108 protein-coding genes and 5 pseudogenes (2 of these 113 cut by a window edge) are annotated in these 111,580 nt (G+C 63.3%); 59 read left to right on the top strand and 54 right to left on the bottom strand.

Annotated elements, in window-relative coordinates:
* The 3 genes in view from LRP30_RS28265 to LRP30_RS28255 are tightly spaced (each overlapping or abutting the next) and all read right to left on the bottom strand, a layout consistent with a single transcriptional unit that may run on beyond the window.
* Positions 1 to 823 carry the 5' portion of an ABC transporter permease gene (locus tag LRP30_RS28265; protein ID WP_249756854.1) on the bottom strand. Its footprint begins 104 nt before the window's first position, so the window shows 823 of its 927 coding nt (coding positions 1–823); its start codon is at positions 821 to 823; its stop codon lies beyond the left edge, outside the window.
* Positions 823 to 1,935 carry an ABC transporter permease gene (locus LRP30_RS28260; RefSeq protein WP_249756853.1) on the bottom strand — a complete coding sequence of 371 codons (1,113 nt, stop codon included), beginning with the start codon at positions 1,933 to 1,935 and terminating at the stop codon, positions 823 to 825. Before LRP30_RS28260 ends, LRP30_RS28265 begins: the two co-directional genes overlap by 1 nt.
* Positions 1,932 to 3,044, bottom strand: a complete 1,113-nt coding sequence (locus LRP30_RS28255; RefSeq protein WP_249756852.1) for a BMP family ABC transporter substrate-binding protein — start codon at positions 3,042 to 3,044, stop codon at positions 1,932 to 1,934. Before LRP30_RS28255 ends, LRP30_RS28260 begins: the two co-directional genes overlap by 4 nt.
* Positions 3,045 to 3,452: 408 nt before the next feature.
* Here LRP30_RS28255 and LRP30_RS28250 point away from each other — a divergent pair, with 408 nt between their 5' ends.
* Positions 3,453 to 4,736 (top strand): allantoate amidohydrolase, encoded by a 1,284-nt coding sequence (locus LRP30_RS28250; RefSeq protein WP_249756851.1) that lies wholly within the window; start codon positions 3,453 to 3,455, stop codon positions 4,734 to 4,736.
* Positions 4,737 to 4,809: 73 nt separating this feature from the next.
* Entirely contained in the window at positions 4,810 to 6,183 is a 1,374-nt protein-coding gene (locus LRP30_RS28245) for a hypothetical protein (RefSeq protein WP_249756850.1), read from the top strand.
* A 117-nt stretch (positions 6,184 to 6,300) separates the two neighbouring features.
* Here the strand turns inward: LRP30_RS28245 and LRP30_RS28240 are convergent, their stop codons facing one another.
* Positions 6,301 to 6,519 (bottom strand): hypothetical protein, encoded by a 219-nt coding sequence (locus tag LRP30_RS28240; RefSeq protein ID WP_128938950.1) that lies wholly within the window; start codon positions 6,517 to 6,519, stop codon positions 6,301 to 6,303.
* A gap of 349 nt (positions 6,520 to 6,868) precedes the next feature.
* Between LRP30_RS28240 and LRP30_RS45275 the strand changes: the two genes are divergently transcribed.
* On the top strand, positions 6,869 to 7,051 hold the full coding sequence (locus tag LRP30_RS45275; RefSeq protein WP_128932528.1) for a hypothetical protein: 183 nt from the start codon (positions 6,869 to 6,871) through the stop codon (positions 7,049 to 7,051).
* A 25-nt stretch (positions 7,052 to 7,076) separates the two neighbouring features.
* Here the strand turns inward: LRP30_RS45275 and LRP30_RS28230 are convergent, their stop codons facing one another.
* From LRP30_RS28230 to LRP30_RS28220, 3 genes are all read right to left on the bottom strand, one after another.
* Positions 7,077 to 8,453, bottom strand: a complete 1,377-nt coding sequence (locus tag LRP30_RS28230; protein ID WP_249756848.1) for a VWA domain-containing protein — start codon at positions 8,451 to 8,453, stop codon at positions 7,077 to 7,079.
* Between the two features lie 5 nt (positions 8,454 to 8,458).
* Positions 8,459 to 9,406 carry a MoxR family ATPase gene (locus LRP30_RS28225; protein ID WP_164939653.1) on the bottom strand — a complete coding sequence of 316 codons (948 nt, stop codon included), beginning with the start codon at positions 9,404 to 9,406 and terminating at the stop codon, positions 8,459 to 8,461.
* 147 nt (positions 9,407 to 9,553) lie between these two features.
* A complete protein-coding gene (locus LRP30_RS28220) occupies positions 9,554 to 9,754 on the bottom strand; it encodes a hypothetical protein (RefSeq protein ID WP_091897156.1) in 201 nt (66 codons plus the stop codon).
* A 224-nt stretch (positions 9,755 to 9,978) separates the two neighbouring features.
* Here LRP30_RS28220 and LRP30_RS28215 point away from each other — a divergent pair, with 224 nt between their 5' ends.
* Positions 9,979 to 10,953, top strand: a complete 975-nt coding sequence (locus LRP30_RS28215; RefSeq protein WP_249756847.1) for a quinone oxidoreductase — start codon at positions 9,979 to 9,981, stop codon at positions 10,951 to 10,953.
* Between the two features lie 40 nt (positions 10,954 to 10,993).
* Here LRP30_RS28215 and LRP30_RS28210 read toward each other — a convergent pair whose 3' ends face one another.
* Together LRP30_RS28210 and LRP30_RS28205 are read right to left on the bottom strand one after the other, a co-directional pair.
* The gene (locus LRP30_RS28210; protein WP_128932532.1) at positions 10,994 to 11,269 is read right to left on the bottom strand and encodes a hypothetical protein; all 276 of its coding nucleotides are present in this window, start codon (positions 11,267 to 11,269) and stop codon (positions 10,994 to 10,996) included.
* 102 nt (positions 11,270 to 11,371) lie between these two features.
* Positions 11,372 to 11,980: a S24 family peptidase gene (locus tag LRP30_RS28205; protein ID WP_128932533.1), complete on the bottom strand. Its 609-nt coding sequence runs from the start codon at positions 11,978 to 11,980 to the stop codon at positions 11,372 to 11,374.
* Between the two features lie 167 nt (positions 11,981 to 12,147).
* Between LRP30_RS28205 and LRP30_RS28200 the strand changes: the two genes are divergently transcribed.
* Positions 12,148 to 12,681, top strand: a complete 534-nt coding sequence (locus LRP30_RS28200; protein ID WP_249756846.1) for a GcrA family cell cycle regulator — start codon at positions 12,148 to 12,150, stop codon at positions 12,679 to 12,681.
* A gap of 62 nt (positions 12,682 to 12,743) precedes the next feature.
* Positions 12,744 to 13,292, top strand: a complete 549-nt coding sequence (locus LRP30_RS28195; RefSeq protein ID WP_249756845.1) for a hypothetical protein — start codon at positions 12,744 to 12,746, stop codon at positions 13,290 to 13,292.
* 69 nt (positions 13,293 to 13,361) lie between these two features.
* On the opposite strand, the gene LRP30_RS28190 is transcribed toward LRP30_RS28195, so the two are convergent.
* Positions 13,362 to 13,718: a hypothetical protein gene (locus LRP30_RS28190; RefSeq protein WP_249756844.1), complete on the bottom strand. Its 357-nt coding sequence runs from the start codon at positions 13,716 to 13,718 to the stop codon at positions 13,362 to 13,364.
* 718 nt (positions 13,719 to 14,436) lie between these two features.
* Between LRP30_RS28190 and LRP30_RS28185 the strand changes: the two genes are divergently transcribed.
* The gene (locus LRP30_RS28185; RefSeq protein ID WP_130216251.1) at positions 14,437 to 14,622 is read left to right on the top strand and encodes a hypothetical protein; all 186 of its coding nucleotides are present in this window, start codon (positions 14,437 to 14,439) and stop codon (positions 14,620 to 14,622) included.
* Between the two features lie 138 nt (positions 14,623 to 14,760).
* Positions 14,761 to 15,102 carry a phasin gene (locus LRP30_RS28180; RefSeq protein ID WP_091897174.1) on the top strand — a complete coding sequence of 114 codons (342 nt, stop codon included), beginning with the start codon at positions 14,761 to 14,763 and terminating at the stop codon, positions 15,100 to 15,102.
* Positions 15,103 to 15,295: 193 nt separating this feature from the next.
* Here LRP30_RS28180 and LRP30_RS28175 read toward each other — a convergent pair whose 3' ends face one another.
* The 3 genes from LRP30_RS28175 to LRP30_RS28165 form a co-directional block, all read right to left on the bottom strand.
* Positions 15,296 to 15,619 (bottom strand): cytochrome c, encoded by a 324-nt coding sequence (locus LRP30_RS28175; RefSeq protein ID WP_249756843.1) that lies wholly within the window; start codon positions 15,617 to 15,619, stop codon positions 15,296 to 15,298.
* Between the two features lie 291 nt (positions 15,620 to 15,910).
* Entirely contained in the window at positions 15,911 to 16,741 is an 831-nt protein-coding gene (locus tag LRP30_RS28170; RefSeq protein WP_249756842.1) for an alpha/beta hydrolase, read from the bottom strand.
* Between the two features lie 149 nt (positions 16,742 to 16,890).
* The gene (locus LRP30_RS28165) at positions 16,891 to 18,687 is read right to left on the bottom strand and encodes a POTRA domain-containing protein (RefSeq protein ID WP_249756841.1); all 1,797 of its coding nucleotides are present in this window, start codon (positions 18,685 to 18,687) and stop codon (positions 16,891 to 16,893) included.
* A gap of 130 nt (positions 18,688 to 18,817) precedes the next feature.
* Between LRP30_RS28165 and LRP30_RS28160 the strand changes: the two are divergent.
* Positions 18,818 to 20,001, top strand: a pseudogene (locus tag LRP30_RS28160) (FecR family protein).
* 63 nt (positions 20,002 to 20,064) lie between these two features.
* Positions 20,065 to 22,806, top strand: a complete 2,742-nt coding sequence (locus tag LRP30_RS28155; protein WP_249756840.1) for an EAL domain-containing protein — start codon at positions 20,065 to 20,067, stop codon at positions 22,804 to 22,806.
* Between the two features lie 24 nt (positions 22,807 to 22,830).
* On the opposite strand, the gene LRP30_RS28150 is transcribed toward LRP30_RS28155, so the two are convergent.
* Positions 22,831 to 23,091, bottom strand: coding sequence for a hypothetical protein (locus LRP30_RS28150; RefSeq protein ID WP_249756839.1), 261 nt, complete (start codon positions 23,089 to 23,091; stop codon positions 22,831 to 22,833).
* Between the two features lie 265 nt (positions 23,092 to 23,356).
* On the opposite strand from LRP30_RS28150, the gene rocF reads away from it, so the two are divergent.
* Positions 23,357 to 24,334, top strand: a complete 978-nt coding sequence (gene rocF, locus LRP30_RS28145) for an arginase (RefSeq protein ID WP_249756838.1) — start codon at positions 23,357 to 23,359, stop codon at positions 24,332 to 24,334.
* A gap of 132 nt (positions 24,335 to 24,466) precedes the next feature.
* On the top strand, positions 24,467 to 24,751 hold the full coding sequence (locus LRP30_RS28140) for a hypothetical protein (protein WP_128937288.1): 285 nt from the start codon (positions 24,467 to 24,469) through the stop codon (positions 24,749 to 24,751).
* 50 nt (positions 24,752 to 24,801) lie between these two features.
* Here LRP30_RS28140 and LRP30_RS28135 read toward each other — a convergent pair whose 3' ends face one another.
* The 3 genes from LRP30_RS28135 to LRP30_RS28125 all read right to left on the bottom strand — a co-directional run bounded on the left by LRP30_RS28135 (position 24,802) and on the right by LRP30_RS28125 (position 27,530).
* On the bottom strand, positions 24,802 to 26,055 hold the full coding sequence (locus LRP30_RS28135) for a divalent metal cation transporter (RefSeq protein WP_164934522.1): 1,254 nt from the start codon (positions 26,053 to 26,055) through the stop codon (positions 24,802 to 24,804).
* Positions 26,056 to 26,374: 319 nt separating this feature from the next.
* A complete protein-coding gene (locus LRP30_RS28130) occupies positions 26,375 to 26,560 on the bottom strand; it encodes a hypothetical protein (protein WP_091897192.1) in 186 nt (61 codons plus the stop codon).
* 319 nt (positions 26,561 to 26,879) lie between these two features.
* On the bottom strand, positions 26,880 to 27,530 hold the full coding sequence (locus LRP30_RS28125) for a hypothetical protein (protein WP_249756837.1): 651 nt from the start codon (positions 27,528 to 27,530) through the stop codon (positions 26,880 to 26,882).
* On the opposite strand from LRP30_RS28125, the gene LRP30_RS28120 reads away from it, so the two are divergent.
* Positions 27,529 to 28,467, top strand: a complete 939-nt coding sequence (locus LRP30_RS28120) for a metallophosphoesterase (protein ID WP_249756836.1) — start codon at positions 27,529 to 27,531, stop codon at positions 28,465 to 28,467. The two genes, LRP30_RS28125 and LRP30_RS28120, sit on opposite strands and share 2 nt — an antisense overlap.
* A 7-nt stretch (positions 28,468 to 28,474) precedes the next feature.
* Here the strand turns inward: LRP30_RS28120 and LRP30_RS28115 are convergent, their stop codons facing one another.
* Positions 28,475 to 28,963 carry a CDP-archaeol synthase gene (locus tag LRP30_RS28115; RefSeq protein ID WP_249756835.1) on the bottom strand — a complete coding sequence of 163 codons (489 nt, stop codon included), beginning with the start codon at positions 28,961 to 28,963 and terminating at the stop codon, positions 28,475 to 28,477.
* A 102-nt stretch (positions 28,964 to 29,065) separates the two neighbouring features.
* Between LRP30_RS28115 and LRP30_RS28110 the strand changes: the two genes are divergently transcribed.
* Entirely contained in the window at positions 29,066 to 30,004 is a 939-nt protein-coding gene (locus LRP30_RS28110) for a metallophosphoesterase (protein ID WP_128932546.1), read from the top strand.
* Positions 30,005 to 30,083: 79 nt separating this feature from the next.
* Here the strand turns inward: LRP30_RS28110 and LRP30_RS28105 are convergent.
* Together LRP30_RS28105 and LRP30_RS28100 are read right to left on the bottom strand one after the other, a co-directional pair.
* Positions 30,084 to 30,504: pseudogene (locus LRP30_RS28105) on the bottom strand (general stress protein); the annotation flags it as partial.
* 12 nt (positions 30,505 to 30,516) lie between these two features.
* Positions 30,517 to 30,837 (bottom strand): hypothetical protein, encoded by a 321-nt coding sequence (locus tag LRP30_RS28100; protein ID WP_128932547.1) that lies wholly within the window; start codon positions 30,835 to 30,837, stop codon positions 30,517 to 30,519.
* Positions 30,838 to 31,198: 361 nt separating this feature from the next.
* On the opposite strand from LRP30_RS28100, the gene LRP30_RS28095 reads away from it, so the two are divergent.
* Complete coding sequence (locus LRP30_RS28095; protein WP_249756834.1) at positions 31,199 to 31,465, top strand: hypothetical protein; 267 nt, start codon at positions 31,199 to 31,201, stop codon at positions 31,463 to 31,465.
* A gap of 102 nt (positions 31,466 to 31,567) precedes the next feature.
* Positions 31,568 to 31,837, top strand: a complete 270-nt coding sequence (locus LRP30_RS28090; protein WP_128938931.1) for a hypothetical protein — start codon at positions 31,568 to 31,570, stop codon at positions 31,835 to 31,837.
* Here the strand turns inward: LRP30_RS28090 and LRP30_RS28085 are convergent.
* Both LRP30_RS28085 and LRP30_RS28080 read right to left on the bottom strand, forming a co-directional pair.
* Entirely contained in the window at positions 31,831 to 32,046 is a 216-nt protein-coding gene (locus tag LRP30_RS28085; RefSeq protein WP_128932550.1) for a hypothetical protein, read from the bottom strand. The genes LRP30_RS28090 and LRP30_RS28085 overlap by 7 nt on opposite strands.
* Positions 32,043 to 32,243 carry a hypothetical protein gene (locus LRP30_RS28080; protein ID WP_128932551.1) on the bottom strand — a complete coding sequence of 67 codons (201 nt, stop codon included), beginning with the start codon at positions 32,241 to 32,243 and terminating at the stop codon, positions 32,043 to 32,045. Before LRP30_RS28080 ends, LRP30_RS28085 begins: the two co-directional genes overlap by 4 nt.
* Before the next feature lie 568 nt (positions 32,244 to 32,811).
* Between LRP30_RS28080 and LRP30_RS45030 the strand changes: the two genes are divergently transcribed.
* A complete protein-coding gene (locus tag LRP30_RS45030; protein ID WP_256477625.1) occupies positions 32,812 to 32,946 on the top strand; it encodes a hypothetical protein in 135 nt (44 codons plus the stop codon).
* A gap of 114 nt (positions 32,947 to 33,060) precedes the next feature.
* Here the strand turns inward: LRP30_RS45030 and LRP30_RS28075 are convergent, their stop codons facing one another.
* From LRP30_RS28075 to LRP30_RS28060, 4 genes and pseudogenes are all read right to left on the bottom strand, one after another.
* Complete coding sequence (locus LRP30_RS28075; RefSeq protein ID WP_249756833.1) at positions 33,061 to 33,909, bottom strand: MFS transporter; 849 nt, start codon at positions 33,907 to 33,909, stop codon at positions 33,061 to 33,063.
* A pseudogene (locus LRP30_RS28070) lies at positions 33,794 to 34,053 on the bottom strand (FAD-dependent monooxygenase); the annotation flags it as partial. The pseudogene LRP30_RS28070 and the gene LRP30_RS28075, both read right to left, overlap by 116 nt.
* A gap of 230 nt (positions 34,054 to 34,283) precedes the next feature.
* A complete protein-coding gene (locus tag LRP30_RS28065; RefSeq protein ID WP_091889916.1) occupies positions 34,284 to 34,628 on the bottom strand; it encodes a response regulator in 345 nt (114 codons plus the stop codon).
* A 146-nt stretch (positions 34,629 to 34,774) separates the two neighbouring features.
* Complete coding sequence (locus tag LRP30_RS28060; protein WP_091889918.1) at positions 34,775 to 34,975, bottom strand: hypothetical protein; 201 nt, start codon at positions 34,973 to 34,975, stop codon at positions 34,775 to 34,777.
* Between the two features lie 508 nt (positions 34,976 to 35,483).
* Between LRP30_RS28060 and LRP30_RS28050 the strand changes: the two genes are divergently transcribed.
* From LRP30_RS28050 to LRP30_RS28035, 4 genes are all read left to right on the top strand, one after another.
* The gene (locus LRP30_RS28050; protein ID WP_128945049.1) at positions 35,484 to 35,783 is read left to right on the top strand and encodes a hypothetical protein; all 300 of its coding nucleotides are present in this window, start codon (positions 35,484 to 35,486) and stop codon (positions 35,781 to 35,783) included.
* Positions 35,784 to 36,128: 345 nt separating this feature from the next.
* Positions 36,129 to 37,400 carry a CoA transferase gene (locus LRP30_RS28045; protein ID WP_164934531.1) on the top strand — a complete coding sequence of 424 codons (1,272 nt, stop codon included), beginning with the start codon at positions 36,129 to 36,131 and terminating at the stop codon, positions 37,398 to 37,400.
* A gap of 179 nt (positions 37,401 to 37,579) precedes the next feature.
* Positions 37,580 to 38,809: an acyl-CoA dehydrogenase family protein gene (locus LRP30_RS28040; protein WP_128932555.1), complete on the top strand. Its 1,230-nt coding sequence runs from the start codon at positions 37,580 to 37,582 to the stop codon at positions 38,807 to 38,809.
* Between the two features lie 9 nt (positions 38,810 to 38,818).
* Positions 38,819 to 39,382, top strand: a complete 564-nt coding sequence (locus LRP30_RS28035) for a flavin reductase family protein (protein ID WP_128932556.1) — start codon at positions 38,819 to 38,821, stop codon at positions 39,380 to 39,382.
* A gap of 12 nt (positions 39,383 to 39,394) precedes the next feature.
* Here the strand turns inward: LRP30_RS28035 and LRP30_RS28030 are convergent, their stop codons facing one another.
* Positions 39,395 to 40,312 (bottom strand): NAD(P)-dependent oxidoreductase, encoded by a 918-nt coding sequence (locus LRP30_RS28030; protein ID WP_128932557.1) that lies wholly within the window; start codon positions 40,310 to 40,312, stop codon positions 39,395 to 39,397.
* Positions 40,313 to 40,490: 178 nt separating this feature from the next.
* Here LRP30_RS28030 and LRP30_RS28025 point away from each other — a divergent pair, with 178 nt between their 5' ends.
* From LRP30_RS28025 to LRP30_RS28000, 6 genes are all read left to right on the top strand, one after another.
* Positions 40,491 to 41,474 carry an ABC transporter substrate-binding protein gene (locus tag LRP30_RS28025; RefSeq protein ID WP_128938925.1) on the top strand — a complete coding sequence of 328 codons (984 nt, stop codon included), beginning with the start codon at positions 40,491 to 40,493 and terminating at the stop codon, positions 41,472 to 41,474.
* A 78-nt stretch (positions 41,475 to 41,552) separates the two neighbouring features.
* Positions 41,553 to 43,247, top strand: coding sequence for a dihydroxy-acid dehydratase (gene ilvD, locus LRP30_RS28020; RefSeq protein ID WP_128932558.1), 1,695 nt, complete (start codon positions 41,553 to 41,555; stop codon positions 43,245 to 43,247).
* A gap of 168 nt (positions 43,248 to 43,415) precedes the next feature.
* Positions 43,416 to 44,216, top strand: a complete 801-nt coding sequence (locus LRP30_RS28015) for an ABC transporter ATP-binding protein (protein WP_245473563.1) — start codon at positions 43,416 to 43,418, stop codon at positions 44,214 to 44,216.
* Positions 44,213 to 44,998: an ABC transporter permease gene (locus LRP30_RS28010; RefSeq protein ID WP_128932560.1), complete on the top strand. Its 786-nt coding sequence runs from the start codon at positions 44,213 to 44,215 to the stop codon at positions 44,996 to 44,998. The genes LRP30_RS28015 and LRP30_RS28010 overlap by 4 nt, the downstream gene beginning before the upstream one ends.
* On the top strand, positions 44,995 to 45,762 hold the full coding sequence (locus tag LRP30_RS28005; RefSeq protein WP_128932561.1) for an ABC transporter permease subunit: 768 nt from the start codon (positions 44,995 to 44,997) through the stop codon (positions 45,760 to 45,762). The genes LRP30_RS28010 and LRP30_RS28005 overlap by 4 nt, the downstream gene beginning before the upstream one ends.
* Positions 45,763 to 45,798: 36 nt before the next feature.
* Positions 45,799 to 46,845 carry a peptidase M29 gene (locus tag LRP30_RS28000; RefSeq protein ID WP_128932562.1) on the top strand — a complete coding sequence of 349 codons (1,047 nt, stop codon included), beginning with the start codon at positions 45,799 to 45,801 and terminating at the stop codon, positions 46,843 to 46,845.
* On the opposite strand, the gene LRP30_RS27995 is transcribed toward LRP30_RS28000, so the two are convergent.
* The 5 genes from LRP30_RS27995 to LRP30_RS27975 are packed head-to-tail and all read right to left on the bottom strand — an operon-like array spanning position 46,842 to position 52,578.
* Entirely contained in the window at positions 46,842 to 47,834 is a 993-nt protein-coding gene (locus tag LRP30_RS27995) for a 3-hydroxybutyryl-CoA dehydrogenase (RefSeq protein WP_128932563.1), read from the bottom strand. The two genes, LRP30_RS28000 and LRP30_RS27995, sit on opposite strands and share 4 nt — an antisense overlap.
* Before the next feature lie 3 nt (positions 47,835 to 47,837).
* Positions 47,838 to 48,926 (bottom strand): NAD/NADP-dependent octopine/nopaline dehydrogenase family protein, encoded by a 1,089-nt coding sequence (locus tag LRP30_RS27990; protein WP_128932564.1) that lies wholly within the window; start codon positions 48,924 to 48,926, stop codon positions 47,838 to 47,840.
* The gene (locus LRP30_RS27985; protein WP_128932565.1) at positions 48,923 to 50,458 is read right to left on the bottom strand and encodes a long-chain-fatty-acid--CoA ligase; all 1,536 of its coding nucleotides are present in this window, start codon (positions 50,456 to 50,458) and stop codon (positions 48,923 to 48,925) included. The genes LRP30_RS27990 and LRP30_RS27985 overlap by 4 nt, the downstream gene beginning before the upstream one ends.
* Before the next feature lie 2 nt (positions 50,459 to 50,460).
* Positions 50,461 to 51,750 carry an acyl-CoA dehydrogenase family protein gene (locus tag LRP30_RS27980; RefSeq protein WP_128932566.1) on the bottom strand — a complete coding sequence of 430 codons (1,290 nt, stop codon included), beginning with the start codon at positions 51,748 to 51,750 and terminating at the stop codon, positions 50,461 to 50,463.
* A 12-nt stretch (positions 51,751 to 51,762) separates the two neighbouring features.
* Positions 51,763 to 52,578: an alpha/beta fold hydrolase gene (locus tag LRP30_RS27975; protein WP_128932567.1), complete on the bottom strand. Its 816-nt coding sequence runs from the start codon at positions 52,576 to 52,578 to the stop codon at positions 51,763 to 51,765.
* Positions 52,579 to 52,769: 191 nt separating this feature from the next.
* Between LRP30_RS27975 and LRP30_RS27970 the strand changes: the two genes are divergently transcribed.
* The 4 genes from LRP30_RS27970 to LRP30_RS27955 all read left to right on the top strand — a co-directional run bounded on the left by LRP30_RS27970 (position 52,770) and on the right by LRP30_RS27955 (position 58,187).
* Positions 52,770 to 53,531 carry an SDR family oxidoreductase gene (locus LRP30_RS27970; protein WP_128932568.1) on the top strand — a complete coding sequence of 254 codons (762 nt, stop codon included), beginning with the start codon at positions 52,770 to 52,772 and terminating at the stop codon, positions 53,529 to 53,531.
* Positions 53,532 to 53,576: 45 nt separating this feature from the next.
* On the top strand, positions 53,577 to 54,413 hold the full coding sequence (locus LRP30_RS27965; protein ID WP_128932569.1) for an enoyl-CoA hydratase family protein: 837 nt from the start codon (positions 53,577 to 53,579) through the stop codon (positions 54,411 to 54,413).
* A 99-nt stretch (positions 54,414 to 54,512) separates the two neighbouring features.
* Positions 54,513 to 56,864, top strand: coding sequence for a bifunctional salicylyl-CoA 5-hydroxylase/oxidoreductase (locus LRP30_RS27960; RefSeq protein ID WP_249756832.1), 2,352 nt, complete (start codon positions 54,513 to 54,515; stop codon positions 56,862 to 56,864).
* Positions 56,865 to 56,915: 51 nt separating this feature from the next.
* A complete protein-coding gene (locus LRP30_RS27955) occupies positions 56,916 to 58,187 on the top strand; it encodes a flavin-dependent oxidoreductase (protein ID WP_128932571.1) in 1,272 nt (423 codons plus the stop codon).
* A 101-nt stretch (positions 58,188 to 58,288) separates the two neighbouring features.
* Here the strand turns inward: LRP30_RS27955 and LRP30_RS27950 are convergent, their stop codons facing one another.
* Both LRP30_RS27950 and LRP30_RS27945 read right to left on the bottom strand, forming a co-directional pair.
* The gene (locus LRP30_RS27950; RefSeq protein ID WP_128932572.1) at positions 58,289 to 58,744 is read right to left on the bottom strand and encodes a cupin domain-containing protein; all 456 of its coding nucleotides are present in this window, start codon (positions 58,742 to 58,744) and stop codon (positions 58,289 to 58,291) included.
* 30 nt (positions 58,745 to 58,774) lie between these two features.
* On the bottom strand, positions 58,775 to 59,950 hold the full coding sequence (locus LRP30_RS27945) for an ABC transporter substrate-binding protein (RefSeq protein ID WP_128932573.1): 1,176 nt from the start codon (positions 59,948 to 59,950) through the stop codon (positions 58,775 to 58,777).
* A gap of 250 nt (positions 59,951 to 60,200) precedes the next feature.
* On the opposite strand from LRP30_RS27945, the gene LRP30_RS27940 reads away from it, so the two are divergent.
* The 3 genes from LRP30_RS27940 (at position 60,201) to LRP30_RS27930 (ending at position 63,033) form a co-directional block, all read left to right on the top strand.
* Positions 60,201 to 60,719: a MarR family transcriptional regulator gene (locus tag LRP30_RS27940; protein WP_164934521.1), complete on the top strand. Its 519-nt coding sequence runs from the start codon at positions 60,201 to 60,203 to the stop codon at positions 60,717 to 60,719.
* A 148-nt stretch (positions 60,720 to 60,867) separates the two neighbouring features.
* A complete protein-coding gene (locus LRP30_RS27935; protein WP_249756831.1) occupies positions 60,868 to 62,553 on the top strand; it encodes a benzoate-CoA ligase family protein in 1,686 nt (561 codons plus the stop codon).
* A 15-nt stretch (positions 62,554 to 62,568) separates the two neighbouring features.
* Positions 62,569 to 63,033 carry a RidA family protein gene (locus tag LRP30_RS27930; RefSeq protein ID WP_249756830.1) on the top strand — a complete coding sequence of 155 codons (465 nt, stop codon included), beginning with the start codon at positions 62,569 to 62,571 and terminating at the stop codon, positions 63,031 to 63,033.
* A 26-nt stretch (positions 63,034 to 63,059) separates the two neighbouring features.
* On the opposite strand, the gene LRP30_RS27925 is transcribed toward LRP30_RS27930, so the two are convergent.
* Complete coding sequence (locus LRP30_RS27925) at positions 63,060 to 63,788, bottom strand: CBS domain-containing protein (protein ID WP_249756829.1); 729 nt, start codon at positions 63,786 to 63,788, stop codon at positions 63,060 to 63,062.
* Between the two features lie 205 nt (positions 63,789 to 63,993).
* Here LRP30_RS27925 and LRP30_RS27920 point away from each other — a divergent pair.
* Positions 63,994 to 65,840: pseudogene (locus LRP30_RS27920) on the top strand (alpha/beta fold hydrolase).
* Here LRP30_RS27920 and LRP30_RS27915 read toward each other — a convergent pair.
* Genes LRP30_RS27915 through LRP30_RS27905 form a run of 3 tightly spaced genes read right to left on the bottom strand, consistent with a single transcriptional unit; the run spans position 65,837 to position 69,364 of the window.
* A complete protein-coding gene (locus LRP30_RS27915) occupies positions 65,837 to 66,808 on the bottom strand; it encodes a CHAD domain-containing protein (RefSeq protein WP_249756828.1) in 972 nt (323 codons plus the stop codon). The pseudogene LRP30_RS27920 and the gene LRP30_RS27915 sit on opposite strands and share 4 nt — an antisense overlap.
* A 25-nt stretch (positions 66,809 to 66,833) precedes the next feature.
* Positions 66,834 to 68,357 (bottom strand): bifunctional aminoglycoside phosphotransferase/ATP-binding protein, encoded by a 1,524-nt coding sequence (locus tag LRP30_RS27910; protein WP_249761844.1) that lies wholly within the window; start codon positions 68,355 to 68,357, stop codon positions 66,834 to 66,836.
* Between the two features lie 23 nt (positions 68,358 to 68,380).
* Entirely contained in the window at positions 68,381 to 69,364 is a 984-nt protein-coding gene (locus LRP30_RS27905; protein ID WP_249756827.1) for a zinc-dependent alcohol dehydrogenase family protein, read from the bottom strand.
* Positions 69,365 to 69,538: 174 nt separating this feature from the next.
* On the opposite strand from LRP30_RS27905, the gene LRP30_RS27900 reads away from it, so the two are divergent.
* Together LRP30_RS27900 and LRP30_RS27895 are read left to right on the top strand one after the other, a co-directional pair.
* The gene (locus LRP30_RS27900; protein ID WP_249756826.1) at positions 69,539 to 70,378 is read left to right on the top strand and encodes a universal stress protein; all 840 of its coding nucleotides are present in this window, start codon (positions 69,539 to 69,541) and stop codon (positions 70,376 to 70,378) included.
* A 64-nt stretch (positions 70,379 to 70,442) separates the two neighbouring features.
* Positions 70,443 to 73,136 (top strand): bifunctional acetate--CoA ligase family protein/GNAT family N-acetyltransferase, encoded by a 2,694-nt coding sequence (locus LRP30_RS27895; protein ID WP_249756825.1) that lies wholly within the window; start codon positions 70,443 to 70,445, stop codon positions 73,134 to 73,136.
* A gap of 9 nt (positions 73,137 to 73,145) precedes the next feature.
* Here the strand turns inward: LRP30_RS27895 and LRP30_RS27890 are convergent, their stop codons facing one another.
* Positions 73,146 to 73,631 (bottom strand): phage holin family protein, encoded by a 486-nt coding sequence (locus LRP30_RS27890; RefSeq protein ID WP_249756824.1) that lies wholly within the window; start codon positions 73,629 to 73,631, stop codon positions 73,146 to 73,148.
* Complete coding sequence (locus LRP30_RS27885; protein WP_128932582.1) at positions 73,632 to 73,907, bottom strand: hypothetical protein; 276 nt, start codon at positions 73,905 to 73,907, stop codon at positions 73,632 to 73,634.
* A gap of 176 nt (positions 73,908 to 74,083) precedes the next feature.
* Here LRP30_RS27885 and LRP30_RS27880 point away from each other — a divergent pair, with 176 nt between their 5' ends.
* The 3 genes from LRP30_RS27880 to LRP30_RS27870 are packed head-to-tail and all read left to right on the top strand — an operon-like array spanning position 74,084 to position 77,145.
* The gene (locus LRP30_RS27880; protein WP_249756823.1) at positions 74,084 to 75,220 is read left to right on the top strand and encodes an ABC transporter permease; all 1,137 of its coding nucleotides are present in this window, start codon (positions 74,084 to 74,086) and stop codon (positions 75,218 to 75,220) included.
* 2 nt (positions 75,221 to 75,222) lie between these two features.
* On the top strand, positions 75,223 to 75,990 hold the full coding sequence (locus LRP30_RS27875) for an ABC transporter ATP-binding protein (RefSeq protein ID WP_249756822.1): 768 nt from the start codon (positions 75,223 to 75,225) through the stop codon (positions 75,988 to 75,990).
* A 3-nt stretch (positions 75,991 to 75,993) separates the two neighbouring features.
* Entirely contained in the window at positions 75,994 to 77,145 is a 1,152-nt protein-coding gene (locus LRP30_RS27870) for an ABC-type transport auxiliary lipoprotein family protein (protein WP_249756821.1), read from the top strand.
* Positions 77,146 to 77,151: 6 nt separating this feature from the next.
* Here the strand turns inward: LRP30_RS27870 and LRP30_RS27865 are convergent, their stop codons facing one another.
* Positions 77,152 to 77,469 carry a cytochrome c gene (locus LRP30_RS27865; RefSeq protein WP_128932586.1) on the bottom strand — a complete coding sequence of 106 codons (318 nt, stop codon included), beginning with the start codon at positions 77,467 to 77,469 and terminating at the stop codon, positions 77,152 to 77,154.
* Between the two features lie 156 nt (positions 77,470 to 77,625).
* On the opposite strand from LRP30_RS27865, the pseudogene LRP30_RS27860 reads away from it, so the two are divergent.
* The 3 genes and pseudogenes from LRP30_RS27860 (at position 77,626) to LRP30_RS27855 (ending at position 79,566) form a co-directional block, all read left to right on the top strand.
* Positions 77,626 to 78,338 (top strand): annotated as a pseudogene (locus LRP30_RS27860) (helix-turn-helix domain-containing protein).
* 92 nt (positions 78,339 to 78,430) lie between these two features.
* A complete protein-coding gene (locus LRP30_RS45025; RefSeq protein ID WP_256477624.1) occupies positions 78,431 to 78,559 on the top strand; it encodes a hypothetical protein in 129 nt (42 codons plus the stop codon).
* A 278-nt stretch (positions 78,560 to 78,837) separates the two neighbouring features.
* Complete coding sequence (locus tag LRP30_RS27855; RefSeq protein WP_128932588.1) at positions 78,838 to 79,566, top strand: Crp/Fnr family transcriptional regulator; 729 nt, start codon at positions 78,838 to 78,840, stop codon at positions 79,564 to 79,566.
* Between the two features lie 25 nt (positions 79,567 to 79,591).
* Here the strand turns inward: LRP30_RS27855 and LRP30_RS27850 are convergent, their stop codons facing one another.
* Positions 79,592 to 80,368, bottom strand: a complete 777-nt coding sequence (locus tag LRP30_RS27850; RefSeq protein ID WP_249761843.1) for a cyclase family protein — start codon at positions 80,366 to 80,368, stop codon at positions 79,592 to 79,594.
* 305 nt (positions 80,369 to 80,673) lie between these two features.
* Between LRP30_RS27850 and LRP30_RS27845 the strand changes: the two genes are divergently transcribed.
* The 4 genes from LRP30_RS27845 (at position 80,674) to LRP30_RS27830 (ending at position 84,375) form a co-directional block, all read left to right on the top strand.
* Entirely contained in the window at positions 80,674 to 81,645 is a 972-nt protein-coding gene (locus LRP30_RS27845; RefSeq protein ID WP_091890026.1) for a TRAP transporter substrate-binding protein, read from the top strand.
* Positions 81,646 to 81,711: 66 nt separating this feature from the next.
* Positions 81,712 to 82,263, top strand: a complete 552-nt coding sequence (locus LRP30_RS27840; protein WP_128932589.1) for a TRAP transporter small permease — start codon at positions 81,712 to 81,714, stop codon at positions 82,261 to 82,263.
* Positions 82,254 to 83,546 (top strand): TRAP transporter large permease, encoded by a 1,293-nt coding sequence (locus LRP30_RS27835; protein WP_128932590.1) that lies wholly within the window; start codon positions 82,254 to 82,256, stop codon positions 83,544 to 83,546. Before LRP30_RS27840 ends, LRP30_RS27835 begins: the two co-directional genes overlap by 10 nt.
* Before the next feature lie 22 nt (positions 83,547 to 83,568).
* Positions 83,569 to 84,375 carry an SDR family oxidoreductase gene (locus LRP30_RS27830; RefSeq protein WP_249756820.1) on the top strand — a complete coding sequence of 269 codons (807 nt, stop codon included), beginning with the start codon at positions 83,569 to 83,571 and terminating at the stop codon, positions 84,373 to 84,375.
* Between the two features lie 274 nt (positions 84,376 to 84,649).
* Here LRP30_RS27830 and LRP30_RS27825 read toward each other — a convergent pair whose 3' ends face one another.
* Genes LRP30_RS27825 through LRP30_RS27810 form a run of 4 tightly spaced genes read right to left on the bottom strand, consistent with a single transcriptional unit; the run spans position 84,650 to position 88,928 of the window.
* Positions 84,650 to 85,348 (bottom strand): substrate-binding domain-containing protein, encoded by a 699-nt coding sequence (locus tag LRP30_RS27825; protein WP_249756819.1) that lies wholly within the window; start codon positions 85,346 to 85,348, stop codon positions 84,650 to 84,652.
* Positions 85,345 to 87,471, bottom strand: a complete 2,127-nt coding sequence (locus tag LRP30_RS27820; RefSeq protein ID WP_249756818.1) for a molybdopterin cofactor-binding domain-containing protein — start codon at positions 87,469 to 87,471, stop codon at positions 85,345 to 85,347. Before LRP30_RS27820 ends, LRP30_RS27825 begins: the two co-directional genes overlap by 4 nt.
* Positions 87,468 to 87,938 carry a (2Fe-2S)-binding protein gene (locus LRP30_RS27815; protein WP_249756817.1) on the bottom strand — a complete coding sequence of 157 codons (471 nt, stop codon included), beginning with the start codon at positions 87,936 to 87,938 and terminating at the stop codon, positions 87,468 to 87,470. Before LRP30_RS27815 ends, LRP30_RS27820 begins: the two co-directional genes overlap by 4 nt.
* A gap of 15 nt (positions 87,939 to 87,953) precedes the next feature.
* Positions 87,954 to 88,928 (bottom strand): tripartite tricarboxylate transporter substrate binding protein, encoded by a 975-nt coding sequence (locus LRP30_RS27810; protein WP_249756816.1) that lies wholly within the window; start codon positions 88,926 to 88,928, stop codon positions 87,954 to 87,956.
* 234 nt (positions 88,929 to 89,162) lie between these two features.
* Here LRP30_RS27810 and LRP30_RS27805 point away from each other — a divergent pair, with 234 nt between their 5' ends.
* The 8 genes from LRP30_RS27805 to LRP30_RS27770 all read left to right on the top strand — a co-directional run bounded on the left by LRP30_RS27805 (position 89,163) and on the right by LRP30_RS27770 (position 98,377).
* Positions 89,163 to 91,253 carry a molybdopterin oxidoreductase family protein gene (locus LRP30_RS27805; protein ID WP_249756815.1) on the top strand — a complete coding sequence of 697 codons (2,091 nt, stop codon included), beginning with the start codon at positions 89,163 to 89,165 and terminating at the stop codon, positions 91,251 to 91,253.
* A gap of 135 nt (positions 91,254 to 91,388) precedes the next feature.
* The gene (locus LRP30_RS27800; protein WP_249756814.1) at positions 91,389 to 92,171 is read left to right on the top strand and encodes an enoyl-CoA hydratase/isomerase family protein; all 783 of its coding nucleotides are present in this window, start codon (positions 91,389 to 91,391) and stop codon (positions 92,169 to 92,171) included.
* A gap of 941 nt (positions 92,172 to 93,112) precedes the next feature.
* Positions 93,113 to 93,763, top strand: coding sequence for a hypothetical protein (locus LRP30_RS27795; protein ID WP_249756813.1), 651 nt, complete (start codon positions 93,113 to 93,115; stop codon positions 93,761 to 93,763).
* 85 nt (positions 93,764 to 93,848) lie between these two features.
* Complete coding sequence (locus LRP30_RS27790) at positions 93,849 to 94,283, top strand: recombinase family protein (protein ID WP_249756812.1); 435 nt, start codon at positions 93,849 to 93,851, stop codon at positions 94,281 to 94,283.
* Between the two features lie 395 nt (positions 94,284 to 94,678).
* Positions 94,679 to 95,539 carry a hypothetical protein gene (locus LRP30_RS27785; RefSeq protein WP_249756811.1) on the top strand — a complete coding sequence of 287 codons (861 nt, stop codon included), beginning with the start codon at positions 94,679 to 94,681 and terminating at the stop codon, positions 95,537 to 95,539.
* 118 nt (positions 95,540 to 95,657) lie between these two features.
* Positions 95,658 to 96,470, top strand: a complete 813-nt coding sequence (locus LRP30_RS27780; RefSeq protein WP_249756810.1) for a hypothetical protein — start codon at positions 95,658 to 95,660, stop codon at positions 96,468 to 96,470.
* A 402-nt stretch (positions 96,471 to 96,872) separates the two neighbouring features.
* Positions 96,873 to 97,136 (top strand): hypothetical protein, encoded by a 264-nt coding sequence (locus LRP30_RS27775; RefSeq protein WP_249756809.1) that lies wholly within the window; start codon positions 96,873 to 96,875, stop codon positions 97,134 to 97,136.
* Positions 97,136 to 98,377 carry a hypothetical protein gene (locus LRP30_RS27770; RefSeq protein ID WP_249756808.1) on the top strand — a complete coding sequence of 414 codons (1,242 nt, stop codon included), beginning with the start codon at positions 97,136 to 97,138 and terminating at the stop codon, positions 98,375 to 98,377. Before LRP30_RS27775 ends, LRP30_RS27770 begins: the two co-directional genes overlap by 1 nt.
* Before the next feature lie 141 nt (positions 98,378 to 98,518).
* On the opposite strand, the gene LRP30_RS27765 is transcribed toward LRP30_RS27770, so the two are convergent.
* The 6 genes from LRP30_RS27765 to LRP30_RS27740 form a co-directional block, all read right to left on the bottom strand.
* Positions 98,519 to 100,075: an AAA family ATPase gene (locus LRP30_RS27765; RefSeq protein ID WP_249756807.1), complete on the bottom strand. Its 1,557-nt coding sequence runs from the start codon at positions 100,073 to 100,075 to the stop codon at positions 98,519 to 98,521.
* A gap of 169 nt (positions 100,076 to 100,244) precedes the next feature.
* Positions 100,245 to 101,207 (bottom strand): hypothetical protein, encoded by a 963-nt coding sequence (locus LRP30_RS27760; protein ID WP_249756806.1) that lies wholly within the window; start codon positions 101,205 to 101,207, stop codon positions 100,245 to 100,247.
* Between the two features lie 111 nt (positions 101,208 to 101,318).
* On the bottom strand, positions 101,319 to 101,492 hold the full coding sequence (locus LRP30_RS27755; protein WP_249756805.1) for a hypothetical protein: 174 nt from the start codon (positions 101,490 to 101,492) through the stop codon (positions 101,319 to 101,321).
* Between the two features lie 520 nt (positions 101,493 to 102,012).
* Positions 102,013 to 102,441, bottom strand: coding sequence for a heme-binding protein (locus tag LRP30_RS27750; protein WP_249756804.1), 429 nt, complete (start codon positions 102,439 to 102,441; stop codon positions 102,013 to 102,015).
* On the bottom strand, positions 102,434 to 105,409 hold the full coding sequence (locus tag LRP30_RS27745; RefSeq protein WP_249756803.1) for an FAD-binding and (Fe-S)-binding domain-containing protein: 2,976 nt from the start codon (positions 105,407 to 105,409) through the stop codon (positions 102,434 to 102,436). The genes LRP30_RS27750 and LRP30_RS27745 overlap by 8 nt, the downstream gene beginning before the upstream one ends.
* 106 nt (positions 105,410 to 105,515) lie before the next feature.
* Positions 105,516 to 106,253, bottom strand: coding sequence for a GntR family transcriptional regulator (locus LRP30_RS27740; protein WP_249756802.1), 738 nt, complete (start codon positions 106,251 to 106,253; stop codon positions 105,516 to 105,518).
* Between the two features lie 129 nt (positions 106,254 to 106,382).
* On the opposite strand from LRP30_RS27740, the gene LRP30_RS27735 reads away from it, so the two are divergent.
* The 3 genes from LRP30_RS27735 (at position 106,383) to LRP30_RS27725 (ending at position 109,751) form a co-directional block, all read left to right on the top strand.
* Positions 106,383 to 107,585: an alanine--glyoxylate aminotransferase family protein gene (locus tag LRP30_RS27735; protein WP_249756801.1), complete on the top strand. Its 1,203-nt coding sequence runs from the start codon at positions 106,383 to 106,385 to the stop codon at positions 107,583 to 107,585.
* Between the two features lie 143 nt (positions 107,586 to 107,728).
* Positions 107,729 to 108,928, top strand: coding sequence for an aminotransferase class V-fold PLP-dependent enzyme (locus LRP30_RS27730; protein ID WP_249756800.1), 1,200 nt, complete (start codon positions 107,729 to 107,731; stop codon positions 108,926 to 108,928).
* 28 nt (positions 108,929 to 108,956) lie between these two features.
* Positions 108,957 to 109,751: an enoyl-CoA hydratase/isomerase family protein gene (locus tag LRP30_RS27725; RefSeq protein WP_128945008.1), complete on the top strand. Its 795-nt coding sequence runs from the start codon at positions 108,957 to 108,959 to the stop codon at positions 109,749 to 109,751.
* Between the two features lie 85 nt (positions 109,752 to 109,836).
* Here the strand turns inward: LRP30_RS27725 and LRP30_RS27720 are convergent, their stop codons facing one another.
* Together LRP30_RS27720 and LRP30_RS27715 are read right to left on the bottom strand one after the other, a co-directional pair.
* Positions 109,837 to 110,271 carry a hypothetical protein gene (locus LRP30_RS27720; RefSeq protein ID WP_249756799.1) on the bottom strand — a complete coding sequence of 145 codons (435 nt, stop codon included), beginning with the start codon at positions 110,269 to 110,271 and terminating at the stop codon, positions 109,837 to 109,839.
* Positions 110,272 to 110,603: 332 nt separating this feature from the next.
* The gene (locus tag LRP30_RS27715) at positions 110,604 to 110,948 is read right to left on the bottom strand and encodes a hypothetical protein (RefSeq protein WP_249756798.1); all 345 of its coding nucleotides are present in this window, start codon (positions 110,946 to 110,948) and stop codon (positions 110,604 to 110,606) included.
* A 261-nt stretch (positions 110,949 to 111,209) separates the two neighbouring features.
* Here LRP30_RS27715 and LRP30_RS27710 point away from each other — a divergent pair, with 261 nt between their 5' ends.
* Positions 111,210 to 111,580, top strand: partial view of a tripartite tricarboxylate transporter substrate-binding protein gene (locus LRP30_RS27710; RefSeq protein WP_249756797.1) — the start only. 616 nt of this gene lie beyond the right edge of the window; the window shows 371 of its 987 coding nt (coding positions 1–371); its start codon is at positions 111,210 to 111,212; its stop codon lies off the right edge, out of view.

Below are 111,580 nucleotides of genomic sequence, written 5' to 3'. Positions count from 1 at the left end.
AAAGGTGATAGCCGGAGGTGACGCCGACCGATTGCAGCGCCGGCCCCAGCGCCGCGGCGCCGCCGAAGGCGAGCGAGGCCCATAGGCAGAGCAGGGGATCCCAGCGCGCGAAGATCACGAGCGCCACCGCCGTGATGCCCTGGCCCGAGGACAATCCTTCATTCCAGCTGCCGGGATAGAACAGCGACAGGAACGAGCCGCCGATGCCGGCGAGGAAGCCGCCGACCATGGTGGCGCGCAGGCGGATCAGCAGCACCGAGTGGCCCATCGCGCGCGCGGCATCCGAGCTCTCGCCGGCGGTTCGGATGAGCAAGCCCCAGCGCGTGGTGCGGAAGGCCCAGTACAGGATCGGTGCGAGTGCGACGCCGATCAGGAAGAGCACGTTGACGCGCAGCGCGGCGCGGACCTGCGGGACGTCGCTCCACCAGCCGAAATCGAGCGCCGGCAGCCGCGGCGCAGTGGGCTCGATCAGCGGCTTGCCGAGATAGAAGGCAAGGCCGGTACCGAACAGCATCAACGCAATGCCGACGGCGACGTCGTTGACGCGCGGCAGCGAACAGATGCCAGCGTGCAGCGCGCCCAGCAGTGCGCCGGTGATGCCGGCTGCGAGCACGCCCAGCCACGGAGAGCCTGAAAGGTAGGAGATGCCATAGGCGCTCATCGCGCCCATCACCAGCGTGCCTTCGAGGCCGAGATTGATACGGCCGGAGCGCTCGGTGATGCATTCCCCCAGGCTCACGAACAGGAACGGCGTGGAGACACGAATGGCGCCGCCGAGCACGGCGAGCGGGACGGTCCAGAGTCCGATCGATCCGTCTGCCATCAGGACTTGCCTTTCAGGAATCCGATGCGGCCGTAGAGCGCATCGCTGGCCAGCACGAAGACGAAGATGATGCCCTGGAGCACCAGCACGGATGCATCGGGTAATCCGAGGCGCCGTTGCAGCAGACCGCCGCTGGCGCTGATGCCGCCGAGCAGGATCGCTACGGGGATGACGGCGAGCGGATTTTGCCGCGCGAGGAAGGCGACGAGAATGCCGGTGAAGCCGTAGCCGGCAGCAAGATTGGCATTGGTGCGTCCCTGCACGGCGGCGACCTCGACCATGCCGGCAAGGCCCGCGGCGCCGCCGGCGAGAAAGCAGATGGTCAGGATCAGCTTGTCGACGCCGAGGCCGACGATTTTCGCGGCGCGGATGTTGCCGCCGGCAACCCGCGCCGCGAAGCCGAACACGGTGTGATAGATCAGGACGTAGGCGGCGATGGCGGCGATCAGACCGAACAAGAGGCCCCAATGCACGTCGGTGCCCGGAATGGTGCCGATCATGTTGGCGGCGCCGATATCGCGCGTCGAGGGCTTGTTGAGGCTGGCGGGATCGCGCATCGCGCCTTCGACGAGATGGTTGAGGATTGCGAGCGCGATGTAGACGAGCAGCAGGCTCGATATGGTCTCGTTGACACCGCGATACTGTCGCAAGCCGCCCGACAGCATGATCCACAAGCCTCCGCCGATCACGCCGGCGATGACCATGGCAATTTGTACGGCGAGCGGCGGCATGCCTTGAAGCGCCAATGCGGCGCTGGTTGCCGAGAGTGCGCCGATCAGGAGCGCGCCTTCGCCACCGATGATGACCATGCCGAGTTGCGCGGGCAACGCGGTGCAGAGTGCGGTGAGGATCAGCGGCGCCGCGCGCGTCAGGGTGTTCTGCCACGAGAACCAGGTGCCGAACGCGCCGTAGTACATGTAGAAATAAAGGTCGAGCGGATTCTTGCCGAACATCGCGACGAAGATGCCGAACACCACGAGCGCGCCGACGAGCGCCGAGCCCGGGATCAGGACATATTCGATCGTGCCGCCGTGCCGTTGCAGAAAGCCGGAATCGGCGGCCGGGGCTATTGTCCCGACCGCCTCGACAGAATCAGCCGCTTCCGTCGTCACGAAGTCGCTCCGATCACGCCTTCGACGAGGTAGTCCATCTTCTCCAACTCGGGATCCTTCTGGCCGCGATCGGTGCCGGCCGCGATCACCGTCTTGCCCTTGTTGTCGACCAGCCCGCCCTTGAAGATGGCGTAGCCGTCAGCCGAGAGGAATTTGGCCTTGATGTCGTCGGCGTGCTTGCGGGCCTCTGCCGAAACCGCTTCGCCATAGGGCGAGGTCTTGACGATCTCCTCCTTGAGGCCGCCGCGATAGAAGTTCGGGATGCTCTCGCCGGCGGCGATCATCTTCACGAACTTCGGATAGAGCGCTTCCCAATTCCACTCCGCGCCGGTGAGATACGCCTTCGGGGCGAGTGGCGACTGGTTGGTATGATAGCCGCAGACGAAGGCGCCGCGGCGCGCCGCGTTCTCGACCATGGTCTTGGGGCCGTCGACATGGCAGGTGAGCACGTCAACGCCCTGGTCGATCAGGCTGTTGGTGGCTTCGGCTTCCTTAACCGGCATCGACCAGTCACCGGTGAAGATGACTTGCGTGGTCGCCTTCGGATTGGCGAGCCTGGCCCCGAGCGTGAAAGCGTTGATGTTGCGCAGCACCTGCGGGATGGGCTTGGCCGCAACGAAGCCGAGCTTGCCGCTCTTGGAGGTGTAGCCGGCGACGATGCCGGAGATGTATTGAGCTTCGTCGATATAGCCGAAATAGCTGCCGGCGTTCTTCGGATCCTTGTCGCTCCAGAGGCCGCCGCAATGCTCGAAGCGCAGCTTCGGGTACTTGTTGGCGATCTTGACCATGTGCGGATTGTAGTAGCCGAACGAGGTCGGGAAGAGCAGGCTGGCACCGTCGAGATTGATCATGGACTCGATCGTCTTCTCGACCGCGTCGGTCTCCGGCACCTTCTCTTCCTCGACGACCTTGAGGCCGGGAATCTTCTTCAGCGCCGCTGCGCCCTGCGCATGCGCTTGGTTGTAGCCGTAGTCATCACGCGAGCCGACATAGATGAAGCCGATGGTCGTCTCGGCTGCGAAGGCCGGGCGGACGCCAACCGCGGCACCGAGGGTCAGGGCCGCGCTGCCTTGCAACAAATGCCGTCGTGAAATCCTGCCAAAATCCATTGCTTGCTCCCCTTGGCGGATGCCCCGCCTCAATCTCGCGGCTACCGCCGGTCTGGCGGAGCCTGGAACAAGTGTCGCAAGCTTCGTGCCACAGGCTGCGGAGCTTTCATTTGAGTGTAAGCTATTGAAAATAATGGAGCTTGCGCGCTGCCCGAATCCTGGTCAGGGGATCGACAGATTAATTTATGGGCAGTAACTCCCAATTGTATGCAATGGAGTTAAGCAGCCTTAACCGGTTCGCGCGTGTGCATGACGGAGCAGGACGGTCGGCCGGCCACTCGCATTCATGCTAACCACGTGCGGATTGGGACGGCGCCGGATGCGTGATTTTCGCTGGCACCGAACTTGTATCGATCGTCATCAGGACCGCCGCAGCAGCGGTCCGCGAGAGATGGAAAGCCCGCCGAGATGGTTGCTGGGAACGCCTTTCAGACGACATCGCTCGGCAAAGAGATCGTGCGCCGCATCAACGAACTCGCCGCGATATCGGAAGAGGTTGGCAAGCTCACCCGCATCTATCTCAGCAAGGAGCTGCGCGAGGCTGCGGACCTCATCTTGGGTTGGATGCGCGAGGCCGGCATGAGCGCGCATCTCGATGCGATCGGCAATGTCTGTGGCCGCTACGAAGGCGAGCGGCCGGGTGCGCCCTGCCTGATGCTCGGCTCGCACTACGACACGGTGCGAGATGCCGGCAAATGGGACGGGCCGCTCGGCGTGATCACCGCGATCGCCTGCGTCGCAGATCTCAATCGCCGCGGCAAGCGCCTGCCGTTCGCGATCGAGGTCGTCGGCTTTGCCGATGAAGAGGGAGTACGTTTCGCCTCGACGCTCCTCGGCAGCCGTGCGGTGGCCGGCACATTCGACGAGAGCGTGCTGAACACGCGCGACCGTGACGGCGTGTCGATGCGCGATGCGCTCATTAGCTTCGGCCTCGATCCCTATCATATCGGCGCGGCTGCGCGGGCGCGACGCGAGCTGCTTGCCTATCTCGAGCTGCACATCGAGCAGGGGCCGGTGCTGGAAGCACAGAACCTGCCTGTCGGCATTGTCACCGCGATTGCGGGCGCGACACGGCTTGCCGCGCGGCTGACCGGCATGGCGGGGCATGCCGGCACGGTGCCGATGGCGCTTCGGCGCGACGCACTTGCCGGCGCCGCCGAATGCATCGGCGCGATCGAGCAGTTTTGCCGGACCGACGAGGGCGGGCTGGTCGGCACCGTCGGATACATCCAGGCATGGCCCGGCGCGACCAACGTCATCCCGGGCGAGGTGTCCTTCACCATCGACGTGCGCGCGCCAACCGACATGCATCGCAAGCGTGCAGTCGCCGACATCGTCCGCCAGGTCGAGGCGATCGCCAAGCGCCGGCAATTGGTGCTTCAGCTCGACCTCACGCACGAGAACCGCACTGCCCCCTGTGCGCCCTGGCTCAAGGAGCAGATCGCTCAGGCGATCGGAGCGGAAGGTTTTTCCGTGTTCGAGCTGCCGAGCGGGGCAGGGCACGACGGCATGGCGATGATCGACATTGCCGATGTCGGCATGATCTTCGTCCGCTGCCGCGGCGGGATCAGCCATCATCCTGATGAGCATGTCGAGCTCGCCGATGCCGACACCGGCGCGCGGGTGCTGCTGCGGGTGATCGAGAATTTCAGGCCGCGGGAAGGTGAGTTGAGCCCGCAAGTCACGGGATAGAGACACGAATCAGACACGCCTAAAATAGTGACGGCCTTCCGCCGGGACCACGAGGCACAATTCGACGAGACAGATGAACAGCGACATTTCTTTTCCGCGCCATCGCGAAAGCCGGTTCTATCAGGGGCTGACGGCGACCTTCGTTGCCAACGCGCTTCAGGCGGTGAATTTTCTCGGCGATCGATTCCTGCGGCAATCGCATCATCCGTTCACTGCCATTGCGGACCTTTACCGGCACGCGATGGACAGCGCCTTTTCGGTGACCGAGGCATTCCTCGTCACGGGGGCGCCGCATGCTTCCGCATATTATCCGCGCGACTTCGCCTGGTTCTATCCCGACGTTCTCGATCCTGAAACCATCATGGATTCGCAGGACGCGGTGCGACGGGCCCGTCTGCTCGAAAAGAGCGTGCGTCTGTTGCTGGAGGCGGTTCGCGCTGGCGTCGTCACCACGACCATCGTGCCGGCGGGACGCGATCGGTATCTCGGCGTGAACTATTTCTCGCGGCCCTCGGATACGCTGCTCGGCATCCTTGCCGGTCTCCAGCAGATGCTGTCCGCCGAGGACAGGGCGTCGTCCTTTCTGGCAATGTCGCAATGCGCGCATGCTGGCCGCCTGCTGCTGGCCGAATACGGCGCCGACCTGAAGCGGGCGATCCTCCAACTCGCAAGCGAGCTGGAGCCGTTCGACGATGCCGGCACCAGATGTTTGCTGTGCGATGCCCGTGCCCCGCGCTCTGCGGCAACGGACACCCGCGCCGAGCGCCGACGCTTCGTAACCAATGCCTGTGTCTACACGACGTTCGTGTGGAGCGTGCAGCTCGGAATCGTCGACGAGAACGAGCTGAAACGGCTGCTCGGGCGCGACCTCGCGCAGCACAAGAGAGACCTGCTCCGGCTGTTCGGCAAGGACGGCTACATCAGACATTCCCTGGACGGCCCGGCGGCTACGCCAGCGTCCTCGGTTGCGCTGGATTTCGTCAGCGTGCATCGCGGCTTCTGGGACCTGAACGAGGAAAGCGAGCGCGCCCTGTTCGCGGCCACGGCGGATTTGATCATTGCGGAGCCGCGCTTCCGCATCCCCAGCACGTTCCACTTCCTGGTGTCGGCGGATAATCCGCGGACCAAGATGATCCACAAGATCGCGGCTCCCGCCTACCAGGGACGCTCATCCTGGCCGACATTCAACGTCGAGTTTGCGGATCGCATGCTGGACTTCGACGAATTCTCGGGGAGTGGCACCTACCGGGCCTGCGCCCAGGGAATATTGGATGACATTCGGGCTGCAACCGAGGTCCATGGCGGCTATCAGGAACTGATCTCGGAGCGAGGTCTGAAATATCGCACCTGGGCCTATAAGGGCGCCGTGGCTCATTCCTGGTTTCCCCGCTTCCTCTCTGTCTGGAGGAGGGCATATGGAACATCGCTCCTCCGGTGGGATGACTGATCCGCAAGTCGGTTAACCAGTCGGCGGGGGCCACCCTCGAGCAGTTTTGCTGCCAGGGTCATCTAATCCGATTTAGGCAAGACTTGATGATCGGGCGAGTGCGGCCCATCGTTCGCATTAAGCCACGAGATCCAGCAGCCGGCATGATCCGCGCACCAGCACCTTGCGTCCGGTGGGCGTCATCTCAGGCAAGCCATCATTGACGACAACGAGGCCGAGCTTGACGAGACTTTCGAGAAGGTAGGCCTTCGAGAGGCCGTTCGATGCCGGATTGCGAAGTGTGCGTAGCGCTTCCCATTGGTCCGGTGAAAGATCGAAGTCGACGTCGTTGCTCATGTTGCCTCAAGCGATAGTACCGTTCGCGCGCCTCTGTTAGCGACGCTGCATGAAAACCATGCGACGACAATGAGTCGGGAATTCGGTGCGTTGTTTGGAACGTCTCTTCACAAATTGCCGCACTTCGTTGCGCCACAAGAGTTAAGATCGCTCCGCCGCTAATATCGTTCCGGACCTCGATCACTTATTGATGATGTCGGCTTGATGTTGCGCTGCGAACTGCCGCGCTGCACGGGAAGTGCTGCTGTCCCATTTCGCGCCGCAATATGCAGAAAAAATGAGACGGAGCGTTCGGGACACTGTTAGGTTCGTTCGCGGTGAATGGCTTCACAGGCAGGGAGTGGAGTACATGAATAGGCTGGTCGAAATTCGCCGTCAGGAATCGCTGTGCCGAGAGCGCGCTGCGCTCGATTTCGAGCGCCGCGTTTTCTGGCTCGCGCAGGCGGAAGAGTGGAAGCAGCGCGCTGTCGACGAAATCGCGCATCACTTTCGCGAGTGCAATCTTGCTCACGCCGAGCTCACCGCCGCCTGACGATAGAGGCGGGTGCGATCGCCCCTTATTGATAACTGGCCACGATATCGGATACCGCGCGCTCGAGTTGCTGCGCGGTGGCGCATTGCCGTACGACGCTGCAAAAGGTCGCATAGCGCGGCATCTCGGAATCGCCAAAGCCCCAGGCGAGCCGTCCTTCCGGATTGAGCCAGACCAGTCGCTTCGACCGTTCAGAGATGCGGCGCAGAATGTCGGCGCGCGGGTCGAGATTGTTGCTGCGGGCATCGCCGAGCACGATCACCGTGGTCTGCGGCGTCAGCGTGCTCATGAACTCTTTCTCGAAATCGACCAGCGAGGAGCCATAGTCGGACGAGCCGAAGCCGACCTTGGACATGATCTCGGCCATCGCCTCTTCCGGCGAGTTGTTCTCCAGGATCTCGCTGACCTCGATCAGATGCGAGGAGAAGGCAAACGAGCGGACGTCATCGACCACCTCGTGCAGCGAGTGGATCAGCAGCAGGAAGAAGTCGGAGACCTGAGCGACCGAGCCGGAGACGTCGCAGAGCGCCACGATCTTGGGTCGGTCACGATGCTTGCGCTTCCATGCGGTGAGGAACGGTACGCCGCCCCAGGCTGCGTTGCGGCGGAGCGTGCGGCGAACGTCGAGATGGCCGCGGCGCTGGCGCTTGCGCGGCTTCGAGTAGCGCTCGCGCAGCCGGCGGGCGATCTGGCGGATGAGAGCGCGCATCTCGGCGACCTGCCGCCGCTCGATGCGCGCGAGCGGCGCGTTGCGCAGAATCTCGTTGCGAAGGTTTTCGGCCTCCTCGCGGGCGTAGAGCGCGAGCCCCTGCGAGACCGCGTCGCGCACCGCTTCGCGCAGGGCATCGAGCGCGGCGCGCAGACGCTCGGCCAGGGACGGGTTGGTCGCGGTCAGTTGGTCCAGATCGTCTCGCAGGCGCTGGAGGCCCATGGCGTCGAGGATGCGGCTGGAGAAGATGCCGCGCTGGGTGGAATAGCGGATGTCGGACAGCGAGGCAGCACCGGAGGCACTGGCGATCGCCGCTGCGATCGCATTGCGATCCTGCGATAGCAGCATCTGCGCAAGAGGGCCGAGTTCCTTGGGAGGCTGACCTTCACCGGCTTCGCCGGCCGCGTCCGATGCGGACGACTGATCTGAGTCCTGCGAAGCGTCGTCGCTGCCGGCCTCGGGCTGATCCTGCCGCGGTTCCGGCTGGCTGAAGAAGAGGTCGAAACAGTCGCCGAGTGCGAGTTTTTCGTCCTGCGACTTGGCGAGCGTTAGCAGCAGGGCGTCGCGCAAGATGGCGCGGTCGGAGAAACCGACCTGCTTGACCGCGCGCATCGCATCGATGCTTTCGGCGGGCGAGACATGAACGCCGGCGCCGCGCGCCGCCCGAAAGAAACGATGGAGATTCTCGCGCATCGGCGTCAACCGAAGACGTTGGACCGTGCCGCCTTGGCAATGAAGGTCGTAACTTGCGGCACTGCTGCCTCGATGTCGGCTTCGTATTTCAGGAGCACGTTGAGCGTGTCCTTGACGATCTCGGTGTCGAGCTCCGAAGCCTGGAGCAGCACCAGCACGCGTGCCCAGTCGATGCTCTCGCTGACCGAAGGCAGCTTTTTCAGATCCAATGAGCGGATCTCGTGGATGAAGCCGACCATCTGCCGGCGCAGCGTCTGCGAGATGCCGGGCACGCGGCTCTCGACGATGCGTTCCTCCAGCCGCTGCTCGGGGAAGCCGATGTGCAGATGCAGGCAGCGCCGCTTCAGGGCATCGCCAAGATCGCGCTCGCTGTTGGAGGTGAGGATCACGGTCGGCGGCGTGATCGCGGAGACGGTGCCGAGCTCGGGGATGGTGACCTGGAAGTCGGACAGGATCTCCAGCAGCAGCGATTCGAACTCTGCGTCCGACTTGTCGATCTCGTCGATCAGGAGCACGCAGCCGCCCGGCTGCTCCAGCGCCTGGAGCAGAGGGCGCGGCTCGACGAATTCCTTGGAGAAGAACACGTCGCCGAAATCGTGCAGCTCGTCGAGCGCTGCATGCAGCGTCTGCGCACCGCCCAGGACTTCGCCGAGCTTGTCCTTCAGGATCTGGGTATAGAGAAGCTGCTTGGCATATTTCCACTCGTAGAGCGCCTTGGCCTCGTCGAGGCCTTCATAGCATTGCAGGCGGATCATCTTCATGCCGCGCCAGGCGGCAATCGCCTTGGCAAGCTCGGTCTTGCCGACGCCCGCGGGGCCTTCGACCAGGATCGGCTTCTCGATCTGTTGCGACAGATAAACGGCGGTCGCGATCTGCCGGCTCGCGATATAGCCTTGCGCGGCGAGGCCGCTCTCCACTGCCTCGATCGAGGTCGAGGCCTTCTGATCAGCCACGAAAGGGCGCTCCCAAAGGTCTTGCTTGAGGCTTGTTCTGCCTGCGTTCCGGGCAAAGAACAAGCCTCGTTTGGGAGACATCAGACCCGCGCGAACGGCGTTTTTTCCGCTTAACGCAAATAGTTGAGCGGTGCGCGGGCCCCGCGATCAGTGCCGCAGCTGCTCCGGCTTGCGGATGGTTTGTCTGACCTCGGCGCCGCAATCGGCGCATTCATAGACAAAGTCGATCTTGGCAAGGCTCCAATGCGGTTCGACCTCGCGCACATACATCGGCAGGAACCCCATGCAGGTGGGGCAATTCACTGGCGCGATTTCGACATCCTGATGATGCTGAACATAAGCTGGCATCTCGGCTCTCCTTCGCAGGCGACTACCAAACCCCGCGTGAAGGCTACTGCCACTCGCCCCAGGCCCGTCATCAACTCTTCCGAACAGAGACGGAACGGCGGGCGTTTGTTGCCCGTTGTGACATTCTTGTTACGTGTCTGTACTGTAACGGCCGGACTAAATGCCTATTTCACGGGACGATCAGGTGCTCTGAACTTCACTGCAACGATAAGGGAGTAACGCCCATGACGCATGCCATTCGCTTTCACAAGACCGGCGGCCCGGAAGTCCTGGTCTGGGAGGAGGTCAGCGTCGGCAAGCCCGGACCGGGCGAGGCGCGCATCCGCCACACCGCCGTCGGTCTCAATTTCGTCGATATCTACAACCGCTCCGGCCTGTATCCGGCGCAACTGCCGAGCGGGCTCGGCAGCGAGGCGGCCGGCGTTGTCGAGGAGGTCGGCCCAGGGGTCACCGATCTGAAGCCGGGCGATCGTGTCGCCTATGGCGCCTCACCGCTCGGCGCCTATTCCGAGGCCCGGCTGATTCCCGCCGACCGCTTGTTGAAGCTGCCTGACGGCGTCGATGACAAGACCGCGGCGGCGATGATGCTGAAGGGACTGACGACGCAGTATCTGATCCGGCAGACCTATCGGGTGAAGGCCGGCGACACCATCCTGCTCCACGCCGCAGCCGGCGGCGTCGGTCTGATCCTGAGCCAGTGGGCCAAGCATCTCGGCGCGACCGTGATCGGCACCGTCAGCAACGACGAGAAGGCAAAGCTTGCCAAGGCGCATGGCTGCGACCATGTCATCATCTACACGCGCGAGGATTTCGTGAAGCGTGTCGACGAAATCACCGGCGGCAAGAAGGTGCCGGTCGTCTATGATTCCGTCGGCAAGGACACGTTCCTGAAATCGCTGGACTGCCTCGCGCCGCTCGGCGTCGTCGCGCTGTTCGGCCAGTCCTCCGGCGCGGTGGAGCCGCTCAATCTCGGCCTGTTGGCCCAGAAGGGCTCGCTCTACGTCACGCGGCCGACGCTGTTCACTTATGCCGCCAAGCGTGAAAGTCTGGTCGCGATGGCAGGCGAGCTGTTCGACGTCGTCAAGTCCGGCGCAGTCAAGATCGAGGTGCACCAAGCCTATCCACTGAAGGACGCCGCCAAGGCGCATGCCGATCTCGCGGCGCGCAAGACCACGGGATCGACCGTGCTCATGGTGTGATATTCACCCGAGACGGTAGGGCAGAGGCTGCCGGCTTCCGTCACGTCCGCTCGTGCTTGCGCAGGTCGCGGGCGTGATCGAGGCGCTTTGCCTGGAGGTCGATGTCTTCGGGCGGGATCTGGGGTAGCGCAGCCTCGGCCAGGATGGCCTCGGTCACGTCCTCGACCGAATTCTCGGCGATTTCGTGGATGAACGAGACGTTCTGGTATTCGCCCGAAACGATGCGCGAGATGACCTCGCGCCTTGTGATTTCGGGATCGACGACCGCCTCGCGGCCGCGCCGCCCATAGTCGATCATCACGACGAAGTATTGCATGGAATGAACCTGCCGCCCTCCTGAGTCGGGAGGTGCGGCAGAGTATTTCCGAAAATCAGAAGTTAGTCCAAGGGCGATTTCCAAAAATCGTAAATTAGGGTCCTATTTGCCCTTCTTGCGGGGGCGGGCCGACTTGGCCCGCAGCCGCTCGAGCTGTCCCTTGGGCATGGAAAGGCAGATCTCTCCGACCCAGTCGAGCTTCACGCCGACGATCGGCTTGGCGTTGAAGCTGGTGAGATTGACGACGGACGGGCTTTTCCCGCGCTCGATGGTCTTCAAATAGCGCTCGCCGGTCTTGAGCCGTACCACGGCCTCTTCGCCGTAGAAGCTCGACAGCGGATGGCGCTGGTCCTTGTAGACCACGATCACGTCGCCGTTCTCGTACTTGGGCAGCATGGAGTCGCCTACGATCTCGAAGGCGACCGTCTCTTCCATGATCGGGAAAGGCAGCGTGATGTCGCCGAGCCCCTCCGGCGGAACCTGTTCATAATCGGGCTCGATCACGGCGCCGGCGCCGACGCGGCCCATGATCGGCGCGAGGTTTAGCTCGAGATATTCCATGATCGGAATGATTTCCGAGGCCTTCACCAGGCGCTCGCCGCCGAGAATCTCCGAGACCGCGCCAGGCCGCACGCCCATGGCCGCCGCCAGGCCGCCCTTGCTCTTGCCCGTCTTTTCCAGGCCCCGCTCGATCATTGCAACGTCCAACATGGTGATTCCCTCGATTGCGCACCGTCTTGCCTCTTATAATCCGAAATTCGGAATTGATGCAATTATGAATATCAGAATTATCGCTTGACTTTCGATTCGGAATACCGGAATGTGCTTTCCCACCGCCCGATCGTGCGATCGAAGCAGGCGCATCACAGGACAACAGCATGGAACCGGGCCATTGGCCGTCGGAGCACTCCGACGCGCTTTGCGACTATTTTCTCAAAGGAATGTCTTACGCGGCAATCGCAACGGGGATTAACGCAAGGTTTGGAACGGCTTACACGCGCAACGCGGTGGCTGGTCGCGCCAAGCGGCTGGGACTCGTCGCATTGGCGCGGATGACGAGCCCACCGATCGTGCCGTCTTTGCCGGGCGAGGCCTGTCTGCCTTCGCCGCGCCGTCCGGCGTTACCGAGCCTGAACCCGCCGCCAAAATCCGCGATGAAACCTGCGGCGCGCGTGAAGTTGCGCTGTGTCGGCGTCCAGCCACGCCTGATCCCGCTGCTCGAACTCGCGCGAGGCGACTGTCGCTATCCCTATGGCGGCGACAAGGACGGGAAGGAGATCACGTTTTGCGGCCATCCGCGTCAGCCCGGCTCCAGCTATTGCGCGCCGCATGCAGGTCTGACGCGGCCATCCGGGGTTGCGTCCGCCCGCGTCGTCGGTCCCGTCGTGTTGAGGCTGGTCTCGGCCGGCTGAGGAGGCGGCCACCCCGTTCGACTATCGATTTTGCAATCGCCAACTTTGCAAGGAGTATCCGAGTGGCACGTGCTCGACGCAATAAATCTTACAAATTGGCTGGAATCTACGACCGGCGGTCCCGCGACGTGCCGTTCAATGCCGATGTGGCGGAAGTCGAGGTCGACAATCCGCTGGCGCTCGATCCCGGCGAGAAGATCGTGGCCGTCCGGTCCGTCCGCAGTGACCCGCTCGGCCGGCTTCACGCGCACCATCAGATCGACGAGGCACAATATCGCGGCGGGCGCGCCTTCCAGAGCGATTGGGAGAGAGCGGAGCGGGGACCTCAGGCGATGGATCCGACCCGCGAATATGTCGATGGCGCGCGCACGCGCGAGCCGGTCACCGAAAGCCAGCGCCAGGCGGTGTTGCGGCTGAACCGAGTCGAACGCGAACTCGGCACCGACGGCGCAGCACTGGTGCACGATGTGCTCGTGCTGGGCTTGACCATGGATCAGATCGGGCAGCGGCGCGCCGTTCGTACACAGCGCTGGAACGACTATTTTGCGCGGCGTTTTCGTGAATGCCTGGACCGGCTGGCGCTAATCTACGGTTTTGCGACTGAAGGTTAGTTCTGCGCACGTAGCGGCGCTGATGATAGCTGTGCGCCGGCGGTTTCTGCCGCCGGCGCCGGTCGCCCCTTACGGATGCGGTACGATCTGGTAGGTCGTGGAATACGGCTCGACACGGAGAGAGGCGTTGGCCAAGAGCCCGATCTTGGCGGTCGGCGCCTGCTGCAATTCGCCGTTCGGGCCGCGGTGCACGTTGTACTGCCAGACGGTGAGATCGCCTTTTTGCGCCAGCGCATGCGCAAGCGCGCTCGCATCATTTCCGCCGAGCGCCTGAAGCTCCTCCGCCGACAATCCGACGATGATTTCGTCCTTGATGGTGACGATCTTGAGCAGGTTCATCCTGGTCTCCTGCGCCCATGCGCCTTGTATCGAGAGGGTAAGAAGCGCGACCGCGGCGCCCTTGATCAGATCGCAGCGAGAAAGCATGCCGTCGTCCTTTGGTGGTGACACGCGCCCAAATCATGAGTCTATCAGCCATGGCGCCGTCGTCCGCGTGGCCGTTCCGCAACCGCTTTGTCGTTCGCTCCTAAACAACGGTTCACACGCGGAAAACATATCGGGACCGATGAGGCTCGCAGGGAAAAGTGCCAGCGGGACGCATTCCGATGAGGAGGGCGGCCGATCCCAAGGCGCTTGCCGCGTTGGTCGACTTCACCGGCGCCCCAATCGGAGGATTGAAGACGAGCGTTCATGTCACTGCTGTACAACCGCTGAGACGCTACTCAACAATTACGTGTATATGCTGCCGACCCGCCAGTTCGTGTCCGCAAATGTCTGTTCACATCGGAAACAAGGGGAAGCGCATGCCGATTGACAGCGATCTCGGCTGTATGCGTGATTGATGCCGCTTCTTGACGCAGGTGGGTGACGGCGGTCGATATTCCTGTTATCCGGAATTGCCGTGGCGCGATGCCGGCGAAGCATCGCTACGCCGGCCGTCGGGCTTGCCGGATCGGTTGTTCCTTGGCATAATTGCAACCTGCTCGGTTGGGCCCATCCGTTCGGCTAAGGAAGTTCGGCCTGCTAGTCCGCCGGGACCCGCCGGCCGAGAGCTGATTGTCGCCATTGTATTGGGTTGCGGCGTCGCTCCTCGAGTGCGACTTCGACGCAAGAACTGAAGGCTGATGCTTGTCATAGGTGAGGGATGAAAAACCTCAATTTCGCGGCTGAACTGCACCTCAAGCTTGGCGCGCCTGCGAGCGGCACCGTCGAAAGCCTGCGCTTGCTCCGTGCGTTCCTGAAGCTCGAGGCTCGGCAGCGTTTCGAGGTCATCAAGCTCGTCGAAGACCTCGCCACCGAAGAAACTCTTCCCGAACACCCCCTGTCCTGAGTCTGGCCGCGCCGGCCAACACCTCGTCCCTCGTTTCCTCCCAGATCGGCCCACCGGGGCAACCTTTGCGCGGGGGCTGGCCGCTGGAAGGCGATCCGGCAAGTGTGGTATTCAGTCAGAAAAGGGAGGAATGCGACCATGATCGAACCGAAACTCGAAGTTCCGGCCGAACTGCGCGACTTGGCCGAAAAGACGATTGACCAGGCGGAAAAAGCATTCGGCATGTTTTTCGAAGCCGCCACCAAATCGATGTCGTCCGTCCCGGGCGCGGGGACGGACGTGTCGAAGCAGGCGCTCGCTTTCACCGAACAGAACATGAAGTCGGCGTTCGAGCACGCGCGCAAGCTCGTTCACGCCACAGACCTTCAGGAAGCAATGCGAATTCAGTCCGACTTCCTGCGCAGTCAATTCACCAGCGCCGGGGACCACATGCGCCAGATGACCGGCAGTTTCATGCAACCGGGCAAGGACAAGTCCTGATTCTGTCGGTGCCGTGCGGCATGCCCACAAATTGATCTTGCGCGGCAGCGAGATGCGCATTCTGATCCTGGTGCAGGTCCATGATGGGCCACCGAATGGATCCCCATTCGCCGTCCATCATCCTTTCTGCTGATCCCTGTCGGTCTTCCGGCAGGGATTTGCAGTTTTTAGGCTCGCGATTGACCGGGGGGCTCTATTGGTGCAGCGATCCGATATAGGCCGCGATGTCGCCAGCTTCGGTCCGGCTCAAGGGAAAGTTCGGCATCTTCGGGTGCGGGTCGAGCAGGAAGAAAGCGAGCCGCTCCGGACTGAAGTCCGGCCGGCGCGCAACGGATGCGAAGGAGGGGACGTCGGCGCTAGCCTGCGTCTGGCCGCTCGCCACCACGTGGCAACTTGCGCACCAGCGCTTGGCGAGATCGGCGCCGTGCTCGGCATCGGCGGCGCGAGCAGGCGACATGCCGAAGCCCGCGGTGGCGCTGGCAAGCAACAGGCAAATTCGGCTCAAATATCGGTGCATCGGGCAACCTTCATGCATTTGCTTGCGGCCGACGCGCTCACCCGCAACACGATCCCGGAAATTGCGAGAGATCGATGCGGGCGATGATCGACCGCAGCAGCCTGCGGGTCGAACGATAAAAGTGCCGTACGAACGCCGGCGTTCTTGCCGCGGGCAACCCAAGGCTCTTCGTATCAAGGCGCTTCGTATCAAGACTTTCGGTATAGTGCGACACGTGCCTCTCCGAGATGGCGAGGCCCTTCCTATCGTGGCCGGCTCGGAGCTGCCTTGATCTGCCGCAAAGGGGTTCGGCTAATAGTCGCCAGGGTTCATGATCATCGGGCTCTTCGTATCGGCCGGCGCGAGCGCACTGCTGGCGCTGTCACGCAGGAAGCGGTCGAGCGTCGCCTGGATCTTCTCCTTGACCGCGTCGGGACCGCGATCGCTCATCTCGGTGTGCTGTGCGCCAGTATGGACGATGTCGATGCCGCGCGCCCTGGCCTCTTCCGGCGTCGGCAGCACACCCGGATCAGTCACGAAATGCGGATCCTTCGAGCGGAATGACAGGATCTTCATATTATCGCTGATAACGAAGGGCACCCGCAGATTGTCGAGTGTGATCACCTTCGATACCAGCTCCGGGTGCTGATGGGCGACATACATCGAGACATCGCCGCCGTTGGAATGGCCGACGAGGGTGATGTGGTCATAGTCGGCGTTCTCCTGCCGCCTCTTCAACTCGCCCAGCACGAACAGAATATTGGCCTCGCAGCGAATGTAGACTTCACGCCGGCCGACATATTTCTGGCCGGCATGGGTCATCAGCGGCGGATCGCTCGGAAGATCTTGCTGGATGCTGGCAACCAGATAGCCGCGTGCGGCGAGCACGTTGGCCAGGAAGGAATATTCGGTCGCCCTGACGGTGTTGCCGTTGCTGATGATGGCGAGCGGGAGCTTCCAGAGGCCGAGATTGGCTTTGGTCTCATAGTCACGCCGCACCGCGATGTCGACCGAGATCGGCCGCTGGCGCGAGGCGTCGAACAGGGGCAGGGTCTCATGGTGGATCGCGAACCGGCTGACGATGAAATACTGGCCGACGGCGAGGACGCAGAGAAACGCCAGAATTGCAAACACCCTCTTCATGGCTTCGTCTCAAATCACCTTTGGCTGAATATGGTCATGGGAACTCGCGGATCGAGCGATCGTGAGCAAGTTACGGGGTTAAATTTAGGCAAGTCTGTGAGCAAGCCGCAAAAGCGCCGCATGCAGGTTTGTGGGGCAAAGCGCAAGGGCTAGAGACAGCCAGCCTTGCCTCGTTCAGGGCAGAGCCGCAGCGCGCTCGACAGTGTGAGCAGGAAGCGCGGGCTGCGGCGCTCGTTGTCCGGCGCCCTGTAGCTCAAGGGAATGGCTACGCCGAGATCGACCTGGAGATCGTCCGGCAGGAAGAACCGCACGCCTGCCCCGGCCGAGGTCAGCGCGAGGCCGTCGCTCAGGCGGTACCCGTCGTTCCAGACCGCGCCGGCGTCGCCGAAGGCGTAGAGTTGATAGCCGGTCCAGTCGCGAAAATTGAGCTTCTGATCGAAGCGCAGTTCGAGCGAGCCGGCAAGACCGTTGTCGCCACTGATCTCGGCCGCGCCATAGCCCCGGCCGAAGGCGGCGCCGCCGAGATAGAATTGCTGCGAGGTGAACAATGGCCGCGATGCCGTCTGGCTCGCTGCCGAGAGCTTGAGTGACCAGGCGTCGTTGAGCGTCTGATAGCGCGTGAACCAGAGGTTCAGCACCGAGAAGTTCGATGACGCGCCGACGCGCGACAACAGATCGTCGTCAAAATGCGAAGCGCCGAAGATGTCGAGGCCCTGCCGGTAGCTCAGCGTAGCGAAATTGGTGCCGCCGAAGCGATCCTGGAGCCTGTAGTCGGCAGTCAGGCTCGCCGTCCTGATGTGGTCGTTGTACCAGGGGCCATAGAGGTCGTGCTCGGATACATTGCTGAAGGTCGTCGCTGCAGTCAGGGTCAGCGAGGAGGACAGCGACTGCAATGGGACGACACCGGCACGCAGCTCGAACGCCTCGGTGGTGGTGATGTCGCTGTCGAGACGACGAGCATCGCCAGGCCGGACTGCGCTGTACAGGATCGAAGCGCCAAGGCGCACGCCATCGACACCGACCGGTGCGTCATAGGACATCCGCGCGAAACCGAGCTCGCGCGGATCATTGGCAATGGTCGACAGATTGACCGCGAGCGTGTCGCCGGGCGTGAGATAGGAGTTGAACGCGCCGGTCGCGTAGGTCTGCCACGGACCGACCGAGGAAGATCCGAGATTGTCCATGCCGAACGACGAGAAGACGTGCCAGGTCTTCAAATAGACGATCAGGCGGAAGCGGCCGGTCGCTCCACCAATCTCTTCCAGCGCGGTGTCGGTGATCCGGACGCCCGGCCTGCCGTTGATGAGGAACAGCTGGCGTTCGAGCGTTGCCAGGCGCGATGGCTGCTCGGCCAGAACCGGCCCGAGCATCGACCTTACGCCGAACTGTTCGGCGCCGTCGCCTTTCAGCTCGGCCTGCACAATGGCGCCTTCGATCACCTGGATCCGGACGCGGCCGTCGGCGATATCCTGCGGTGGCACGATCGCGCGGCTCAAGTGGAATCCGGCTTCGCGATAGAGATCGCTGATCGCGCCGGCAATCGCGGCGAGATCCGCCTGCGAGACCTTCTTTCCGAGATAGGATTGATAGGCTGTAGCGATGCGGTCGCGGGAGACGGCGTGGGCGCCGACGACGTCGATTCCGCGCAGCACGAATTGCGGCTTGGTATCACCGCCGGTGTTGGGTTGGCCGACCGTCGGTAGCCTGACCGGGGGGCGGTTCAGCGTTTCCCGCTCGGTTTGGTTTTCAAAGTACTTCTCGGGCTGGCGCGGATTAAAGCCTGGCTGGTTCGCCTGCTGCGCGAAGGACTGCGGAATTCCCGTAAAAATCGTTGCCAGCAGTACCGATGTCGTAAGGAAGTGTCGCTTCTCAATACGCGCAGCGAACGTGTCTCCGTAGTTTGACGGGGATTTGCCCATAAGGCGGTAAGGGTTCGTTAGCTGCATGATTTTCCATAGTTTTTCATGGTCAATGATTGGTTAATGCGGCTTCTTGGCTCGCCACTTCGCGCTAATTTTCTCTTGAGTGATTTCGGATAGGCCTCAGGTCTGGCTGTAACGCGGACTGAGGATTGTCATGTTCGGTAGAGTTGGAGTGTGGCGCGCCTTGCTGGCAGCGCTGATCCTTGGAACGCCATCCGGTGCATCCGGCGGGGAGAATGGCGTCTGGTCGGTCAGCAAGGCCACCGGCGAGGTCTGGGTCGCCACCAACGGCGCGCAGCAGGTGTCGTTGAATCAGGAGGAGGCGCTCAAGCCTGGCGACACCATTCGCACCGGCCGCAACGGCCGCGTGCTACTCGTCCGCGGCGAGGAAACGATCCTGATCTCTCCCAACTCGGTCGTCGGCTTGCCTGCCGAAAAGAAGGAGGGACTCTCGACCACCATCATCCAGCGGGCGGGTTCGATCCTGCTCGAGTCGAGAAGCGCAACGTCAAGCATTTCGAGGTCGAGACGCCCTACCTCGCCGCCGTCGTCAAGGGAACGCAGTTCAGCGTCACGGTGGGTGCGGGCAGCACCAAGGTCAGCGTGCTCCGCGGCCAAGTTGAAGTTTCCGACTTCAAGACGGGACAGATCGCGCAGGTCATGCCGGGGCAAGTGGCCACCGTCTTCGAACATGGCAAGCCTGGTCTCGGCCTGAGCGGTGCGGGGGCGTTCAATCCGATCGAGCAGGGTAAGCCCCGCGCCTCCACCATCGAGCGCATTCCCGTGCCGAAATCGGGACTGTCTGCACCGCAAAATGCCGCGAATGGTCATGCGATCCATGCGCTCGGTCCGATTGACAAGGGGATCAAGATGGTCGGTTCGCCGATGCGATCGCATCAGGCGACTGGCGGGCACGCCCCCAAGGCCGGCGTCGTGCGCATCTCGAACTCGCTCGGTGAGGTCAAGCTGAATTTCCAAAAGGTCACGCGCGGGCTTGCCCATAGCGCCGTTGCCCCCGGACAGGTGCGCAGCGCGAATGCCAGCACAACTACCGAGACGGTCTGGAGCGATGGCAAGGCCAGCACGCAAGCATCCCAAACCGCGGCAACGACTAGCGGTGCCGTAACGGCTGGCAGCAGTGCCTCGTCGGCCGCAAGCGCAGCGATAGCCGCAGCGGCAGTTAATGACGGAAACTCCGGTGGCAACGGCAATTCTGGTAATGGCAGCAACAATAATGGCAACGGCAACAACGGCGCCACCGGTAACGGCAGGGGCAACAACGGCGATGGGCGTGGCGGCGGTAACGGCAGCAACGGCCACGGCTACAACAGGCACTAAGGCGATTTCCTAGGGGATGACGGGAGCTCGCCGGTTGAAGCGGCGGGCGCGGGGGAGGATCAGGTGAAACGCTATCGGCCGCATATTCTGGTCGTGATCGCGCTTGCGGTCGTGCTGTCCACGGGGGGGCATGGCGCGCTCCGCAATGCGCTCACCGACCTGCGGTTCGCTTGGCAATCGCGTGCTGCCAGCGGCAATGTCGTCGTAGTGGCGATCGACGCGCCCTCGATCGACCAGATCGGGGTGTGGCCCTGGCCTCGCCAGCTGCACGCGGAGCTTCTGCATAGGCTTGAAGCTGCCGGCGCACAGGATGTGGCCTTCGACGTCGATTTCAGCACGCCGTCAGATCCGGCCTCTGACGAGGCTTTCGTCAAAGCGCTTCGGGACGTCGGCGGCTCGACCGTCCTGCCATCCTTCAAGCAGCCGGCGCCGAATGGCGGTGCGGCTCACATCAATCATCCCCTGAAGCCGTTCGGCAACCAGTCTTGGCCGGCGGTCGTCAATGTCGCGGTCGAATCCGACGGACTCGTGCGCCGTTATCCGTTCGGCGAGAAGCTCGGTGACGCCTTGATGCCGTCGATGGCCGTCGTGCTGGCTGGGCAGGACGCCAATCGGCGGCCGCCCTTCCTGATCGATTTTAGTATTCGGGCGGCTTCCATCCCAAGTGTCTCCTATGTCGACGTGCTGCGCGGCGATGCCGCGACCCTGGATAAGGTGAGAGGCAAGAAGATCATTGTTGGTGCGACGGCGCTCGAACTGGGCGACCGGTTCAGCGTTCCGAATGGCCGCATCGTCTCTGGACCCGTCCTTCAGGCGCTCGCGGCGGAATCGATCCTCCAGAACCGGATGCTGCGCTGGACCTCCGATGCCGGCATGATGCTCGGCCTCGGCCTGATCTGCCTCTTGATGATCACTTCGTGGCGCCGCTTCGCACCGGGACTTCGCGTCGCAATCCTGATCGCAGCCGGCGCTGCCATCGAACTGGTTGCGACCCTTGTGCAGGCGAGATGGCCCTTCGTCATCGATACATCGCTGTTCCACATCGCGATCATCGCTTATCTGACGGCGATCGCGCTGGACGAGATCGATTTCCGCAGTCTCCTGGGTCGCATCGCCGAGAGCCGCTTCCATCGCATCGCGATGTCGCTGGGCGATGGTCTCGTCTGCACCGATGAGGATCATCGGATTACGGTTTGGAATCCCGGCGCGAGCGCGATCTTCGGCTACATGCCGGCCGAGATGATCGGTCGCCCGTTCGAAACGCTGTGCGCCGTGCCTGCGGACGGCGACGCGAGGCCGTCCTTGCACGATGCCGCGCGCCAGTCGCTCCTGGTTCCCGGTGGCGCCGTCGTCGTCGAGTTCGAAGGGCGACGCAAGAACGGCGAGACATTCCCGGTCGAGGCAAGCTTCTCAGGCTGGCAGGGAACGGACGGCTTCCAGTATGGAGCGATCCTGCGCGACATCTCGGCGCGCAAGCGCGAGGCCGAGCGCGTCAGGTATCTCGCCGAACATGATGCGCTGACAGGTCTTGCCAACCGCAACATGCTGCATGCGTCGCTCGCCAGTCTGATCACCGCGGCAGAGCAGCGGTCTTCCAATGTCGCACTGCTCGTGCTCGGGCTCGACGGTTTCCAGCAAATCAACGACATGCTCGGGCATGCCGCGGGCGACCGCGTGCTGCGGGCGGTCGCCGAGCGCCTGACGGCCGAGGCCGGCGCCGGGGCGATCGTCGCGCGCCTCAGTGGCGACGAGTATGCCGTCGCGCTAGATTGCGCGGACGCAAGCGAGCCGATTGCTGAGTTCGCCGAGCGAATCGCGCGCGCGTTCGAAACGCCGCTCGCAACGGGCACAAGGCTGCACCGGGTCAGAATCAGCGTCGGCGTTGCCGTCCATCCCGACGGCGGACGCAATGCTGACGATCTCCTGAGCAACGGCCACCTTGCGCTGACCAAGGCGAAGCTGACGCGGCGCGGCAGCCACCTGATCTTCGAGAGTGCGATCAGGCAGGAGCTGGAGAACCGGCTAAGGCTCGAGAGTGAATTGGCGCTTGCCGCGGATCGCGGCGAGTTCGAGCTGTTCTACCAGCCCCAGGTTCGTCTGGTCGACGGCAGCCTGGTCGGAGCCGAAGCGCTCATCCGTTGGCGGCACCCTGTGCGCGGCTACGTCTCGCCTGCGGAGTTCATGCCGGTGGTCAACACGTCGGCCCTGTCCGAGCGGATTGCGAACTGGGTGATGGAGACCGCCTGCCGCCAGGCGCGCGCCTGGGAAATATCCGGCAACGAGGTCCGCGTGGCGATCAACCTGTCGCCGTCCCAGCTTGATTCCGGTGACCTCGCGCGTTCGGTTGCCGAATTGCTCGATGCGACGGGGCTGGCCCCCTCGCTGCTCGAGCTCGAAGTCACCGAGGACATCCTGTTACACGACGAGGCCCGGGTGCTCGACATGTTCAAGCGGATCCAGGAGCTCGGCGTCCGCGTCCTGTTCGACGATTTCGGCACCGGCTATGCGAGCCTGAGCTATTTGAAGAAATTTCCGCTCGATGGGCTCAAGATCGATAGATCGTTCGTGCTCGACCTGCTCACCGATTCCGACGATGCCGCGATCGTCGGCTCCACCATCGGTCTCAGCAGGCAGCTTGGGCTCACGGTCGTAGCTGAGGGCATCGAGAACCGCGCCACGGCCGACTTCCTGATCAGCATGGGATGCGCGGAAGGGCAGGGTTACTTCTTCGGCCGTCCTATGCCTTCCGAGGCGTTCGAACGGCAGTTCCTCACGATCGAGGGCGCCATCGTCAGCGCCGCCTAGACAGGCGCCTATCCGGTAAAGTCGCTAGCGCCGGCGCGCCACCGCGACGCCGAACAGGAAGGCAACGAACAGGCTGGTGAGCGGCGCTTCGCGCGTAATCGCCGCAACCGTCGAGAGCGGCCGGCCCGGCTTTCGCGCATCCTCGATCGCAGAGGTGAGACGGTCGACCGCTGCATGCAGGCCTCCGGCGACTTCACCGATCGTGCGGGACACATCCGTCGCTGCATCGATGGCGCGTTCGGCCATGCCGGGTTGGGGATTGGACTGCGGTATCTCCGTGCTCAAGCGTGCGATCTCCAGGCCCGATGATGGAGGCCGGCACCTTTGGCTATCCGCGCGAGCGCTCGTTTTGAACAGCGGGTCTGACGACCTTTGGCTATCCGCGACAGGCGCCGTGGTTTACGTTTACGGCGGGTGCCGGCCTTGGATGGCAATTCGGCGCGCGGGATTTTGTTCCGGGATGATATGCCCACAGCGGACCTCCCCGGGAAACGACGGGTGCGAATCTCTGTTAGGCTGACGGTAGCCTTGCTGACGTCAGGAGATTGCGGTGACCGATCGGACCGTGACGGATCGAACCCGGCGGATCGCCTTGCTCGGCGCTCCCATCGACATGGGAGCTTCGCAGCGCGGTACCTTGATGGGCCCTGCTGCGCTCCGCACCGCGGGCCTTGCGACACTGCTCGAGAGCCTCGATTTTGACGTCGTCGACTACGGCGATCTTTCCGTGGCCGAGGTCCGGGACCTCGCCGACAAGCCGCCCGAGAAAGCCAATCACTACCGCGAGATCCAGCGCTGGACGCGCGTGCTGAGTCACAGAGGCTATGAGATCGCGAAAACCGGCGCACTGCCGATCTTCCTCGGCGGCGATCACACGCTGTCCATGGGGTCGGTCAATGCGATGGCGCGTCATTGGAAGGAGCGCGGCCGCGAACTGTTCGTGCTCTGGCTCGATGCCCATACCGATTACAACACGCCGGAAACGACGATCACGGCCAATATGCACGGCATGTCGGCCGCGTTCCTGTGCGGGGAGCCTGGCCTCGACGGATTATTGGGCGATGATCCGCGCGCCTCGATCGACCCCGATAGGCTCGATCTGTTCGGCGCGCGTTCGGTTGACAAGCTCGAAAAGGAGTTGATGCGCGCGCGCCGGATCAGGGTCATCGACATGCGCCAGATCGACGAATTCGGCGTCGCCGTGCTGATCCGGCGCGTCATCGAGCGCGTGAAGGCGAGCGATGGCGTGCTTCATGTCAGCTTCGACGTCGATTTTCTCGACCCGTGCGTGGCTCCGGGAGTCGGCACCACGGTGCCCGGTGGCGCGACCTATCGTGAAGCGCATCTGATCATGGAGCTGCTGCACGATTCAGGGCTGGTGGGGTCGGTGGACATTGTCGAGCTCAATCCGTTCCTCGACGAGCGCGGCCGGACCGCGCGTACCGCGGTCGAACTGATTGGTAGCCTGTTCGGTCAGCAGATCACCGACCGGCCGACGCCGAGCAATGCCATCGCGCCGGGCGAGTGAAACCGGTTTGAACCATGAAAGGAGGTGTGTCTCCCCGGCCTTGGCCGGGAACTTACCGGAGCCAGGACGGGAACCAGGGGGGCGCAACTGAATTAACCTACCATAGGATAATTGCGGACGCTTCTGATGATGATGACGGCTGATCGTTTCGCGGATTCCATCTCTACGGCGCTTCGTCATCCCGGCGTGATCGCACTGATCGTGGCGGGCATGACGATTGCAGCGATGCTGATCGTCGACCACGGCCCTTGGAGCCGCGCCAAGACCCAGCCGGCCCATATCGCGATGTACGCGACCACCGGGGAGGCTGCGCGCGCCGCGGGCGCTGCCGTGCTTCCGACCGAACCGAAGTCGCCGGTCGAGCCAGCACGGCCGGGGCCGAAGACGTCGCCGACGGTCAATCCCGTGACACCGTAGCCTTATCGACGTTGATCTCGTGCTCTTCCGGCTCTCTTTCGTCCCTCGCATCAGCCGATCAGGGACGAGCCGAGCAGGGCGAGGACGGCCAGAGCCATCAGTGCGGTGCCGAGCCAGCCCAGCGCGATTAGCCATGAGCGGGCCCTGAAGCGGCCCATGATCGCGCGACTCGAGACGATCAGCATCATCATCGCCATGATCGGGACGGCGACGATGCCGTTGAGCACCGCGCTCCACACCAGCATGTGTATCGAGTCGATCCCGGTGAAGCCGAGGCCGAAACCGATGATGGTTGCGGCCGCAATGATCGTATAGAAGCCGACCGCCTTCTCGGGCTTCGCCTCCAGCGTGGCGCGCCAGCCGAAGATCTCGGCGACGCCGTAAGCCGCCGAGCCCGCCAGCACCGGGATCGCCAAGAGGCCCGTGCCGATGATGCCGAGCGCGAACAGCGCGAAGGTGAAGTCGCCGGCGAGCGGCCGCAGCGCTTCGGCGGCCTCCGTCGCCGAATTGATCTTGGTCACGCCGTTGGCATTCAGCACCGCTGCGGTGGTCAGGATGATGAAGAAGGCGATGCCGTTGGACAGCAGCATGCCGGAGATGGTGTCGGCCCGGATGCGCGCGAGCACGGGATCGCCGCCGCTCGGCAGATCGCGCAGCGGCCTGTCGTGCTTGCCCTGGTTCATCTCCTCGACCTCCTGCGAGGCCTGCCAGAAGAACAAATAAGGGCTGATGGTGGTGCCGAGCACGGCAACGACCATCAGAAAATAGTCGGCGCTGACATTCGCCTTGGGCCACACCGCGGCGAGCAGCGCCGTGCTCCACGGGATCTGCACGGTGAAGGCGGTGGCGACATAGGCAAACAGCGCCAGCGTGAGGAATTTCAGCACCGGCGAATAGCGGCGATAGGGCAGGAAGATCTCGAGCAGGGTCGAGCCGGCCGCGAAGATCAGCGCGTGTTCGTGCTGGAGCCCGCCGATCACGAGCGCGAGCGCCTCCGCCATCGCGGCGATGTCGGCCGCGATGTTGAACGTGTTGGCGACGACGAGCATGGACACGAGCGCGAGCACCGCCCAGCGCGGCGCCAGCTGCATGACGTTGGCGGCAAGCCCCTTGCCGGTGACCCGGCCGATCCGGGCGCTGACGAGTTGAATCGCGATCATGAACGGCGTGGTCAGAAACACCGTCCACAGCAGCCCGTAGCCGAATTGCGCGCCGGCCTGCGAATAGGTGGCGATGCCCGACGGATCATCGTCGGCAGCCCCGGTGATCAGGCCCGGCCCCAGCCTTTTCAGCAGGACCGGCACGGACTTAGTCGAGGCGTCGGCGCTGCCATGCTTGGCGGGGCGGTGTTTTGATCGGGTCGACAGGGGAGCCTTCCGTAATTTCGAAGTCAACGATTAAGCCAGATTGTAGCCGGAAAGTTCCCGCAGCGGGGCCCATGAGGATTTGATTCTGATAATGCGAATTTCCCTTTGACCCGTCGGGCAAGACAGATATAGAGTGCCATCATCGCAGAAATAGCCGATGCCCGCGCCGCCCCGGCCGCGGGCTTTCTGTTGCGGTGCGATTTCTTGTGTTCGCTTGGCCTGCTCGCAGATCCGGAAGCCAAGTCGTGGCCGGGTGCTATTTGATGCTGACGAACATGCCCCAGGCCGCGGCCAGCGCTGCGCCCGCGAAGACGAGCACCGGATTGTCGCAGAACGCGCTGCCATAGCGGCACACGTCTGCGCCGAATTGGCCGAGCTCGTGACGGCCCGCGGAGTAGAACAGTCCCGACAGCCCCAGCAATGCAGCGGCGACGTAATACATCGGTGGTCTCTCCGAATCTGTCCCGATTGCGTCCTTCGCAACGGGAGCAAAGCGACATGTCCCAGCATGGCGCGAAGAGCTTTCATTCCGCCAAATCCGATGTGCCGGATTTAGATAAAGTTTGACGGGAGTGCCAATTTGTCCCGACGCGGCTCAGGGCATTGACCCATTCGCGCCGGCGTTGGGACGCTATCCGCCCGAAACCAGACCTACGATGCTCACCTTGAGTTTTGCCGAATTTGACCGATTCTGTTGAAAAAGGCCGGCAGTATTTCGTTGTAGTAGCTCCGTCGCAACGTCGCCGAACTGCTCTACCGACCTATGCGAGGCTCGGGGTGGGCATCGGGGTGGGGATCGGGATCAGCTTGGCTATCTTTCGAAGGTTTTGGGCGGTGGCGGTGGCGGTGCGCTTTGATAGATGCCTACCATGGGATGCAGCCAAGGCAAACCCGTCCTTAAGCGTGAGGGCCGCCGCCGCCGAGATGGAGATCGCCGCAAGTAGACGCGACCTGCATAGCGCCATCGCATGTGCAGGGTCCGAACGCGACGGCCTGGCTCCGCCGAGCAAGCTCGCTGAGGGCACGGGAAGGATCTCGATGCGCAAGCGTCGGGATTTCTCGCCCATGTCCTCTGCTCTAACCTTCATCCACCAAGCAAGGCCGGGAGAGATCGAGAGGAAGTAAGTAGAGAGCTTGGAATGAACAGAAGGTGGGGTACCAAAAAGTCTATAACCTTCTCTCCGGGACCGGTCTTCCTGGTTCGTGCGCAAAATTCCGGAATTAAATACAAAAAGCCACCGGCCTGGGACGCAGGTGCGGCGAGCCACGTTCAGCAGGTTTATAAGAAAAAGCCGGAAGATCTTCCAGGATTTTGTGCTGCCAAGCAGCCAGCCGAAAGGAATATCCTGAAGAGTTGGCAAGCCCTGGTGCTCCCATGGAAGGTTGAGCCGATGCGGAGGAATTCGTTCCATGGACGAAGATATCCTACACAAATTGGAGGGCCGCCTCGGACCGCTCCATGCGAGACAGCGATTGGCTATCGAGACGGTTCATGAGGCGCAGATCTTCGGCCACGGCCTTCTCTCCTTTCACATAGAGAACTGGTATCCGGTCCACTCTGTCGTCCGAAATGCACTCAAGCTGACTGGTCTCTACTGGCGCGGACGCCGAAATACAGAAAGTATTCTCGTCAAACGGAATGATGTTGTGTTCAAGGAGCTGCCACAGCTTTTCGACGGCTTCACCATACTCCACCTCAGCGACATGCACGTGGATATGAATGAAGCTGCCATGCAGCGCCTTATCGAACTCGTCGGTGACATGCGCTACGATCTATGTGTCCTAACCGGGGACTATCGGGGGAAGAATCGTGGACCGTTTGAGGCTACCTTGAACGGCGTTGCACGAGTGCGAGCTCATCTAAAGGAGCCCGTTTATGGGGTTCTAGGCGACCACGATACCATCCAAATGGTTCCGGGGCTGGAAGCCATGGGAATACATATACTGCTTAACGAGAGCGAGGTGATCGTGCGCGGCGATCAGCAAATCTACCTAGCCGGAATCGATGACGCTCATTGCTTCAAGGCCGACGATATCGAAAAGGCTGCGTTGCAGATACCGTTTGGCGAGTTCTCCATCTTACTGTCACACACACCGGAGATCTATCATCCGGCGGCTCATGCCGGTTTTAATTTGTTGCTGAGCGGGCATACGCACGGCGGGCAGATCTGTCTGCCAGGATCTATTCCGATCATACTTGATGCAGTATTGCCTCGACGGATGGGGGCAGGAGCTTGGCGGTATCATGACATGGCCGGCTACACCTCTGTCGGTGCTGGATCGAGCGTCGTTCCTGTTCGCCTCAACTGTCCACCAGAAATCACCCTGCACTGCCTTCGTTCGGGCTAACGGCGGGCTAATATGGTTCGTCGCGCAGGTGGACCCGGAATAGAAAACGAGACAGAATTACCGCGCCAATAAAAAAGATCCCGACGCCAAGCGTGACGTCTGCGATCGTCAATGAAAGTGCGCCGCGGCATGCCAGCATCGGAAATACGGATTCGGGAATCTGGTCGAGCCCGAGTGCCTGGCTGCTGGGCGGAGAGTTTAGGCGGCGCTTCACGAAGCTGGAGAACAAATCGCCCGCCATAGCCGCAACCGCTACGATTGCACCAATCGTCAGATCCAGACCGATAAGAGGAGCGCTTGCTGTCGTGACGAGGAATGAAATCAAGATACCGCGGATGGTCTTCGATGGCCCAAACAACGGCCGGCCATCAAAAAATGTGGTGCCGGCATCCAGCGGAAAGGAAAAACGCGAGCCAAAAATCTTCTTCGCAACGATCGGTGTGCCGTTCGCCAACGTCATTAAAACCAACAATTGCAGAATATGCACAAGTTGCATTTCTTCAGCTTAGCTTATAGTTGCATCCGCCAGGGTCGGGCTGATTCTGGCCTCATCGGAATACGCTATATCTACCTGAAGGCCGATCAAGGGGGCTAGCTGGTGGACGACGAGATTCTGCGCAAACTCGAGATCCGCCTCGGGCCGCTCCACGCCCGCCAGCGATTGGGAATTGAGCGAGATCATGAAGCTCAGGTGTTTGGCCAGGGCCTCACATTCTTTCACCTCGAAAACTCATCCTGGGCCGAGTGGATCATTCGAAATGTTCTGCGGGCAACGGGACTTTATTGGCGTGCACGCCAGAATGCAGAACGCATTCTTGTCAGGCGGAATGACTTGAGGTTCGAGAAATTACCGCCCCTCTTTGAGGGCTTCACCATTCTCCACATTAGCGACCTTCACGTGGATATGAATGAAGTTGCCATGAACAGACTCATCGAGCTCGTTAGCAGCATGCAGTACGATGTGTGTGTCCTGACTGGCGATTATCGGGGTCGGACTTTTGGGCCCTTCCAGCCCGCGCTGGATGGTGTCGCGCGATTGGGAAATCATCTGAAACAGCCAATCTACGCGGTGCTCGGCAACCACGATACGATTCAGATGGTTCCGGGGCTCGAAGCCATGGGCATTCGCGTGCTGCTCAATGAATGCGAAACAATCGTTCGTAGGGACCAACGGATCTATCTGGCGGGAATCGACGATGCACATTTCTACAGAGTGGATAACATCGAAAAAGCCGCTCTCTCGATACCCCGCGGTCAATTCTCGATCTTGTTGTCTCACACACCGGAGGTTTATCGCCAGGCTGCCCATGCCAATTTTGATCTCATGCTGAGCGGACACACCCACGGCGGTCAGATTTGTCTCCCCGGATCCATTCCAATCAAGCTCGAGGCGGTGCTGCCAAGACGGATGGGGGCCGGGCCTTGGCAATACGGCGATATGACCGGCTATACTTCCGTTGGTGCGGGCTCGAGCGTCGTTCCCGTGCGCCTCAATTGCCCGCCGGAAATAACCTTGCACCATTTACGTCGCACCTGACGCTCACCTAAGACGGTTCATCACGTACATGAGCCTAAAAACAAGAGTCGGGGAGAGAAGTAGCTCGCCGAAGCGAAATCACGAGCGTGCCGCCGCGGCGAACGCCCTCCGCGTAGCGCGAGGCGTCTTCCCTGGAGACGCCGTTGGGGGAGCGCGCCGACGATGCCGCCCGCGGCCGCGCCGGCAGCCGTGGAGGCGAGCCATCCCGCAGCCACGACCGGTCCGAGACTGGGAATGGCGAGCAGGCCGAGGCCGGCGAGAAGGCCTGCCGCACCGCCGAGGCCGGCGCCGACACCGGCACCTGTGCCGGCGCCTTCAGCGCGATCGTCGAGGCCGTCGCGGTCACGGTCGACCTTGCCGCGCGACGAGCCGCACCAATTGTCGGAATTGTTCGCGACGATGCTGATATCGGAGTGCGGCACGCCGGCGCTCTCGAGCCGGGTGACGGCCCGCTCGGCATCGGAATAATTGTCGTAGAGACGAGAGACGGTGATCGTCATGCTGTTTGCTCCTTATTTCGCTGGGTTCGCGTTGCCTTGGAAGTCAACGCTGACATCGGTCTTGGTGCCGGCCTTGTCGGCCTTCCCACGCCAGACGCCTTCATTGTCCCTCTGCAGGCCGGAAACATTGGAATATCCCGCGCCCTCGATCCGCGACTTCGCCTGTCCGTCAGCGAGGCTGTTGCGGCCCGCGAACGGCGCGTTCGAGTTGTTCTGATCGGAGCTGTTGACGGCTTGTTTCCCGGCCCGCTTTGCCAGGGGCTGCGACTGGGCGCGCGCAGGCGCAGATGCGAGCAGCAACAAGGTTGCCGCCAGCAGAGTTAGACGTGACATGTTTTTGTCTCCTGCGAGTGAATGCGCCGGCGACAAACAAGTCAGATTCGGATTGGTTGGTCGGTTCGACGATGCGAAGTGCCGCAGCACCGTTTCGCGGGGATCAGCGCCCCATTGTGCACACAAGCAGGCGGGAGACGATGTGAAGCCCGCTCACGAAACACCGCTGAAACAGTCCTGAAACCCGATTGTCCTGAACTCCTCAGCCGCGGGCCTCGACCAACGGATCGAAAAGGAGAAAATCATGATCCAAATCGGTTCGAAGGAAGAAGTCGCGTTGCTTTTGGCGCTGTTCGGCACCCACACTCAGCCGGTCAGGAAGCCGAAGCCGAAATCCTCGCGCGGGTGAGGCGCGAAACCCATGTCGGGTTTGGCCGACTGCCAGAGCCTCCTGCGTCTTTTGATCGCGAGGGGAGACCCCCAGGCGATCCCGCTCGCCGAGAATGCCATCGATCAGTATCTTGCCATCACGCCGGCTGGCGCGCGCGGACGCGGCCTGTGCGAGCTTCAGCGCGACGCAAGCGACCAGCACAGGGCCGCGGTCGGCGTGCAGCGCTCGTTCGCGGAGACGGTGGACGCCTACATTGCACGAAAGCTGGCGGAGGAGCGCGTGGGCGCCGAGGGTTGACGGGCCCTCGCGCCCGGAACCACCCGTCGATTCAATCGATTTTCTTCGTTCCGCCGAGCAACCTTTGCCCGCCCGGGTCTATCAAGGCAAAGGATTGCGAAGATGCCCCGATACTATTTCGACCTTCGCGACGAGAAGGGTCTAGCGCTCGACGAGGAAGGGCTGGAACTGGCCAACACTCGCGCCGTTCAGGCCGAAGCCGCCAGGTCGCTGGCCGACATGGCGCGCGATGCCGTGCTCTCCGCGCCCCTGACAGGCAACAGGCAGACGATGGCGATCGACGTTCGCGACTCCGACGGTCCTGTGATGCAGGTGACGTTCTCGTTCGCCATCGAGAGTTACACGACGCGATCGCACGCGCGCGATCATTGACGCGTGTGCGCGGTCGGCAGCGGCTGATCGGGCTCCAGCACGGCGATCTTGCGGCCGAGTTGCCAGACTTCGACCTTGCCGTGGCGGGTGAACTGCCGTGCGAAGGTGAGGGCGGAGGCGTCGGACGCCGCCTCGAACGCCTCGGCGGAGCGGAAGACGCCGTCATCGCCGACGAGGTAAGCGCGATATTGATGGCAGTGATCGGTCATGTCGGGGTCCTCAGGCCGGGCGAATGCAGCCAGGCATCGATCTGCATGGCGGTCTCGTCCTGCCGCGCCTTGCGCAGCAGCAGTTCGCGGCGGCGCCCCGGCGCCAGCGCGCGGGCTTCCTCGCGACAGCGCGCGGCCTCGTCTGCGAGCCGTTCGGAAAGTGTCTTGCTTTGTTTGAAGCGTCGCCGCGTTCGCATGGCGCATCTCCCTTGTTTCGAAGTAGGGCGGGAGCGCAATCAGGCGTTCTCATCACCGATAAATGCCACGAACCTTGCGGTGATAGGTTAACCCTACGCCTGCAGCTGCGGAGAGTCTGTATCTTTTGATATGCTGCGCGAGCTAATTTTCGAGTGCAAGTTCAGTGCTTTGTGCCACTTACTCATCTTGAGTGCAGGCAATTTGTAATGTCCAGTTTTGAACAAAGGCAGCCTCAGGTCGTTGACCGCCATCACCGGCCAAGGCTCTGTCCGTAGGCGTCGGTGGCTGAGAGACCGAGCGCGCTCCCGCCTGCAAAGCAAGGGAGCACGGCCGTGCCAGATAATGACAATCATACGCGCCGCATTCACGACGAGGCTGCCGCTATCGCGAGGCAGAGTGCATACATTCGCGACCTCGTCGCGCGATCGTGCGAGATCCTGAAGCAGCCGGTGCCGGACACGTTTCTGGGCCGTAGGACACATGAGCCCTTCCCCCGCGAGCCCAGCTCTTCGCCGGAGGACGAGCGCTGACCGTCGGCGCGATCGCGACTGTCGGCAGCAGGCCGGTTTGCAGCGCGCGGATTTGCCTGGCATACGCGCAAAAGGCCTGGGCGAGCGCGCGCTCCCTTATGAAGGCGAGCCGAAGCCGTTCGGCTTCGAGGAGGGCGGCATCGGCGCGCGCCAACAAGGGATCGGGCATTGATCCGCGCACGGCGATGCAACGCGGCATCTTGCCGCTCGTTCCCGGCAGCGGCGGTGCCGGACGTCGACGAGGTCGTGAAGACGCAGCTGTAACGGACCGGACGCCGCATGCATTTCACCGGCGATCCGCGAGAAGCGGGGAGCAGCCAGGGGAAGTAGGCGGCATTCGTAAGTCCTGTCTGCGCTCGCACGACCGACGGATCAATCTCTCCCCGTTGGCGAAGCCAAACCAGGCGAATGGGAGCGCTGCGGCGCAGAGGGCTGCCATGGGAAAGAACGCGGCCCCGGCCCACGAGACGTAGAGTGCACCAGACGCGAAGGTGAGTGCAGCCGTGACCACGCCCGAGCCAAATGCATAAAGACCTTGTGCAGTTGCGGCAACACTTGGTGCGACCAAGGTTCTCATCATCCGCATGCAAGCGAGGTGAAGCAAAGCGAATGTCAAGCCGTGTAACGGCTGTATTATTGAGAGCAGCAACACCGAGGTGGTTACGCCGGCTACAGACCAGCGAATGGCTCCCGCCATAGCCGCCAAAACGGCCGCACTACGCACCCCAAGCCGATCGAGGAGTTCTGGACCGGCGAGCATGAACACCAACACTTCAGCAAGTACCGCCTCGGACCAAAGGAAGTTAATCGCGGAAGTGCTAATGTCGGCTTGTCTCCACCTGATCACAGCAAACGCATTGTGCACAGCATGGCTGCCATAGACCAAAGCTGAGACGACAAGAGCGATTCGAAACCGCGAGATCCTGAGTAGACCTTGCAGCTCTGACACAGGAAAGAATGGCGCGCTTTGCAATGCGGCTTGACCAGCCTGGGCCAGCAATGCTGTGGCGCCAGCGGCGGCGATCGGCGACGCCGCGCTGATCGAGGATCTCGAGGGTGCGGGCGTGCAATCCGCCGGCGCGCGTCTCGACCAGCTCCTGGTTCGCGCGCCGCTCGACCACAACGACGTCGACATTGGCGAGCGCGAGCTCCGCAGCCAGCATCAGACCAGTTGGGCCAGCGCCGGCGATCACCACGGCATGATCGGTCATGGCGGCGGCCTCGCGCCGGCGCGATGCACATGCTGGTGTGAACGGGACCTGGGAAGCAATACAGGCATGGCGTGACCCCTCGATGTGTCGGCTGGGCCACGAGTTCTACGGCAGGGACGGGGACTTGAAGCAAGCCCCTCGCGCACCACATATCTAGCTGAGAGGAGGGGTTTCGTCGTCTTGCCCTCGACGGTGTTTGACACGTCGGGCAAAACACTGGCAGAATGGCATCATCGAAAGAGTTTGGTTCAGCCCGCGCCGGAGCAATCCGCTGCGGGTTTTCTTTTGAACATAATCGTCAGAAAATGCCGGCGGTTCGCTGCATGATGTCGGCGAGTTCCTCAAACGAGAACGGCTTCCTGATCATCGGAAGGCCGCCGCGCCGGGGTTCGCGACCGGACAGCTGAAGCACCTTCAACTCGGGGCGAACCCGTTTGGCCAACTCGGCCAGTTCATGGCCATCCATGTCCGGCATATTGATGTCCGTGATCAGGATGGAGATGTCCTGGTTCTCGTTGAGCTGATCGAGCGCATTCGGACCGTTTTGGGCACTGATCACCTGGCAGCCAAGATCCTCCAGCATGCCGACGATCACGTCGAGGACGGCGGGGTCGTCGTCAACAACCAGGACAGTGTGACTCATCGAACGAAAGTTCCTTCCAACGAAGGACTAAACGCGCCTCTCGTCAGGTAGGTTCCCGGCAAGCTCTGGTCGCATTTTCGGACGTTTGACACGACGGGCAAAACCTCAGCCGCATGGCATCATCCAAACGCGCGCCGCCGGTGCCCCTAATCGTCCTTCGACAAATCGCTGGATTTCGTGGGGAGGTCGATGGTTCCGCCGTCGCCGTGCACGAGGTCGCGACCGCTGTCCTCTGTCTCGCCAGCGTCTTCAATAATCGACTCTTGCGTGTCGCGCGCCGTGTCGATGCGTGGCTTGGGTCCCGGCAGATTTCGCGATGTCTTTTGTAGCGTCATCTTAACTGTCATCAACCCGTCCTCCTGATCGCCAAACGCACGCTACGTGAATTTGTTCGTTTGAAACGTCAGGCAAAACACACCGGTAGGATGACATCTTGAGACCAATTTGGTTCACCCGCGTGGAAATTATCTGCCGTGGGTTTTTAGTTCTCGATCCAGAATCGGATGGTGGCCCACATTATGGCGACGCGCTCGCTTGGCATGTGTTCAGGAAGCGCCGCTCAGCGTGCCGCCCGTCCGCACCGTAGCCGGCCTTGGACGCGCGAACGTGCTGGCCCGCGCGGCGCTGCGCTCCTTGCTCACGCCGCTGCGATCTCCAGGAGCCGAGATCGGGCACTCGCAAAAGCCGGACAAGCCGATGGTCTATCGCGCGGCACTACATCTCGCAAAACTCCTGGTCTGGGACAAGGTCCTCGGCTTTGGCATCCGCGGATGCTCTGGCAGGAATCACGGCCAATCTCGTGGTCCCCTACTTCGTCAAACGCGGCTTCGAGAACGCTGCAAGGATCATCAAGCAGTGAAGATGGTGGACGAGGAAATCAAGGCCATTGTTGCCGAGACGCTGGCTGAGCAGCACAGCCTCCAGCAAGAAAGCATCGATGCGATCGTATCGAAGGCAGTGGCGTCGTCGCTGGCTTCTTTTGGAATCGAGGATGACGATCGGAAAGAGCTCAGGGCAGACTTCCAACACCTGCGGCGATGGCGGAAAAGCGTGGACCAGGCGCAGCTGTATACGTTGAAGGCTGTCATCACGGTCATCGCCACCGGCCTGATGGGGGCCGTCTTGTTAGGCGTCCAGGTCGTGCTGGGTAAGTGAGGATTCCTCGGCGGCGACGTCTCCGTACTACGGATCGAGGTTGAGCCCGAGATGCCTTGGGCCCGGTCGCATACGCTTTACTGGCAAAAGTGGCTGAGATGAGCGGTGAGCGGCGTTTCCCGTGATGCGGAACGCGGCCTGCAACATCGAATGGCCCGTGAGAGATGTGGCGCAGCCTACTACATGCGCGGAATGTTGAGAGGCCCAGCAGCCCGATGGCTGCTGGGCTTTGTTGCGCTTTCAGGCGATACAGGTGAAACACTTGCGAAGTCGGTGGCGCCGGGCTTTAAGTTCGATCTTGCAGGAAATTCGGCGGCGATAAGCCGATGTAAAGGAGCGCTATCAATGCCTACCAAGCCTCAGTTGCCGGAACGTGCGTCGCGGGCGAGGGGAGGGCCAACTGCACTCGATGGTCTGCTGGTCGTCGATTTTACGCGTGTCGTCGCTGGGCCGGCCTGCACACAGACGCTTGCTGATTTCGGCGCGCAAGTCATCAAGATTGAAAACCCTGACGGCGGCGACGACACACGAGCCTATGAGCACGCCGAAATCGGTGGAGAGAGTGCCGCCTATCTCAGCCTGAACCGCAACAAGCGCGGCATCGTGCTCGACCTTACCGTGCCGGAGGCTCGCGAGATCGCGCTCGACCTGATCCGCAAGGCAGACGTTGTCGTCGAAAATTTTTCCAGCGGGGTCATGAAGAAATTCGGCCTCGATTATGAATCTGTCGCTTCGCTAAATCCACGGCTGGTCTATTGCTCGATCTCCGCCTATGGGCGCACCGGACCGTTCGCTGCGCGTCCAGGCTTCGATCCCATCACGCAGGCGGAAAGTGGCTTCATGTCGCTCAACGGGTTTGCCGACGGCCCGGCGGTCCGTACCGGTCCGCCGATCGTAGATATGGCCACGGGAATGTCTGCCTGCAACGCCATCCTGCTGGCATTACTGGCGCGGGACCGGCTCGGTCGCGGGCAGCATGTCGAGGTCGCTCTGTTCGACATTGCGATGGGGATGACCGGTTTCTACGGCATGGCCTATCTGATCAACGGCGAGAACCCTGGCCGGTTTGGCAATTCGCCGAGCGGATCTCCCACCGTGGGCGTCTACGAAGCTTCCGATGGGCCGCTCTACATGGCTTGCGCCAACGACCGGCTCTATCGCCGGCTCGTGGTCGAGGTGCTCAACCGGCCCGATCTGATTATCGATCCGCAATTTGCGACGCGGAAAGCGCGCTCCGAGAACAAGGAGCTCCTGCGGGCAGCTATCGCCGAGGTCTTTGCAAGCGATACCCTCGAGAACTGGATGGCAAAGATGAAGCTGGCCAATATCCCGGTCGGCTATCTCCGGACGGTGGAGGAGGGGTTCAATGCGCCGGAAGCGCGCGAGCGCCATCGCTTGAGCCGGATTCCGCATCGTACAGCAGAATGGGTGCCCAACATCGAGCCGCCAATTGCGATGAGCCTGACTGGGGCCATTGATCCCGTGGCTGCTCCGCTGCTGGGTGAACATACGAAACAAGTCTTGCACGATACGCTCGGCTACGACGAACGTCGCATCGCGGAGTTCGCCGAAAAGGGTGCCTTTGGATCGGCCAAGCCTTCGACCGATTTGAGCTAGGCCGTTGGCCGCCTCCGGGCAGGTATGGCGATGCCCGCGGATCGCCGCTTTGCGATGCTCGCGCGAGCGATCCTGCTTTTTCGTCCGGCCGAGGTACCGCGCGAGCGCACTGCGAGTGCGGCCTCGACTTGATTTGGCGAAGGTCCCGCCGCATAACTGTGTGAAAGCGAGGGATACGAATGGCGCCTGGTCGAGAGCCGAGCATGAGCGAGCCCGCTGGACTGGAAGCCGGTGAACGCGCCTATGCGGCAATGATCGCGAAGGCCCGGGCGCTCCTCCCAAGGCTGCGAGAGCGGGCGGCGCGGACGGAGGAGCTACGGCATCTTCCGCCGGAGACTGAAAAGGATCTTCACGACGCCGGCCTGTTCCGGATGCTCCAACCGAGACGGATTGGCGGCGCGGAGCTTGACTATGTCGCCCTGATCGACTGCGCCGAGCTGCTCGGATCGGCGGATGCCTCGGTGGCTTGGAACCTAGCCAATTTGGCGAGCCATCATTGGATGCTCGGCATGTTCGAGCAGAAGGCGCAGGATCTGGTCTGGGACGGCGATCCAGACGTGTTAATTGCGTCCTCGTTCATTTTTCCGGCCGGACGCGCCACGAGGGTCGCGGGTGGATATCGGCTGCATGGTAGCTGGCCGTTCTCCTCGGGCGTCGCCTCCTGCGAATGGAATATGCTTGCAAGCGTTGTTTACTCCGACGACGAAGCCGACGGCATCGCGTATCGAATCTTTTTGCTGCCGAAAGGCGACTATAATGTCCTCGATACTTGGAATGTCGCGGGATTGCGTGGGACCGGATCTTGCGACGTGGAGGTCAGGGACGCCTTTGTGCCTGATTACATGACGGTCGCCGTCGGCGATCTCGCCGGGGGCCCAACGCCGGGAAGCAAGGTCAATCCGAATCCGCTGTATGCGCTCCCTGTGTTCTCACTGTTTCCTTACGTCCTCTCCGGCGTCGCGCTGGGAAACGCGCAGGCGTGCCTCGACGATTATGCCGAGGTCGCGCGTCATCGCATCTCGACCTACAACCGTGCCAAGCTGAGCGACTTTCAAAGCACGCAAATCAAGATCGCGGAGGCCTCGGCGAAGATCGACGCGGCACGCCTGATCATGCGCTCGGCCTGCCTGGATGCTATGGAGAACGCTCGGTGCGGTCGTATTCCTGATATGGCGACCAAAACCAGATATCGGCGTGATGGAGCCTTTTCGGTGAATCTGTGCACCGAGGCGGTTTCCATGCTGTTTGCCGCGAGTGGAGCGCGCGGCCTGTTCACGACCGGGGTGCTGCAGCGGCAGTTCCGCGATGCGCACGCGATCAACTCGCATCTCGCGTTCAATTTCGACGCGGCCGGGACCAATTATGGACGCGTGGCGCTGGGCCTGCCGTCCGAGAATCTCACGCTGTGAGGCCGGCCGATGAATGATCTGCCGAAGCAGCCGGCCGTTCCCGATCCAGCCAACGAATTCGCGAGCGACAGCTCGTCGATCGATCCTCGCGATTTCCGCAACGCGCTCGGGACCTACGCAACGGGCGTGACGATCATCACGGCCGCGGCTGCTGACGGGAAGCCCTATGGCCTAACCTGCAATTCGTTCGCCTCGGTCTCGCTGAATCCTCCGCTAGTTCTGTGGAGCCTCGTTGTCTATTCCTCCAGTCTGACCGTATTCCAGAACGCTAGTCATTTCACGGTCAACGTGCTTGGCGTTTCGCAACAGGCACTCGCGAACAAATTCGCAAAACCGTCCGACGACAAGTTCACCGGCGTCGATTGGGCGCCGGGGCTTGGCGGTGCGCCGGTGCTGGCAGACAGCGTCGCCAATTTCCAGTGCCGCTCCGTCAATCGCTACTATGGCGGCGACCACGTGATCTTTCTCGGCGCAGTCGAGGCTTATACCTACAATGTGAAGGAGCCGCTGCTCTTCGCGCACGGGACGTTTGGTCGCTTTCTGGCCGACGATGAGCGCAACAAGGCGCCGTAACGCACTGCCATCCTAGATAGCTTGACGCTCAGACGCTGAAAGCTTGTAGATCTCCAGCGCGTCCGCTTCCGCGCCTCGCGCTGACTTGGCCAGCCTGAAAAGTTGCCCCGCAAGCGAGGCCATCGGCACCGGCGTCGACGTCGCCTGTGCGACATCGGCGACCGTATCGAGATCCTTGAGCATTGTGGCGATGTGCCCGAGCGGCGGGGTGTGAATTCCCTGAACCATCCGCGGCACGAAAAGCTGGAGTGGGATGGAATCCGCGAAGCCGCCGGCGAGCGCCTCGGGCAATCGGTTCGCGTCAATTCCGGCGTTCACGGCAAGGCGCGTTGCTTCGGCGAGGACGGCCATCGCGCATCCGACGATCACCTGATTGCATAGCTTCGTGGTCTGGCCGGCGCCGATCGGGCCCATGTGAGTGAACCTGCGCGCCATGGCCAGCGCATAGGGCCGCACCCTCTCGATATCGGCCGCTTCTCCGCCAGCCATGATCGCAAGGGTGCCTTCCTCAGCGCCCTTCGTGCCCCCGGACACTGGCGCATCGATCCAGCCGGTACCGTTCGCGTCTTTCAGTCGCGTTGCAAGGCTTCGTGCGGCGTCAGGATGAATCGACGAGAAGTCGACGACAAGTTTGCCGGCGCCGGGGGCCGATGAAAGACCTTCGTGCCCGAAGATCACCTCTTCGACGGCGGCGGCATCTGTCACGCACATGAAGACGATGTCCGAGCTCGCCATCACGTCGCGGGATGTGGCTGCGCGGCTTGCGCCGGCCTCGACGAGCGGAGCCATCTTGTCCTGCGATCGGTTCCAGATGGTGACTTGATGGCCAGCCCTGAGCAGACGCCGGGTCATCGGTGCGCCCATGAGCCCAAGGCCGATATAGCCGAGCCTTTCGACCTCTTGCGGGTTTGTCCTGCTCGCATCAGCCATAGGTTGCCTCCTTCTGTCGCAGCGCAACGCCGCAGCATCGCCGTCTTACCTTTACATAGCGCATCGCCCGGTTGCACCGGTGAGCATGCATGGCTTGCCTGATTGTTTGAACCATGAAACATTTGGACCGGTCGGGTTGGGTGGCGCCCATCGGCGCCGGAGCAGCGGAGTGGGCAAGATGCGAACCGTTTCGAGGTGGATCCTGGCATTGAGCGCGGTTGCGGCCGTGATCGTGGGCTCAGGCCCGTTGCGGGCGCAGCAGACCATCCGCGTCGGCTGGACGATCCCGGCCGAAGAATCCAAGTACTGGATGATGCGCCGCCCGGCTGAGTTTCCCAACCTCGGCAAGGCCTACAACATCGAATGGACCCAGTTTCAGGGCACCGCGCCGATGACGCAGGCACTTGCAGCTGGGGCGCTGGATTGCGCGACACAGGCGCCGCTGTCGCTCGCCAATGGCGTGGTCGGCGGCAATCTCAAGGCCTATATCGTGGCGCAGCACGTCTTCGAGAAGCCCGGCGGCTTCTCCGTCTATTGGGCTGTCATGGATAACTCGCCGATCAAGACGATCGCCGATCTCAAGGGCAAGACGGTCGGCATTTCCGTGATCGGCGGCGGCACGCAGGGGCCATTCAACCTGCTCCTGAAGCAGAATGGCGTCGATCCGGCCAAGGATATCAAGCTGGTCGAGGTCGGCTTTGCCGTCTCCGAAGACGCGCTCCGGCAGGGCCGCGTCGATGCGGTCAACATGAACCAGCCGTTTGCCGCGCGCGCAGAGGCAAAGGGTGGCACCCGAAAGCTGTTCTCGCTGTCGCAGGCGATGCCGAATATCGTGCACATCCTGGAAGCCTGCCGCGCCGATTTCGTCGACAAGAACCCGGAACTGGTCAAGGCCTATGTCCGCGACATCACGTCGGGCATGAAGAAGGTGCTGGCAAACCGCGAAGAGACCCTGAAGGTCGTGTCCGAGGTGCTGAAAGCGCCCGTTCCAGTGCTCGAAACATATCTGCTCAAGGACAATGATTTCGGTCGCGATCCAGGTGCGGCACCGAATTTCCCCGCGATCCAGAAGATGCTGGACATCTATGCAGAGACAGGAATGCTGCCGAAACTGGATGTCTCACAGTTCAAGCATCCGACCATCGTCGCTCCGCTGCAATAAGCGAGCGGGCGAATTGTCCGAGGACGGGGATCGTGGCGTCCCGGATCATCCGGGACGCAGCATGAAGAAGATGCAGGTATGAAGAAGTTGCGATCACGGGTCACCACAGACGGTCTCGATCGAGCCCCGCATCGTGCGTTCATGCGCGCAATGGGTCTCGACGACGCCGCGATCGCCAAGCCGATGGTCGGCGTCGTCAGCATGAAGGGCGAGCAAACGCCCTGCAATATGACCCACGACTTTCAGGTCGCCGCGGCCAAGACCGGAATCGAGGAGGCCGGTGGCACGCCGCGGGAATTCTCCACCGTGTCGGTTTCCGACGGCATCAGCATGAATCATGAGGGGATGAAGTTCTCCCTGTTTTCGCGCGAGCTGATCGCCGACTCCATCGAAGCGGTCGTCCATGGTCTGGCTTACGATGCCCTGATCGGATATGGCGGGTGCGACAAGACGCTTCCCGGCGTGATGATGGGCATGGTTCGCTGCAACGTGCCATCCATTTTCATCTACGGCGGCAGCTCGCTGCCCGGCCGCGTGGACGGGCGGACCCTGACGGTGCTCGACTCCTATGAGGCCGTCGGCAGCTTCATGACCGGCGAGATCGACGGCGCCACGCTCGAGCGGATCGAGCGCGCCTGTCTGCCGACGATCGGTGCGTGCGCCGGCCAGTTCACTGCGAATACCATGGGCATGGTGTCGGAGGCGATGGGCCTCACCATCCCCAACGTCTCGATGGTGCCAGGTGTCTACGCCGAGCGCGCGCAGATTTCACGCCGGGCCGGACGCCTGATCATGGAGATGCTGGAACGCGGCGGCCCGCTGCCGCGCGACATCGTGACGCGAAAGTCCCTGGAGAATGGTGCCGCGATTGTCGCTGCGACAGGCGGTTCGACCAATGCCGCTCTGCATCTTCCTGCGATCGCGAACGAGGCGGGCATCGCGTTCACCATCGATGACGTCGGCGAGATCTTTTCCGGGACACCGCTGATCGGGAATCTGCGGCCCGGAGGCAAATATACGGCGAAGGACGTTTACGATATTGGCGGCGCCGCCGTGGTGATCGGCGAACTGATCCAGAGCGGGCATATCGATGGCAGCTGCATCACCATCACGGGCCGCACGCTTGCCGAAGAATATGGTGCAGCCAACGCGCCCGATGGTGAGGTCGTTTACGCGGCCCGCGCGCCGATCATGCCCGATGGCGGCGTGGCGGTGCTGAAAGGCAATCTTTGTCCCGACGGCGCAGTGATCAAGGTTGCGGGATTGAAGAGCCAGTTCTTCGAGGGCGTGGCGCGTGTTTTTGAAGACGAGGAGGCTTGCGTCAAAGCGGTTCGTGACCGCAGCTACAAGGCGGGCGAGGTGCTGGTGATCCGCAATGAAGGGCCGGTCGGCGGCCCCGGCATGCGCGAGATGCTTGGGGTCACCGCACTGATCTACGGGCAAGGCATGGGCGAGAAAGTAGCCCTCATCACCGACGGACGGTTTTCTGGCGCGACCCGCGGCATGTGCATCGGCTACGTCTCTCCTGAGGCGTTTGTTGGCGGTCCAGTGGCGCTTGTTCGTGACGGCGACAGGATCCGGATTGATGCCGCAAACCGGCGGATGGATCTGCTGGTCGAAGAGCAGGAACTTGCGGCGCGCCGACGCGATTGGAAGCCTTGCCCGCCGCGTCATCGTGCCGGCGCGCTGGCGAAATATGCGCGATTGGTTGGCCAGGCACCGGGTGGAGCTGTCACGCATGAAGGGCCGGCGGAATGGCCCTGGTTCGAATGACGCACCGCCGGGTGCGAAAACGATCTCTGTCTGGCAGGTTTCTTGCTAAGCTCGTGCCGCTGAAGGTGAACGTTCGGCAGGTTCGTCGAGTAATGTTTACGCGCAAGTGAGGCGAGCGACGGGATGACGGCAGTGCCTTCGAGATCGAGTGAATGGGTGAAACCGGTGATGTCACAAAACCGGGCTTCTGCGATCATTCAGATCGACCGCGTCTCGCAGGTTTTTCAAACCTCGGCGCGCAAGGATCATGTGGCGTTATCGGACATCTCGCTCACGATCGACGAGGGCGCATTTGTCTCAATCCTCGGTCCCTCCGGCTGTGGCAAGTCGACCCTGCTCTACATCGTCGGAGGCTTCGTCAGCCCGACCAGCGGCGCGGCGAAGATGAAGGGGCAGGCGATCACGGGGCCTGGTCCAGATCGCGGACCCGTGTTTCAGGAATTCGCATTATTCCCCTGGAAGACCGTGCTCGGCAACGTGATCTACGGCCCGCGCCAGCAAGGCGTGCGCACCGCTGAGGCTGAAGCGCAGAGCCGGGCCTTGATCGAAATGGTCGGCCTCAAGGGCTACGAGAACTTCTATCCTAAGGAGCTGTCGGGCGGCATGAAGCAGCGCGTCGCGCTGGCGCGAACGCTCGCCTACCATCCCGAAGTCCTGTTGATGGACGAACCGTTCGGTGCGCTCGACGCGCATACCCGGACCCGCTTGCAGAACGATCTCTTGAACATCTGGGAGCGTGATCGCAAGACGGTGTTGTTCGTCACCCACTCGGTCGATGAGGCTGTCTTCCTCTCCGATAAGGTCGTGATGATGTCGAAATCGCCCGGCCGCATCCGGCAGGTCATCGACATTGATTTGCCGCGGCCGCGCCGCCGCAACGAGCTATTGCTCGATCCACGGTACCAGAAATACGTCGTCGATATCGAGCGCATGTTCGATGAGAGCGACGGAGCCGGCGCGCCCGCATGATGTCGTCGGCTACCATAGTCAAGCGCGCTGCCCCGGTGCTCGCCTGCATCGGATTGCTGGCGGTGTGGCAGGTCGCGTCACTCGCGCTGAAGAACGACAGTTTTCCGACGGCGATCGAAGCGATCCGCGCGATCCCGGATATTCTTGGCGATAAGGAATCCCTGATCAACATTCTGGCCTCGCTCCGCCGCATGGCGATCGGGTTTGGCGTGGCCGTGCTTGTGTCGATTCCACTTGGTCTCCTAATGGGACGCAGCCGCGCTGTCGCAGCCTTCTTCAATCCGCTTCTGATGGTGATCTATCCGGTGCCGAAGGCGGCGTTGATGCCGATCATCATGCTGTGGCTGGGCGTTGGCGACATCACGAAGACGTTGGTGATCTTCCTCGGCGTCAGCCTGCCAGTGATTTATCACAGCTTCGAAGGCGCAAAGGCTGTGGAAGAGAAGATGCTGTGGTCAGGCGCCGCGATGGGGCTTTCTCCGGCGCAACGCCTGGTGCGCATCGTGTTGCCCGCGGCACTGCCGGAAATTCTGACGGGCTGCCGCACGGGATTGGTGCTGGCGCTGATCACGATGATCACCAGCGAGATGATCGCCCGCCAGTCCGGCGCCGGGAACATCCTGTTCAACGCGCTCGACATGGGCCAATATGACACCGTCTTTGCAATGATCATCATCGTGGGGGCAATGGGAATCTGCCTCGACGCGATTTTCGAAAGGATTCGTGCCCGCCTTGTGCGCTGGTCCGAGCCTCAGTTCGACATGCCGCTGAGCTTCTCATGATGTCGCGCTTTCTCGCCCCAAACGTCGTTCTTGGCATTGCCCCGATCGTGCTGGTTGTCGCGTTGTGGCAAGGCTTGGTGTCATTCGGCTTCGCACCCGCGATTTTGCTGCCGCCTCCAGGCTACGTCTTCAGCCGGTTGTTCCAGCAACTCGTGACGTGGACGTTTCAGCAGGAGATCACGGCCACCCTGATCCGGCTGTTTGCCGGGTTCGCGATTGCGGTCGTGCTGGGTGTCAGTATCGGCATCGCCGCCGCCGCCAATCTCGCGATCAACGCCGCGGTTCGGCCGATCGTGCGCGTATTGGCGCCGTTGCCCAAGGTCGCTCTCTATCCAGCATTGCTGCTGCTGCTCGGCTTCGGCCACGGGTCGAAGATCACATTGGTGGCCGCCGATGCTCTCTTCCCAATTCTGTTGTCCACCTACTACGGCGCGTCGACCGTCGAGCAGAAGCTGATCTGGTCGGCCATGGCGGCGGGAACGCCGCGCTATGAAATCCTGTTCAAGGTCGTGCTGCCGGCGGCGATGCCGTCGATCCTGACCGGCTGCCGGATCGGTCTTGTCATTTCCTGCATCGTGGTGTTTCTGGCCGAGATGATCACATCGACGGATGGACTGGGTCATGCGCTCGTGACGGCGGCCCGAACCTTTCAGGCCGTGGACATGTTCGTCCCGTTGATCACGATCTCGCTGCTGGGTTTGATCCTGAACGGCTTGCTGGGGGCCGTGCGATCGTATCTGCTCCGGGGCTTCCCCGAAGCGTAACAAGCAAATAAGAATTCTGAAGACAGGGAGTGAACCATGCTGGCTGATCGCATCGAGGCAAAATGGATCGACGCATTTTGCGAGATCTTTGAACGATGCGCCGTCAAGGCCGGCGATACCGCGGCGATCCTCTCGGAAACCCAGTCGCGTGCGTTGAACGTGCATCTGGCGGAGCTCGCGCTGCTGCGGATGGGAGCGCGACCGTTTCATGTGGTGATGCCGACATCGCGTAACCGTCATGTCGTTCCGGTTCGCTCGACCGGGGCGAGCGAGGCGATCCAGCGGCTGGGGCCGGTGATCAGCGCGCTTCAGCAGGCCGGCTTTGTGGTGGATTGCACTATCGAGGGCCTGATGCACGCGGTGGAGACACCCGAAATTCTCAAAGCCGGCGCGCGCATTCTGGTGATTTCGAACGAGCATCCCGAGGCGCTGGAGCGGATGGTGCCAGATCCCGCGCTCGAGAAGCGTGTTCGTGCCGCGGCAAAAATGCTGCGCGGGACCAAGCGGATGCGGGTCACCTCAAAAGCAGGAACGGCGCTCGACGTAGACATGATCGGAGCCTCCACGGTCGGCGTATGGGGCTGGACCGACAAACCCGGCACGCTGGCGCATTGGCCCGGTGGAATCGTCGTCAGCTTTCCCAAGAGCGCAACAGTGAACGGTACGCTGGTGATGGCGCCGGGCGACATCAATCTCACCTTCAAGCGGTACCTAACGTCGCCGGTAAAGATGACGCTGAAGGACGATTATGTCATCGAGCTGGAAGGCGAAGGCACGGATGCCGCGATGATGCGCAGCTATCTCGCCGCCTGGGGCGATCGGGAAGCCTATGCGGTCTCGCATGTCGGTTTTGGCATGAATCCCGGCGCGCGGTACGAGGCGCTCTCGATGTACGACCAGCGCGATACCAACGGCACGGAGCTTCGCGCTGTGTCCGGCAACTTCCTGTTCTCGACCGGTGCGAACGAGTTCGCAGGCCGCTACACGGCGGGTCATTTCGACCTGCCAATGATGGGAACTACCATCGAACTCGACGGCATTGCCGTCGTCCGCGAAGGTGTGCTCCAGGACGTCTTCGGCTAGCCGCGATCGACCACCGGCGGCCGCGCCAGGCCAAAGTGGCGGAGCAGGTCGACCATGGCTTTGAGTCGCTCGACACGATAGGCATCGACATCGAGGCCGGAATAGTCGAGGAAGCCCGTGCCCGTCCGCAGGCCGATCCGTCCCTCGCTCATGTTGCGCGAAATCACCTCTGGCGCCCGATAGCGGTCGCTGCCGAGTGCGCCCTCGAGATATCGGCTCGCATAGTAAAGGATGTCGCCGCCGCCCCAGTCGATGAATTCGAGCAGGCCGAGCACGGCGTAGCGGAAGCCGAAGCCGTAGCGGATCGCCTTGTCGATTTCTTCCGCGCTGGCAACGCCTTCCTCGACCATCCGAGCCGCCTCGTTCATCGCCAGCGCCTGGATGCGCGGGACGATGAAGCCCGGCGTCGCTGCGCAGACCACCGGTACTTTGCCAATGCCTTCGAGCAGCGCCTTGACCTCGTCGATGATGGCGGGATCGGTGATCTTGCCGGGCGAAACCTCGACCAGCGGGATCAGATAGGCCGGATTGAGCCAATGCACGTTGAGGAAGCGGCGAGGGTTCACGATCGCGCCGGACAGATCGTCGACGAGGATGGTCGACGTCGTCGATGCAATGATCGTGTCCGGGCCGACTTGCCTTGAGGCGGCCGCCAGCACCTCCCGCTTGAGCTCGACGACCTCAGGAACGCCCTCGAAGACCATACCGGCCTCGGATAGCGCTGCACCGCTCTCGCCGGCCGCCACCACCGAGACCCGCGCGATGAGCGGATCGACGTCCGCCTCGGTCAATAGCCCCAGCTTCGACAGGCTGGCAAAGGTCTTCCTGACTTCGCCGAGCGCGTCCGTCTCCAGCTTGGCGAAATCGTCCGCGGAGCGCGCCTTGATGTCGATCATCGTGACCCTGTGCCCCGCATAGGCGAATGCGACGGCGATACCGCGTCCCATGCGGCCGGCCCCGAGACAGGCAATGTTGACGCGATTGGTCATCGATCAGAATCCATTGCGAAGCAGCGTCTGCAATTCAGCTTTTCTGAGGTCGCCGAGGCCCAGCGTCTCGAGCGTTCGGCCCCCTCGCGCAAAATCCTCGCCACAGACCGCGCCGCCGATCGCCAGGAACGCTTTGGCCAGCGGTGTGGCCACGCCAGCCAGGCCGGCGACGGAGACCAGCAAAGACAGTCCGAGCCGCAGATCCTCGCGCATGTAGCGGTGCTCGGTCAGCACGATCCGTTCGCGCCAGTCGCCGGAATCGGTCAGTCGGTCGTGCGAGCCACGGCCATACATCCAGATCTCGCCTTCCTTCGCGTAGTGATGAGCGAGCGGGAAATGCGGCGCGCCGTAACCGAGCGCCTCGCGCACCGCGATGCGTTCCGCGTCGAGCGCGTCGGTGACCCGGCGGATCGCGGCTTGCGTGCCTTCCTTGTGGATGTCCCAGCGCTCGAAATGTTCGATCGGGCCGGCGTTCATCACGATCAACGGCGGATGGATGATAGGCCCTGCATTCATCAGCGCGCCGGACAGCGCATCTCCGCACGGTTCGATCACGCCCGGGAAAGCGCGTCCAATGACTTCGAGCGCATGCGCGGCCTGATCGAGCGGGAACACGCCGACCGGCAGTCGCTTGGCGCGGATGGTGATCGCGACCTCGAACGGTCCATGCTTGCGGGTCAGCCAGGGCAAGGTTCCGGTCTCGGCAAAGCTGGCCTTGGCATGGTTGCCCGCATCTCGGGCCGTTTGGGCGAAGATCATCGAGCCGAATGTCGCCGGCGGTAGAAAAACGACCTGGCCGTCCCGCAGATGCGGGGCGAGCAGACCGGCAATGTCCGGCTGTGCGAAGGCCGGGGCGGGGCAGAGGATCAGCTCGACGCCGTTGACGGCTTCGGCGATGTCGGCCGTGATCAGCGCGAGCTTCACGTCGTGGCGGCCGCTATGATCCTTAACCAGGATGCGCGAGCCGGCAGCGCGATGCGCTGCGACCTGATCCGCGTCGCGGCGCCACAGCCGGACCTCATGCCCCGACAGCGCAAAATCGCCCGCGGCCGCGAAAGAGCCGTTTCCCCCACACAGAACCGCAATCTTCAAGATGTTTCTCCTTGCGTGCGCGATTGCGCATCGAGCTGCTTCAGCAGGAAATGCTGCACCTTGCCCAGCGCCGTGCGCGGCAAGTCGGTGACGAAGACGATATCGCGTGGAACTTTGAATCGCGCGAGCTGCGCCTGGATGTGCTTACTGAGCTCATCCGCTTCGAGATGCGAGCCGGATCGCCGGATCACATAAGCGATGGGGACTTCGTCCCAGCGCGGGTCCGGCCGGCCGATCACGGCGCATTCGCTGACGTCGGGATGTTCGAGCAGGACGCGCTCGACTTCCGCTGGGTAGACATTCTCGCCGCCGGAAATGATCAGGTTCTTCTTGCGGTCGCGCACCCAGAAATAGCCGTCCGCGTCGCACAGGCCGATATCTCCGGTGCGATACCAGCCGTCCTGTAGCGCTTCGCGCGTGGCGTCCGCATTGCCCCAATATTCGAAAAACACGTTGGCGCCGCGCACGGCGATTTCGCCCGGTGTGCCAGCCGGCACCTCGGCACCGGCCTGATCGACCACTTTTGCCTCACAACACAAGCCGGCGAGTCCAGTCGATCCCACACGCGACAGATCGCCGCCGAGGCGGGTGTAGACCGCGATAGGGCAGGTTTCAGTGGAGCCGTAGACCTGAAGCACGGGAACGCCCCGCGCGGTGAAGCGGTCGATCAAGTGCGGCGGTACGATGGTCGAGCCTGTGGCGACGGCCTTGAGTGACGAGAGATCGGCCGTCGCCCAGGCGGGATGCTCGCTCACGGCTTGGATGATCGCCGGCACCATCACGGTCAGCGTCGGCCGCTCGCGTTCGATCGCCGCAAGCGCCGTATCCGGTATGAAGCGGGCGTGGATCGTGACGGTTGCGCCCAACTGCAGCGCGGGCGTGGTCTGGATATTGAGGCCGCCGACATGAAAGAACGGCAACACGGTCAGCACGTGGTCGTCCGACGTCATGTTGTGCATGTGCTGGCTCATGACGCCGTTCCAGAACAGCGCCTCTTGCCGCAGCACCGCGCCCTTCGGCCGACCCGTCGTTCCTGACGTGTAGACGATGAGGAGCGGGCAGGAGAGGTCGGTGTGCGGGTTGCGGTCGCTGCCATGGCTGCGAGCCAGCAGACCTTCGAATGTCGTGCCGCGAGGCGGCGCGAAGTCGAGGCCGACGACAGATGTCCCCGGCGCAGTCCGCCCAAGCTCGGCAAGCACTCCCTCAAATGCCTGCTCGAGCACCAGGACTTTGGCGCCGGCATCGCTCAGAATGAACAGCTGCTCGGCGACCGCCAGCCGCCAGTTCAGCGGCACCAGCATCGTGCCGAGCCGCGCACAAGCGTAGAGCAGAACGAGGTAGTCCGGCCGGTTCAGGCTCAGGACCGCGACACGGTCGCCGCGGCCGACGCCGAGTTCCTGCTTCAAGGCGGTTGCGGTCCGTTCGATGCGTGCGGCGAATGCGGCATAGCTCAGCCGTTCGCCTTCGAAGGCAATGGCCGTCTTGTCTGGCGCGAACGCCGCGTTGCGGTCGATCAGGCTACAGAGGTCCACCGTCAGTCGTCCGTCTCGCCGGCCTCGTACAGCGCCTCGCGTCCGATCCGGTCGAGGCAGAGCTCGGCGGTCCAGGGCAGCATCAGCGAGCCGCAGCGGCTGTCGCGATAGATCCGCTCCAGCGGCAGCGACCGCAGCATGGCCTGACCGCCGCAGGTGCGGATCGCGAGCGCGGCGAGCTCATTGGCGCCCTCCATTACCGAATATTGTGCGGCGTAGGCGCGCAGAACCTGTTCCTTGCTCGGATTGGCGCGGGCTTCGGTCACAGCCTGGAACCAGATCGCTTTGATCTGCTCGAGCTTGATTTGCATCTGCGCGACCGCGATCTGCTTGGTCGGGTACATCCGGCGCTTGACCGGCGGCATGCCCGGCACCTCGCCGCGCAAATAACGCACGGTGAAATCATAAGCGGCTTGCGCGAGGCCCATATAGGTCGGCGACAGCGTCAGGAACATGTGCGGCCAGCGCATCGCGGCCTGGAAATAGACGCCGCGCGGCATCAGCGCGGAATCCTCCGGCACGAACACGTCCTTGAACAGCAGCGTCCGCGAGACGGTGCCGCGCATGCCGAGTGGATCCCAGTCGCCGACGACCGAGACGCCTTCCGATTTGGCGGGGATGGCCAGATAAAGTGTATTGCGGCGCGAAGCCTTGCGGCCTTCCTCGATCTCGGTGCAGAGCACGCCGTAATAGTCGGCATGGCCGGAGAGCGATGCAAAGATCTTTTTGCCGTTGACGATCCAGCCGCCCTCGACTGGCCTTGCTTCCGTGCCGAAAGCGACACCGCCTGCCGCCGCCGCGCCGCCTTCGGAGAAGGGCTGCGAGTAGATCGCGCCGTCCTCGACGATGCGCTTGTAGTGGACCGCGCGCCGCCGCTCGTGCTCGGCACGAGTCTGCGCGTCCATGTCGAGATCGTCGGCCAGCGGGCCCGACCACAGCGTCGAGCACACATGCATGTTCCAGGTCAGCGCCGTCGCGCCGCAATAGCGGCCGATCTCGGCCGCCGCCAAGGCATAGGTCTGGTAGTTCGCGCCGAGGCCGCCGTGCTTCTTGGGGACGGCAATGCCGAGCAGGCCGGTGCGGTGCAGATCGCGATAATTCTCGGTCGGGAAGGTCGCCTCGCGATCATAGGTCGCGGCGCGGCCGGCGAACACGCTCTGGCCGATCTCGCGGGCGCGCGCAATGATGCCGGCCTGCTCGTCACCCAGGCGGTATGCGACGGGATCGAAGATCGGCGCATCGAGCACGGCCTTGTCGCTTGCGCCGATATTCTTGCCGACTTGCATGGTCATGGCGCAGTCACCTTACGCTTTGGTCGCGAGAGAGTTCAGGAACCGGCCGAGCGCTTCGTTGAAGGCATCGGGGCGTTCGAGATTGGCGAGATGGCCCACGCCAGCGAGCTCGACATATTCAGCTCCCGGAATAAAGGTCGCCGTCTTCGCCATCATCGGTGCGGGCGCGTTGTTGTCCTTCGAGCCGGACAGCAGCAGTGTCGGGACGGAAATATCCCTGAGCGTGCTGCGCTGATCGAAGCCGATGAGAGCCAGCATCGTGGCGCGATAGCTGGCCTCGGGCACGCTTGCCATGCATTCGCGGGCGAGCTCCATCCCCTTTGGATCAGGATCGTCGCCGACCAGCTCCTTCACCAGCGAAGGCGCCAGCGACGTCATTGTCTCCCCGCGGTCGAGCGGCCCGAGCCGCGCCGCGATGAAGGATCTCTGCCAATCGCCGTCGGCCTTGCCGAAGGCCGGACTGGTTTGCGCCAGGACGACTGCGCGCGCCAGTTTCGGCGACTGCACCAGCCATTTCTGGACGATCATGCCGCCGATCGAATGGCCGACCAGAATGGGCTTGCTTGCGCCGAGCTGCTCGATGAATTGCTGGAGCGCATCTGCCAGGGCAGCGATGCTGACGCTGGCGAGCGGCGCCGATCCACCATAACCCGGCATGTCCCATGCGATCGCGCGGAAGCGGTTGCCGAATGTGGCGAGCTGGTGCCGCCAGGCTCGCGCCGCGCCGCCAATGCCGTGCAGGAAAATCAAAGGTGTCGCGCCCGGATCGCCCGCGGCTTCGTAGGCGAAGCGTCCGTCCTTTGTTATCATTGGCGCAGGCTGCGACACGCGGCAATCCTTTTGCTTGGCTCTTTGATGCTAACAGGCTCGCGGGCGATGGGAAGGGATAATTTTATACTTAAAGCAATTTTCGGGCCGGTCGCCATGCGGCCGTTCCTGCTGTCGATCGGCGCTTTCGTTGCAAAAATTTGAAGGTTAAAATATATCGAGGAACGATCAGGATCTCAGGGAGCGAGCGCATGTCCGGATTGCCGCATTCGCCGCACGCGCTGGTGACCGGTGGTGGTCGCGGCATCGGCCGCGCTATCGCGGCTTCGCTTGTCGGTGCTGGCGCGACCGTGACGGTGCTCGGTCGGAATGCAGCGCCTCTTGCAGAGGCCGTCAACGCAGGCGCCGCGCATTTCGCGGCCGTTGCCGACGTCGTTGATGAAGCGTCGTTGAAGGCGGCCGTCCTTGAGGCGAGTGCGCGCAAGCCGATCGACATCCTGATTGCCAACGCAGGCAGCGCTGAATCGGCGCCATTCGCGAAATCGGACAGCGCCCTCTTCAGCCGCATGATGGATGTCAATTTCATGGGCGTGGTCCATGCCATCCGCGCTGTGCTGCCGGGCATGAAAGACCGTCCCTATGGCCGCATTGTCGCAGTTGCGTCCACGGCCGGGCTCAAGGGCTATGCCTATGTCAGCGCCTACGCTGCGGCCAAGCACGCCGTGGTCGGCCTCGTGCGTTCGCTCGCTCTCGAGATGGCTGGGAGCAATGTGACGGTGAATGCGGTATGTCCCGGCTTCACCGACACCGATCTGGTCGCCGGCAGCATCGAAAACATCATGACGAAGACCGGCCGAACCCGCGAGCAGGCGATCGCCGAACTCGCGAAACATAATCCGCAAGGAAGACTGATCACGCCTCAAGAGGTGGCCGATGCCGTGCTGTGGCTATGCGGTGAGGGCGCTGGCGCGATCACCGGACAGGCGATCGCGGTTGCCGGTGGTGAAATCTAGCGTGTGTGTGGCGCAGGCGCGGAACAAGGAAGCTAAGGAGATAGCATGAGCAGACCAGCCAATCCCGTCACCATACCGCTTGCAGATTACTCGCCGCAGCACTTCCTGCTGGCCGTGGTCGACGGTGTCGCGACGGTTACGCTCAATCGCCCCGACCGAAAGAATCCGCTCACCTTCGAAAGCTACCGGGAACTGACTGATTTCTTCCGCGCCTGCGCGTTCGATGATGCGGTCAAATCCATCGTCGTCACCGGCGCCGGCGGCAATTTCTCGTCTGGCGGCGACGTGTTCGAGATCATCGGCCCGCTCGTGAAGATGGATACCAAGGGGCTGACCGCCTTCACACGCATGACCGGAGACCTTGTCAAGGCGATGCGGGCCTGCCCGCAGCCGATCGTGGCTGCGGTCGAGGGCATTTGCGCCGGCGCCGGGGCGATCATCGCCATGGCGTCGGATATGCGCCTCGCGGCGAGTGGCACAAAGGTGGCGTTCCTGTTCAACAAGGTTGGCCTCGCCGGCTGCGATATGGGCGCCTGCGCGATCCTGCCGCGGATCATCGGTCAGTCACGCGCCTCCGAACTACTTTACACCGGCCGGTTCATGACCGCGGAGGAGGGCGAGCGCTGGGGCTTCTTCAGCCGCCTCGTCACGCCCGAGCAGGTGCTGCCCCAAGCGCAATTGCTGGCCAAGCAGGTCGCAGAAGGACCGACCTTCGCCAACACCATGACCAAGCGGATGTTGGCGATGGAATGGGCGATGTCGGTGGAGGAGGCGATCGAGGCCGAGGCCGTTGCCCAGGCGCTGTGCATGACGACGGCGGATTTCGAGCGCGCCTTCGAGGCGTTCGCCAACAAGGTCAAGCCGGTTTTCAGGGGCGACTAGGACGATCACCTTTAGGGGCAGACCAGCAACGGGGGACTTGCGCAAAATTATTTTAGGCTTAAAATAGTTTTCGTGACCAGGTGAATTGGCGAGGCTCCCATGAAAGTCGCGATCATCGGTGGCGGACCTGCGGGTCTCTACGCTGCGATCCTGCTCAAGAAGCAGCGCCCCGGCGCCGAAGTCACCGTCTATGAGCGCAATCGGGCCGATGACACGTTCGGCTTCGGCGTGGTGTTCTCGGACGCCACGCTGGACAATTTCGAGAAGCACGATCTTCCGAGCTACCGCCGCATCACTCAGGAATTCGCCTATTGGGACGACATTGCCGTGCATTTCCGCGGCACGGTGCACCGGGTCGGTGGCAACGGCTTTTGCGGCTGCTCACGGCAGAAGCTGCTGCTGATCCTTCAGGAGCGGGCACGCGAGCTGGGCGTCTCCCTGCATTTCGAAGTGGATATCGACGACGAATCCCGCTTCGCCGACGCCGACCTCGTCCTTCTTGCGGACGGTATCAACAGCCGCTTCCGCGAGAAATACATCGATCATTTCCAGCCCGAGGTCGACGTTCGCTCCAACAAGTTCGCCTGGATGGGCTCGACCAGGCCGCTCGATGCCTTCACTTTCATCTTCCAGGAAACCGAGTGGGGGCCCTTCATCGCCCATGCCTATCAGTATGAGGCCGGGCATTCGACCTGGATCTTCGAGACTGATCCCGAGACGTTCGCGCGGGCGGGGCTGACGGGGCTGGACGAGGCTCAGTCCGCCGCGCGGATGGCGGACATCTTCGGCTGGTTCCTCGATGGGCACAAGCTGCTGACCAACCGCTCGATGTGGCGCAACTTCCCCATGATCCGCAGCAAGCGCTGGGTCAAGGACAATATGGTCCTGCTTGGCGATGCCAAGGCGAGCGCGCATTTCTCGATCGGCTCGGGCACCAAGCTTGCGATGGAGGACGCCATCGCGCTGGCCGAAGCGATGGAGAAGGCGCCCAGCATCGCGGCGGCACTGGAGGTCTATGAGAACGGCCGCCGCGAGGAGGTCGAGAAGACGCAGCATGCCGCCGACGTCTCGCTGGTCTGGTTCGAGCATGTCGACCGCTTCTGGGATTTTGACCCCGTGCAGTTCGCCTTCGGCGTGATGACGCGCTCGAAGGCGATCACCTACGACAATCTCAAGCTCCGCGCGCCGGATTTCGTGGCCGAGGTCGACAAGTCGTTCGCCAAGCAGGTGCGCAGCAGCGGCTTCGATGTCGACACCGACCGGCCGATGGTGCCGCTGTTCCAGCCGTTCCGCTTGCGCGAGATGGAGCTGGCCAATCGCGCGGTGATGTCGCCGATGTGCATGTATTCGGCGCAGGAGGGAGTGCCGACAGACTTCCACCTGGTGCATTACGGATCGCGCGCGATCGGCGGCGCCGGGCTGATCTTCACCGAGATGGCCTGCGTCAGCCGCGATGCCCGGATCACGCCCGGCTGCGCCGGTCTCTGGACCGACGAGCAGGAAGCCGCGTGGCGACGCATCGTGGATTTCGTCCACGGCAATTCGGCCGCGAAAATCTGCCTGCAACTGGGCCACGCCGGCCGCAAGGGCGCTACCAAATTGATGTGGGACGGCATGGACCGGCCGCTGGAGCAGGGCGGTTGGGAGGTCTTTTCGGCATCGCCGCTGCCCTATTTCCCCGATAGCCAGGTGCCGCGCGAGCTCGATCGCGCCGGCATGAACGCGGTGAGGGACGCTTTCGTCGCGGCGGCCGAGCGCGGCGAGCGCTGCGGCTTCGACATGCTCGAATTGCACTGCGCCCACGGCTATCTGCTCGCGAGCTTCATCTCGCCGCTCACCAACACCCGCACCGACGATTATGGCGGCTCGCTCGAAAACCGGCTGCGGTTTCCGCTCGAGATCTTCGAGGCATTGCGGGCGGTGTGGCCGTCGCACAAGCCGATGTCGGTGCGTATCTCTGCGACTGATTGGGCGGAGGGCGGCATCACCGGCGATGACGCCGTCGCCGTCGCGCGCGCCTTTGCCAAGGCGGGTGTCGATCTCGTCGACGTCTCGACCGGGCAGACCGTGCGCGATGCGCAGCCGGTGTACGGCCGCATGTTCCAGACGCCGTTCTCCGACCAGGTCCGCAACGAGGCGCGGGTGGCCACCATGTGCGTCGGCAACATCACGACGGCGGACCAGGCCAACACCATCTTGGCCGCCGGCCGGGCGGATCTCGTCGCGCTCGGCCGTCCGCATCTTGTCGACCCGTTCTTCACCATGAAGGCGGCGGCTTGGTATGGGGCAAACGACGCTTTCTGCCCGCCGCAATATCTGCCCGGAAAGGATCAGATTTTCCGTAACAGCGTCCGCGACCGGCAGGACTTCGAGGAGCTGAGAATTAAGGCTAAGCCCAAGACCCGGGCCGAGCTGAAGGCGGAGGCGACAAAGCCGCTTGCGGCGGAGTGACCGCCCGTGCGACCTTAACCCATTGCCTGTGTTTCGAGTGGAGTAAGGGCGATGAAGGCGATTATCGTCGGTGGCGGTATCGGTGGTCTCACCACGGCATTGATGTTGCGCTCGCGCGGCCTGGATTGTGAGATCTTCGAGCAGGCCGACACCATTCGCGAGCTCGGCGTCGGGATCAACACGCTGCCGCATGCCATGCGCGAGTTGGCCGGGCTTGGCCTGTTGCAGAAGCTCGACGAGGTCGCGATCCGCACTGATCAGCTCTATTACCTCAATCGCCACGGCCAGGAGGTCTGGCGCGAAGCTCGCGGCATCGACGCCGGCCACGACGTGCCGCAATTCTCGATCCATCGTGGGCGCCTTCAGGGCGTCATCCATCGCGCCGTCGAGGAACGGCTCGGGCAGCAAGCGATTCACACCGGCTGCCGGCTGGGTGCGTTCACGCAGGACGAGGGCGGCGTCACGGCCTATTTCTTCGATCGCGTCGGCGCGCATGTCCACACCGCGCGCGGCGATATCCTGATCGGCGCCGACGGCATCCATTCGCGCGTCCGCGAGACACTGTTCCCGAACGAGGGGCCGCCGTGCTGGAATGGCCTGATGCTGTGGCGCGGCGCCCGCGATTGGCCGCTGTTCCTCACCGGCAAATCGATGATCGTGGCCGGCGGTCTCAACGCCAAGGTGGTGATCTATCCGATCGCGGAAGGATCGAGTCCGGCGAGCCGTCTGACCAATTGGGCGGTGCTGGTCAAAGTGGGCGAAGGCAATGCACCTCCACCGCGGAAAGAAGATTGGTCGCGGCCGGGCCGCCGCGAGGAGCTGATGCCGCATGTCGCGCGCTTCTCGGTGCCCTATATCGACGTGAAGAGCCTGATCTCGGCGACGCCCGAATTCTACGAATATCCGACCTGCGACCGCGATCCCTTGCCCTATTGGTCGTCCGGGCGCGTCACGCTGCTCGGCGATGCCGCGCATCCGATGTATCCGGTCGGCTCCAATGGCGCCTCGCAGGCGATCCTCGATGCGCGCTGCCTTGCCGACGTGCTGGTGCGCGCCGAGCACCCGCGTCAGGCGCTGCTCGAATACGAGAAGAAGCGTCTGCCGATGACGGCCGAGATCGTCCGCTCCAACCGGCGCGGTGGCCCCGAAGGCGTCATCGACGCCGTCGAGCAGCTCGCGCCTGATGGCTTCGACAATGTCGACAACGTCCTGAGCTATTCCCAGCGCGAAGCCATCGTGCGCGGCTATGCCACCAAGGCAGGCTTTGCCGCAGTGCCGGGACTTGCGGCGGTGCGCGCTGAAGTCGGCGGTAGAGCGGGATGAGATTGAGGGAATCGGCGCTAGCCCGGAACTCAGATCACCTTTCCCCGCTGGGAGAGGTGGAGCCCCAGCCACCGAACGAGCCTAACTTCATCCCACTTTAGCTAGCTGCCGGGCGGCGGCGGCAGGAAGTGGATGTTGAACTCGGCGGCCATCGCCACCACGTCCTCGGGCTTCTGCTCCTTCATGTTGTGAAGGCCCCAGAACAGGTCGAACAGCTTGCGGCTCGGCGAAACCCAGAACAGCACCTTTGCGGTCTGCTCCGACTTATTGAAGATGCCGTGCGGCACGCCCATGCCGAGGCGGATCAGGTCGCCCGCGGTCGCCTGCGCCTCGGAATTGCCGAGCATGAAATCGAGCTTGCCTTCCAGCATGTAGAGATACTCATCCTGGTCAGGGTGAATATGCGGCGGCACGAACGTGCCCGGCGGCAGTGTCGCATGCCAGGAGAAACTGTTCTCGGCGTAGCTTTTCGGCACATAGGTCTGGCCGAGGATGTTCCAGGAGATGCCCTGGATGCCCTCATTGGCCCGGGTGATGCCGGTGATTTCGCTCTTCATTGCGGTCCTCCCTTAACGCGATACACGGCCTTAGTTCGCCGCCTTGCAGTCCTTGGCATAGCGGTCGCCGTAATTCTCGAAAACCTTCTGCACGATCTCGGTCTGGAACTTGCCGTCCGGACGCTTGGCGACCTTGGTCAGGTAAAAATTCTGGATCGGATAGCCGTTGGTGTTGAACTTGAAGGCGCCGCGCAGCGAGGTGAAGTCGGCTTTCTTCAAAGCGGCGGCGACGGGGTCCTTGTTGGAGAGATCGCCCTTGACCGCCGTGACCGCGCTGTCGATCAGCATCGCGGCGTCATAGGCCTGGAAGGCGTAGGTGCCGGGCACGCTGTTATAGGCGGCCTCATAGGCGGCAACGAACTTCTTGTTCTGCGGATTATCCAGATTGGGCGCCCAGTTCGCGCCGCCGAACATACCGACGGCCGCGTCCTGCTGCGCCGGCAAGGTCGATTCATCCACCGTGAACGCCGAGAGCACCGGAATGCTGTCGGCCAGTCCTGCCTGCCGGTATTGCTTGACGAGGTTAACGCCGAGGCCGCCCGGCATGAACGTGAACAGCGCATCGGGCTTCTGCGACGAGATCTTGGAAAGCTCCGGCTGGAAGTCAAGCGTGTTCAGCGGCATGTAGGATTCCTCGACGATCTCGCCCTTGTAGTCGAGCTTGAAGCCCGCCACCGAATCCTTGCCGGCTTGATAGTTCGGGACCATCAGGTACATGCGCTTGTAGCCGCGATCCTGCGCAACCTTGCCGAGGATCTCGTGCACCTGATCGTTCTGGTAGGAGGTCACATAGAAGAACGGGTTGCAGTCCTTGCCGGCAAACGTCGACGGACCGGCATTGGGGCTGATCAGGAAGGTTTTCGATTCTGTGATGGGCCGGTGGATCGCCTGGAGGATGTTGGAGAAGATCGGGCCGACCACGAAGTCGACCTTGTCGCGCTCGAGCAAGCCCTTGACCTTCGTCACCGCCGCATCCGGCTTCAATTCGTCATCTGCGACGATCACCTCGACATCGCGGCCGCCCATTTTGCCGCCGAGATCCTTCACTGCGAGCGCAAAGCCGTCGCGGACTTGCTGGCCCAGCGCGGCGGCTGGCCCCGACAGGGTCACGACCACACCCAGCTTGATTTTCTCCTGGGCGAGGGCAGGGCTCATCGCGGTGCCGAGCAGCATAGCGGCTGCGGCCAAGGTCATTTGCGTCTTCATGATCTGTCCCTCGTGACGATCGGCTTGCGCTGCAAGCCGCGTACTCCAATCCAAGCTTATGCCGATGATGGCCGCCGCGGCAAGCCGAGCTCGAGGCGTCGCATCCTGTGGGCAGCGGCGCATGCAAGCGGCGCGCCAATTATTTGAAGCCTAAAGAAATTGACGTACGGTCGATTGTTGCAGCTTTGGACTTGCAGCCGGCCCCGATTTATTTGAAGCTCAAAACGTTAGGAAATCCGTGCCGGCGCCAATGCCGGCCGTGAGTGACTGCATCAACATGCTCGATTCCGAGACCAAGGCCGTCGAAACGCCGGAGGATCATGCCGAAGAGCTTCGGCTGTGGCTGCGGCTGTTGACCTGCACGACCCTCATCGAAGGGGAAGTCCGCGGCCGGCTGCGGCAGCGGTTCGACGTCACTTTGCCCCGGTTTGACCTGATGGCGCAGCTCGACAAGGCGCCGGACGGCATGACGCTATCCGATGTCTCCAAGCGCATGATGGTGTCGAACGGCAACGTCACCGGCCTCGTCGAGCGGCTGGTGGAATCCGGTCATCTCGACCGGCGCACCTCGGAGACCGACCGCCGCGTCCAGGTGATCCGCCTCACAAAGCTCGGCCGTGCCGAGTTTCGCAGGATGGCTGCGGAACACGAAACCTGGATTGCCGACCTCTTCGCCGATCTGACGCCGAAGGATGTGCGCGAATTGATGCGGCTCCTGGCCAGGACCAAGGCGTCGGCGCAGAAATCGGCCGCGCGCCGCCGGCCGTAAGCAGGCGGGCGGGGCGGGCCGCCGAACCCATTTGCCGCAGGAAAAAGCAAGGAATGCCCAAAATCCGCTATTGCGCCAAATTGTTTTAAGCCTAAAATGTTTTCCAGATCGTGCTGCCGGGTGCAATCCATGCTGAAAGGAGCGTGCGATGGCCAACGCCGCCAAGGTTCCGGGCTCGTGTGACGGCAATACTGCGACGGCCCATGTCGATACGTTCGCGCGGCAACATCTGCCGCCGCGCGAGCTCTGGCCCGAATTCATCTTCACGCGGCCGGAGCTGCGCTACCCAACGCGATTGAACTGCGTCAGCTATTTCCTCGATCGCTGGGTCGAGCAAGGCCACGGCGATGCGCCTTGCGTCATCAGTCCTGCGGTCAGCTACACCTATCGCGAGCTGCAAGCCCTGGTGAACCGCATCGCCAATGTGCTGGTCGGCAAGCTGGGTCTCGTGACCGGCGGGCGCGTGCTGCTGCGCTCGGCCAACAATCCGATGATGGTCGCGACCTATCTCGCAGTCATCAAGGCCGGCGGCATCGTCGTGGCGACCATGCCGCTCTTGCGGGCTAAGGAGCTGTCATATCCGATCCAGAAGGCGGAGATCACGCTAGCGCTGTGCGATGGAAAGCTCTCCGAGGAGATGGAGAAGGCCAAAGCCGCGGCGCCGGGCTTCAAGCACGTGGTCTATTGGGGCAACGGCGCCCCCGATTCGCTCGAAGCGCTGATCGCGGATGCGAGCCCGGAGTTCAGGGCTGTCGATACCGCGTCCGACGACGTCTGCCTAATCGCCTTCACGTCGGGCACGACAGGCGATCCCAAAGGCACCATGCATTTCCATCGGGACATGCTGGCGGTCTGTGACGGCTATGCGCGCAACATCTTGCGGGCCGAGCAGAAGGATCGCTTCGTCGGCTCGGCCCCGCTCGCCTTCACCTTCGGCTTCGGCGGTGTGTTGTTTCCGATGCATATTGGCGCCTCGTTCGTGGTGCTGGAGAAGACGACGCCGGACGACATTCTGAACGCGATCGAGCAGTACAAGACCACGGTCTGCTTCACGGCGCCGACCGCATACCGGGCCATGCTCGGCAAGCTCGCCGGCCGTGACATCTCCTCGCTTCGCAAATGCGTCTCCGCGGGCGAGACGCTGCCCAAGCCGACATTCGAGGCCTGGCTGAAGGCCACCGGCATCAAGCTGATGGACGGCATCGGTTCGACCGAACTGCTGCACATCTTCATCAGCGCGACCGAGGACGAGATCCGTCCCGGCGCAACCGGCAAGCCGGTGCCGGGCTATGAGGCCAAGATCGTCGACGATGCCGGCAACGACGTGCCGCCGGGGACGATGGGCCGACTAGCGGTACGGGGGCCGACCGGCTGCCGCTATCTCGCCGACGAGCGGCAGCGGAAATACGTCGAGAACGGCTGGAACATCACCGGCGACACCTATCTGATGGATAGCGACGGCTATTTCTGGTACCAGTCGCGCTCCGACGACATGATCGTCTCGGCCGGCTACAACATCGCAGGCACGGATGTCGAGGCAGCGCTGCTCACGCATCCGTCCGTCGTCGAGTGCGGGGTCGTCGGTGCGCCGGACGAGGCACGCGGCATGATCGTGAAGGCCTATGTCGTCGCCGCGCCCGGTGTGACGCCCGACGCGCAGCTCGTGGCCGAGTTGCAGGAACATGTCAAACGCGAGATCGCGCCGTACAAATATCCGCGCGCGATCGAATTCGTGACGCAATTGCCGAAGACCGAGACCGGCAAGTTGAAGCGTTTCGCCTTGCGTCAGCTGGCACAGGCTGCAGCGACGTCCTCAGGCGTCGCTGCGGAATGAGAGAAGGATAGAGAAGTGTCCGTGACGACGCCAAAAGGCCCGCAGCTCGCGGTGCTGCCGACAGCAGCCGAGCACGAAACCCGCTCCCGCGCGCAAATCCTCCAGCCGTCCGGCTGGCCAATGCCAAAGGGTTATGCCAACGGCGTGGCTGCCGATGGGCGGATCGTCGTCACCGGCGGAGTGATCGGCTGGGATGCCCAAGAGCGCCTTGCGGACGGCTTCGTCGCGCAGGTACGCCAGACCCTGAGCAACATCGCCGCAATCCTGGCCGAAGCGGGCGCACGACCCGAGCACCTCGTGTGTCTGACCTGGTATGTCGTCGACATGGACGAGTACCTGGCCAATCTGAAGGAGCTGGGCAGGGTCTACCGCGACGTCTTCGGAGCGCACTATCCTGCCATGGCGCTGGTTCAGGTGGTCCGGCTCGTCGAGAAGGCGGCGCGCGTCGAAATCGAGGCCACCGCCGTCATTCCTCGCTGAGTTCGGCCCTGATCAGCTCGCCTTGATCAGCTCGCCTTGGCGAGTGCGTCGTCCTCGGGCGAGTTCAGATAGACGCCGGACATGGTGTCGACCCAGCAGAGATGGTCGTGCACCGTCTTCACGCCTTCGACGTTCTCCGCCGCGACGATGGCCGCCTGCCGTGCGCGCTCTTCGGTGATGACGCCACTGAGGTGAACGACGCCGTCACGAACGATGACGTTCAGCCCGAATGGGCACCAGTCGTTCTTCTCCATGATGTCGATGATGCGGCTGCGAATGTGATCGTCGTCCGCCGTCGGATCCGGCACTTCGCGAGCGAGCCCCGCCACCGCCTGTAGCAAATTGGCGCGGGATACGATTCCGACGATCTTCTCGCCGCGCACCACCGGCAGCCGCTTCACGTTGTTCCGTTCCATGAGATCGACGATCTCCGCGAGCGCGGTATCCTCGGTGATGGTCACGACCGAGGCTGTCATCACCTCCGAGACCTTGCGGCCATGCTCGTGGACGAAGTCGCTGGCCGATTTGCCCGGACCCAGGATGAATCTCAGCCAGCGCCCCCGCTTGCGTCCGGTGCCGATTTCGCTGCGGCGGATGAAATCTCCTTCCGAGACGACGCCGACCAGCTTGCCGGTATCGTCGACGACCGTGAGACCGCTGACATGCCGCTTCAGCATGATGTTCGCCGCCTCGACGATGCTGGTGTCAGGAGTAACCGAAATGACCGACCGGGTCATGATCTGGTGGGCGCGCATGAAGAACTCCGCTGGCTCGTCGAATGTCGATGCGCAAAACCTAGCGGGGACGTCGAGATGCGGTTTGACCCAGGTCAAGCGGACGAGGCCGCTTGGTCCTGGTTCAGCGATTGTGATCTGGGCCGGATTTGATGCAGCTCAACGCGCATCCGAAGCATCGCCATATCCTGCCTCGAGACCAGAAGCCCGCAGGGAACATTCAGCCATGAACGTCGTCCAGATACTTCCACGGGCCGACGAGCCGGTGGCGCATGCTCTCGTCAATCCCGTTGCCGACCCTCGAGCCGCCGCGGCAGGCCCCGAAAAACCCGCAGGCAAGCCGGTCGCCGCAGATCTCCCGCCTGCATCACCCCCGTATCCTCTCGACCGCGCGTTTCATGCCATGCTGGCACGGTTCACGGGCGGGATTTCGCCGACGGCCTTGTCGCTCGCCTGGCTCGATTGGAGCTCGCATCTCGCCGCAGCCCCGCAGCGCCAGATGGAGATTTCCAGCAACGTTCTTCGCGACACCGGCCGGCTGCTGGAAGCTGTCGTGCATGCGACGTCGCAAAAGCCCTGGTCCGTCATTCAGCCGCAGGGACGCGATCGTCGCTTCAGGCAACCACAATGGGAGGTCCCGCCGTTCAATCTGCTAGCGCAGACGTTTCTGCTCGCAGAGCGCTGGTGGCACGATGCCACCATCGGCGTGCGCGGCGTGTCGCATGCAAATGAGGCCATCGTCGAGTTCTCGGTGCGTCAGATGCTCGACATGCTGGCGCCGTCGAATTTCGCGGCGACCAATCCGCAGGTGCTGGAGAAGGCATTCCAGAGCGGCGGGGAAAATTTCGTCTTCGGCTGGCAGAACTGGTGCAGCGATCTGATGCGTCTGCTTTCGATATCGAAACCGGCGGGCGACCCGCAATTTGTCGTCGGCAAGACAGTGGCGGCTTCGCCTGGCAAGGTCGTCTATCGCAACGAGCTGATCGAGCTGATCCAGTACTATCCGACGACTGCCCAAGTGCGGCCCGAGCCGATCCTGATCGTGCCGGCCTGGATCATGAAATACTACATCCTCGATCTGTCGCCGCAGAATTCGCTGGTCAAGTATCTGACCGCTCAAGGCTTCACTGTATTCGCGATCTCCTGGCGCAATCCGGATGCCAACGACCGCGATGTCGCCTTCGATGACTACCGCAGGCTGGGCGTCATGGCCGCGCTGGACACGATCGGCCGGATCATGCCGGCTCGGAAGACCCATGCGCTGGGCTATTGTCTGGGCGGAACGTTGCTGTCCATTGCCGCCGCCGCAATGGCGCGCGACGGCGACAGGCGGCTCGGCACAATCACGCTCCTTGCCGCCCAGACCGATTTCACCGAGGCCGGCGAGCTGACGCTCTTCATCAACGAGAGCCAGGTCGCCTTCCTCGAAGACATGATGTGGCAGCGTGGTTATCTCGATACGACGCAGATGGCCGGTGCGTTCCAGCTGCTGCGCTCCAACGAATTGATCTGGTCGCGGCTCTCGCATGACTATCTGATGGGCGAAAGCAGTCCGCCAAGCGACCTGATGGCTTGGAATGCCGATGCGACCCGGCTGCCTTATCGCATGCACTCGGAGTATTTGCGCCAACTGTTTCTCAAGAATGAGCTGGCCGAAGGCCGCTATCGCGTCGAAGGCAGGAGCATCTCGCTCTCGGACATCCATGCGCCGATGTTCGTGGTCGGCACGCTGGCCGATCACGTGGCGCCGTGGCGGCGGTCTACAAGATTCACTATCAGGTCGATGCCGACGTGACGTTCCTGTTGACCAGCGGCGGCCACAATGCCGGTGTCGTCGCTCCGCCTGATGACCCTGGGCACAGCTATCAGGTCATGACCAAGGCTGCGGACGCGCCCTATGTCGGTGCAGATGAGTGGCTGAAGCTGGCTCCGCGAGTTGAGGGCTCCTGGTGGCCGCAATGGGCCGGATGGCTGGCGGCGCGCTCCGGGGGGCCCTGTGATCCGCCGCAGATCGGGCTTGGCGATGCCCCTTCAGGCCTGCCCGAAGCGCCGGGAGACTACGTCCGCACCTAGTCCTCAGGCTCTGCATTTGGCGCGAGGTCCGAGGAGCGGAAGGGCTTGGCCTTGTCCAGTTTGCGGTAAGCCGCCGCGGCGGTTCGCAACAGCTTCTTTTCCCGTTTGCGGTCGAGGAAGCGAGTGCCGGCCTGGAAGCCGACACCGTGCAACGACGCCGCCAGCGTTTGCCCTCGCGCATCGTCGTTCAATTGCCCGAGAGATCTTTGCGCCTTGCGCAATTGCTTGAGGATGGACTTCTGCTTCGTCGCTGATCCGTCGGCGAACAGATCCGTCAGCGATTCGACCGAATAGGTCATCCGCTTATTGAGCAGCCGCAGCTTGTGCCGTTTCTCGACGTCGAGCTTGCTCAGCTTCCGGGCCTTCTTGAGCAGTGTCGTCTCCCACTCGGTCAATCGCGCTGTCGCGTGGTCGGCGAGCGAGCAGCGACGCAATCTGATGGCTTCCTTGCTGCGCCGGGTCGACCAGGGGCCGCTCTCGATCCAAGCCGAGGTCTGCTCGACCAGGCGGCGGTAGCGGGCGGATTGCAGCGCGCGTGCCAGCAGGCGGTGGCTCTCGGCGCGCTTCTCGTCCCAGTGCTGGAGTTCGGCGATCACGGCGAGCTCGTTGCCACTTTCGGCGACAACCCGCTCGATCGCCACGTCGAGGTCCCGCACCATGCCGAGCTGGCTGTTGAGCCATTTCAGCTCGGCCCAGACATTCGGCCGCAGCGCATCGTCGACCATCGGCGCGAAGAAGCGGATGGCGGTGCGCAGATGCGTCAGCGCGATCCGGATCTGGTGCAGGGCGTCGGGATCGCCGCGGCAGGTGCCGTCGTGCTGGGCGAGGACGGCATCGAGGTGACGGCGCGCGATGATCCGGAACGCCGTGTCGCAGGCCATGCCGGGGCTGAGGCGGCCGGGCAGGGCATTGCGCCGCGTTGCCGGCATTGCGCGGGCGGTCGTCGAGATCGTGCTGGGTCGCGCCATCCTTGCCCGCGTCAATCAGATTGCCTTATTTGACCTCAGCGATTGCGTCCCGGCAGCTCTGGAGCGTCTGCTCTGGTGTCCCGGATGCATCGATGGTCGCCCAACCGACATGACCGATATTATAGCGCTCCTGCTGCGCGGCAACCTCTTGCGTGGCGTCGGACGCATCTCCCCGGCGGCTTCCGATTCGCGCCTGCCGGGTCGCGAGGTCGGCGACGAGGAACAGGCCGTTCAGCGGCACGTTGCGCTCGCGCGCCAGTGCGGCGATCGCGTCTCGTTCGCCCTCGGCGGCGAATACACCGTCGATGATCGCCGAATGGCCTTGCGCCAGCACGCGCCGGGCGTAACGAGCCAATGTGCCGTAAACCCGGGCCGTGACCTCTGGCGTGTATGCGAATGGCGGCAGTCGCTGCGTGTCCTCGATCCCGAACATCTGCTTGCGGACGATGTCGCTGCGCAGCACGATCGCCCCCGGCTGTGGCGCGACGACCGGGGCGAGCGCGCGCGCCAAAACCGTCTTTCCGGTACCGGACAGTCCCCCGACGGCAATCAGCCGCGGAGCTGGGGGGTGGATCATCGCTCGAGCGAGGCCGAAATAGCGCCGTGCATCGTTAAGGATGCCGACATCATCAGAACGCGGCGGCTTTAGCCGTGCCAGCGCCACCTGAGCGCGGATCGCCGCCCGGATCGACATGAACAGCGGCAGCACCGAGAGCGCGTCGAGATTGTCGGATGGCGTCGCAGCGAGATATCGGTTCAGGACGATGTTGGCCGCGAGCGGTTGATCGTGGTGCAACAGGTCCATCAGTGTGAATGCGAGATCGTAGAGCACGTCGACAGTTGCCATCTGGGCATCGAACTCGATCGCGTCGAACAGGACTGGCCGCCTGCGGATCAACACGATGTTCGCAAGATGCAGGTCGCCGTGGCAGCGCCGCACAAAACCCTGCTGGCCGCGCTCCTCGAGCAAGATGCGGAGGCGCAGAAACATCGCCTGCGAGGCTCTGCCGAGCAGCGCGATTTCTTCAGCGTCGAAATGGTTGCCTTTTCCCAGGCCATTGCAGTTGCCATCGATCAGGCCGGGGATGGAGGAAATCCACGCCTTGCCGTCGGAGCGGCCCGCCGCCGCATGCGAAGCCACGATCGCGTCGGCGGCAGCCGAAGCCAGATTCTCATCGAGCGGGCCGGCCTTGGCCAGATGATCCAGCGTTTGGCTTTCGTCGAAGCGCGACATGTCGACCGCATACTCGATCGGCCGGCCGGGGCCGTCGATCTTCACCGACCCATCCGGCTCCTCTGTGATCGCCACGACGCGATGATAGATCTGCGGCGCCAGCGGCCGGTTGATCCTGATCTCCTCCTCGCAGGCCGCCTTGCGCTTGTCGAGCGTCGAATAGTCGAGGAACGGAAATTGCACAGCCCGCTTGATCTTCAGCGCGCGGTCGCCGTCGAGAAATACCGAAGCCGCGTGGGTATCAATCCGTCTCACGCCAGGACGTCCAGTCAGGAACTGGAATATCCGGTTCTGGGCCTCCGTCTCATCTCTGATCGACTTTGGCATCTGCGTCACCGTCAGGGCGTCAGCACGGCCGCGCCGAGAATCTGGCCATTCCGCAGCATTCTCAGAACTTCGTTGGCCTGATCGAGCGGAAATGCTGTGGTTTCGGTGCGTATGCCAGCTTGCGGGACGATCCGGAGAAAATCGAGGCCATCCTGCCGAGTCAGATTGGCCACCGAGACCAGCTGCCGTTCCTCCCAGAGCAGCTCATATGGAAAGCTTGGAATGTCCGACATGTGGATTCCGGCGCACACGACGCGGCCGCCCTTGCGTACGACGCGCAGCGCTGCCGGGACGAGTTCGCCAGCTGGCGCGTAGATGATGGCGGCGTCGAGCGGCTCGTCCGGCGTTTCGTCAGAGGCCCCTGCCCAGACGGCGCCGATACGACGTGCAAAGCCTTGCGCAGCGGCATCGCCACGCCGCGTGAATGCATAGACGGATCGTCCCTGCCAGACCGCAACTTGCGCGATGATGTGGCCGGCCGCGCCAAAACCATAGAGGCCGAGCTTGCTGGCAGAGCCGGCTATTACCAGCGAGCGCCAGCCGATCAGCCCTGCGCACAGCAGAGGAGCAATCTCCACGTCATTGCCGTTTTCGCCGAGTGGAAACGCGTAGCGCGCGTCAGCGATCGTGTGCGTTGCGTAGCCGCCGTCGCGCGTGTAGCCGGTGAAGAGGGGCGCGTCACACAGGTTTTCCATGCCGTCCCGGCAGAACCGACACTTGCCGCAGGTAAAACCAAGCCAGGGAATGCCAACCCGATCGCCGGGCGCATGCGTTGCAACATTCGGACCCACGAGATCGACCCGGCCGACGATCTCGTGACCAGGCACGATCGGATAGCGAATATCGGGCAGCTCGGCATCGACGACGTGAAGATCGGTGCGGCATACTCCGCAGGCGCTGACCTTCACCCGGATCTGGCCTTCGCCGGGGATAGGATCGGGCCGCTCCTCCATCCGGAGCTGCGCTCGTGAGGCCGGCAACACCATTGCACGCATGAACCTCTCCCGGGCGAACCGCTCGGACTGACTTATTCATAGAATGGCCGAGCGGCCAGTCCTTGATGTTGGTCAACGGGCCGTCGCGAACGACCGGACGGAGTTCCCCAGGCTTGACGAGGATCAAGCGTCCCGACGAAACCCGGCCTATGCTGGCGGCCAAGGAGAATCCCGATGGCCATCAAGGACGTCTTTCTGCCGCTTGTCGGCCAGCCGCGCCGGCCGCTTCTAGCCGCGATCGAGAAATGCGTGGCTGTCGCCGCGGACCTCGGCGCCAGGATCACCGCACTTGCGCTCGAGGAAGACGTTTTCGTGCGGCCGAAAGTGCTGCTGCCGGACGATCCCGCTGCGGCCGAGGCAACGGGGTTGCTTGGGGCGGGCGATATGCAGCTGCTCCTGAATGCCTTTACTGATGCATCGTCCCGCGCCGACATTCGCGCCCATGGCCGATCGGCCAAGGTGCCGGCAGACCAGATCGCTTCGATCCTGGCCGAGCATGCGCGCTTCAGCGATCTCACGTTGCTCCCGGTGAAGCCGCACGACAGCCGAACGGAACACATCATCGAGACGCTCCTGTTCGAATCCGGGCGGCCGCTCCTGCTCTGTCCGGAACAGCATGTTGATGAGCTGCGACCGGAATTCGAGAATGTCATGATCGCGTGGGATCACTCCGCGCGTGCGGCGCGCGCGGTCGGCGATGCCCTGCCGGTCCTTCGGGCGGCCGCATCGGTCCGCGTGGTGACCGTGGCGGACGAGAAGACCGACGCGATCGTGCAATCCGGAACGGCACTCGTCGACCACCTCAGGGAACACGGCGTTCACGCCTCGTTCGAAACGACGAAATGCGGCGGCAGTTCGATCGGAAAGGTGCTCGGAAGCTGGGCGAATTCCCATACTATCGATGCGATCGTGATGGGCGCCTATCATCATTCGCGCCTGAACGAGATCGTTTGGGGCGGTGTGACAAAGACCGTCATTGGCCAGCCACCGTGCTGGGTTATGATCTCGCACTAGGCAGGCAGTTTCCAGCCTGATCTTCCATCCTCGGAACCGCCAGCGACCGGGCGCATTTGCTTTCATGTCCACCTACCGCCTGAAGAATCTGCTGTCACCGCGTTCGGTCGCGCTGGTCGGCGCGAGTGCCCGCCCAGTCTCGGTGGGACGCGCCGTCCTGGAGAACATCCGCAGCGCCGAGTTCAAAGGACAGTTTGGCCTCGTCAATCCGCGCCATGCCGAGATCGGCGGCATCGCCGCGGTGAAGAGTCTGGACAGATTGGACTTCGTCCCCGAGCTCGTGGTCATCACCGCGCCGGCGCGGGAGGTTCCCGGCATCATCGATCAGGCCGGACGTCGCGGCTCGGCGGGCGCGCTCATCGTCTCGGCCGGGCTCGGCCACGGACCGGGATCCCTGCACGAGGCTGCAATCGCCGCGGCCCGCAAGTACGGCATGCGGCTGATCGGTCCGAACTGTCTCGGCATCATGATGCCCGCAGTGAGCCTCAATGCCAGCTTCGCCGCGCATATGCCAGGCGCGGGCAATCTCGCGCTGATCTCGCAATCGGGCGCGATCGCGGCCGGCATGGTCGATTGGGCGGCGCAGCGCGGCGTTGGCTTCTCCGGCATCGTCTCGATCGGCGATCAGATCGACGTCGACCTTGCCGATCTGCTCGACTATTTCGCGATGGATCACAAGACCCGCGCGATCCTGCTCTATATCGAGGCGATCAAGGACGCCCGCAAGTTCATGTCGGCGGCGCGCGCCGCCGCGCGCGTGAAGCCGGTCGTCGTGGTGAAGTCCGGCCGGATGGCGCAGGGGGCGAAGGCCGCGGCCACGCATACCGGGGCGCTCGCCGGCGCCGACGCCGTCTATGACGCCGCGTTCCGCCGCGCGGGCGTGCTGCGGGTCTCCGATCTGCGCGAGCTGTTCGATTGCGCCGAGACGCTCGGCCGCGTCGAATCGCCGGCGGGAAAGCGGCTCGCTATCCTGACCAATGGCGGTGGCATCGGCGTCCTCGCCATCGATCGATTGGTCGAGCTTGGCGGAATTCCGGCATCGATCTCGGCGGACGCGCGCAAGAAACTCGATGACCTGCTGCCGCCGAGCTGGTCCGGTGCAAATCCCGTCGACATCGTGGGTGACGCCGACGCCGCGCGCTACGCGGCGGCGCTGGGGGCGCTGCTCGCCGATCCCGACAATGACGCCGTGCTTGTCCTCAACGTGCAGACGGCGATCGCTTCGGCGGCCGACATCGCCACGACGGTGACGGAGCTCGTCGGAAAATACCGCGAGCAGCACCGCCGCTGGGCAAAGCCCGTCCTTGCCGCCTGGGTCGGAGCCGACCAGAACATCATTCAGACGCTCTCCGGCGCGGGCATTCCGAACTACCCGACCGAGGATGATGCCGTGCGCGGCTTCATGCATCTGGTCCGGCACCGCGAAGTGGTGGAGGAGCTGAGCCAGGTTCCGCCCGCGATGCCCGACACGTTCGTGCCGGACGCCAAGGCGGCGAGGCAGATCGTCACTGCCGCGATCACAGACGGCCGTCAATGGCTCGAGCCTGTCGAGATCAAGCACCTGCTCGAAGCCTACGACATTGCGATGGTGCCGACCTATGCCGCAACCGATGTCAAGCAGGCGGTGGCCTATGCGAACGACATGTTCGCGAAAGGCGCGACCGTCGTGCTGAAGATCATGTCGCGTGACATCGTTCACAAGTCAGATGTCGGCGGCGTCATCCTCAATCTGACCACGCCGGATGCGGTGCGCGCGGCTGCCACCGACATTCTCGACCGGGCGAGGAAGCTGCGACCCGAAGCCCGCATCGGCGGTGTCATCGTCCAAGCGATGGTGGTCAAGGCGAAGGCGCGCGAGCTGATCCTCGGTCTTGCCGATGATCCCACCTTCGGCACCGTCGTCGTCTTCGGCCGGGGCGGGACGGCCGTGGAGATCATCAATGACAAGGCACTTGCGCTGCCGCCGCTCGACCTGCAGCTCGCCCGCGACCTGATCGACCGCACGCGCGTGTCACGGCTGCTTCGCGCCTACCGGGACGTGCCGGCAGTGAAGCCGGATGCCGTCGCTATGGTGCTGGTCAAGCTGGCGCAGATGGCCGCTGACATTCCTGAAATCCGCGAATTCGACATCAACCCGCTGCTCGCGGACGAAATCGGCGTGACCGCGGTCGATGCCCGCGTCGCCGTGGGGCCGCCGCAGCGAAAGTTCGCCGGCTCCGGCCCGGCCAATTTCGCCGTTCGAGCCTATCCGTCACAATGGGAGCGCCGCCTCAAGCTCAAGGACGACTGGCGGATCTTCGTGCGGCCCATGCGCCCCGAGGACGAGCCGACCATCCACGAATTCCTTCGTCACGTCACGCCGCAAGACCTCCGCCTGCGCTTCTTCGCGCCGATGAAGGAGTTCACCCACGAGTTCATCGCGCGCCTGACCCAGCTCGATTATGCACGCGCGATGGCCTTCATCGCATTCGACCAGGAGACCGGCGAGATGGTCGGCGTCGTCCGGCTCCATTCGGATTCGATCTACGAGAGCGGCGAATATGCCATTCTGCTGCGGTCCGATCTCAAGGGCAGGGGACTCGGATGGGCCCTGATGCAGCTGATCATCGACTACGCGAAGTCGGAAGGGTTGAAGACCATATCGGGCGACGTGCTCCAGGAGAACATAGTGATGCTCGAGATGTGCCGGCAGCTCGGCTTCGAGGTCAAGCCGGATCCCGCCGAGCCTGATATCTGCGACGTCAGGCTGAAGCTCTGAGCGCGTGCTTTAAGAGTGCGCTTCAGCCGACGTTGCGGTGGATTTCCTGGCCGTCGTTCGCAAATTCTTGACGATGATCGCAATTAGCGGCACCAGCACCGGCACGACGGTGCTGAGCGGATGATGCACGGCGCCTGACACCTGGACCTGGAGCGCGCGCGCCTCGAGCTGAAGGGCTTCGATGGATGCGTCATGAATTTCGTTCGCAAGTTCGATGTCACGCCCTGACGGAGCGCGGCCGGCGACCATGAACAGGGCGGCCGCGATGGCGAAGTTGACGGCGCCGAGGATGGCGGCGGCGGCAACCGCACTCCAGATCTGCACCAGCGCGAAATAGGCCGAGAGCTCCAGCATCAGGAGTCCGAAGGCCGCGATCAGCGCCGCGAAGGCGCGAAGGCCAAGCCCCATCAACAGATGGCGCAGCCTGATGTCCGCGATGATCCGATCGGTGCGCCACAGCACGCGCAGATGTTTGACGACATTCTCGGTATTCACCTAGTGCCTCCTCAGCATGAAGCCGACCATCACGCCGAGCGCGAAGACGGAGGCGAGCGATGTGATCGGCCGCTCCGCAATGAGGCCCTGAAGCTGCTCCTGCTCTTCGTCGACGGTCTCGCCAAGCTCGGTGAGCGCAGCCCTGATCTGATCGGCCAGCGCCTCGGCCCGATCTTTCGAACTGTCGTAGATCTCCTCGCCGGCGGTGCTCAAAAGGCGCGTGACGTCAACCTTCAGCGCTCGCAGTTCGTCGCTCATCTTGTCGCTGTCGAACATGGCTTGATACCCCCACGGATCGCCAGCGAATCTAGGATCCTCGGGCGCAACCGTACTTGATATGCGTCAAGGAGGTGCGGTGTTGCCCTGGTCTTGAGACAGGTCAACCCGGGCGCCACATGCTGGCCTAGAAATCCCGGCTGAATGGGCGCCAATCGTCCCGATGAGGTGGAAGCGTGAACCCCGAACCGCTGTTGCTGGCGACGCCATCCGGCGATGTGCTGAAATTGCGCCCGGAAGGGCCGTGGACCGCAGCGAATGTGGTGATGCTCGAATCGCTGTCCCGGTCGGTCGGGGCGGACGTCGATCGATCCAGAGCCGTGACCCTGGACATGTCGGGCGTCAGCGCGCTCGACACGCTCGGCGCCTGGGTCCTGGAGAAGCTGTCGCGCCGGGCTGCATCATCCGGCAGATCGGCTGAATTCGTCGGTGTCGCCGATCAATTCAGTGGGCTGATGGACGAGGTGCGCCAGGTCAACCGCGACAGGCCGGCACCCGTGGCCGTGCCGAATCCGGTTTTGCTCAGGCTCGGCGATCTCGGCAAGGCCACGATCGGTGCGCGGGAAGACGTCACGATCTTTCTGCAAATGCTCGGCGCGCTATTCATGGCCGTGATCGGCGTGCTGCGCCGGCCACGATCGCTGCGGCTGACCTCGCTGGTCTATCAGCTTTACCGCATCGGATGGCAGGCTATTCCCATCATCGTGCTGATCACCTTCCTGATCGGCGCCATCATCGCCCAGCAGGGATTCTTCCATTTCCGCAGGTTCGGCGCGGAGTCCTACACCGTCGACATGGTCGGCATCCTGGTGCTGCGCGAGCTCGGCGTGTTGATCGTCGCCATCATGGTCGCCGGACGGTCGGGAAGCGCCTATACCGCCGAGCTCGGCTCGATGAAGATGCGCGAGGAGATCGACGCGCTCTCGACCATGGGGCTCGACCCCGTCGACGTCCTGATCCTGCCGCGCGTTGCGGCGCTCGTCATCGCGCTGCCGATCCTCGCCTTCGTCGGATCGATTGCCGCGCTCTATGGCGGCGGGCTGGTCGCACAGTTCTACGGCGACATGGGACCGGCGATCTATATCGCACGGCTGCATGACGCCATTTCCATCACTCATTTCGAGGTGGGGATCCTGAAGGCGCCGTTCATGGCGCTGGTGATCGGGATCGTCGCCTGTAGCGAAGGATTGCGCGTGAAAGGCAGCGCCGAATCGCTGGGACGGCAGACCACGACATCGGTGGTGAAGTCGATCTTCCTGGTGATCGTGCTCGACGGCCTGTTCGCGATCTTCTTCGCTTCGATTGGAATGTGACGATGGAGGACTCACAGCAGGAGTTCGCGATCCGCGTCCGCGACCTCGTGGTCGGCTTCGGCCGCCAGACCGTGCTCGACCATCTGTCGCTCGACGTCCGCCGCGGTGAGATACTCGGGCTGGTCGGGGCGTCCGGCGGCGGCAAGTCGGTGCTGATGCGCACTATCATCGGCCTCATCCCGCGCCGAAGCGGCAGCATCGAAGTCATGGGACAGCCAGTCGGCGGCGGCGCTCAAGGTACGGCCACGACTTGGGGCATCCTTTTTCAGCAAGGCGCGCTGTTCTCATCGCTGACGGTGAGACAAAACGTCCAGTTTCCGCTGCGGGAAAATCTCGCCCTGTCGCAGGAGCTGATGGACGAGATCGCGATTGCCAAGCTCGAGATGGTCGGGCTGCGGGCGCAGGATGCGGACAAATTTCCGGCGGAGCTGTCGGGCGGCATGACCAAGCGCGTGGCGCTGGCGCGCGCGCTCGCGCTCGATCCGCCGATCCTGTTCCTGGACGAGCCGACCTCCGGCCTCGACCCGATCGCCGCCGGCGATTTCGACGCGCTGATCAAGACGCTGCAAAAGACCCTGGGCCTCACTGTGTTCATGGTCACCCACGACCTTGCGAGCCTGACCACGGTCTGCGACCGCGTGGCCGCCCTGGCCGACGGCAGGATCGTGGCGATCGGCCCGATGCGCGAACTGCTGCAATCCGAGCATCCCTGGGTGCGGGCCTATTTCCACGGCAAGCGCTCGCAGATGCTGCAACACGAAATGAGATGACACATGGAAACCCGCGCTCCTTACGTGCTGATCGGCACCTTCGTGCTGGCTGCGATCGTTGCGGTGTTCGGCTTCGTCTATTGGCTGAACAACACCGGCGGCATCGGGCCGCGCACGAACTACCACGTGCAATTCCAGGGACCGGTGCCCGGCCTGCTGGTCGGCGCCGGCGTGCTGTTCAACGGCATCCGCGTCGGTGAGGTGACCGAGCTCGGGCTCGCGCCGGATAACCCGCGCTTCGTCAATGCGACGATCTCGGTGGCCGCGGCAACGCCAGTGCGTGCCGACACCAAGGTCGGACTCGATTTCCAGGGCTTGACCGGCGTGCCGGTGGTGACGCTGGAGGGCGGCATGATCGTCGCCAGGTCGGGCGCCAAGTCGGGCCCTATGTCCGATGCCAAGTCCGACGCCAAGTCCGGCGAGCCGCTGACCTTGATCGCCGAGGCCGGCGCAGGCCAGAGCATGACGCAGGCGGCGCGCGATGCGCTGCGGAAGGTCGACACCGTGCTGGAGGACAATTCCGGCCCGCTAAAGGACACCATCGCCAATTTGAAGACGTTCTCCGACGGGCTCGCGCGCAACACCGGCAAGATCGACGGCATTCTGGCGGGCCTCGAGAAGATGACCGGTGGCGGAGCGCCCGCGCAGAAGGTCACCTATGACCTGCGCACGCCGAAGAATCTGGGGCCGGCCGGCAAGACGCTGTCTGCGTCACTGGCCATTCCCGAGCCGACCGCGGTCGCGATGCTCCAGACCCAGCGCATGCTGTTCTCGCCGGTCGGGGACAATCCGGGCTTTGCCGATTTCCTCTGGGCCGACAGCATTCCAAAACTGGTGCAGGCGCGCCTGATCGACAGTTTCGAGAATTACGACATTGCCCACGCGCCGCTACGCACGACCGATCTCGGTCAGGCGGACTACCAGCTCCTGATCGACATCAGGCGCTTTCGGATCGCGACGGACGGTGAGGCGAGGGCCGAGATCGGACTGTCGGCGCGGATCGTCGACAAGAACGGCAAGGTGATTGCCTCGCGCCTCGTCGAGACCAGCGAGAAGCTCGACAAGGTCGAGCCGGCCGCTTCAGTCGCAGCGTTCGATGCCGCCTTTGCCCGGATCGCAAAGGAGCTGATCGGCTGGACCGTGCAGGCGGTGTGATGCCTGCTATTCCAGGGTCTTCAGGTAGGACAGGAGGTCGTGGATCTGGTCCGGATTGAGCTCGAAGGCGGGCATGTCGGCATGGCCGGTGTAGATGCCTTCGGCCAGTGCCTCACCAAGGGTCTCGATCGGATAACGCCGATGCAGGGTGCGCAGCGCCGGCGCGCTCTTGAGCGGACTCTCGGAGACACGGTCGATCGCATGGCAGCGAGCGCAATTTGCCCGTGCAAAGGCCTTGCCGCGCTGCTCGGCAGTCGTTGCGGCTAGCGCAGGCGTGATCAGGAGCAGCCCAATCAGGCCGTGACGCAGCGCGCTTTGCAGCATGGAAAGTGATCCCCGTCGAACTCTGGAAGGACAGAATAAGGCGGGGACCCCGGCCAAAATTGATCTGAGTCAATCGGCTTTGTCACAGCGCAGTAAAATGCAGGTGCGTGGCAACTCGGCCTGGGGGCAGAGCGGGGCCGACGCTTGGAGCGGTGGATGAAGCCTTCCGTGGTCACGATTGAGCCGAACGGGCATTTCTGCAGCGATTGTGCCGTACGCGCATCGGCGGTTTGCTCGTCGCTGGATGCAGCCGAGCTCAGCGAATTCGAGCATCTGGGGCGCCGTGTCCATTTTGGCTCAGGCGAGACCGTGTTTTCCGAAGAGGACATCACGACCTCGTCTACAACGTGCTCGAAGGCGTCATGCGGCTGTACAAGCTGCTGCCCGACGGTCGGCGGCAGATCGTGGGCTTTGCCCTGCCGGGCGATTTCCTGGGGATGAACCTTTCCGGCCGCCACAATTTTTCGGCCGATGCGATCGGCGCTGTGACCGTGTGCCAGTTCGCCAAAGCACCTTTCGGCCGTTTCATCGAGAGCCGGCCGCAGCTGCTCAGGCGGATCAACGAGCTGGCCATTCGCGAGCTGAGCCAGGCGCGCGACCACATGGTCCTGCTCGGCCGGCGCTCGGCGGACGAGAGGGTCGCAACGTTTCTGCTCGGCTGGCGCCAGCGTCTGTTGGCGCTCGGGGGATCGTTGGACACCGTTCCGCTTCCGATGAGCCGGCAGGACATCGCCGACTATCTCGGCCTGACCATCGAAACCGTCAGCCGCACCTTCACCAAGCTGGAGCGTCACGGCGCAATCGAGATCCTTCATGGCGGTATCAGCCTGCGCGACCCCGCGCGCGTCGAGGCCCTGGCCGCGGCCTGACATTCTGTCCGCAACGCTCGCGGATTTTTGATCCCGATCAATGACGCCGGCCATCCGCCGCAAAATAATGCCTCAGACAATCCGGGAGAAGCATGATGCCCGCTGACGCGTTGCTGGTGACTGTCGTCGTCGTCGCGATCTTCGTCGCTTTCGCCGCAGCCTTGGCTTGGGCGGACCGGCAGACCAGTGCAGGCCGGCTCGACCCGGATTCCAAGCGCTGAAGCTCCTGAGATCGTCGTCCGATCTGACGCGCCGACCGCCGACGCTCGTGCAGCGCTCTGGCCGTGCGGCAGCGCCTCAACGCAATCACGACTTGCGCAATCTGCAACTCTGCATCGGTCCAAATGCAGTGGCACATCCTTCGGATGTTGCCTTCCGCCTAACCACGGCGTTTTCGCGGCATTTGCCTAAAACAGCGCCCGTGCTTTCCGGTTGAAAAGCCTGATAACGTTGACTAGGCAGGAACCCCAATGCCTCGCAGTCTTAGGAGCCCAGTGGCGTGCCTCAGGACAAGACCGGCGACCCCCGACAGTCAGCGGGCAACAAACTATCGGTACTGCGCAAGCACCCGATCTTCGCGGATCTGGAGCCGGAGGCGCTCGATCAACTCTGCCGCTATGCCAAGCACACCACCGTGAAGCGTGGCGCGACGATCGCCGCCAAGGGCGATCCCGGTAACAATCTATTCGCGGTGGTCACGGGGACGGTGAAGATCTCCTCTTCGTCGCCGGATGGGCGGAATGCCATTCTCAATCTGATCGGTCCCGGAGAAATTTTTGGCGAGATCGCGGTGCTCGACGGCGCCCCCAGGTCGGCCGATGCCACCGCGAACACCAATTGCGAGCTCTACATCATCGATCGCCGGGACTTCCTGCCATTCGTGAAGAGCCAGCCGGCGCTGGCGATGAAATTCATCGAGCTGCTCTGCGCGCGCCTGCGCTGGACCAGCCAGCAGGTCGAGCAGGTGATCCTCCAGAACCTGCCGGGCCGGCTCGCCAGCGCGCTGCTTGGTCTCACCGAGGAGCGCAAGCTCGACTCCGGCAGCGGTACGCTCGCCATCACCCAGCAGGAGATCAGCGAGATGGTCGGGATGACGCGCGAGAGTATCAACAAGCAATTGCGCGCCTGGGCCGGCCGCAACTGGGTTCGTCTCGAGCACGGCGCCATCGTCGTGCTGGATACCGATGCACTGCGCGAACTCGCCGAGAGCGGCCTCTCCGGCGATTGAGAGCGTGCTCTACATTATTGAGCATTTAGCCATCGATGATGGCGACCGCGCGGGTCCAGCCCGCGGAGGCGCGTTCGATCTTGACCGGAAGGCATGAGATCGTGAACCCGCTCGAGGGCAATTGATCGAGATTGTGCAGCTTCTCGAGATGGCAATAGCCGATGTGCCGTCCTGCCTTGTGGCCTTCCCAGATCAGGCTGGCATCCCTTGTTTCGGCGTATCTCTTCGCGGTGTAGACAAACGGCGCGTCCCAGCTCCAGCCATCGGTACCGGTCAGGCGGACGCCGCGTTCGAGCAGGTACATGGTGGCTTCATAGCCCATGCCGCAGCCGGAATTGACGTAGTCGGCTTGGCCGAATTTCGCGCCGGCGCTGGTGTTGACGACGACGATCTCCAGCGGCGACAGCGTGTGTCCGATCCGTTTCAGCTCCTTCTCGACATCGTCGGCGCTCGCCACGTAGCCGTCGGGCAGATGCCGGAAGTCGAGCTTCACGCCGGGTTGAAAGCACCATTCCAGCGGCACCTCGTCGATCGTCCATGAACGTTCGCCGCGGTTCATGGTCGGATGGAAGTGCCAGGGCGCATCGAGATGTGTCCCGTTGTGGGTCGACAGCGAGACATGTTCGACGGCCCAGCCCTGGCCGTCCGGCAAATCCTGCGCCTTGAGGCCGTCGAAGAACTGCAGCATGCGCGGCAGGCCCTGCTGGTGATCGATATATTGGATCGTCGGATGGTTGCCGGGCGGATCGGCCGTCACATCGTTTCGGAGCGGCACTGAGATATCGATCAGCTTCCGCGGCATGGGCATTCCCTCGAGATGGTCCGCTGTTTCGAACATGTTGAGGGGGCTCCGCCGGTGGCGTCAAGTAACGTGCCGGCGACGTCGAGCCAGCCCGCCGTACCCCACCCTAATGCGAATTGCGCCAGAAATTGATCGATGCAACTCTTGCATCGATCAATGCTGGATTTGGCTTGGACTCAGAATGCCGCCAGCCCTAGGGACGACATTGGCGCTTGACTTCACACCGGAAGTGGGGCGACCCAAGGCGGCCTGCAGCCGGCCCGACAACGACATAATCAACCCAGTCGACCAGGAGGAAAGCCCAGATGAAGACGCTCACCGGTATCATCACAGCCGTTGCACTGGCGGTTTCAGCGCCCCTGGCGACCGCGCGCGATTTCCGCTCCGCCGACGTCCACCCCGCCGATTATCCGACCGTCGAGGCCGTCAAGTTCATGGGCAAGCAGCTCGCGGCGGCGAGCGGCGGCAAGCTCGGCGTGAAGGTGTTTCCCAACGGAGCCCTGGGATCCGAGAAGGACACCATCGAGCAGCTCAAGATCGGCGCGCTCGACATGATGCGGATCAACGCATCGCCGCTGAACAACTTCGTGCCGGAAACCATCGCGTTGTGCCTGCCTTTCGTCTTCCGCGATACGCAGCACATGCGCACCGTCCTCGACGGTCCCATCGGCGATGAGATCCTCGCGGCGATGGAGCCCGCGGGATTGGTCGGCCTTGCCTATTACGACAGCGGCGCCCGGTCCATCTACACCGTCAAGGCGCCGGTCAAGTCGCTCGCCGACCTCAAGGGCCTCAAGATCCGCGTCCAGCAATCCGACCTGTGGGTCGGCATGATCCAGAGCCTCGGGGCCAACCCGACGCCGATGCCCTATGGCGAGGTCTATACCGCGCTCAAGACCGGCCTCGTGGACGCTGCCGAGAACAACTGGCCGTCCTACGAATCCTCGCGCCATTTCGAGGCCGCCAAGTTCTACAACGTCACCGAGCACTCGCTGGCGCCGGAAGTTCTCGTGATGTCGAAGAAGGTCTGGGACACGCTGAGCAAGGATGATCAGGCCATGATCCGCAAGGCGGCCAAGGAATCGGTGCCCGTCATGCGCAAGCTCTGGGATGAGCGCGAGCAGGCCGCCCGCAAGACCGTCGAGGCCGCCGGCGTTCAGGTCGTGACCATCGCCAACAAGGCGGAGTTCGTCGACGCGATGAAGCCGGTGTACACGAAGTTCGCCGGTGACGAGAAGCTCCAGAGCCTCGTCAAGCGCATCCAGGACACGAAGTAAACACAGCGGTGTCGGGTCCGGAGTCGCCTCAGTTGCGGCACCGGACCCTCGCGAGGGAGGCGCGGGATGACAGACCCACACGTCGCAAGCCACGAGCACGAGGCGGTCACTGGTCGCCCGTCCACCGGATTGCTGTCGCGGATCAATGCTCCCGTCGCGCGCGCGGGCATGTATCTGTCCGTGGCCGGCCTGCTCGTCATCGTCGTCATCGTGTTCTACCAGGTGTTCGGACGTTACGTGCTCAATTCCAGCCCGACCTGGACGGAGAACCTTGCGCTGGTTCTGATCCTGTATGTCACCTTGATCGGCGCCGCCGTCGGCGTGCGCGATGCCGGACATATTGGCATGGACAGTCTCTTGGTGATGCTTCCGGATCACATGCGGGAGAAGATTGAGCTCGTGATCCACGTCCTGGTGGCCGTGTTCGGCATTGCGATGGCCTACAATGGCTGGATCCTCGGGGCGTCGGTCGGAACGGTGAAGATCCCCAATCTCGGCCTGCCTGAGGTGATCCGCTACGTGCCGCTGATCGCCTCCGGCATCCTGATCATCTCTTTTTCAATCGAGCACATCATTGCTCTCTTGCGCGGCGAAGAGGTCGTCCCCTCATGGAACTGATCATCCTCGGCGCCACCTTCTTCGGCTTCCTGATCCTCGGCGTCCCGGTCGCGTTCGCGATCGGCCTCTCGGCGATCTGCACCATCCTTTATGAAGGCTTGCCGGTCGCCGTCATCTTCCAGCAGATGATGTCGGGGATGAACATCTTCTCGTTCCTCGCCATCCCGTTCTTCGTCTTCAGTGGTGAGTTGATGCTGCATGGCGGCGTCGCCGACAAGATCGTACAGCTCGCCAAGAATCTCGTCGGGCACATCCGCGGCGGGCTCGGCATGTCGAACGTGGTCGCCTGCACCCTGTTCGGCGGCGTCTCCGGCTCGCCCGTCGCCGACGTGTCGGCGATGGGCGCGGTGATGATCCCGATGATGAAGAAGGAGGGTTTCGACACCGACTACGCCGTCAACGTCACCACCCATGCCTCGCTGGTCGGAGCCTTGATGCCGACCAGCCACAACATGATCATCTATGCCCTGGCCGCCGGCGGCAAGGTCTCGATCGGCGCGCTGATCGCCGCCGGCCTCTTACCGGCGCTGGTGCTGATGGTCTGCATGCTGGTCGCGGCTTACGCGGTCGCGGTGAAGCGCGGCTATCCGGCGGGCAAGTTTCCGGGCTGGGCCGAGGTCTTCCGCTCGCTTGCGGCCGCGCTGCCCGGCCTTCTGATCGTCGGCATCATCCTGGCCGGCATCCTGTCCGGCGTCTTCACGGCAACCGAATCCGCAGCCGTCGCGGTCACCTACACGATCCTGCTGACCTTCTTCATCTACCGCACCATGACCTGGGGCAATTTCCTGCGCGCCGCCTCCAAGGCGGTGAAGACGACGGGCGTGGTTCTGCTGCTGATCGGCGTCTCCACCATGTTCCAGTACCTGATGGGGCTTTACGAGGTGGCCGATCTTGCCGGCGAGATGATGAGCAAGGTCTCCACGCAGCCCTGGATGATCTTCCTGCTCATCAACGTCATCCTGTTCGTGCTCGGCACGTTCATGGACATGGCCGCGACCATCCTGATCTGCACCCCGATCTTCCTGCCGATCGCGATGAAGGCGGGCATGGATCCAGTGCAGTTCGGCATGCTGATGCTGATCAATTGCGCCCTAGGGCTGAACACGCCGCCGGTCGGAACGACGCAATTCGTGGGCTGCGCCATCGGCGGCATCTCGGTCGGCGCCGTGATGCGCACCATCCTGCCGTTCTATGCCGCGCTGATCGCAGCACTGATGTTCGTGACCTACGTCCCTGCATTCTCGCTGTGGCTGCCGCGCCTGCTGATGGGCTACAAGGGCTAGCAGCACCAGGGAGAAGCCATCAGTGACGGACTATCGCAAGCTCTTCGATCTCACCGGCAAGACCGCAGTCGTCCTCGGCGCCGCATCCGGCATCGGCAAGTCGTCGGCCGAGGCGCTGGCCGGGCTCGGTGCCCGCATCGTCTGCGCCGATCGCGCGCTCGACGCCGCGGAAGCGACCGCCGCCGGCATTCGCGACAAGGGTGGCTGGGCGGAAGCGGCTAGCTGCGACGCCGCAAGCGCTGCGGACGTCAACGCGCTGGCCAAAACCGTGATGCAGAAGTTTCCGCGGCTCGACATCGCTGTGACGACGCCCGGGCTCAACATCCGCAAGACCATCCTCGACTACACCGAGGAGGATCTCGATCGCGTCCTGAACCTTAACGTCAAGGGCACGGTCTGGTTCTTCCAGGCTTTTGGCCGCATCATGGTCGAGCAGAAGGGCGGCAGCATCATCGCCTGCTCCTCGGTGCGCGCGGTCACCATCGAGCCGGGCCTCGGCGTCTACGGCTCGACCAAGGCGGCGATCAGCCTTTTGGTGAAGGGCTTTGCCTCCGAGGTGGGCCACGCCGGCGTGCGCGTCAATGCGATCGCGCCGAGCATCGCCGAGACGGCGCTGACCGGCCCGTTCAAGCAGCGCCCCGATATCTACAATCTCTACGCCGGGCACACCGTGTTCAATCGCTGGAGCAGCGCCGACGAGGTCGCCACCGCTGTCGCCTATCTCGCTTCGGACGCCGCGAGCTATGTCAGCGGCAGCACGCTGTTCGTCGATGGCGGCTGGACTGCCGTCGATGGCCCGCCGACCGGCCTCACCCAGCTGCACAAATAGGGGCGGGCGTCTAGAGCGGAATGGCTTCAGGTTGAATCGGTTGCCGCAGGCTCGTTCACCTCTCCCGCTTGCGGGAGAGGCATAGGCCACCATCGGTGGCCGTCCTTTCAAGGGACGCCGAGGCAAAGCCTCGGCTACGGCGAAGCGCCGGGTGAGGGTTCTCTCCTCGAGTGGATTGTCCATTGCGGAAGCACCCTCTCCCCAACCCTCTCCCGCAAGCGGGAGAGGGAGCCTACCTCCGCCATCGCAGCTATCGAGCCTCATCTCATCCCGTTTAGCCGGTGAAGCCTGCGCGTTGGCGCAGCTCCTTCCGGTCTGCGCTGGTCAGCAGCGCGATCAACGCGGCCGCCTCCCTTGGATGTGCGGCCCGCGCGGTGACGCCGGCCGTGTACATCGTCACGAGTTCGCAGCCGGGCGGCAGCGACCCTGACAGCGCGATGCCGTCGGTCGCGATGATCTCGGTCGCCTGCGTGCAGCCGATCGGTCTTTGCGCGGTGGATGCCGCAAGCTCCCGCATCGCGGTTGCGCCGTTCGGAAAGATCTTGAGGCGTGAGGCGACCTCATAGGCGATGCCGAGCTGATCCAGCACTTTGGCGACGTGCTGTCCCGCGGTCGAGGCCTTGGTGTCCGGAACGTAGATCGCATCGGCGCTGCGCAAGACCTCGCGCAAATCGGCCTCGCTCTTCACCGTCACCTTGGGATCGCGGCTGCGAACCGCCAGCGCGGTCTCGACGCGGCCGACATCGGCGATCGAGGAGGCGGTGACAAGCTTCTCCTCGGCAAGCTTTGCAAGAAGCGCTTGCGTCAGGATCACGAGATCGGCCGGCGTTCCCGCTCGCAGCTTGTCGGCCATGAACCCGACCGCGCCGAACTCGCCGTCGATACTGAGGCCGGTCTGCGCCTTGAAGGCGTCGGTAAGGCCGCGCACCAGCCCCTGCGCTGCGCCACCGCTCAAAATGTTCAGTGTCGTCACGATGCAAGCTCCGCCGCTGCAATGATCCTGTCGCGCGTGATCGGCAGGTCGCGCACGCGCACGCCGAGGCAATCGTAAACCGCATTGGCGATCGCTGCCGTTACCGGGCCGTGCGCGGCCTCACCGGCGCCGACCGGCTCGATCTCCGGCCGCTGGATGATCTCGACATCCACCGCCGGCACCTCGCTGAACCTCAGGATCGGATAGTCGGTCCAGGAGGTCGAATTGATGCGCGTCCGATCGAAGCGGACACGCTCCTTCAGCACCCAGCTCGTCGCCTGGATCGCGCCGCCTTCGATCTGGTTGATGACACCGTCGGGATTGATGGCCTCGCCGACATCGACAGCAAGCGTCAGCCGCTTCACGCGGATGTCGTCGGTGCCTTCGATCTCGGCAATCGCGGCGCAATAGGCTCCCATGTTCTTGTAGCGCGCAAATCCGACGCCGTGACCGATTCCGGTTCGCTTCTGCGGCTTCCACGCGGCACGTCGCGCCGCGGCGCGGATGACGTCCTTGGCGCGCTCGTCGCGCAGATGACGAAAGCGGAATGCGATCGGGTCCTCGCCGCGCAGGGCGATCTCGTCGAGCAGGGACTCGATGGCGAACACGTTGCCTTGCGCGCCGAGGGTCCGCAGCGCTGAGGTCCGCACCGGCATCGTCAGCAGCCGGTGGCTCGTGATCGTCCAGGCCGGGAGGTCATAGAGTGGAACGGCGTTGCGATCAGCGCCGCCGCCATTCGCGGCCGGCGGGTTGGACGAGATCATGCGCGGGTAGGGGTTTGCGATCTCGGTCGCGGCAAGCAGCGCCGGCTGTGCCGCGCGCCCCGGCCGCGCCGCGTGGCCATTGCTCCAGATCGCGTGGCGCCAGCCGGTGATCTCGTTGTCGGCATCGAGATCGGCCTCGATCTCGATGGCCATGGCCGCGCCGAACGGCGCATGGGTCATCTCGTCGTGGCGCGACCATTGCACCCGCACCGGACGGCCATCGGCAGCCTTTGCCAGCAGCACGGCATCGAGCGCGACATCGTCGGCCGCATTGTGCCCGTAGCAGCCGGCGCCCTCCATGTGCTCGACGACGATGTTTTCGGCCGGCAGCTTCAGCACGATCGCAAGATCGGCGCGCAGCAGATAGACGCCCTGGCTGTGGGTCCAGACATGGACGCGATCGCCATCCCATTGCGTCATGGCGCAGGACGGCGCGATCGAGCCATGTGCGATGTAGGGGCGGGTGTACTGCCGGCGCAGGGTTTGGGCCGGCCTGTCCATCGCTGCCATCCTGGTGTCGATGACATCAGTCTCGACCGGCTGGCTTCTTAGGAAGCCTGCCAGATCATCTTCATCGGGCAGCGGATCGCCGGCCGACCATGTCGCGCTCTTGCCCAGGGCTTTCACCGCGGCTTCCGCCGCGCCCTCGCCATCGGCAACGACGCCGGCAAAACCGCCGTCGCGGACGATCGCGACGAGGCCAGGGACAGCGCGTGCAGCCGTTTCGTCGAGTGCAATCATTTTTGCGCCCGAGACGTCCGGCCGCAGCACGCGTCCGTGCAAAAGGCCCGGCAGCGCATAGTCGTGGATGAAGCGCGGCCGCGCGAACACCTTGTCGGGAATGTCGACGCGCTGGACCGAATGTCCGGCGAGGGCGCGCTTCGTAGCGCTCTTCGCTGTCGCGCCCGCGGTGGCGTCGTGATCAAGCGAAACCTCGCCAGCCAGCTCCCAATAGCTGGTCCTGACATTGCCGGGACCCGAGATCGTGCCGTCATCGATGCCGAGCAGCGCCGCATCGACGCCGAGACGCTCCGATGCAGCAGTGAGAAAGCGCCGGCGCACCTCGGCACAGGCCTGGCGCAGCGCGCGGCCGGATTGCTGAATCGACAGGCTGCCCGAGGTGACGCCTTCATTCGGGCTCCTCGCCGTCGAGGCGCGGATCATCTCGACCCTGACGATATCGACATCGAGCTCGTCCGCTGCAATTTGCGCCAGCGCCGTGACGATGCCCTGGCCGATCTCGACCTTGCCAGGCGAGATCGCCACACGGCCTTCGCCCGTGAACCGCACCCAGGACGACAGCTTTGGATTGGCTACGAGGCTAACCGGTAGCTTCGGGGCAGGGGACGGCACATTCATGACGTCGCCATCTCCGATGCTGCCCGCAGCACGGCGCGGACCATGCGGTTGTGCGATCCGCAGCGGCACAGATTGCGGTCCAGCGCGGCTCTGACGTCGGCCTCCGTCGGCGATGGATTGCGCTTCAGCAGGGCTGCAGCACTGATCAGGATCCCCGAGACGCAATAGCCGCATTGCATCGCCTGCTCGGAGATGAAGGCGCGTTGCAGCGGGTGCGGTTGCTCGACCGTGCCGAGGCCCTCCACCGTGACGACGTCCTTGCCCGCGACCGACCACATCGGCATGTCGCATGAAGACATCGCGCGGCCGTCGACCATGACGTAACAGGCGCCGCACTCACCGGCGCCGCAGCCGAAATGCGCACCGGTGACACCGAGCCGGCTGCGCAGCACGTCGAGCAGCGTCTGGTCAGGATCAGCATCCACGGCCATCGCTGCGCTGTTGAGCTGGAATTGAATGGCAGGCATTCTCGCGCTAAGGCCTCACGACTTGTCGAACTTCTTGACGACGTCGGCCCATTTCTCGATGTCGCCGCGCAGGAATTTTTCGAACTGTTCCGGTGTCATCGACATGGGCACGGCGCCCTGTTCTGTCCAGAGCTTGACGATGTCGGGCCGCTTCACCATTGCGTTGACGGCCGCATTGAGCTTGTCGATGACGGGCTTCGGCGTACCCGCGGGAGCCATCAGGCCTAGCCAGATCGTCGCCTCATAGCCTGGCACTCCGGCCTCGATCGCGGTCGGCACGTTCGGCAGCACGGCCGAGCGCTGCTTGCCGGTGGTGGCGAGCGCGCGCACCTGGTTCTCGCCGATGTTCGGCGCCATTGCCGGTACCGCGTCGATCATCATCTGCACCTGTCCACCGATCACGCCGCTGCGCGCCTCGCCGCTGTTGCGATAGGGCACGTGGACGATCTCGACGCCGGCCATGGCTTTGAACAGCTCGCCGGCCATGTGATAGGGCGTGCCCTGGCCGGAGGAGGCGTAGTTCAATTTGCCCGGCTGCGCCTTGGCGAGCGCGATGAACTCTTGCAGCGTCTTCGCTGCGACTTGCGGGTTCACCACGATGACGAGATCGGAATAGTTCACCGGCGCGATCGGCGCGAGGTCGCGCATCAGCTCGTATTTGCGCTTGTCGGGTGTCAGCAGCGATTCATTCGCGGTCTGGGTGTTGGACATCATCAGCAGCGTGTAGCCGTCGGGTGGCGACTTCGCCGCTTCGACCGTGCCAATGACGCCGCCCGCGCCGGTGCGGTTCTCGATCACGAAGGGCTGGCCAAAGCTCTCCTGGAGCACGTTGCCGATCAGCCGGGCCGCGACGTCCGCAGGGCCGCCGGCGCCAAAGGGCACCACGATCCGGACTGCGCGGGTGGGATAATCCTGTGCCAAGGAGGGGGCTGCGGAGAAGGCGCCGAGCAGGCCGACGGCGACCACCAGCATAAATCTTCGGGCTTTCATGCCCACCTCCCTGACGTCGTTCTTGTTGGCCGGCACTGTAGCGGCAGGGGATGTGGACTGTCGACGGCTGACAAGTCCGATCGTGCCGGGAATATCGGGACGGTATCGGTGTGGCTGCGCCGCTGTTCGCAGTCGCGGCAGGAACCGGCCGCGCACGTGATCTGAGCAAATCGCATGGGCATTGCCGGATAAATGCCCTCGGCTGACAGGTATTTTGGTGTTACGAAATTGGCCATGAACCAGCACGCCAAAATCGAAATCCGCCATTCGACCTGTCCGCATGATTGCCCCTCGGCCTGCGCCCTCGATGTCGAGGTGATCGAAGGCCGCAGCATCGGCCGCGTGCGCGGTTCGAAGCAGCAGACCTATACGGCCGGCGTCGTCTGCGCCAAGGTCGCCCGTTACGCCGAGCGCATCCATCACCCCGAGCGGGTGACGTTTCCGATGCGCCGCATTGGGCCGAAGGGCTCCGGGCAATTCGCGCGGATCTCCTGGGACGAGGCGCTGGACGAAATTGCCGATCGCTTCAATCAAGCCGAGCGCGAGTTCGGCGCGGAATCGATCTGGCCCTATTACTACGCCGGCACGATGGGCCTGGTGATGCGCGACGGCCTCAACCGCCTCACCCATGTGAAGAAATATTCGCGCTTCTATCAGACGATCTGCGCCAATGTCGCGCGCATCGGCTTTGCGATCGGCACTGGCAAGATCGCCGGCGTCGATCCGCGCGAGATGGCGCTCTCCGACCTCGTCGTGATCTGGGGCACAAATCCCGTCAACACCCAGGTCAACGTGATGACGCACGCCTCGCGCGCGCGCAAGGAGCGCGGCGCGAAGATCGCAGCGGTCGACATCTACGACAACGAGACCATGAAGCAGGCTGACATCAAGATCATCCTGCGGCCCGGCACCGACGGCGCGTTCGCCTGCGGCGTGATGCATGTCCTGTTCCGCGACGGCTATACCGACCGCGCCTATATGGACAAATACACCGATTGCCCTGATGAGCTCGAGGCGCATCTGAAGACGCGCACACCGCAATGGGCGTCCGCCATTTGTGGCGTGCCGGTGTCGGAGATCGAGGCCTTCGCGAAAGCGGTTGGCGAGACCAAGCGCACCTTCTTCCGCTTCGGCTACGGCTTTACGCGCAGCCGCAATGGTGCCACGCAGATGCACGCGGCAAATTGCATTCCCGCAGTGATCGGCGCCTGGCAATATGAAGGCGGCGGCGCCTTCTTCAACAATTACGCGCTGTGGCATTTCAACGAATCCGTCATCGAAGGCCACGACGCGATCGACAAATCCACGCGCGCCCTCGACCAGTCGCAGATCGGCCGCATCCTCACCGGCGATGCCGAAGCCCTGCAGGGCAGGGGCCCGGTCAAGGCGATGCTGATCCAGAACACCAATCCGATGGCGGTGGCGCCGGAGCAGGCGCTGGTCCGCCAGGGCTTTGCGCGCGAGGATCTGTTCGTCGTGGTGCACGAGCAGTTCATGACCGAGACCGCCGAGATGGCCGATATCGTGCTGCCGGCAACCATGTTCATGGAACATGACGATCTCTACTACGGCGGTGGCCACCAGCACATCTCGGTCGGGCCAAAGCTGATCGACCCGCCCGGCGAATGCCGCTCCAACCACGAGGTGTTGCAGGCGCTGGCGCCGCGGCTTGGCGCCAAGCATCCGGGTTTTGAGATGACGCCCCGCGAATTGATCGATGCGACCTTGAGGCTCAGCAATCACGGCGACATCGCCGGCCTCGAAGCCGATATCTGGCGCGACCTGCAACCGGATTTCCGCACCTCGCATTATCTCGACGGCTTCGCCCATGCCGACGGGAAATTCCATTTTAGGGCGGACTGGGCGCATCCGCCGTTCGGTCAGACGATGGGCGATTTCGACAAGATGCCGGCGCTGCCGGATCATTGGGCGGTGATCGAGCACAGCGATCGGGCCCATCCATTCCGGCTCGCGACCAGCCCGTCGCGCAGCTTTCTCAACACCACCTTCAACGAGACGCCGTCCTCGCAGGCGCGCGAGGGCAGGGCCAGCGTCATGATCCATCCCCTCGATGCGGCCGCGCTCGACATCGCCGATGGCGATGCGGTGACACTCGGCAACGGCCGCGGCGAGACCACGCTGGTCGCAACGCTGTTCGAGGGCGTGCGGCGCGGCGTGCTGATCGCCGAATCTGTTCACCCGAACAAGGGTCATATCGGCGGCCGCGGCATCAACATGCTGACGGGCGCGGACACCATCGCGCCGATCGGCGGGGCTGCATTCCACGACAACAAGGTCTGGATTAGGAAGGCGCTCGCGGATTGAAGCGTGATCGCACGCTGATCCTCCTGCATATTGTGTCGAGGCGCTAAAGCGGCGCCTCGCCGCAGATTGCCCTTGCGCGCGCTGCCCCAGCTGCTGCAAATGACAGCAAAACGGGACCAACGAAGTGAGCGTGTCATGACCAACACCACAGCTGTCGTCACCGAAAAGCGCGGGCAGGCGTTCTGGATCACCATCAACCGCTCGGAGAAACGCAACGCCCTGAACGGCGAGGTCATCGCCGGCATCACCAAGGGCTATCGCGACGCGCATGACGACAGGGACGTCCGCGTCATCGTGCTGACGGGCGCGGGCGACAAGGCGTTCTGCGCGGGCGCCGACCTGCAGAATTCCGGCGCGGCTTTCGCGATGGATCATTCCAAACCAAATGTCGATTATGCCGATCTGCTACGTCTGTCGCAGAACGCCACCAAGCCTGCGATTGCGCGGGTCGGCGGCGTCTGCATGGCCGGCGGCATGGGCCTTTTGTGCATGACCGACATGGCGGTTGCGGCCGATCACGTCATCTTCGGCCTGCCGGAGGTGAAGGTCGGCGTGTTCCCGATGCAGGTGCTGAGTCTGCTGCAGAGGATCGCGCCGCCGCGCCTCGTCAACGAATGGGCGCTGACGGGCGAGCCGTTCGACGCCAGAGCCGCGCAGGTCGCGGGCCTCCTCAACTACGTCGTGCCCACGGCCGAGCTCGATGCCAAGATCGACTGGCTGATCGGCCGAATCGTCGACAAATCGCCCACCGCGATCCGCCGTGGCAAATACGCCATGCGCGCGATCGCCTCGATGTCGTTCGACGAGAGCATCGCCTACACCGAAAGCCAGATCGCGCTGCTCGCGATGACCGAGGACGCCAGGGAAGGCCTGAAGGCGTTCAGCGAGAAGCGCAAGCCGGCCTGGACGGGAAGGTGAGAGCGCCCCGTGTCATAGCACTTTGTTAGGTCGACTGCGATCGTGCTTCCCTCGACTGAGTTGGCTACCTAGAGCATGAGCCTCGCTTTCAGGCGCGAGATCTCTATGTTTCGAGTTTTCGCTGCCAAAGCAGAGGACTTTTCGTGAAGCTGAAGTTCGCGCTGTCTTCCAACGTTCCGTTTTAGTTGTATTCTGGCTTCTAGACTCTCCTCATCATACGGATGATCGCCACCAACACAGTCACGAATGCCGGGCGATATTGGTATAGGACCACGCTCTTGAACGCGGCGTTGACAGGCCCATGAAGCCGAGTCAGCGAACTCTACGCGATTGCGTGGAACGCTTGGCCTTGAGTCCGTGACCGGCTGAAGCCTCAGCATGTTTGGGGATGAGTTGCTTCAGGTCGGCTTGGCTATCTCACGCTCAGCGTAGGCGTCTCGGGCGCGAACATAGGTGGCCGCAAGTTTCGCCCACCGATTGGAGGCCGACATATCGACTGGCTTGACTGCATCCAGTCGTGGGCGCGCGATGTCTTGATGTTGAAAAGAGTGGGCGGATGGCCGCTCTACGCGCTTTCGAAGCGCCACCGGCCGCTCGCTCCCCACTATTCAGGCTTTGCAGTCGGTTAGATCGTGTTTCACGCATAATCCAAATCAGGCGATCAAACGAGCTTGTGATTGCCTATAATTTAGGCAAATTGCCTTAGATCGAAACTGTCCTATTCGAATTGCTCTCCTTCTCCGGCGCGGCGGTAGCGGAGTGTCGTTGGTGGGACACGCGCCGTTCGACAAGACGACGTTGTTGGGGGCATCCAAAAAGCGAAAACTTTTCGCATTTGGTTTGCCTCCAAGACCGTGCCAAGTTGCCATCATTCTGAAAAGATTGACGTTTTTCTCCTTTGGTGTATCTTGGTCTAGAATACATTCGAAAACGAGAGAGCGTTGGAGCGCGCGACCATGACGGGCGGCGAGCAGTTCGACTATGGTCAGTTTTCACCGGAGGTCCGGGACAGGCTGGAGGAGCTCGCGGGTGTCATCCTGGAGGGCGAGAAGCGGCTGACCTGCAGCGGGGTGGTGATCGGCGCAGCGCTGATAGAGGCCAAGCAACATTTCGCGCACGGCATGTTCTTGCGGTGGTGTCGTCTGGTCGCAGGATTCGAGCCGCGGAAGGCGCAACTCTATATGAATGTCGCGCATCTGTTCCAGTGCCACGGCGAGGACGTGTGCCGGCTCCCGCTGACCGCGGCGCAGGATCTGGGGGCTTCGTCGGTGAGCGAGGATACGGTGCACGAAGTGCTCGCGCGTGTGCGGCGCGGCGAGCGGGTGACGGTCGAGTGGGTCAAGCAGACGATCCGCCGCGACAAGGGGGGCTCCGTCAAAATGGAGACCGACCAGGCTCAGTCTGTCCAGATCGCGGCGATGATCACGGAGATGTTGGACGTCCGCCATTGCCGGCTTTTGCAGGCCTTCCTCGAGGAGCGGCCGTCGGCTCGCCAGTTCATGGCCGATCTTGCCGAGCGTGCGGCCGCGAAGATTCGCAGGAGCCGCGCCGCACGGGTGACGCCGGTGATCCTCAGTCTACCTGCGTCCTGATCGGGCATCCAACGTCGTGACGTCCGGTGTCGAAGGGGGCCGGACGGCATGTTTCTCGTTCGTCATCTAAGCGCAGGGGTCGGCGATGATCATAGACGAGTTGCTGCAACCGATTGTTGATGCGCTGGCCAGGACCGAGCTGGGCGCTCCAAAGACGCAAGCGGTCATTGACCGACATATCGAGGCGCTCGAGGCAATGTTGGGGCTTGGCTTGACCTACAAGCAGATTGCCGCGGGTCTGAACGACCGGGGGGCACGGGGTCGCACAGGGGCGGAATTCACCGAGCAATCGCTCTACAACCTTATCAGCCGAGCCAGGGGAAGGAAGGATCGCCCGCCCGTAGCGGCAACGAGGCGTCCGTCCGTTCGACCAGCCGATTTCGGCCGGCCATCGCCGCCGAGCGGGGCGCAGAACTCGCCGATCTCGCCTGAACTTGATCGGTTCAGGCAACGCATCGACCAGGCTCGGACCCAGGCCGCAATGGACGAGTTTCTGTTCCGTCGTGGAAAGTCACGGTAGCGGGCATGCTTCTGGATGAGAATCGTGTCGAGCTCGATCGGCTTGTGCGCCGGGTCCGCCGTCCTGCGATTGACGTCGCCGTTCAGCTCGAAGCTCTCGATCAGGCTGCGTCGTCATTTCGACGCCGGAGCGCGTGGCGCAGAGCTTCGGCTCGTATCGGGGAGGTAATCTCGCAATTGTCCGCGCTCGTAGACGCGGCACATCAGGCGGCTCGCACCGGAGCGGGCTCCATTCCGTCCGAGATATTGCCCGAGGCGTTCGAGGCGCTGGTCGGGCGCTATCCATTCTCGAACGTCGACATGGCGCCGGTTACGGCCGAAACGTTGCGGAATACGCGCGGTTACGCAGGTTCTCACCGGACGGCCGTTATAGATGCGCCCGTCGAGCCTCATGTCGTGAACGCGGCGCTGCGCCAGTTCTCGGGCAAACCGCATCTGGTGGCGGTCAGATCAACAGCGTTCCCATTTGACGCGGCGATGGCTTACTTCTTCGAAGGTCTGGCCGAGCCGATTGCGGACGATCTGAGAAGGCGGCTCGAAGACTTCGTCGTTCGGATGACGGATGTCGCGCCCGGCTTTCTTGAACATGTACGCGATCGTGTGTGTCTTGCGACACGGGATCCGGAGCGGCAAAACCGGGGACGGCGAACGCTCTACGATTGGGCCGAGCCGTCGCCCGAAGCCCGTCTGGTATGGGACGTGCTCGAGGCGGTCCTGCAGCCGGCGACGGAGCGGCCGAAGACGCCGGTTCAGGACGTCATCGTTCGGATCGTCGATCTGCTGGCGGGGTCGATTGCCGCAGACGGCATCCGTCCCGACATCATTTCGGCGATGTTGACGATCTGGGTCGCGAGCTGCCAGCACCACATTGTAGCAAGGCGTCTGTCGGGAATGCTGGACGGAGCGCCGGGGCAGGCGGAGACGCCGCGCCGCCGGCATCGACGCGGCTTCTGGATCGCCTGCCATGGCGCCGTGTGCGACTCGGCCGCCGAACTCTGGCGCCGCGCGTGCATGGGCGACCATCACCATGTCGCGCAGCTTGGCGGCGATTCCAAGTCCTTCGATGCAATGTCAGCCTCGCCTGCCGGCGACATCAGCAGCACGCCCAAAGGTCGCGCGACGGGATTGCCGGTGCCGACCCTCGATCTTGCCGCCGCGGCGACCGCCGAGACGACGCTGCGATTCCTTCGCAGCCTTGCAAAGGCCTGCGCCCCCAGGCTCCGCCCGCAAGCCGAGCCCGACGTCCTCAGACGATAGATGCCATTTCTCCGACGGATGACGACAATCTACAACAATTCCCGCGCAGGGTTCGTGGGAGCGTTGTTCGTCAAGCCGTGCCTTATTCAGCTGCTCACCGATAGAGGAGAAGCACCTGATGCAGGGATGGTACTTCATCGTCGTTCTGTCCGCCATCGGCGGCCAGGGAAAGACGCTGTTTTCCGAGCTCATGGTGCTGATCTTGCGCTCCCTCGGATGCAACGTTCAGATCTTTTCCGCGGACGTTCAGCAGCGGTTGGCTGCCAAGCTCGGCAGCGTCACCACGATTGACACCGATCTGCTCGACGCACCCGATGATCCCCTTGCCCTGTTGCGGGCATTTTCGCCCCTGTCTCACGCCATCGACCAGGCGGCGGAGAGCGGCGGCAGCATCGTGCTGGACACGGCGGCCAGGTGGGACGTGCCGGTCGTGCGTTTCCTGCGCGACGTGGGTCTCGATAAGGTGGTAGCCGATGGCGGCGGGCAGATGATCGTCGCGCTTGTGACGACCTCGAATCGTGACGCCATGCGCGCGTTGGCGACGACCACCGACTTGGTGCGCGCTGCGCTGCCACTCGCCCGGCCGGTGTGGGTGCTCAATGAACGGGTCGGCACCGTATTCCCGGCCGATTTCGACCCCGGCCTCCTCGACTTGGAGCCGGAGCACTTCGCCAAGATGCGTGCGGGCGTGTCGGAGATCGTGCTGCCGCGCATGGATGACCGTCTGTGGCAGCCTGTGGACCGTAGGGGACTGAACCTCGTCAATTTCGTGACCGCCGATCCGACGAAACTGGCCGCGTTGTGGCTTGATGCCTCGGGCCGGCCGCTCGATCGGCTGTCGGCGGCGACCGTTCAGCGGCGCATCGCGAACTGGATCGCAAAGATGATGGAGGAGGCCTCGCGCGGCCTCAGGTTTCCCCAGGCCGATTAGGCTCGCCCCGGACTTCGCACGAGCCGAGCAGCGCGGGGATGAGGCGGCTCGCGCGCTGATCCGGCGCCTCGCCCGATCGACCAGCCATCTTACCTTGCGCGATCTTCCATGGGAGTTTCAGTTGTTGACACGGGCCGAACGCGAGCAAGTCCTCAGACTGCGGGCCCATATCTACCGGACCCGGATCGGCACGTGCGAGCACATGCTGCGGCGGCTCGGCCGCAGGATGGACGCCGTCTGGAGCAAAATCAAGTGAATGGGGACAGCTCCAAGCAGGGCCGGAAAGAGCCATTGGCGAAGCATCCAGAGATTGGCTGTAGTACGCCAAACGCGACCAACGCCCCGTTTTCCGTGCGCCTGCCGAAAGCCCTCAAGGACGCCGCCACCGCGCGATCGGCCTCGATGGAGATCGATCTCGGTCAATACATCAGAGATCTGATCGAAGCTGATCTGTCTGGAACGCGTCCGCGCAGGAGGCGCGCCAAATACGACGGAATAAGACAAATGCTCGCCGAAATCCACGCAGCCATCATTGGCTGCGCTAACGAGGTCAAGCAGAGCAGCGCTCGGGCCGCGGATGCCGAACACCACGGGCAGATGATCACCTTGCTGCGGGATGCAGTGTCCGCCTTGCTGCTGCTTGCCCGCTCGATCGGGCCGCGGTGATGATCACGCGCGCCTTTCCATATCGGGGTTCGCTGACGGACGCCCGTCGTCTCGATGCGCACCTCTGGAAGGAAAAGGATCAGCGTCCGGAACTGGTGGAAATGCGCAATCTCTGCGTCCGTCAGACCATCGACGGCATGCAAGTCATGGCGGCCCTGACGGCGGCGTCCCGTGCCGAGATTGCCTTCTGGCATCTCTATGTTTCGCCCCGGAAGACTCTGACGGCGGACGAAGCGGCGAAGGTGGTCGACCTTGTCGTCACGGAATTGAAGGCGCATGACCACCCGTTGATGGTGTTCGCGCACAGCGACAAGCCGCGTGCGGGCGGGGGTGCAAATCATCTGCACCTGCTGATTGGTCACGTCTCGCCGATAACTTTTCGCGCGCTGGACATGCGCCACCATGCCCCGAGACTTCACAAAGTCATGGCGGTCGCGGCCTTTCTGATTGAGGGAAAGGCCGTCCCGAGCCGTTGGCACAAGTCGATTGTTCGGGCGCTTCGTGCCGATGGCTATGATCATGTTGCCGACTGGCTAATCGACGAACTCGGGGTTGCACCGGTCATCAATGCGCCGCGCATGACCGATTCCATGCGTCGATCGGCTCAGGCGGCCGGTTTCCCGCTGACCTTTCAGTCGGAGCTCGAACGTCTATGGAAGAGCCCAGCGACGGAATCGGAAATCGCCTGGTTCTTGGTTCGGAATGGCGTCGCGGTGAGACGCGGGAATGCGACGAACGGTATCGCGCTCTACCACGAAAAGCTTTTCGTCGGATCGCTGCATCGTATTCTCAGGCAGGACGCCTCGACTGTCCACCAAGAGGCTCAGCGCCGGATCCCCCGGCTGCTCGACGCCGATGAAAGCATCGTACCCGATGCTGCTCCATCACGCGCTTCGCCAGAGCACCTGAAGCCGTCGGATGCCGAGCGGCGCGCCCGTCTCGATCTGCAGAAGAGAATCGATGCCGTCGAGGGGGAGTTGGCCAGTTTGAAGACGGAACGGCTATCTTTGATCTACCAACCGAACCACGCAGGCTCGCGCGAGCGGAAGTCTAGGGACGAGATCGCCACCCGCATCCGCCGCCTTGCTCGGGCTGAGTCCATTCTGGAAGAAGCGATTTCGCTGCTGTGGCAGGATGCGAGGTGGATGGCCAGATCGGAGCTCGAACTGATGCAGGCCGCCGAGCGGAGTGTCACCTCGGTGGCAGTGGAACAGGCGCGTGCTCCGGGCTGGAGCCCTTAGTTCCAAAATTTCGTCCCGGTCTAATTTAGAGCCTTCGAAAGCGTCGTCAAGGCGCAGGGCTATAATGCCGCGTGCGGACGTTCGATGAGGATGGCTGAGGCCTCTGCCCGCTGGTCAGGCCGGGCGATCGAGTGAGGTCGTTCAATGGCGGCTTGCTTGGCCGTCGCGCTGGCGCAACACGATCTCGACGAGGCGGCGGAGCCGTCGCACCGATCCGCCGCGCCAATGGTGCGCGATGGCGGCCGTTTCGCTCGGGCTCAGGCCATCGATCCAGCGCTGGTCCATCCCCTGGTCGCGCAGGATGTCGGTGACTACCGCGGGGAGCAGGGCTTGAAGGTCCTCCTCTGCCGGCTTGGGGAAGACGATCTGGCGGAAGCGATCGAGCAAAGGAGAGGGCAGATTGTCGATGAAATTCGCCGTCGCAACGTAACAAACGTGTCGCAAGTCCACGGTGGTCTGCAGCGCGGGATCAGGATATTGCCGCGCCGAGTCGATTTCGAGGAACCCAAGAAGGCAGTCAAACAGGCGGCCGTGGTCTCTGCTGATCGCGGCCTTGTCGAGCTCATCGAGCAGGACCAGTACGTTGGCATGCCCGGCGCGGGCGATCGCCAGAAGCGGATGGCATGGCTGCGCGGTCGCCCATCTGCGGTCGGTTCCGGAGAAGGCCGCGCCATCGGCACCGCTGGAATCGGTCCGCCACATGCCGATGCCGAGAAGCTGATGCAGCCGTTGCGCGAACCGCGTCTTGCCGCCCCCGGGCGGCCCCACCATCAGCAGCGGGCGGAAGGCGATGGTGGGACGGCCGACCAGATCGGACAGCACGAAATCGACGACACTGGCAGCGTAGCTGAATTCCGCCATCAACTGGCGGCGCACCTCCGCAAGCGGCGGGGTCTTGATCAGCGGCAATGGCACATCGATCAGGCTTTTCAGCGGCGTGATGATCTCCTTGAATTTGTGGCCGGACATGGTGACCGGATCCGTTCGCGCCACGACGACATGGCCATCGGGAACGGCCGGGAGCGGCCCCGCCGTATCGACGTCGCCGCGCGCGGCCTCCCGCCCGTCGGCTTTGCGCAGACGCTCCCGCGAGCGCGCGAATGCTTTTTCCTCGGCCTCATCGATCCTGCGGCGGGCCATGCGGGCGCCGAGCATCGCCGCGGCCCGGATCGCCGGCGTCTGGAAGGCGCCTACCACCTCGTGCGCGCAGACGGGCAGCGCCGCCCAGCCATAAACGACAGCCTCGACCTCGGCGGCGAGCGCGAAGGTGATGGATTGCGGGAGCTTGCGAAGGGCAGCAGCAAGCGCGCTTGCGACACGGCGGTGCTCCTCACCGAGTGTCCTGTCGCGAGGTAGCGCGAGCGAGATCAGCCGGACGCAATCGGCAAGGCTCCGGCACTCCGACTGGTCCTCGCGAACCGCCCGGTGGTCAAGCTCGATGGCAAGCGCGCATCCGCTTGCGGCATCGGGCGTGTCAATCCAGGTCGCCGTCAGGGCGATGCCGGGGCAGACCGTCTCGATCTCGGCGGCGAGGCGCTGGTAAACGGAATGGTCGGCGCGCGAGGCCAGGACCGCATAGCGCAGCACGCGCGGCAACTCAGCGGCGGCTTGCTCGCCGGATGCGGAATCTTCGGCTGCGCCTTCGATGAGATCCTCATCGAAGTCGCTCAGTGGCGGGTCATCCAGATCATCGATCATGAGGTTGCTCGGCTTGCGTCGACGCCGGAAAGCGCGGCGACGGCCAGTCCTTTTGTGAAAAATTGCGGATCGCTCTTGCCGTCGCGGACGAGGGGAGGGCCCCGCCGAACGCGATCGACGAACATGGACGCCGCAGGAAACTTCCTGCGGCGCCCAGTCGCGGTCGGGTCTAGAGCTGCATCACCGGGCGCTGCGTCAGATCGACCGGCCGCCACTTCGAGCTATCGACATGCGCCCCGCACACCGCTTTGGCGGCGGTCGCCATCGACGGGAAGGCGATGTCGACCGTGATACGCATGCGATCGACGGCGCCCGGGATCGGCGTCAGCACGCCGGCCTCGAACAGGGCGGCGCGACGAGCCCGGGTCACCGGGCTCGCGCTCGGGTTCGTGGCAATGCGAAAATCCGAGCCGGACGCCACGACGAAACGGTCGTTGGCGGGATACCCGCGCGCCCAGATCGTCTCATCGTAGCGCAATTCGAACTCCGCGCCGCCCGGCGGCAGGTGCACGTCGATCTCCATCGGGCCGCTCTCGGCGTCGTCAGCCACTTCCGGCAACAGCGCAGGCGCGTCCACCTGCGGCATGCCGCCCGGCACCGGTTCGAAGGCGGTCAGCCCGGCATCGAACAACAAGCGCTTCGCGTCTTCGAGCATGCGCTCGTGCAGCGGCATCTCCAGCGGATCGATCTCGGGCATCCGCGGCGGGCACCCGGCGACCACCTTCATGACGCCGCAGCGATCGGCCGCAAGCGTCAGCCAGAACTGCAGGTAGGCCGCGGTCTCCTTCGTGAAGCGGACCTCTTTCGAGGTTCCGCGCACCACGACCATCAGGCGGGCCCACGCCTTCTGCGGATCAGCGAGGTGTTCGCCGAGCCGCCGGCTGAAGCAGTTCGTCTCGCCGAGATAGATCGGAACGTTGCCGTCCGCGGCGTCGCCGGTCATGGCGTAGAACGCCGGGCAGGCGAGCTCGCTCGCCACGAGCCGGGAGGCGAGGCTCATCGGAAACACCAGCACCTTGACGTGGGCGGCGCGGTCGATGATCTCGCGAACGTCGGCAACGCCCCCATAGGGTCGGTGCACATGGCTCGTGGTGCGCGTGCTGATGAGCGGCTTGTCCTTGAAGTACGACATGTTGAAGATCTCCTGTTCGATCGATTGTCCGTTGAGATCCGAACGACAGGCTGTCCTGGCATCTTGGTGCCGAGAAGCTGTGCCGTTCGGAAAGCTCGTTGGAGCGGGGGCCTAGTGGATCGCGATCGACGACAGCGAATGGTCGCCGGCCGTGCGCGTCAGCTCGCCCGACGAGCCGATGAGCCGCGGGTGCGCGAGGCGGGACCGGACAGCCCCTTGAGAGGGAACAGGAAGATCAAAAGCGGGAAACGCCGACGAATCGGCAATATACTGGCGGATAGCCATCGGTAGACTCCTATATAGTCTGCTGTGGTTAGGTCGCCGTCCGATCTGATTCATCGGCGGCGGCCGCCCTTGCGGTTACCGGTCAGGCGAGGACAAATATAGAACAAACTGTGGCCGTGCGCCACTGCATAGTGGAAATATCGTTAATTTCCCCCGGAATCCGTCGTGGCGATTTGCGCCTCCTGAATTGCGCAGCCAAGCGCTCGCCGATGCGACAACTTCAGGCGTTCCGCCGCGCGCGTGATTACGACGTTACCAGTCAGCCTTTGGAATGGATGCTGTGGTGCGAGACATCTTTGCACGCAGTTGCGTGGAGATGAATTCGAACGAATAGTCTCATCGGCCGCGTCGCCATCTCAGTTAGACAGCCGGTGCGACGACCCAGATCAGTCGACCGCCTGGTCGCGCACGCAACAGGAGCGATACAGTCTCTTCGCCTGAGCGGTGGGGTATTGGTGTTGTTCCCGCATCCGCATCGGTGACATTTTAGGGTGCGCAGCGCTCAAGTGGAATGACATGGCTACCCCGCGTTCGCCTTCAACCCCGCTGCCTGGATGCCCGCGACTGCGCAGGCTTCGTCATTGTCGGAGGTGTCGCCGGAGACGCCGACGGCGCCGAGCAGCGTCGTGCCATCCATGATCAGCACGCCGCCGGGGACCGGCACCAGCGCGCCCTTGGCCATAGTGTTCACCGCGTCGATGAAATAGGCCTGCTCCTGCGCGCGCTGGAATAGAGCGCGCGAGCCCATGCCCATCGCAAGTGCGCCATAGGCCTTGCCGTGCGCGATCTCGGCGCGCATCAGGCTAGTGCCGTCCTGCGCGGCTGCGAGCTTGAGCACGCCGCGCGCGTCCAGAATGGTGACGACCAGCGGCTTCAGCTTGAGTTCACCGGACTTCGCGAAGGCAGCGTCGAGGATCTTGCGAGCGGTGTCGAGCGTGAGGTCAGCCATGTCTGGTTTCCTTTGCAGCTGGAGACGTGGAATTGGTTTCGGCGCGATCGAGGCTCATCGCCAGCACGCGCGCGACGTGAAGCGCCTCGCGTTGGGTACCGTCGTGGATCTGGTGCCGGCAGGAGGTGCCATCGGCGACGACCAGCGTCGTCTGGTCTGCGCGCCGCACGGCCGGAAGCAGTGACAGCTCGGCCATTTCGATCGAGGCATCATAGGTGTCGGCGCCATAGCCGAAGGCGCCGGCCATGCCACAGCAGCTCGATTCGATGGTCTCGACCTCAAGGCCAGGGACGAGGCGCAGCACCTGCTCGACCGGCTTGAACGCGCCGAAGGATTTTTGATGACAATGGCCGTGCACAATGGCTTTGTCGGCGATGGTACCGAGCGGCAATTGCAGCCGGCCGGCCTCGGCCTCGCGCACCAGGAATTCCTCGAAGGTCAGCGCGTGGGCGCCGACCGCCTTGGCATCGTTGTCCTTGCGCAGCGAGGCGAGCTCGTCGCGCAGCGTCAGGAGGCAGCTCGGCTCGAGACCTATGATCGGCACGCCGCGCGCGGCGAAGGGCGCGAAGGTGGCCACGAGACGATCGAGCTCGGCCTTGGCCTCGTCGACGAGGCCGGCTGACAGGAACGTGCGACCGCAGCAGAGCGGGCGGCGGCCGCTCGCAGGCTTCAGCAGATGGACGCGATAGCTACCGGCTGCGAGCACGCGCAGCGCTGCGTCGAGATTTTCGCGCTCATAGATGCGGTTGAAAGTGTCAGCGAAGAGAACGACCTCGCGGCCACTCTCCGGTCCCACGCTTGCGGCCGGCGCCACGAAGACATCGTTGCGGAAGGCGGGCAGGGCACGGCGCGCGCTGATGCCGGCAAAGCGCTCGAACAGCTTTCGCAACAGCGGGCTGCGGTTGCGCAAATTCGCCAGCGGCGCGAAGCGCGAGGCAAGGCCTGCGTAGCGCGGGAGGTAGCCGACCAGGCGGTCGCGCAACGTGAGGCCATGGGACTCTGCGCGCGCGGCCAGCACTTCGATCTTCATCTTGGCCATGTCGACGCCAGTCGGGCACTCGTGGCGGCATGCCTTGCAGGAGACGCAGAGCTTCAGCGTCTCCATCATCTCGTCGGAGGCGAGCGCGTCAGGGCCGAGCTGGCCGGAGATCGCGAGCCGCAGCGTGTTGGCACGGCCGCGCGTGACATCCTTCTCGTTGCGCGTCGCGCGATAGGACGGGCACATCACGCCGCCCTCGAGCTTGCGGCAAGCGCCGTTGTTGTTGCACATCTCGACTGCGCCCTGGAAGCCGCCGCCGGCGCCGGGATAAGCGGACCAGTCGAGCCTGGTCTTCAGCTCGGTGACGCGGTAGCCGGGCCGGTAACGGAACAGCGAGCGGTCGTCCATCCTGGGCGCATCGACGATCTTGCCGGGATTGAGCACGCCGTCGGGATCGAAGCGCTGCTTCACTTCCTTGAAGTCGGCGACGAGGCGTTCACCGAACATGGTTTCGTGGAATTCGGAGCGCACCAGGCCATCGCCATGCTCGCCGGAGTGCGAGCCCTTGTACTCGCGCACCAGCGCAAACGCCTCTTCGGCGATGGCGCGCATCGCCTTGACGTCCTTCTCGAGCTTGAGATTCAGCACGGGCCGCACATGCAGGCAGCCTTCGGATGCATGCGCATACATGGTGCCGCTGGTGCCGTGCTTGGCAAACACTTCGTTTAGCCGCGCGGTGTAGTCGGCGAGATGCGGCAGCGGCACGGCGCAGTCCTCGACGAAGGAGACGGGCTTGCCCTCCTGCTTCATCGACATCATGACGTTGAGGCCGGCGGCGCGGAAATCGGCGATGCCGCTCTGGAGCGCCGGCTCAGTGATCTCGACCACGCCGCCCCATTTGCGCTTGTCGTTGGTCCAGCCGAAGCCGAGATCGCCCATGAGCTGGCCGAGCTGCTTGAGACGTGCCAGATTTTCGGTCTGGTCTTCTTCGGCGAACTCGACCACCAGCACGGCGTCTGGATCGCCCTTGATCGCGGCGGAGATGATCGGGCGAAACATTGCGATGTCGCGGCCGAGCGCGATCATGGTGCGGTCGACCAGCTCGACGGCAATCGGCTTGAGCTTGACCAGATGCTGGGCCGCATCCATCGCCTCGTAGAAGCTGCCGAAATGGCAGACGCCGAGCGCCTTGTTGCGGATCACGGGCCAGAGCTTCAGCTCGACCTTGGTGGTGAAGGCGAGCGTTCCCTCGGAGCCGACCAGGAGATGCGCCATGTTGTTCGGCGCATTGCGCGGCACCAGCGCATCGAGATTGTAGCCGCCGACCCGGCGCTGCACCTTTGGAAAACGCGCGGCGATTTCCTCGGCCTCGCGGGCCCCGAGATCGAGCATGTCGCGAAACAGGGCGCGTGCGCTGTCGCCAGCCTCAACATCGGAGAGATCGCGCGAGACCTCACCGAAGCGGCTCAGCGTGCCGTCGGCGAGGGATGCCTCGATCGACAGTGTGTTGTCGCGCATGGTGCCGTAGCGCAAGCTACGGCCGCCGCAGGAATTGTTGCCGGCCATGCCGCCGATGGTGGCGCGCGAGGCCGTGGAGACGTCGACCGGAAACCACAGGCCGTGCTTCCTGAGCTGGCGGTTGAGGTCGTCGAGCACGATGCCGGGCTCGACCACGCAGGTCCGGCCCTCGACGTCGAGCGACAGGATCCGGTTCAGATGCTTGGAGAGATCAACCACGAGCCCGTCATTGACGGTCTGGCCGCATTGCGAGGTGCCGCCGCCACGCGGGGTGACCTTCAGCCCCTCGTCGCGGGCAATCGCGAGCGACAGCAAGGCCTCGTCCATGGTCTTGGGCACGACCACGCCGGCGGGCATGATCTGATAGAACGAGGCGTCGGTGGAGTAGCGGCCGCGGCTAAAACCGTCGAACAGGACGTCGCCGGTGATTTCCGCGCGCAAGCGTCGTTCGAGCGAGGAAGCGTTTGTCATCCCTGATCCCGGACCGATCCAGCCAGGTGGTCCAGCCTTGCTGAGTTATTCACTATGTTTCGCGTTCGATTATATTGTGAATTCAAAATGAGCAAGCCGGCCGCCCTCAGGACGAGGCTGCTGCGTCCTCTTGCGGCTCGGTCAGGTGCTCGATCGCGGCCGCCCGCTTGTTGCGCAGGTGCTGGAACAGGATGTCGCTGAGCTCGCTTGCGGCCCGGCGGCGCAGCGCATCGAGAATGGCCTCGTGCTCGCGCATCGCCTCCGCCCAGCGCTGGCGCTTGCGGGCGAAATTGGCGGAGTAGCGGACGCGCCGGATCCGGCCGGCGAAGTTGGCGTAAGCCGTCTTCAGCGTCTCGTTGCGCGCGGCCGCGACGATGCTCTCATGGATGCGCTGGTTGGCCTGGAAATAGCCGTGCATGTCACGATGCAGGTAGCGGCCGTACATCTCGTAATGCAACTGCTCGATCGCGGTGATTTCCGCGTCGGTAATGGCTTCGCAGGCGAGGCGCCCGGCGAGGCTCTCCAGCCCCGCCATCACGTCGAACAGCTCCTCGAGGTCGCGCTGGCTGAGCTGGCGCACCCGCGCGCCGCGGTTCGGTAGAAGTTCGATCAGCCCCTCGGCAGCGAGCACCTTCAAGGCTTCGCGCAGAGGCGTGCGCGAGATTCCGAGCATCTCGCAGAGCTGCCGCTCGGGAACGCGCCCGCCTTCCGGAATGTTGCCCTCGACCACATAGTCGCGCAGCCGCAGCAGGATCTCGCCATGAAGCGAGGCCTCCTGGCGATCGCCGCCATTTGCGGCGGGCGGGGTAATCGGAACCCCGGTGTCGGGAATCGTGGATTTCATTTGCAGCACAGTAATTTGCTCATTCGGTCGCGTCGACGTCCACAATCGAATACCAAATTTCGATTGAAAGGACAAAAAATGAATGCAAAATAGCCGGGCCGGCCAGAATCCCACTGAAGGGAGGTTTTCATGCATCAGGGACGCCATTTCCTCCAGATTCCGGGCCCGAGCCCGGTCCCCGAGCGCGTCCTGCGCGCCATGGACATGCCGGTCATCGACCACCGCAGCGCGGAATTCGGCGAGCTCGGCCGGACCGTGCTGGAAGGCAGCCAGAAGATTTTCCAGACCAAAGCTTCCGTCGTGATCTTCCCCTCGTCGGGGACCGGCGCCTGGGAGGCCGCGATCGTCAACACGCTGTCGCCGGGCGACAAGGTGCTGATGGTCGAGACCGGCCATTTCGCCACGCTGTGGCGGCAGATGGCCGGGCGCTTCGGCATCGAGGCCGATTTCGTTCCGGGCGACTGGCGCCGCGGCGCCGATCCGGCCGTGATCGAGGCCAGGCTCACCGATGACACCACGTGCGGGATCAAGGCTGTCATGGTCGTGCACAACGAGACGTCGACCGGTGCGACCAGCCGCATCGCCGAGATCCGCGCCGCGATCGATCGCGCCTCGCATCCGGCGCTCTTGATGGTCGATACCATCTCCTCGCTCGGCTCGGTCGATTACCGCCACGACGAATGGAAGGTCGACGTCAGCGTCAGCTGCTCGCAGAAAGGGTTCATGCTGCCGCCCGGTCTTGGCTTCAACGCAATCTCGGACAAGGCCCGTGCCGCATCGAAGACCAACAGGATGCCGCGATCCTATTTCGACTGGGAGGAGATGCTCAAGCCCAACGCAAAAGGCTTCTTCCCCTATACGCCGGCGACCAATCTGCTCTACGGCCTGCGCGAGGCGATCGCGATGCTGCTCGAAGAGGGCCTCGACAACGTCTTCGCTCGCCACCAGCGGCTGGCTGCCGCGACGCGCGCCGCCGTCAACCATTGGGGCCTCGAGATCCTCTGCCAGGAGCCGGCTGAGTTCTCGCCGGTGCTCACGGCGGTGCTGATGCCGCCGGGGCATGACGCCGACCAGTTCCGGAAAGTGGTGCTCGACAATTACAACATGTCGCTCGGCTCGGGCCTGTCGAAGGTCGCCGGAAAGGTCTTCCGCATCGGCCATCTCGGCGAATGCAACGCGCTGACGCTGCTCGGCGCGCTCACCGGCGTCGAGATGGGCCTGTCGGTCGCCGGCGTGCCGCATCGCGCCGGCGGCGTCGATGTCGCGATGAAGCTGTTGGAGCAGCGCCCGCCGGGCAATGCATCGCCGCATCTGAAGGTCGTCGGCACGTAAGGGTGGTCGCGGTGGAAGGGGATGGTAGGCGAGGGCAGGCCGGCCCGTTATGCACGGACGTACCCTCTTAGAGGAGGGGACAAGCCGGTCAAATGGTGCTATTCGGCGCCCACCAAAGCAAGGCTAGACCGGGAAGGACGCCGATGACCATGCATACTGGAAGGCATTTCTTACAGATTCCAGGACCGACCAACGTGCCCGACCGGGTGCTGCGGGCGATGGACATGCCGACGCTGGACCATCGCGGTCCGGAGTTCGCCGAGCTCGGTTTTGCCGTCCTCGCCTCGATGCAGCGCGTGTTCCGTACCAAGCAGCCCGTGATCATCTTTCCCTCGTCCGGCACCGGCGCCTGGGAAGCGGCGATGGTCAATGTGTTCGCACCCGGCGACAAGGTCTTGATGTGCGAGACCGGCCAGTTCGCCGTGCTCTGGCGCGGCATCGCCGACAAGTTCAAGCTCGACGTCGACTTCATCCCGAGCGACTGGCGCCATGGCGCCGACCTTGCCGAGATCGAGAAGCGCCTTGCCGCCGACAAGCAGCACGCGATCAAGGCAGTCTGCGTCGTCCACAACGAGACCTCGACCGGCTGCGTGACGCCGCCGCTCGAGGTGCGCAAGCTGCTCGACCGCGTCAAGCATCCGGCGCTGCTGATGGTCGACACCATCTCCGGCCTCGGCTCGATGGAATACGAGCACGATGCCTGGGGCATCGACGTCTCGGTCGCAGGATCCCAGAAGGGCCTGATGCTGCCGCCGGGGCTCGGCTTCAACGCCGTCTCGGAGAAGGCGGTCAGCGTTGCCAAGGCCAACCCCGGCATGCGCTCCTATTGGGATTGGCAGGAGGTCATCAGCTTCAACAAGCTCGGCACCTTCCCCTATACGCCCGCGACCAACCTGCTCTACGGCCTGCGCGAAGCGGTCAAGATGCTGGAAGAGGAGGGGCTGGAGAACGTCTGGTCCCGGCACAAGCGCCACAGCGCGGCGACGCGCGCTGCGGTCAAGGTCTGGGGCCTGGAGACGCAATGCACCGATCCGGCCGCGCATTCGCCGGCGCTGACCGGCGTGCGCGTACCTGACGGACACGACGCCGACGCCTTCCGCAAGGTGGTGCTGGAAAACTTCGACATGTCGCTCGGCACCGGCCTGAACAAGGTCAAGGGCAAGGTGTTCCGCATCGGCCATATCGGCCATTTCAACGATCTGATGCTGATGGGCACGCTCGCCGGCGTCGAGATGGGCCTCGATCTTGCAAAGATCCCGCACCGGAGCGGCGGCGTGTTGGCGGCCATGGACGTCCTGAAGGGGCGCGAAATGGTGCCGATGGCGAAGGCCCAGGTGGCTTGAACTAACTCTAAGAAGAAGTGAGCGCGCGATGAACGCACCGACTGCCAACGAAGACCTGCTCTACTCCGTCCAGGACGGCATCGCGCGGATCACCTTCAACCGCCCGCAGGCGCGCAACGCAATGACCTTCGCCATGTATGACCGCATGGCGGAGATCTGCCAGGAGATCAACGCCGATCGCTCGATCAAGGCGCTGATCCTGACCGGCGCCGGCGACAAGGCGTTCGCCTCCGGCACCGACATCTCGCAGTTCCGCGCCTTCAAGTCCGCGCAGGACGCGCTCGACTACGAGGCCCGCATCGACCGCGTGCTCGGCACGCTCGAGCAGTGCCGCGTGCCGGTGATCGCGGCCATCGCCGGCGCCTGCACCGGCGGCGGTGCCGGCATCGCGGCCTGCTGTGACCTCCGCATCGGCACCGAGACGACGCGGATGGGCTTTCCGATCGCGCGCACGCTCGGCAACTGCCTGTCGATGTCGAATATCAGCCGCGTCGTCGCGCTGGTTGGTCCTGCCCGCACCAAGGATTTGATCTTCAGGGCGCGCCTGGTCGAAGCGCCGGAAGCCCTCGCGCTCGGCCTGCTCAACGAGGTCGTGCCTGACGTCGAGACCTTGCAGCGCCGCGCCGACGAGACCGCAAAGCTCGTCGCCAGCCACGCACCGCTGACGCTGGAGGCGACCAAGGAAGCGGTGCGCCGTATCCGGCGCACGCTGTCGCGCGAAGAGGGCGAGGACCTGATCCTGAAGGCCTATATGAGCGAGGATTTCCGCGAGGGCATGGATGCCTTCCTCAACAAGCGCACGCCGAACTGGAAGGGTAGGTAGCATCTCAGATCGGTAGCGCGGAACTAATCATGCGCGGAGCTTCGCATGCGCCTATTAGATCTAGGTATCTGGGCGCGTTCTAAGCCTATCTGTCGCGAGCGTCTTGGTAGCCCGTAGCCTCATCAATGAGGCGGATCATGTCCGAGTGTCGGAGCTTCTCGGCGATCACTCGGATGCGGTTAGCGAGGTTGCGCTGAGTGGCCTTTAGCACTCCGGCACGTTGGGCGCGCACAAACACATCACAGACCTCCGGGAGGAAGTTCGCCGCGTAGCCGAACGCCTTTCCGCCTTGTTTGGTGCGAAATTCAACCTGGTTTGCTAGCACAATCAAACTTTCGCCGATGAACGGTTTTAGGTTCTGCACCGTCAAGAATGCAGGCAGATTGGCGCCGCCCCTGTAATACTGCCGCCCCCTGGGTGGTCGAATGCGGCCGACGCCCACCATGAAGCCACGCTGAGTGATCACACGCTGCCCATTGTCTAGGACGTTAACCTCAATCTCGATGTCTTCAAAACGCATGACCCCTTCATGCGTCGCCTGCGGTAAATGTCTCGCCCAACGGGCCTTAGCCGCCTTCCGAGCAATCTCGTCGCCTGATAACGCCGCGGCTCTTGCAATGCCGCCGGCGGCTCGGGCGGGCACTCCCCACCGCGTTTTCCTCCGCTCGGGGACGGGATCCAAACTAACTTTGCTGCGCGCATCCATATTTCAGGAATATGGTCGGACCAGAAAATTGCAAGCCGGAAGCTTGCCCAGATCCTGCATGGGGTTATGCGGGCGTCTCTTCCGCCGGACCGCGGTTTTGGAGCGCGGCAACAAAGTGGCCTTATGAAGGCTGATGGACGACACGCTTACTCTGCGAGCAGCGCAGGCTCGTTTAAAACGACCTTCACGCGTGCGGGCGAAGAACAGTGCCAGAAGAACGATTTGAGTATCACGTCCTTGCACCCAATTTGCGGAACCGGCCGAAACGTTGCAGCCAGAGCTTGAGCAACGTTTAGGGCTCGGTAGATATCCCGCTCCTGATAGAGCTTCGGACCAAACAGGCTTCCCAGCAATCCGCCGCAGAAGGTGTGCTTGTGAGAGCGCACTAAGATGCTCCTTTTACTGACCGAGATCCAACAGGCGTCTCCGCTATCCAGGATGATCGTCGCGTCGTGGCCAAATCTCTCATTAATATAGAGGAGGCGCGGCATCGATTTAGCACTCTACCTTCTTTAAATTCTGTTTCAGCGAAGTGTCTGAGTTTGGAGATCTTGTATCAAGGCCACCGCGTTTTCAAAAGAGCCCCCTTGAGGCAGGTCGGTAGTAACCCATTTTGCGCGAGGCTGATCTCATTCCAAAGTCATAACGAGGATGATGCGGGATGGCTTGAACTCGGCCGGATTCGCCAGCACAATGGGTACTCAATTCAGCTCTGAATTTCCAATCCGAACAAGAACATAGGGAAGACGCGCGTGGGACATGGAATCAAGGCGGCGCTGGCGCTGACGGCCGCGCTTTGCGGCTCGCCGGCTTTTGCGGGCTGGGAACCGGCAAAGCCCGTCGAGATCGTGGTGGCGGCGGGCGCGGGTGGCGCCTCCGACCAGATGGCGCGGATGATGCAGGCCGCGATCCAGAAGAACAATCTGATGAAGCAGCCGATGGTCGTCTCGCTCAAGGGCGGCGCCTCGGGTGCGGAAGCGCTGATGTACATGAAGTCCAGCGAGGGCGATCCGAACAAGGTGCTGATCGCCTATTCGCTGATCTACATGCTGCCACTGTCGGCGAAGATCCCGTTCAACTGGCGCGAGCTGACCCCGGTCTCGGTGATCGCGCTCGACCAGTT

This window comes from Bradyrhizobium sp. C-145, from assembly GCF_023375135.1.
In the GTDB taxonomy this organism is placed as follows: Bacteria; Pseudomonadota; Alphaproteobacteria; order Rhizobiales; family Xanthobacteraceae; genus Bradyrhizobium; species Bradyrhizobium zhanjiangense.
Note: the sequence above shows the minus strand (reverse complement) of the source record. Positions and strands in the feature narration are given on the sequence as shown.

Excerpts from the sequence above, each read along its gene's own strand:
- LRP30_RS28255 (WP_249756852.1), bottom strand. The coding sequence starts at position 3,044 with ATGGATTTTGGCAGGATTTCACGACGGCATTTGTTGCAAGGCAGCGCG.
- LRP30_RS28250 (WP_249756851.1), top strand. The coding sequence starts at position 3,453 with ATGGTTGCTGGGAACGCCTTTCAGACGACATCGCTCGGCAAAGAGATC.
- LRP30_RS28245 (WP_249756850.1), top strand. The coding sequence starts at position 4,810 with ATGAACAGCGACATTTCTTTTCCGCGCCATCGCGAAAGCCGGTTCTAT.
- LRP30_RS28240 (WP_128938950.1), bottom strand. The coding sequence starts at position 6,519 with ATGAGCAACGACGTCGACTTCGATCTTTCACCGGACCAATGGGAAGCG.
- LRP30_RS45275 (WP_128932528.1), top strand. The coding sequence starts at position 6,869 with ATGAATAGGCTGGTCGAAATTCGCCGTCAGGAATCGCTGTGCCGAGAG.
- LRP30_RS28230 (WP_249756848.1), bottom strand. The coding sequence starts at position 8,453 with ATGCGCGAGAATCTCCATCGTTTCTTTCGGGCGGCGCGCGGCGCCGGC.
- LRP30_RS28220 (WP_091897156.1), bottom strand. The coding sequence starts at position 9,754 with ATGCCAGCTTATGTTCAGCATCATCAGGATGTCGAAATCGCGCCAGTG.
- LRP30_RS28215 (WP_249756847.1), top strand. The coding sequence starts at position 9,979 with ATGACGCATGCCATTCGCTTTCACAAGACCGGCGGCCCGGAAGTCCTG.
- LRP30_RS28210 (WP_128932532.1), bottom strand. The coding sequence starts at position 11,269 with ATGCAATACTTCGTCGTGATGATCGACTATGGGCGGCGCGGCCGCGAG.
- LRP30_RS28205 (WP_128932533.1), bottom strand. The coding sequence starts at position 11,980 with ATGTTGGACGTTGCAATGATCGAGCGGGGCCTGGAAAAGACGGGCAAG.
- LRP30_RS28200 (WP_249756846.1), top strand. The coding sequence starts at position 12,148 with ATGGAACCGGGCCATTGGCCGTCGGAGCACTCCGACGCGCTTTGCGAC.
- LRP30_RS28190 (WP_249756844.1), bottom strand. The coding sequence starts at position 13,718 with ATGCTTTCTCGCTGCGATCTGATCAAGGGCGCCGCGGTCGCGCTTCTT.
- LRP30_RS28185 (WP_130216251.1), top strand. The coding sequence starts at position 14,437 with ATGAAAAACCTCAATTTCGCGGCTGAACTGCACCTCAAGCTTGGCGCG.
- LRP30_RS28180 (WP_091897174.1), top strand. The coding sequence starts at position 14,761 with ATGATCGAACCGAAACTCGAAGTTCCGGCCGAACTGCGCGACTTGGCC.
- LRP30_RS28175 (WP_249756843.1), bottom strand. The coding sequence starts at position 15,619 with ATGCACCGATATTTGAGCCGAATTTGCCTGTTGCTTGCCAGCGCCACC.
- LRP30_RS28170 (WP_249756842.1), bottom strand. The coding sequence starts at position 16,741 with ATGAAGAGGGTGTTTGCAATTCTGGCGTTTCTCTGCGTCCTCGCCGTC.
- LRP30_RS28165 (WP_249756841.1), bottom strand. The coding sequence starts at position 18,687 with ATGCAGCTAACGAACCCTTACCGCCTTATGGGCAAATCCCCGTCAAAC.
- LRP30_RS28140 (WP_128937288.1), top strand. The coding sequence starts at position 24,467 with ATGACGGCTGATCGTTTCGCGGATTCCATCTCTACGGCGCTTCGTCAT.
- LRP30_RS28130 (WP_091897192.1), bottom strand. The coding sequence starts at position 26,560 with ATGTATTACGTCGCCGCTGCATTGCTGGGGCTGTCGGGACTGTTCTAC.
- LRP30_RS28120 (WP_249756836.1), top strand. The coding sequence starts at position 27,529 with ATGGACGAAGATATCCTACACAAATTGGAGGGCCGCCTCGGACCGCTC.
- LRP30_RS28125 (WP_249756837.1), bottom strand. The coding sequence starts at position 27,530 with ATGGAACGAATTCCTCCGCATCGGCTCAACCTTCCATGGGAGCACCAG.
- LRP30_RS28115 (WP_249756835.1), bottom strand. The coding sequence starts at position 28,963 with ATGCAACTTGTGCATATTCTGCAATTGTTGGTTTTAATGACGTTGGCG.
- LRP30_RS28100 (WP_128932547.1), bottom strand. The coding sequence starts at position 30,837 with ATGTCACGTCTAACTCTGCTGGCGGCAACCTTGTTGCTGCTCGCATCT.
- LRP30_RS28095 (WP_249756834.1), top strand. The coding sequence starts at position 31,199 with ATGTCGGGTTTGGCCGACTGCCAGAGCCTCCTGCGTCTTTTGATCGCG.
- LRP30_RS28090 (WP_128938931.1), top strand. The coding sequence starts at position 31,568 with ATGCCCCGATACTATTTCGACCTTCGCGACGAGAAGGGTCTAGCGCTC.
- LRP30_RS28085 (WP_128932550.1), bottom strand. The coding sequence starts at position 32,046 with ATGACCGATCACTGCCATCAATATCGCGCTTACCTCGTCGGCGATGAC.
- LRP30_RS28080 (WP_128932551.1), bottom strand. The coding sequence starts at position 32,243 with ATGCGAACGCGGCGACGCTTCAAACAAAGCAAGACACTTTCCGAACGG.
- LRP30_RS28075 (WP_249756833.1), bottom strand. The coding sequence starts at position 33,909 with ATGTCGACGTCGTTGTGGTCGAGCGGCGCGCGAACCAGGAGCTGGTCG.
- LRP30_RS28065 (WP_091889916.1), bottom strand. The coding sequence starts at position 34,628 with ATGAGTCACACTGTCCTGGTTGTTGACGACGACCCCGCCGTCCTCGAC.
- LRP30_RS28060 (WP_091889918.1), bottom strand. The coding sequence starts at position 34,975 with ATGACAGTTAAGATGACGCTACAAAAGACATCGCGAAATCTGCCGGGA.
- LRP30_RS28045 (WP_164934531.1), top strand. The coding sequence starts at position 36,129 with ATGCCTACCAAGCCTCAGTTGCCGGAACGTGCGTCGCGGGCGAGGGGA.
- LRP30_RS28040 (WP_128932555.1), top strand. The coding sequence starts at position 37,580 with ATGGCGCCTGGTCGAGAGCCGAGCATGAGCGAGCCCGCTGGACTGGAA.
- LRP30_RS28035 (WP_128932556.1), top strand. The coding sequence starts at position 38,819 with ATGAATGATCTGCCGAAGCAGCCGGCCGTTCCCGATCCAGCCAACGAA.
- LRP30_RS28030 (WP_128932557.1), bottom strand. The coding sequence starts at position 40,312 with ATGGCTGATGCGAGCAGGACAAACCCGCAAGAGGTCGAAAGGCTCGGC.
- LRP30_RS28025 (WP_128938925.1), top strand. The coding sequence starts at position 40,491 with ATGCGAACCGTTTCGAGGTGGATCCTGGCATTGAGCGCGGTTGCGGCC.
- ilvD (WP_128932558.1), top strand. The coding sequence starts at position 41,553 with ATGAAGAAGTTGCGATCACGGGTCACCACAGACGGTCTCGATCGAGCC.
- LRP30_RS28015 (WP_245473563.1), top strand. The coding sequence starts at position 43,416 with ATGTCACAAAACCGGGCTTCTGCGATCATTCAGATCGACCGCGTCTCG.
- LRP30_RS28010 (WP_128932560.1), top strand. The coding sequence starts at position 44,213 with ATGATGTCGTCGGCTACCATAGTCAAGCGCGCTGCCCCGGTGCTCGCC.
- LRP30_RS28005 (WP_128932561.1), top strand. The coding sequence starts at position 44,995 with ATGATGTCGCGCTTTCTCGCCCCAAACGTCGTTCTTGGCATTGCCCCG.
- LRP30_RS28000 (WP_128932562.1), top strand. The coding sequence starts at position 45,799 with ATGCTGGCTGATCGCATCGAGGCAAAATGGATCGACGCATTTTGCGAG.
- LRP30_RS27995 (WP_128932563.1), bottom strand. The coding sequence starts at position 47,834 with ATGACCAATCGCGTCAACATTGCCTGTCTCGGGGCCGGCCGCATGGGA.
- LRP30_RS27980 (WP_128932566.1), bottom strand. The coding sequence starts at position 51,750 with ATGACCATGCAAGTCGGCAAGAATATCGGCGCAAGCGACAAGGCCGTG.
- LRP30_RS27970 (WP_128932568.1), top strand. The coding sequence starts at position 52,770 with ATGTCCGGATTGCCGCATTCGCCGCACGCGCTGGTGACCGGTGGTGGT.
- LRP30_RS27965 (WP_128932569.1), top strand. The coding sequence starts at position 53,577 with ATGAGCAGACCAGCCAATCCCGTCACCATACCGCTTGCAGATTACTCG.
- LRP30_RS27960 (WP_249756832.1), top strand. The coding sequence starts at position 54,513 with ATGAAAGTCGCGATCATCGGTGGCGGACCTGCGGGTCTCTACGCTGCG.
- LRP30_RS27955 (WP_128932571.1), top strand. The coding sequence starts at position 56,916 with ATGAAGGCGATTATCGTCGGTGGCGGTATCGGTGGTCTCACCACGGCA.
- LRP30_RS27950 (WP_128932572.1), bottom strand. The coding sequence starts at position 58,744 with ATGAAGAGCGAAATCACCGGCATCACCCGGGCCAATGAGGGCATCCAG.
- LRP30_RS27945 (WP_128932573.1), bottom strand. The coding sequence starts at position 59,950 with ATGAAGACGCAAATGACCTTGGCCGCAGCCGCTATGCTGCTCGGCACC.
- LRP30_RS27940 (WP_164934521.1), top strand. The coding sequence starts at position 60,201 with ATGCCGGCCGTGAGTGACTGCATCAACATGCTCGATTCCGAGACCAAG.
- LRP30_RS27935 (WP_249756831.1), top strand. The coding sequence starts at position 60,868 with ATGGCCAACGCCGCCAAGGTTCCGGGCTCGTGTGACGGCAATACTGCG.
- LRP30_RS27925 (WP_249756829.1), bottom strand. The coding sequence starts at position 63,788 with ATGCGCGCCCACCAGATCATGACCCGGTCGGTCATTTCGGTTACTCCT.
- LRP30_RS27915 (WP_249756828.1), bottom strand. The coding sequence starts at position 66,808 with ATGGCGCGACCCAGCACGATCTCGACGACCGCCCGCGCAATGCCGGCA.
- LRP30_RS27905 (WP_249756827.1), bottom strand. The coding sequence starts at position 69,364 with ATGCGTGCAATGGTGTTGCCGGCCTCACGAGCGCAGCTCCGGATGGAG.
- LRP30_RS27900 (WP_249756826.1), top strand. The coding sequence starts at position 69,539 with ATGGCCATCAAGGACGTCTTTCTGCCGCTTGTCGGCCAGCCGCGCCGG.
- LRP30_RS27895 (WP_249756825.1), top strand. The coding sequence starts at position 70,443 with ATGTCCACCTACCGCCTGAAGAATCTGCTGTCACCGCGTTCGGTCGCG.
- LRP30_RS27885 (WP_128932582.1), bottom strand. The coding sequence starts at position 73,907 with ATGTTCGACAGCGACAAGATGAGCGACGAACTGCGAGCGCTGAAGGTT.
- LRP30_RS27875 (WP_249756822.1), top strand. The coding sequence starts at position 75,223 with ATGGAGGACTCACAGCAGGAGTTCGCGATCCGCGTCCGCGACCTCGTG.
- LRP30_RS27870 (WP_249756821.1), top strand. The coding sequence starts at position 75,994 with ATGGAAACCCGCGCTCCTTACGTGCTGATCGGCACCTTCGTGCTGGCT.
- LRP30_RS27865 (WP_128932586.1), bottom strand. The coding sequence starts at position 77,469 with ATGCTGCAAAGCGCGCTGCGTCACGGCCTGATTGGGCTGCTCCTGATC.
- LRP30_RS45025 (WP_256477624.1), top strand. The coding sequence starts at position 78,431 with ATGATGCCCGCTGACGCGTTGCTGGTGACTGTCGTCGTCGTCGCGATC.
- LRP30_RS27850 (WP_249761843.1), bottom strand. The coding sequence starts at position 80,368 with ATGCCGCGGAAGCTGATCGATATCTCAGTGCCGCTCCGAAACGATGTG.
- LRP30_RS27845 (WP_091890026.1), top strand. The coding sequence starts at position 80,674 with ATGAAGACGCTCACCGGTATCATCACAGCCGTTGCACTGGCGGTTTCA.
- LRP30_RS27840 (WP_128932589.1), top strand. The coding sequence starts at position 81,712 with ATGACAGACCCACACGTCGCAAGCCACGAGCACGAGGCGGTCACTGGT.
- LRP30_RS27835 (WP_128932590.1), top strand. The coding sequence starts at position 82,254 with ATGGAACTGATCATCCTCGGCGCCACCTTCTTCGGCTTCCTGATCCTC.
- LRP30_RS27820 (WP_249756818.1), bottom strand. The coding sequence starts at position 87,471 with ATGAATGTGCCGTCCCCTGCCCCGAAGCTACCGGTTAGCCTCGTAGCC.
- LRP30_RS27815 (WP_249756817.1), bottom strand. The coding sequence starts at position 87,938 with ATGCCTGCCATTCAATTCCAGCTCAACAGCGCAGCGATGGCCGTGGAT.
- LRP30_RS27810 (WP_249756816.1), bottom strand. The coding sequence starts at position 88,928 with ATGAAAGCCCGAAGATTTATGCTGGTGGTCGCCGTCGGCCTGCTCGGC.
- LRP30_RS27805 (WP_249756815.1), top strand. The coding sequence starts at position 89,163 with ATGAACCAGCACGCCAAAATCGAAATCCGCCATTCGACCTGTCCGCAT.
- LRP30_RS27800 (WP_249756814.1), top strand. The coding sequence starts at position 91,389 with ATGACCAACACCACAGCTGTCGTCACCGAAAAGCGCGGGCAGGCGTTC.
- LRP30_RS27790 (WP_249756812.1), top strand. The coding sequence starts at position 93,849 with ATGATCATAGACGAGTTGCTGCAACCGATTGTTGATGCGCTGGCCAGG.
- LRP30_RS27780 (WP_249756810.1), top strand. The coding sequence starts at position 95,658 with ATGCAGGGATGGTACTTCATCGTCGTTCTGTCCGCCATCGGCGGCCAG.
- LRP30_RS27775 (WP_249756809.1), top strand. The coding sequence starts at position 96,873 with ATGGAGATCGATCTCGGTCAATACATCAGAGATCTGATCGAAGCTGAT.
- LRP30_RS27770 (WP_249756808.1), top strand. The coding sequence starts at position 97,136 with ATGATCACGCGCGCCTTTCCATATCGGGGTTCGCTGACGGACGCCCGT.
- LRP30_RS27765 (WP_249756807.1), bottom strand. The coding sequence starts at position 100,075 with ATGATCGATGATCTGGATGACCCGCCACTGAGCGACTTCGATGAGGAT.
- LRP30_RS27760 (WP_249756806.1), bottom strand. The coding sequence starts at position 101,207 with ATGTCGTACTTCAAGGACAAGCCGCTCATCAGCACGCGCACCACGAGC.
- LRP30_RS27755 (WP_249756805.1), bottom strand. The coding sequence starts at position 101,492 with ATGGCTATCCGCCAGTATATTGCCGATTCGTCGGCGTTTCCCGCTTTT.
- LRP30_RS27750 (WP_249756804.1), bottom strand. The coding sequence starts at position 102,441 with ATGGCTGACCTCACGCTCGACACCGCTCGCAAGATCCTCGACGCTGCC.
- LRP30_RS27745 (WP_249756803.1), bottom strand. The coding sequence starts at position 105,409 with ATGACAAACGCTTCCTCGCTCGAACGACGCTTGCGCGCGGAAATCACC.
- LRP30_RS27740 (WP_249756802.1), bottom strand. The coding sequence starts at position 106,253 with ATGAAATCCACGATTCCCGACACCGGGGTTCCGATTACCCCGCCCGCC.
- LRP30_RS27735 (WP_249756801.1), top strand. The coding sequence starts at position 106,383 with ATGCATCAGGGACGCCATTTCCTCCAGATTCCGGGCCCGAGCCCGGTC.
- LRP30_RS27730 (WP_249756800.1), top strand. The coding sequence starts at position 107,729 with ATGACCATGCATACTGGAAGGCATTTCTTACAGATTCCAGGACCGACC.
- LRP30_RS27725 (WP_128945008.1), top strand. The coding sequence starts at position 108,957 with ATGAACGCACCGACTGCCAACGAAGACCTGCTCTACTCCGTCCAGGAC.
- LRP30_RS27720 (WP_249756799.1), bottom strand. The coding sequence starts at position 110,271 with ATGCGTTTTGAAGACATCGAGATTGAGGTTAACGTCCTAGACAATGGG.
- LRP30_RS27715 (WP_249756798.1), bottom strand. The coding sequence starts at position 110,948 with ATGCCGCGCCTCCTCTATATTAATGAGAGATTTGGCCACGACGCGACG.